Genomic DNA, 114,094 nt, shown 5'->3' with positions numbered 1-114,094 from the left:
GGGCGGTAGCAGGCACCGATCGAACGGCCGATCAATTGCTCGGCGGCGTTGGCGAGGCCGTCGAGATAGTAGCCGGCGACCAGGAAGATCGTCATCAACACCGCGTTTGCCGCAAGCGTCACCGGCCCAAAGGCCGTGCCGATGCGCGTCATCAGCGTGAAGGCAGCGAGCAGCACGAAGGAGCGGATCATGATGTCGCGGTTGAGGCCGAAGAGCGGCTTCAATCGTTCGCGATCGAAGATCAGCGCCCAGCTCGGCGCATCCTTGCGGTCGAAACGGCCATAGACGATCGCAAAGCCGGCAAGCGCCCCGATCACCTCGCCGGTGACGGTGGCAAGCGCGACCCCCATCACGCCCCAGCCAAGGACTAGACCGAGCAGGATCGACAGCACAATGTTGATGCCATTGATCAGCGTCTGCAGCATCAGACCGATGGTGCCTTCGCCGCGGCCAAGCACGAAGCCGAGGATGGCGTAGTTCGCAAGGGCTGCCGGTGCCGAAATGATACGACAGAGAAAGTAGGTGCTGGTGACGGCCGCCACCTCCGGCTCAGGTCCCATCAGCCAGAGGCCGCCGGATAGCAGAAGAGGCGAAATGAGAACGCTGACCGTGCCGCAGACAAGCGCGATCGTAAGCGACCGCCAGAACACCGCCTGCTGCTCACGTCTGTCACCACGGCCATAGGCCTGAGCAACGAGGCCGGTCGTGCCGGCGCGCAGGAAATTGAAGGTGGTAAAGATCAGGTCGAATATGATGGCGCCGATCGCGAGCCCCGCGAGCAGCGTCGCCTGCCCCATGCGGCCGATAACAGCCGTATCAACCAGACCCAGCAAGGGCGTCGTCAGGAAGCCGAGCGTCATCGGCAGCGCAATCGCCAGGATCAGCCGATGGGTGACGTGAAAGGCGCCGGCGGGATCGTTCGGCGAGGCGGGAGAGGCGGTCATCGAACGGTCCGGGCGTTATAGGTGAGTGACGACCGTTTTAGGGAAAGTGCATGGGAGGATGCAAGGGACCATGCGCTGTTCAGCGGCGATGAGTGCGTATCTAAGTCTGTGCCTGCCAAAGCCCTCACCCTGGCCCTCTCCCCGCAGGCGGGGAGAGGGGACGCGCGCAAGCTGAAGCGCCACATCCTGAGCTACCGTCGGCGACAGCTTCAAGCATGGAAATTGCGGGTACGAGCGGGGGCGGCAAGCTGCCTTCTCCCCGCCTGCGGGGAAGGTCCCGGCAGGGGGATGAGGGGCAAAGGTCTAAAGGGATCGGCTGCTAAGCCGGATCAGGCCGACAGCACCATCGCCCAGAACGGGCGATTGTTGGAGGCGGCGTTCTGAGCGACGGCAACGCCGAGGCCGCGATAGTTACCGAGCATGTTTTCCAGATGCTTGGGCGACTTGTACCAGGCATCATAGGCGCGTTCGGCGTCGTCCTGGCCCATGGCGATGTTTTCGGCTGCCGGAAGCGTCACGCCCTGGCCCTTCATGCGGTCGTAGAAACTGTCGTTCCAGCCGATCAGATGCTGCATCTTGCCGACCTTGGCCATTCGGGCGGCCTGGTTCATCGCGGCGACCGAGGCCGCGTGGTCCGCCACAAGCTGGGTCAGCCCCTTGCCCTTGCGCAGCTTGTTGACGTAGCCGAGGCTCGCCTCGGTCTGGTCGCTGCCAGTGCCGCTTTCAGGCGTCAGCAGTTGGGACGTCGTGCAACCGGCAAGCGCGCCGAGCGAGAGGATGGCGGTTGCACGCAGCAGGCCGCGGCGTTCGATCAAGAGAAACCGGTCGTGCATCATCAGCGCCGGTAGCTCATAACACGCAGGATCACGAAGGCCGGAACGACGATCGCCGCACCGAGCAGCAGATAGTCGCCCACCCGGCCAAGTGCGGCAAAGCCGGTGTACCAGAGGTCGAGCAGGAAGTTGCGGACCGCGAAGTAGATATCGGTCGGATACCAGCCGAACATCGTCATGACGAAGCCGACGAGGATCGACACCACGACGAGCTTGACCAGCACGCGCAGCGGCGAGTCACCCAAAAATCTGTTCATTCCGTCCGACATCCGCGAACTTCTCCTGTTTGTCTTCACATAAGCCGCGATCGGCAGCGTCGCAAGTCGGCCAGACCTTGCACAGCGCCCAAGCGCTCGGTTTCAGCCAGATTCCGCTTGTGTTTTGCAGCATCCGGCGTCAGAAGCGCTGATCGCAACCGATATCTCACATTGATGACGCTCAACCAGCTCTCCTCCGGCGACCTGATCGCCGACCGCCGCGCCGACTACGCAAAAATGCTTGCCGAGGGCGGCGAGCCCGGAAGCGCTGCCGAACTCATGGCACAGGCGCTGGAACGGGCGCCGGACTGGGCAGCCGGCTGGTTTCGGCTCGCGGACTATGAGGAAAAATCGGGCCGGAAAGAGGCGGCGATCGACGCGCTCAGAAAAACCCTGGCGCTGAGCCCGCGGGACATCTTCGGCGCCGGCCTGAAGCTGGCGCTTCTCGGTGCCGCCGCGGTGCCCGAACAGCCGCCGAGCCTCTATGTCGAGCGCCTGTTCGACGACTATGCCGATCGCTTCGACCAGGCGCTGGTGGAAAAGCTCGGCTACACGGTGCCGCAAAAGCTCGCGGCGCTGATCCAAAGCCACACCGGGGGCCTCATCTTCGAGCATGTGACGGATCTCGGCTGCGGCACCGGCCTCTTCGGCGAGCGCATCCGGGATCAGGCGCAATTCCTTGAAGGTTTCGACATCTCCATCAACATGCTCGCCAAGGCCGAGGCGAAATCCACCTACGATCGGCTGGCACGCGCCGATCTTTCGCTTCCGCCGGAAGCTTCCGGCATCTTCGGCAACTTCGCGTCCGCCCGCGCCGATCTCGTCAGCGCCGCCGATGTGCTCATGTATCTCGGCAATCTCGACAGCGTCTTCGACATCACGCTCCGACTGCTGGCCGCCGATGGCTACTTCGCCTTTTCCGTCGAGGATGCGGGCGATGGCGTGGATTTTCTGCTGCGCCCCTCGCTGCGCTACGCCCATAGCGAAGCCTATATTCGCGGCCTCTGCACGGCGCACGGGCTGAAGCTGCTGGCCATCGAGCGTACCGTCATCCGCATGGATGCCGGTGAACCGGTTTTCGGCATCCTGTTTCTGGCGCGCAAGCCTGCATAAAACGCAAGGCAGAGTCGCAAAAATAAGTCAGCATTACTGACATATTTTTCTTGAATATTGTTGTGCGTTGCAGCATTGCTGCGGCCATCGCAATCGAGGTTTTGCCATGGCTCAGATCAGCAGCGTTTTCGGTCTCTGGAACACCAGCCCGACCCGGCATACGGCGGTCGAGGACCTGCAGGGCATCTTCACCGGCAGCCTGATCGCCGCACTCGGCCTCTATTTTCTCGCAAGCGCCGGTCTGCTCACCGGCAGCACAGCGGGCGTCGCCTTCCTGCTGCACTATGCGTTCGGCATCAATTTCGGTCTTGCCTTCTTCCTGCTCAACCTGCCGTTCTTCTACCTGTCGCTGAAGCGGCTCGGCCCCGCCTTCACGGTCAAGACCTTCATCGCCATCGGCCTCACCTCGTTCCTGACCGACATCCAGTCGCGCCTCTTCCAGATCGGCACGATCCAGCCGGCCTGGGCAGCGCTGCTTGGCGGCCTGCTGCTCGGTTATGGCTTGCTCGCGCTCTATCGCCACCGCGCCAGCCTTGGCGGCGTCGGCATTCTCGGCATCTACCTGCAGGAGCGCTTCGGCATTCGCGCCGGCCTCGTGCAGCTTGCGATCGACATGGTCGTGCTCGTCGCCGCCTTTGGGGTGACGACGCCCACGGTGGTCGCCTGGTCGGTGCTCGGCGCGGTCGTGCTCAACCTGTTTGTGGCCATCAACCACCGCGCCGATCGTTACATCGCACTCTAGATCAGTCCAGTCGTCACGCGGAAACGATTGCTCGGCCGTCTCATGCGACCCTTTGCCGGTGCGTCGACCGGATGCGAGGAGCAGAAGCCGACGGCGATCCGGTTTCGAACAGGAGCCAAGGTACCGCCCGGCGGCAGGTCTTCCGGGCTTCTCTTTTGGCAGATTTGATCTACCTTTGTTCTCCGTGAACAGGATCGATTCCAGAGAACCGCAGGGCGATGCCCTGACTTTGCCCGCCCCCTTTCTGCGCTGGTTCGGCGAGAAGGGCTGGCGGCCGCGCGCCCACCAGCTCGAGCTCCTGGCACGCGCCGAAGCCGGGGAAAGCACGCTGCTGATCGCACCGACAGGTGCCGGCAAGACGCTTGCCGGCTTTCTGCCGTCGCTGGTCGACCTCACCCGCCGCGGCAAGATCCCGCCCGGCTCGGCCTTCGTCGGCATCCATACGCTCTACATCTCGCCTTTGAAGGCGCTCGCGGTCGATATCGAGCGCAACCTGATGAAACCGGTCGGCGAGATGGGATTGCCGGTGCGCGTCGAAAACCGCACCGGCGACACGCCGACCGCCAAGCGCCAGCGGCAGAAGCTCAATCCGCCGGACATATTGCTGACGACGCCGGAGCAGCTGGCGCTGCTGCTTGCCAATGGTGAGGCGACGCGCTTCTTCAAGGACCTGCGCTACGTCGTCTTCGACGAGTTGCACTCGCTGGTCACCTCGAAGCGCGGCCATCTCCTCTCCCTCGGCCTGGCGCGGCTTCGCCGCCTCGCACCGCGGCTGCAGACGATCGGGCTCTCGGCGACGGTTTCCGATCCCATGGACCTGCAGCGCTGGCTGGCGCCACAGGTGCCGGACGCAAACAACCATTCCGGCCTCGTCCAGGTCCAGGGTGGCGCCAAGCCGCAAATCTCCATTCTCAAGACGGAAGAGCACGTGCCCTGGGCGGGGCACTCGGCGCGCTACGCCATTGCCGATGTCTACGCCGCGATCAAGGAGCACGGCACCACCCTGCTCTTCGTCAACACTCGCAGCCAGGCGGAGCTGCTCTTCCAGGAACTCTGGACGATCAACGACGACAATCTGCCGATCGCGCTGCATCACGGTTCGCTCGATGTCGCCCAGCGCCGCAAGGTCGAGGCGGCGATGGCCGAGAACCGGCTGCGCGCCGTCGTCGCCACATCGACGCTCGACCTCGGCATCGACTGGGGCGACGTCGATCTCGTCGTGCATGTCGGTGCGCCGAAAGGCGCGAGCCGCCTCGCCCAGCGCATCGGCCGCGCCAACCACCGTATGGACGAACCCTCGAAGGCGATCCTGGTGCCGGCCAACCGCTTCGAGGTGATGGAATGCCAGGCGGCGCTCGACGCCAACTATATCGGCGCGCAGGACACGCCGCCGGTCGGCAAGGGCGCGCTCGACGTGCTCGCCCAGCACGTGCTCGGCATGGCCTGTGCCGCGCCTTTCGACCCGCTGTCGCTTTACGACGAGATCACCAGTGCCTCGCCCTACACGACGCTCGCCTGGGAGACCTTCGAGCGGGTGATCGATTTTGTGGCAACAGGCGGCTACGCGCTGAAAACCTATGAACGCTATGCCCGGATCCGCAAGACCAAGGACGGGCTCTACCGCGTCTCCAATCCGCTGGTAGCGCAACAATACCGCCTGAACGTCGGCACCATCGTCGAGTCGCCGATGCTGAACGTGCGCATGGTCAAGCGCAACCAGCGCGGCTCGCTCGGCCGCGGCGGCATGCCGCTCGGCAAGGTCGAGGAGTATTTCCTCGAAATGCTGTCCCAGGGCGACACCTTCATGTTCTCCGGCAAGGTGCTGCGCTTCGAGGGCATCCGCGAAAACGAATGTCTCGTCAGCCAGGCCTTTACCTTCGATCCGAAGGTGCCGAGCTATGCCGGCGGCAAGTTTCCGCTCTCGACCTACCTGGCCGAGCAGGTTCGCAGGATGATCGCCGATCCGGCGCGCCGGGCGGCACTACCGGAACAGGTGCGCGACTGGCTCTCGCTACAGAAGGACGTCTCGATGCTGCCGCGCGAGGACGAGCTTCTGATCGAGACCTTCCCGCGCGGCAGCCGCCACTACATGGTCATCTACGCCTTCGAAGGACGACTGACGCACCAGACGCTCGGCATGCTTTTGACCCGCAGGCTCGACCGCGCCGGCTTGAAGCCGCTCGGCTTCGTCGCGACGGATTACTCGCTGGCGGTCTGGGCGCTCGACGACCTCGGCGCCACCTTCAAGCTCAAGCGCGGCGCGCTTGCCGAGCTGTTCGCCGAAGACATGCTCGGCGATGACCTCGAAGCCTGGCTGAACGAGTCCTTTCTTCTGAAACGCACCTTCCGCAACTGCGCCGTCATCGCCGGCCTCATCGACCAGCGTCACCCCGGCAAGGAGAAGACCGGTCGGCAGGTGACGGTCTCGGCCGACCTCATATACGACGTATTGCACGCGCACGAGCCGGATCACCTGCTGCTCGAAGCGACCCGCAACGATGCGGCAACGGGGCTTTTGGACATCGCTCGGCTCGGGGATATGCTGAAGCGAATCAAGGGCCACATCACCCACAGGCGTCTCGACCGGATCTCGCCGCTGGCGGTGCCTGTGATGCTGGAGATCGGCAAGGAAATGATCCAGGGCGAAGCGCAGGACTTCCTGCTTTCGGAGGCCGCCGACGACTTGATCCACGAGGCGATGGGTGGTCTGGATGTGGATTGATAGGAAAATGGCTTTGAGAACGAGCAGTCTAACGAATTGGGCCGGTCACTTCCGTCTCGACAGTCAGTCGCGTGCGGGATCGTGACCATGCACCGCCTCGCCCACGCCCTATCAGCTCAGACGACTGCCCCCCTCCTCCACGCCCAGACGATCGTGAACGGCGTCGTCGCGATCTGCGATCCGCTCGGCAGTCTCTACCTGCCCGAGACCGGCACGCTCGTGGTTTCCGACCTGCATCTGGAAAAGGGTTCGGCGTTCGCCCGCCGCGGCATGCTTTTGCCGCCCTATGACACGCTTGCGACGCTGCGCGTGCTGGAGGCGGCGATCGTGCGCCACGACCCGAAACTCGTCATCAGCCTCGGCGACAATTTTCACGATCGTGTCGGTTCGGCCGTGATGCCGGACGCCTTCCGGCACATGATCGCGGCGATGGCGCTCGGGCGCGAGTGGGTCTGGATCAACGGCAATCACGATCCGGATGGCGCCTTCGGGCTCCCGGGCGCCTCGATGGACGAGCTCAACCATGCGGGTCTTGCCTTCCGGCACGAGCCCAAGCGCGGCGATGCCGTTGGCGAGATCGCCGGGCATCTGCATCCGGCGGCAACGGTGGTGAGACGCGAAAGGGCCGTGCGCCGCGCCTGCTTTGCGACGGATGGCACGCGCATGTTGATGCCCGCCTTCGGGGTCACGACCGGCGGGCTAGATCTGCGACACCGGGCCATGACCGGCCTCTTCGACCGCAGCAGGCTGGTCGCCCACATGCTCGGTCGCGACCGGATCTATTCGGTCCGGTTTGCCAATCTGATTGCCTGACGCTTGGGGAAGGCGTGCGGTTCCGTCCGCACACCGCCGACCCCGTGATCAGAACGCGTTGAAGGTCAGCGTCGTCAACGAGCGCGAGATACCCGGCACCGTGGCAATGTTGTCGTTGATGAACTTGCCGATGTCCTGGCCTTCCTCGATGTAGACCTTGATGATCAGGTCGTAGTCGCCGCTGGTCGAGTACATTTCCGAAACGATTTCCTTGCGGTAGATCTCGTCAGCGACCTCGTAGGTCTTGCCGGGAGCGCACTGCAACTGGACAAAAATCGGTTTCATCGAGCTTCCTCTGTCTGTGTGGCGTCGCTTGCCGCTACTAGCGCAAGCATCGCCTTCTCGAACTTCAGCGCGCGTTCGGCGCGGCGTGTTCAGATCAACATGTTCGAGATGCCTGGGTATTTTATCCCTACAGCATCCTGCTGCCCTTTCTTTAAACGCACGCTGGGCAAAAGAAAACGCAGGGTAAGCTCCTGGCCCAACTATTCCTTGCGGAAGATCACGCTGGCACCCCAGCCGGTGATGACTGCGAGCAGCACGGCGACGAGACCGTAGAAGAGCGGTTGCTGATGCGCTGCCTGGGTAATGAACTGTTCCAGGCCAGTCTTGACGACACGCAACGGCAGCGCCTTGGCGGCGACGAAGACGCCGTCGCGAAAGAGGTAGGCGCGCACCACGTGGACGCCGTTCGGCACGTTCGCCGGCAGGCGCACCGACGCCTTGAACAGGCTCGCGCTGATAAACTGCACGCCGCCCGGATCGCGCTCGTAGACGCCGCTCGTTTCGCGGATGCGGCGAAAGGCGTTGCGGAACTCGCCGAGATTGCTGCCGTCGCCGACGAAGCCGAGCGGCACCAGCCGCATGTGGTCGACGCCGATGCCCATATTGCCCATCTCGCCGGGCGGCGCGATCGTTTCGATGTCGCGCGTGCTTGACAGCGAATAGGATTCCGGCACCAGCTCGAAGGTCATCGACCGCGTGTTTACCCAGATGCCGAAGACGCGCTCCTTCTTGCGCACCGTCGCATTGTCCTTGGGGCCTTCGAGGGACACGATGATGTTGTACCTGCCCTGGGCCAGCAGTCCCTGGTCGAAACCATCGACGGCGCCGAAGATCGTCAGATCCGCGCCGCGGAAATCCGAGGTGATGGCAATCTCGTCGGTGGAGATGCCGATCTCCAGCTTCTCGGTGAAATCGGCGTTCTCGTCCTGCAGTGCCGCATGGGTCGGAGCGGCGACGGCGAGTGCCAGAAGGGCGAGAGCTGTGCGCGCGAACCGGATCATCAGAAGCCGAGCCCCGCTGATACTACCGAATAGATATCCTTCGGCGGAATGACGAGCTCGATCGCCAGACGAATGCCGACGGCAAGGACGAGCAACGCCAAGAGCGCTCGCAATTGTTCGCCGCGCAGCTTCTGGCCGACGCGCACGCCGTATTGCGCGCCGATGACGCCGGCGATCATCAGGACGAAGGCGAGTACGATATCGACGGTATAGTTGGTCGACGCCTGGACGATGACCGTATAGGCCGAGACGAAGACGATCTGGAACAGCGACGTGCCGACGACGACGTTGGTCGGGATGCGCAGGAGATAGATCATTGCCGGCACCATGATGAAGCCGCCGCCGACGCCCATGATCGAGGTCAGGATACCGATGCAGAAGCCGAGGAAGGCAACCGGAATGACGCTGAGATAGATCTTCGACTTCTTGAAACGCATCTTCAACGGCAGGCCGTGCACCCAATTGTGCTGGCCGGGGCGACGCAGGGTCGTCGCCTCGTTCTTGGCGGCCTTGCGCATGGCGACGATGCTTTCCCAAAGCATCAGACCGCCGACAGTGCCGAGCAGCACGACGTAGAGCAGCGAGATCACCAGATCGAGCTGGCCGAGGCGGCGCAGCAGCGAAAACAGCCAGACGCCGACCGTCGCGCCCACGAGGCCACCGCAGAGCAACACCGTGCCGAGCTTGATATCGATGGTGCCGCGCCGAAAATGCGTGATCGCGCCGGATATCGACGAGGCAACCACCTGGTTGGCGCCGGTCGCCACCGCCACGACAGGCGGAATATTGTAGAAGATCAGGAGCGGCGTGATCAGGAAACCACCGCCAACGCCGAACATGCCGGAAAGAAAGCCGACGGCCGCGCCCATACCGAGAATGATGAGTATGTTCACCGACAACTCTGCGATGGGCAGATAAATCGTCACGCCGGGTCCTCGATATGCCAACGGCCCGCAATGCGGGCAAACCGGTTAGTGTGGCAAGCAATTCACCACGAATGAGGGATTATTCGAAAGGCCGGCACCTCTCCCGAGGGCGAGGCGGCTTCCGTCATGCACTCCTGCAGCGTTGCGCTTCCGCCAGGACATGCCAAGGTCACAACCGGACCTTGATTGCTGCATCAGTTCTTCCCTAGCCTGATTCCGATTAAGGAATTATGCAGCAGGCCCGACATTTCAACCTTTTCAGCCACATGGCAGACGGCTTCGCCACCCGCGACCCGTGTCGCCCGGCTCTGCGGCTTTATTACGGCGCAAGCCCAAGGGTCAGGAATTGCGCTTCAGCAATTCCTTGACCAGCTGCTCGGTGATTTCGCCCGTCGGCTCCTGGCCGACCGACTTCTGGAAGGCCTTGATGGCAGCCACGGTCTTCTTGCCCATCTGGCCGTCGGGCTTGCCGGCGTCGAAGCCGTTGTTGTTCAGGATCGCCTGGATATTGCGGACCGCCTTGGTCATATCGACGCTGGCGGTCTTGTTGGCCGGGCCGACCCAGGCATCCGGAACGTCGACCGTGTTCGCCTTGGCGTCGACCGGCTGCACCTTCCAGGCATCGGCCTTCGCCTTGGCGCTTTCGAGCTGCTCAGGCTTCATCGCCTTGGCAACTTCGTCACGCTTGGCGGCGGCATCCATGTCGCCTTCGCGGGCGGCGGCGGAGAACCATTTGTAGGATTCGGTCAGGTCCTGCGGCACGCCGTTGCCACGCGCATAGAGGACGGCGAGGTTGAACTGGCTATCGCGAATGCCGAGTTCGGCAGCCTTCGCGAACCATTTCGTTGCCTCGGCAAAGTCAGGCGAACTATCGCGGCCACTCGCCAGCATGACCGCGAGGTTGTGCATGGCGCTGGCATTGCCCTGGCCGGCGGCGGCGAGATAGAGCGCCTTCGCCTTGGAGGCGTCACGCGTTAGGCCCATGCCTTTTTCATACATGCTCGCGAGGCGATACTGCGCCGGAACGACGCCGGCGTCGGCGGCGCGCTGATACCACTTGGCGGCTTCCGCCATGTTTTCAGGAACGCTGCGGCCTTCGCTAAAGCGGGCGCCGATTTCGTAGAAGGCAAGCGGGTCGCCGCCCTTGGCGGCCGTCACCAGGGCTGCCGGGCCGAAGCCTTCCGGCAGCACGATCTCGCTCGGTGCGGCCACCGGCGCCAGCGCGGTCGTTGCCGCGCCCTCGGCCGGAGAACTGATAAGGGCCGCACCACTGGCGGGTGCGTTGCCAGCGGGCATCGCCTGGAACTCGGAGGCCGCCGAAGCGGTTTTCGTTTCTGCGACCGGCGCGAGCATCGGTGCCTTCTCTTCGGCCGGTGTCGCAATGGTGGTCGTCGGCACGGCCGTCGCCGGTATCGAGATCGAAGCTTCCGATACCTTCGCCGGGGCTTCAACGGAATCGACCGGTGCTGCGACAGGGATTTCGGATGCTGTGACCGGCGTTTCAGCCGGGGCTACGGCCGCGGTCTGCGGCAGAAGGTCGTCGACGATCTTGTTTTCGCGCGATTCCGGCACCGCCTGCTGCTCGATGATCGCGGCCGGCTCCACCGGTGCGGTCTCCTGCTTCTTCAGCATATTGCTGATCAGCGGATAGGACATGATCGCCAGCAGGACCGCGCCGACGGCCATGAGGATCGGCCGGCGGTGACGGGCAAAAGCGCCGCCGATGCCGGAGGTCTTTCCGCTTTGACCAACCTTGTTCAGGGTGTCGGCCTCTTCAACGGCGAGCTGGGCAGCACGGCGGGCGGCAGCGATGAAGTCCGACTTGTCGCCATCGCCAGGCTGAATACCTGCCTTGTTCATCTGCCCGGCGCGCACGCGTTCCAGGATCTTCTTGACATCGGGAACGCCGGAACCCGGCTCCAGCAGCTGGTTGGCTTCCTCGGGCGCAAGCATTTCGGAGGGATCGATCGACGGAGTCGGCTCGACGACCTGTCGGGACTGCTCCTGCTCGTGCACCGGCTCGGACCGCTTGCCGGAGAAGCGCCGGGTCAGGCCGGCGAGCAGGCCGGTGCGGGCTGCAGCGGCCGGTTCGCGCACATCTTCGACTTCAACGGTCGAGACCTGCTGGTCATGTGCAAAGGCCGTTGCCGGCTCGACGGTCTGGGTGACCACAGCCTGATCTTCCGCCTGCAGCGCGCGGACGTTGCGCTGCAGGTCCTCGTAGCGGTCATCGAGGTCGTTGTCGCCGAAGGGATCGAGTTCCGGCTGCGCGGCCCTCGGCATCTGCGCGGGTTCGCGCAGCACCGGCGTCTCAGCCCGTGCCGACATTGCCGGCTCGCGACTTTCGATGCGCTCCAGCTTGTCGGCGATATGCACGAGGGTCTCGTGCAGCGCCTCGAAGGTGCGCGCCGTGCGCTCCTCGCTGGAGCGGCTGAGGTCCTCGAGCGTGCGAAGGTCTTCGGCAAGCGCCGAGATTGCGGCCAGATCTCCGCCGGAACCCCGCGGAGAGCCGTTCTTGGCATAGGCTTCCATCACCGCTTCGGCCGCCTGGCGAGCGGCCTCGACGATGTATTCGTCGCTGGTCGAGAGGTAGTCCTCGAGCGCGCTCATGCGGTTTTCGAAATCGGCGGGCACCGCGCTCGCAGCGATGTCCGCGCGCGGCTGGCTGACCAGCGTCGACAGATTGGCGATCTGCGCTTCGAGGTTCTGCAGGGCGACACGATCATCGAACGGCGCAGCGTGGGTCTCTTCCAGACGCTGCGCGATGCCGACAAGGCGATCTTCCAGCCGGTCGAAGCGCGGATCGGAGGCCGGTTGAACGCCATGGGCGTCGAGTTCGTCGATCCGGCGTGCCAGATAGTCGAGCCGCTCGGCCAGTGTGTCGTTGACGCTGCCCTGGTCCAGGGCCTCGATCTTGCGCGAAATATCCGACAGATAATCGTTGAGATCCGACTGCGCGGTCCTGTTGCTGCGCTCCATCACCAGCGAAAGCTGGTCGAGACGCTCTTCGAGACGGGCGGCCGCCTTTTCGCCGGCGAGATCTTCGACCCGGGCGGTCAAGGCTTCCAGGCGGGCGCCGAGGCCGGAATCGTTCGGGCGCGACAGGCTGTCGATCTGACGGGATAGGTCGCCAAGCCGGCTTTCCAGCCGGTTGACGAAGCTACCGTCGAGACCCGTCGCCGTGCGACTGTTGGCAGCGATCGCGCGGCTGATTTCATCGAGCCGACCGTCGAGATCCGCAAACTGCGAAACGAGACGGCGGTCATCGGGTTGGATCTGGCGGCCCAGCATTTCGATGGCCTGGGCGACGGCGATCAGTTTGTCCTCAAGCGCGTCGACGGCCGAGCTGCCCTTCAGCGAGCCGATCTGCGACTTGATCTCGTCCAGGCGATAGGCCAGCGCCACCAGCTCGTCGTCGCGGTTCTGATCAAACGCGATCAGCCGATCCTCCACGCCGGTCCAGCGGTTTTCCATGCGGCGCATGCTGTCTTCACGCGCAAGGCCGTCGATCATCGCACGCAGTTCGTCGAAGTCGCCACGCAGCGCGTCGGCCTGGGCGGGCGAGGCCTGGCGGCCGAGCTGCTGGATGCTGTCGGCAAGACGCTGCATGTCGCCGCGCACGTCTTCGGCGAAGCTGTGATCCTGCGCCTGAGCCTTGATGCCGCGAATCTCGGATCTGAGCGAATTCATCTCGCGCGTGAGGCCATCGGTGATGTCGCGCTTCAGGTCCTGGCGCAGACCGACGAGCGCCTCGGCGATATCGTTGACGGCCAAAGACGGGCGCTGTGGCTGGCTGTGCAACGGTTGCAGGCGGGGCTCTTCGGTAAAACGGTCAGGGGCCGGACGTTCGGGAACATAACGTTCCGGTTCGCGCGCCGGCATCCGGTCGCGAAGCGGCGGGCGCTCGCGCGAAGCGCTGAGGCTGCGCTGGCGCTGCATGATTTCGGCGACGGCGTCACGAGGCGTTGCGGGTTCTTTGGCTGGTTCGCGGGCCGGAAGACGTTCGGGAGGCCTTTGCGCCACGTCGCGGGCAGCGCCGCTCATCAGGCCTTCGATCCGCGCCTCAAGTCCTTCGATGGTGCGGTTCAAAGCGTCGAGCGACGGCCGCTCGCTATAGGACTGGCTGCCTGCGCGCTGAGGATTTGATCGCGATCCATTCATGGTGTTCTTCGCCCCTGTCGTCGGCCATCCCGAAAGTCGTCACGGAAGAAAACAGCTTTCCTCACCCCTGTGGCGCTTCCGACGTGGGCAAAGCTACAACGACACGACGCCAGGACCGGTTGCAGCTTTGACCATCTCAACACGCACCTTTCACGAAACGTGGTAAATAAGCCGTTAATCTGCCCAGAATTTTTAACGATTTGGCAGGATCGTACCGTGAGCGCGGGTTGCCGGCGCCCTTTCGGCTCCCCTGGTGCCGCGACGAAACTTCGCAGCCCGCAATTTTTGACGTTTACGCAAACGTCAAAATTTTGTAGCATCCGGCCAACGATGCGAGACCGCCCTGGAGCATGGCGCTTTCCTGTGGAATCACTGGAGGAAAGTTGCTCTAGAATCAAAGAGGATGGCGGCGCATCCGGCATCCTGCAACCGGGCGTCGCCGACGAGGTACGGCGCCCGAAGCACCAAAAGGCGAGGAAAGCATGCCCATCTACAAGGCCCCGGTCGACGACACCCTCTTCATCCTGAACGACGTGCTCGGCATCGAGCGCTACAACAACCTACCCGGTTTTGCTGATGCTACGCCGGACATGATCGAAGCGATCGTCGGCGAAGCGGCCAAGCTTGCCGAGGAAGCCCTGTTCCCGGTCAATCTCTCCGGCGACCAGGAAGGCTGCAAGCGCCGCGACGACGGCTCGGTCAGCGTACCCAAGGGCTTCAAGGAAGCCTTCGACCTCTACCGCGAAGGCGGCTGGCTCGGCCTCGCCGTTCCGGAGGAATTCGGCGGCCAGGGCCTGCCCTACACGCTGCACACCGCCGTCGGCGAGTACATGTCGTCCGCCAACATGGCACTGACCATGTATCCCGGCCTCACCCAGGGCGCGATCGCCGCGATCCTGGTGCATGGAACCGACGAGCAGAAGCAGGCCTATCTGCCGAAGATGGTTGCCGGCACCTGGACCGGCACGATGAATCTCACCGAGCCCCATTGCGGCACCGATCTCGGCCTGCTGCGCACCAAGGCAGTGCCCACCGGCAACGGCGCCTACAAGATCTCCGGCCAGAAGATCTTCATCTCGGCCGGCGAACACGACATGTCGGATAACATCATCCATCTGGTGCTCGCCCGCATTGAGGGCGCGCCTGATGGTGTGAAGGGCATTTCGCTGTTCATCGTTCCGAAGTTCAAGCTCAATGCCGACGGCGAGCCTGGCGACCGCAACGGCGTTTCCTGCGGCGCGATCGAACACAAGATGGGCATCCACGGCAACTCGACCTGCGTCATGAACTATGACGAGGCCGAAGGTTACCTCATCGGTACGGAGAACAAGGGCCTCAACGCCATGTTCGTCATGATGAACGAGGCCCGCCTCGGCGTCGGCCTGCAGGGCCTGTCGATCGCCGAAATCGCCTATCAGAACGCCGCCAACTATGCGCGCGACCGCATCCAGGGCCGTTCGCTTTCCGGGCCAAAGGCGCCGGACAAGAAGGCCGACCCGATCATCGTGCATCCGGACGTGCGCCGAACGCTGATGACGATCCGCGCCTTCAACGAGGCCGGCCGCGCCTTCACGCTCTGGACGGCGCTGAAATCCGATATCGCCCACCGCTCCGACAATGACGCCGACCGCCAGACGGCCGACGACATCCTCGGCCTGATGACCCCGATCCTGAAGGGGGTCTTGACCGACAAGGGCTTCGACCACGCCGTCATGGCGCAGCAGATGTTCGGCGGCCACGGCTACATCGAAGAGCACGGCATGAGCCAGTATGTCCGCGATGCCCGCATCGCGATGATCTACGAAGGTGCCAACGGCATCCAGGCGCTCGATCTCGTCGGCCGCAAGCTGGGCTTGAACGGCGGCCGCGCCGTCATGGCGCTGTTCAAGGAAATCGGCGATTTCTGCGAGGAAAACCGCAGCAACGAGAAGCTCTCCGCCTATACCAAGGCGCTGAAGAAGGGTCTCAACGACCTGCAGGCCGCGACCATGTGGTTCATGCAGAACGCCATGGCCAAGCCCGACAATGCCGGCGCCGGCTCGACCGACTACATGCACCTCTTCGGCCTTGTCGTGCTTGGCTACATGTGGGCAAAAATTGCCAAGACGGCTGAGGAAAAACTTGCCTCTGGCGAAACGACGCGCGCAGACTATCTGAAGAACAAGCTGATCACCGCGACCTTCTTCATGGAAAGGATCCTGCCGGAAACGGCCCTGCGCAAGGCCCGTATCGAGACCGGCGCCGACACGCTGATGGCGCTCGACGCGGCCGCGTTCTGAGCCGTTCGATTTCAAACTGTTTTGACGGGCAGCACCTGATGGTGCTGCCGAAAGGGAGATGAGACATGACGAAAGTCTTCGTTTACGACCACGTGCGCACGCCGCGCGGCCGTGGCAAGAAGGACGGATCGCTGCACGAAGTGCCGTCCGTTCGCCTTGCCGCCAAGATGCTGGAAGCGGTCCGTGACCGCAACGACCTCGATACCTCGACCGTGGACGACATCATCATGGGCTGCGTCGATCCGGTCATGGATGCCGGTGCGGTGATTCCGAAGGCGGCCGCCTTCGAAGCGGGCTATTCCACCCGCGCGCCGGGCATGCAGATCTCGCGCTTCTGCGCCTCCGGCCTCGACGCCATCAACTTCGGCGCGGCCAAGATCGCCCAGGGTGCCGACGACATCGTCATTGCCGGCGGCGTCGAGAGCATGTCGCGCGTCGGCCTCGGCATGTCCGGTGGCTCCTGGTTCATGGACCCCTCGGTCAACCTGCCGGCCTTCTTCATGCCGCAGGGTGTTTCTGCCGACCTGATCGCCACGAAATACGGCTTCAGCCGCGACGACGTCGACGCCTATGCGGTGGAAAGCCAGAAGCGCGCGGCGCATTCCTGGGAGAAGGGCTATTTCAAGAAGTCCGTCGTGCCGGTCAAGGACGGGAACGGTCTGACCATCCTCGACCGTGACGAGCACATGCGTCCAGGCACCGACATGCAGGCGCTCGCCTCGCTCAACCCGTCCTTCCAGATGCCGGGCGAGATGGGCGGCTTCGAAGCCGTCGGCATCCAGGCGCATCCGGAAATCGAGAAGATCCACTACGTGCACCACGCCGGCAACTCGTCGGGCATTGTCGACGGCGCCGCAGCCGTGCTGCTCGGCTCCAAGGCCGGCGGCGAGAGCATGGGCCTGAAGCCGCGCGCCCGCATCCGCGCCTTCGCCAATATCGGCTCCGATCCGGCGCTGATGCTGACCGGCCCGGTCGACGTCACCGAAAAGCTTCTGAAGCGCGCCGACATGAAGCTGTCGGACATCGATCTCTTCGAACTCAACGAAGCCTTCGCCGCCGTCGTGCTGCGCTACATGCAGGCCTTCGACATCCCGCACGACAAGATCAACGTCAACGGTGGCGCGATCGCCATGGGCCATCCGCTCGGCGCCACCGGTGCGATGATCCTCGGCACCGTGCTCGACGAGCTGGAGCGCCGCGATCTCAACACCGCGCTCGTCACGCTCTGCATCGGCGCCGGCATGGGCACGGCCACGATCATCGAAAGGGTCTGACGATGGACGTGATGCGCCGCTCTCTTCTCGCGCTGATGGGCCTGGGGCTGCTTGCAGCCGCTGGCTGCGTCTCCGACGAGGAAGGCAGCGACAGCTTCACGCTCACCGGTGCGATCACCAATGTCGCGAGCGGCCCGGTTCCGGCCGGCACCGTCACCATCAGGCTCGAAGAGCAAGGCGTGATGGACGTCGCTGCCAAGCTGATCGCGGAAACGTCCGTCGTCAGCGATGGCAAGGCCACCCGCGTGCCCTTCGTGCTGCAGGTGCCGAAGCCTGAACTCAATAAGGCCACCGATGCGGGCTTCACCATCCGCGTCGAGCGCGACGACCGGCTGATCGCCACCAATACCAGCAAACAACGTTACAGCGGCGGATCGAATATCTCGCTGCGCATCGAACCCATTCTCTACTGAGGGGGAGAACCATGACGAATTACACCAATTTCAAGATAGAGACCGACGCCGACGGCATCGCACTCGTCACCTGGGACATGCCTGAGAAGTCGATGAACGTCTTCACCCAGGAGGTGATGGAGGAACTCAACGCCATCGTCGACGCAACGACTGCCGACGCAGCGGTCAAGGGCGTCGTCTTCACCTCCGGCAAGTCGACCTTCTCCGGCGGCGCTGATCTGTCGATGATCAAGTCGATGTTCACCTTCCAGCAGGAAGAGAAGAAGAAGGATCCGGATAACGCCGCCCAGAAGCTCTTCGACCTCGTCGGCCGCATGACCGGGCTCTTCCGCAAGCTCGAAACCTCGGGCAAGCCCTGGGTCTCGGCGATCAACGGCACCTGCATGGGCGGCGCTTTCGAGCTGTCGCTCGCCTGCCACGGCCGCGTCGCGTCCAATTCCAAGTCGGTGAAGATCGCACTGCCGGAAGTCAAGGTCGGCATCTTCCCGGGCGCCGGCGGCACCCAGCGTGTGCCGCGCCTCACCAACGCGCAGGACGCGCTGCAGATGATGACGACGGGCTCGTCGCTGACGTCGGCTCGCGCCAAGGCGCTCGGCCTCGTGCACGAAGTCGTCGATGCGGACAAGCTGGTCGACGCCGCCAAGGCGATGATCAAGAACGGCCTGAAGCCGGTGCAGCCCTGGGACGAGAAGGGTTACAAGGTACCGGGCGGCGGCATCTGGACGCCGGCCTCGGCCCAGCTCTGGCCGGCCGCTTCCGGCATCCTGCGCCGCGAGACCTACGGCAACTATCCGGGCGCCGTTGCCATCCTGAAATGCGTCTATGAAGGCCTGCAGGTGCCGTTCGACACGGCGCTCAAGATCGAGCAGCGCTACTTCACCGAGATCCTTCAGACGACCGAAGCCTTCTCGATGATCCGCTCGCTGTTCGTCTCGATGCAGGAACTCGGCAAGGGCGCCCGTCGTCCGGCCGGCGTGCCGAAGTCGGAGTTCAAGCATGTGGGCGTCGTCGGCGCCGGCTTCATGGGCGCCTCGATCGCCTATGTGACGGCTGCCGCCGGCATTGCCGTCACGCTGATCGACCGCGACATGGAAGCGGCCGAAAAGGGCAAGGCCCACTCGGAAGGCCTGGTCAAGGATTCGGTCGGCAAGGGCCGCCTGACCAAGGAAGAAGGCGAAGCGCTGCTCGCCCGCATCACGCCTTCGGCCGATTACAACGACCTGAAGGAAGTCGGCCTTGTGGTCGAAGCCGTCTTTGAAGACCGCCAGGTCAAGAAGGATGTCATCGAGAAGGTGGAAGCGGTGATCGGCGAAGACACGATCTTTGCCTCCAACACCTCGACACTGCCGATCACCGGCCTTGCCAAGAACTCCAAGCGCCCCGGCCAGTTCATCGGCATCCACTTCTTCTCGCCGGTCGAAAAGATGATGCTGACCGAAGTGATCCTCGGCAAGGAGAGCGACGACAAGGCACTCGCCGTCGCACTCGACTACGTCGCCGCGATCAAGAAGACGCCGATCGTCGTCAACGACACGCGCGGTTTCTACGTCAACCGCTGCGTCTTCCGCTACATCCACGAAGCCTATGACATGCTGATCGAAGGCGTGCCGCCGGCGATGATCGAGAATGCCGCCAAGATGGCCGGCATGCCGGTTGGACCGCTGTCGCTCAACGACGAAGTGGCGATCGACCTCAGCCAGAAGATCCTGAAGGCCACCGTCGCCGACCTCGGCGAAAAGGCCGTCGATCCCAAGCACATGGCGCTGATCAACAAGATGGTCGACGACCTTGGTCGCCGCGGCCGCAAGAACGGCAAGGGCTTCTACGAGTATCCGGCGAAGCCCGCCAAGAAGTATCTGTGGCCGGAGCTGAAGACGCTCTACCCGCAGAAGAACGCCGACAAGATCGACGTCGACGTGCTGAAGCAGCGCTTCCTGGCGACGATCGCGCTCGAAGCCGCCCGCACCATGGAAGAAGGCATCGTCACCGATCCGCGCGAAGCGGACGTCGGCTCGATCCTCGGCTTCGGCTTTGCGCCCTATACCGGCGGCACGCTCTCCTACATCGACGGCATGGGCGTAAAGGCCTTCGTCAAGATGTGCGACAAGCTTGCCAAGGACTATGGCAGCCACTTCAAGCCGACGGCGCTCTTGAAGGAAATGGCCGAGCGCGGCGAGACCTTCTACGGCCGCTTCGACCCCTACGGCGAGAAGAAGCAGGCGGCGTAAGTTCCGCGCATCGCATTGGAAGCAGGCCCCTCACGGGGCCTGTTTTCGTTTGGGCGACGGCCTCAACCACGACGCCTGGCTTGGCGCGGCCCATCCGGCGGCCATCAGCCTGTCACGGTCATGATGCTAGACCTGTCCGGGTTGAAGCCCTTACCGTGATGACGCCATGACCAAAGTCCACCTTCGCCCTCCCCTATCCCGTGACGCGCTATATCTGTTTTGGCTCGAGGAAGCCTGCATGCGCGACTACGCGGTGGCGCTGTGGGGCAATTGGCAACCGCGGCCGGCCGATGCGCTGATCCTCGCCGAACATCGCATCATCGTTGCTGATGGCGAGGATGTCGGCAGCGTCTCGGTCACCGTGCGCGACGATCATGTCTGGGTCAACAAGCTCTATGTGGCCCCTATCCATCAGAAACGCGGCTACGGCGCGATCGCGCTCAGGCAAGTGCTCGGCGAAGCACGGGCGGTTGGCCTACCCTTGCGCCTCACGTCCTGGCCACCAACCCCGCCGTCGCCTTCTACCGACGCGAAGGTCTCAGCATCTACGAGGAGACCGCAGAACGGCGCTTCATGTCGTCGCAGGTGCGTTAAGGCTACTTGCACCTCCCGATTGACGGCCTCCCTGCGCGGGCGCATGCTCGCCGGGATCAGAGGGGGACACGCCATGAGCGAGCCTGATCTCTATCTGCTTGGGCGCGCCGGGCCCGAGGAAGAACGCCTGAAGCGACAGATCGCCAATCTCGCCCCGGATTCCGACCAGCAGCTCGAAAGGGTCGGCATCCAGCCAGGCGAACACGTCATCGATCTCGGTTGCGGTCCCGGTGGTGTGCTGCACCTGCTTGGCAAACGCGTGGGGCCCACGGGCTCCGTGCTCGGTATCGAGCGCGCCCCGCACTTCGTCGAACTTGCGCGCCGTTTCGTCGCCAGCCACGCCCTGCCCCAGGTGGAGGTGCGCGAGGGCGACGCCTATGCGACCGGCCTGCCGCGCCGCTCCTTCGACGGTGCCCATATGCGGCTGGTGCTCGTCAACGTTCCGCGGCCGGAGCTCATCGTGCTCGAAATGGTGTCGCTGGTAAAACCCGGCGGCTGGATCGCGAGCTTCGAGGCCGATTTCCTGGCGCATGTTTGCGACCCGCCGCTTGCCGCCTGGGACCGCCTGCTTGCCGCCTATATCGCCTATTCGGCGGCCAGAGGCATCGACCTCCATATCGGCCGCCGCGTGCACCGGCTGTTCCGGCAAGCGGGCATCGAGGCGATTTCGGTCGATGCCGTTGCACATGTCTACCCGCCCGGTCACGACCGCCGGCCGATCCTCAGAGACTTCATCAACAATGTGCGTGACGGCCTGATCGGTGAAGGCTTCATCGACCGCGACGATCTCGACGCCGACCTCATGGCGCTGGATCGGCACCTCTCCGACCCCAACGTGCTCGTGACGTCACACCTGTTCTTCCGGTTGACCGGCCGAGTGCCCGAGGCGCTCGTCATCAAGGCATGAGACGGCGTGCCGGCCGGACCCCACCAATCAGGCCGTGGCACCGGCGCGACGGTGCGCCAGGCGTTCGCCGACGATGATCAGCAGACCGGCCGCAAAGATCAGGCCGGCGCCGGCAAAGACGTTCGCGGCCGGCACATCGCCCCAGATCAGGAAACCGAGGCCGAAGGCCCAGACGAGAGAGGTGTATTCGAACGGCGCGATCACCGAGATCGGCGCGCGGCGCATGCCCTCGAACAGCGCGTACTGGGCGATGCCGGCAATCACGCCGGTGCCCGCCATCAGGGCGACATCGAAGAGCGCCGGCGGCGTCCAAAAGAAGCCGACCGCAAGCCCGGTCATGGCGATGAAGAAGACGTTGGAGATGGTCATCTGCACCAGGGTCGTTTCCTGCAGCGCGGTCTTGCGCAGCATGACGGTGCCGATCGCCCAGAAGACGGCGGCGGTGAGCGCCAGGAACACCGGCAGCGACAGCTTCATGCCGGTGCCGAGCGGGTCACAGGCGATGAGCACGCCGACGAAGCCGATGAAAACGGCGAACCAGCGGATCGGCGGCACGTCTTCCTTCAGGATCGGCACGGCAAGCAGCGTCACAATGATCGGCGCTGCATAGTAGAGCGTCGTCATCTCCGCGAGGCCGAGATCGCGCGCCGCGTTGAAATAGGAAAGCCAGGCGGCGAGCAGCAGCAGGTTGCGCACGAAGAGCGGCTTGATCACCGGGGACGAGATGGCGCCGCGCACCAGCTTGCCGCGGCCGATGACGAGGCAAAGCACGAGGATGGTGATGCTGCGGGTAAACAGGATCTGCCAGACCGAATAGCCGACGACGAGCCATTTGACCGACGCATCCTGCAACGAGAACAGGAAATAGGAAAACGTCGTCATGACGATGCCTGACAGTACGGTCTTGTTCATGGGAAGCCTCGATCGCGCCGGCGGGAGAGAAGCGGCAGCGTCCCGTCTGATAGCGCGGCCGCGACACACGCGGAAGGGGCATTCCACGGACGCCTGTGGCGATTTCTTGCGGGTAGCTTCCTGCACGATCGGACGCCGCCCTTGATGGAGATCAAGAACGGACGCTTGCGCGGCTGCTAGAAGACGGCGATAACGGCCACGAAACCAGGTTCAACGACATGCAGCCGCTCGCCTTCGCCCTTGCCGCCCTCATCCTGCTCGCAACGCCGGGCCCAACGAACACGCTGCTCTGGCTGTCGGGTGCCTCTGCCGGTTTCCGCCGTTCGCTGCCGTTGCTCACCGGCGAGCTCGGCGGTTATCTCGCCGTCATCATCCCGGCCGTAGCACTGCTCGCGCCATTCCTTGCCGCCCATCCGCAGCTCGGCCTAGCGCTCAGGCTCGTCGCCGCCTGCTGGGTCCTCTACCTCGCCTATGCGCTCTGGACCACGGATGCCGAGCGCAGCGAAGGTGTCGTCATCTCCATCCGTCAGGTCTTCGTCACGACGCTGCTCAATCCGAAGGCGCTGATCGTCGCCCTGGTGCTCTTGCCGCAGACTGGACTGGCCGCCGTCTGGCCCTCGATCGCCGGCTTCTCACTGCTGGTCGTCGCCGCCGGATCGACCTGGATCGGAGCCGGCGCCATGCTGGTGCAGATGTCGAAGGGCTTGTCGGCATCGCATCTGCCGCGACGGATTGCTGCCGTTTGTCTCACCCTCTTTTCGGTGGGCATCGCCGGCAGCGCGATCGCGGCCATGCATTGAGCCCCCCGGGGACCGAAAGGTTTCGGGGGGCAATGCGCTTGCGCGACCGATGGCTGCCCTTCACGCAGCAACAGCCGCTTCGCCGAGTTCCTTTGCCAGCGCCGCGCTGATCAGTTGTTGCCAACCGTCGCGCCGGTATTCGAGCTTGTCGAGCCCGTCGAGGAAGGCAACCTGTTCGGTGAAGACGAGGCGCGTACCGTTGCCTTCCGGCTGAATGTCGACGGTCGCGACGGACGCCGAGATCCTCTTGTCGTTCTCAGCCATCGTGTAAGCAAAGATGATCCGGCGGTTCTCGACGATGTCGAGATAGACGGTGTCGTCATGATAGATCGTTTCGCCGTCCTGGCTGAAGCGACCGCTCTCGCGACCGCCGACGCGGAAGTCATGGCTGAATTCGGCCACCGGCCCGTCAGCACTGACGAACCAACGTTCCTTCGCGGCCGGCTCGGAGAAAGCCCTGAACACCTGTCCCGGCGTCGCCTTGAAGCTGCGCTCGATGGTGAAGCTCGCATGTTCCACGGATCTGTCGGTCATGTTCTCTCTCCTCTGATGTTCGAAAACCGCTGGCCTTTGCCTAACTGGTTTCATATAAAAACTGCTCTAATTTTGAAAGCAGTTGCACGATAGCTTCACTGATGCGATAATGCAAGCGGTTTTGAAGAGGTGCCAATGAAGGACGACATTCGCTCGGGTTGCCCGATCAATCTTTCGCTCGAAGTGTTCGGCGACAAATGGAGCCTGCTGATCATTCGCGACATGATCTTCGGTGGTAAACGGCATTTCCGGGAATTGCTGCGATCCCAGGAGGGCATCTCGTCCAACATCCTGGCGGATCGGCTGAAGATGCTGGTCGAGCAGGGCATGCTGACCAAGGCGGACGACCCCACGCACAAGCAGAAGGCGATCTACAGTCTCACGGAGATGACGATCGCGCTGGTGCCGATCATGGCCCAGCTCGGCGCCTGGGGGCGGCGCTATCTGCCGGTCAGCGAAGAGCTTAGTATTCGCGCCGAGCTGATGGAAAACGGCGGTCCCGAACTCTGGGACCGCTTCATGGACGAGCTGCGGCACGATCATCTCGGCGCACTGCTCGATGGCCCGCCGCGGGTGCGCGCCACGCTGCAGGCAGCCTATGAAGAGGTGGTGGCGAGGAAGGCACGCGAAAAGGCGACGGCCTGACACCACACGAACGGGCTCTTCATCCGCTCAAAGCCCGATCACAGACAGCATGACGAAGGTCGCGAACAGCACGAAATGAGTCATGCCCTCAATGGCGTTGGTCTGGCCGTCGTTGAGGTTGATCGCGGCCACGATCAAGGTAACTGCCACCATCACCGTTTGCACCGGCGACATCGCCATCAGGAAGGGCTGGCCGGTATAGAGCGCGATCGCCTCCATGACAGGCACGGTCAGGATGACTGTCGAGAGCGAGGCGCCGAGCGCGATGTTGACGACCGCCTGCATGCGGTTGGCGAGTGCCGCCCGCATCGCGGTCATGATTTCCGGCGAGGCAGAGATCGCGGCAACGACGATGGCGGTCACCGCCGGCGGGGCACCGCTCCCCTTCAGGCCCGAGGTCAGCAGCGACGACATCACTTCCGCCAGCACGCCGATCACCACGATGCCGAGGATCAGGATCACGATCGACGGCAGCACCGGCTGATCCGGCCCGCCCTGTATCGCGCTCCCCTCGCCCTTCGCCTTCGGATAGCTGTAGCTGAAGAAATAGCTGTGCACCCCCACCTGCATGCGCAGGAACAGGGCATAGAGGGTGATCATCGCGCCGATGGTGAAGGCCGAGTAGAGATGCCATCTCGCCGCCGGCACGAACTCCGGAACGACCATCGAGATGCCCATCGCGGTCAGGATCATGACGCTGTAGGTGCGGGCGGAATCGTCGTTATAGGGCTGCTCTCCATGTTTGAGGCCACCAAGCAGGGCGGCGAGGCCCAGGATGCCGTTGATATCGAGCATGACGGCCGCATAGATCGTGTCGCGCACGAGCGTCGGCGAGGTCTCGCTGGTCATCATGATCGCCAGCACGACGACCTCGACAAGGACTGCCGAGAGCGTCAGGATCATCGTGCCATAGGGATCGCCGACCTTGGATGCCAGCACCTCGGCATGGTGCGACACGCGCAGCGAGGCGAGCACGATCGCCACCACGAGACCGGCGGCACCGAGAAGCGTTGCCAGGCGCCCCATTTCGAGAAGCTCATGCTCCAGCGCGATCCCGGCAATCGCCGCAGCGAGGGCCACGAACAGCAGACGCTCCGATCTCATGCGCGCCAACAAACGTTCCCTCCGATGAAAGCCTGTCCTGCCCGTCACGCGAACTATAGGGGCCGCCGCCCCCAAAGCAAATGACGGAGAAAGGACTATTTTCCTTCGGATTCTTTACCGGTACTTCGCGTTTCGATAGTGTGGTGTCGAACAAACCCAGCAAGTGGCCGCCTGTTCGGCCCGGACCTTTCGCATGTTGTCTCACGGCACGATCTGGCACGCCATCGATGCATTGGCCGAGCGCAATCAGCTCTCGCCTTCCGGTCTCGCCCGCCGCGCCGGGCTCGACCCCACCTCCTTCAACAAGTCCAAGCGCCACTCTGCCGACGGGCGGGAACGCTGGCCTTCGACGGAATCGATCGCCAAGGTGCTCGAGGCGACCGGCGCCACGATGGACCAGTTCACCAGCCTGTTGAGCCCGAATGACACTCAGGCCACCCCGGCGACTGCAAGTGCAGCGATCCCGCTGATCGGCTTCGCCCAGGCGGGTGCCGGCGGCTTCTTCGACGACGGCGGTTTTCCGGCCGGCCAGGGCTGGGACGTGATCGACTTTCCAACGGTGGCGGAACGCCGGACGGGCATCTACGCGCTTGAGGTGCAGGGCGATAGCATGCTGCCACTGTACCGCGACGGCGACACCCTGATCGTCGATCCGGGGGCGCAGGTTCGGCGCGGCGACCGCGTCGTGGTCAAGACACGCGAAGGCGAGGTCATGGCGAAGGTCCTGGCACGCCAGACGCCGCGCACGATCGAACTCCTTTCCCTCAACCCGGAGCACCCGAACCGGGGCTTCGAGATCAGCCAGATCGAATGGATCGCCCGGATCATCTGGGCCAGCCAATAGGACGTTCTTCCTGATGCGGCAGCATTTATACTCCCTTGCCGGCGGCATCGCCGCGATCGCGCTTTTCACCGGCATCCTCAACGCGGGTGCAGCCGCCATTCGCGACCGCGAGAGTGCCGCCACGCCGGACTTCGTCCTCGAAACGCCCGACATGACGGAAATCGAGCCGGCGCCGGATGGCGCCGAAACGGATGATAACGTACCGCTCGACTTGGGAACACCGACCGACGGCACCGCGCAGCCCGGTGCGGTTACGACCGGCGATCAACCGCAGACGTCGACGACGGAAAACGCCGCACGCGCCATCGAGCCGCAACAATTCGGTCTGCCCGACACCGTCACCGGCGCGCCGCTCGAACGCGCGGAGCCGCGTGCCCCGCTGTCAGAGCCGGAGAAGCAAGCGAAGGCGACCGCCGGGCCGACCATCCTCTATCGCCCCGTGGCGATCGCCGCCGGTGTGATCCAGTTCGACAAGCTCACGCTGCAGATCGATGGCATCGAGCCCGAGCAGGCAGAGAGAACCTGCGAAACCGGGGGGAAGAGTTGGCCCTGCGGCATCGTCGCACGGACGGCCTTCAGAAACTTCTTGCGCGCACGCGCGGTCAGCTGCGACATGCCCGAGGGGAGCGCCGGCGCATCGGCCACCGCTTCCTGCTCGCTCGGCGGGCAGGATCTCGCAACCTGGCTCGTCGACAACGGCTGGGCGACGCCGGTACCCGGCTCGCCGCTCAAGACGCGGGCCGACGCTGCGCGCCAGGCGAAGCTCGGCTTCTATGGCGAAGATCCGCGCGACCTCAGTCACACGCCGATGACGTTCGACGACCCAACCCTCGGCACCGGGATGGACGAGCCGCAGCCAGACTTGTAAACAGCCGCGGCAATTCCCAGCTCTCAACCGTCCAGATCATCTCATTACATCGTTGAAACAGTGAGATGATCCAACTCTTTGAAACTCTGCAATCCGGATGGACACCGCTTCACGCCGTTCCCGGAATTGCGCTACCGCCGGAAAGACCCATGCTGCCAAGCCTCAGCCACCACGAAGCGCTCATCTATGTCATGGTGATGATGTCGGCGGTCGACCGCGAGATGAGCGACGACGAATTCACCCGCATCGGCCGGCTGGTGCAGTTCCTGCCGATCTTCGAGGGATTCGACGAGGACCAGCTCGTCCATATCGGCCACGAATGCTCCGCCCAGCTCGCGGCTCCCGAGGGGTTGGATATCGCGCTGGAAATCGTGCGCGAGGCGCTTCCGGAAAAGTTCCATGAGACGGCCTACGCACTTGCCGTCGAGATCGCCGCCGCGGACCAGCGCATTCGCAACGAAGAGATCCGGCTGTTGCAGTTGCTGCGCGACCGCCTCGGTCTCGACAAGCTCACCTGCGCCGCCATCGAACGAGGGGCGCTTGCCCGCTTCCGCCGGTAGCTCATCATTTCCTGGCGTTCACGCCAAGCTGTCTACAGCGCTGCGCGTCTTATCAGACGCGCAAAGGTCGCTGTAGCACTTTGAATTGCTGCATGTTTTTGACCTTTGATCGGGTACGATTAAAGGAAACATGCAGTGGGCGCTCAATAGATGCCGTTGGGGAAGTAGCGCAGGTAGATTTCCTCGAGCCGGCCGCTGCGCGAAAGCGCCAGCAGCGCGTGGTCGATCGCCTGGGTCAGCGCCGGTTCGGATTTGCGGTTCATGATCGTCAGGCCTTCACCGAGAAAGCGTTGCGAGAAATAGGCACCATCGACGAGTGCGCAGCAGCCCCCGGCAGTCGTGCCTGAGATCCAGAAGGAAAGCTGCAAACCGTCGGAAAAGACCGCCGGCACCTCACCCTTCTGCAGTGCCGTGAGCATGGCATCGCGATCTGGGAAGACCTTGGCCCCGATACTGGGGAAGAACGCCTTGAACATGGCCTCATGGGTGGTGCCCGCCACGACACCGACCGTTTTTTTCCTGAGGTCCTTCGGACCCGTCACGGCGCCGGCCGCCTTGGTGTTGATGGCCAAGCGGGCCGGAAGCCGCATGAAGGCGCGCGAGAAGCCGAAGCGCTGGCGCAGTTCCGGGCCGACGGCGATACCGGCGGCAACCGCTTCGCCCTGCCCCTGCTCCAGCGCCGGCAGCAGTTCCGCATAGGTCACTGCCTGGATCTGGCATTTGGCTTCGATGTCGAGCTCGCGGCAGATCTCGCGCACGAGATCGACGTGAAAACCGGAGAGCTTGCCGGACTGATCGATGAAGTTGAACGGCGGAAAGTCGACCGTCGTCAGGAAGCGCAAGCGCGCAAGGCCCGTGAGATCGGGCTTGGCGATGCGTTCGCGCGCATCGAACAGAATGGGCAGGTCCCTGGGCTGGGCCGCAAGCGGCGTTGCGATCAGGGACGCGCAGAGAGCGAACAGGGAAAGAAATCTCATGGGCAGCGGGCCGGCACGGTTCTTGTCTCAGGGGCGGCGCTTGGAACCGCGGGATGATTCATCGAGCGGTAAAGTAACCGTCCGCAAGGCAACTGGCCATAGGTCTCGCTCGAACGAGGCAAAAGAGGCTTCAGGAAGGATTGGAGCGGGTGATCGGGATCGAACCGACGACATCAAGCTTGGGAAGCTGGCGTTCTACCACTGAACTACACCCGCGATGCCTGCGAAATTTCCCGAACCGGGACGATCTGTCAAGGACCCTTGCGCGGTATCGCACGAGGGTCCCGTGCAAAATCCCTACTCGGCGCGGAAATGTTTCGAAAGCTTCAGGCCCTGGGCCTGGTAGTTGGAGCCGACGCCGAGGCCGTAGAGACCGTCAGGACGCTCCAGCATGTGTTCATAGATCAGGCGGCCGACGATCTGGCCATGTTCGAGGATGAACGGCACCTCGTGGCTGCGGACTTCCAGAACGGCGCGGCTACCGCTGCCACCGGCAGAGGCATGGCCGAAGCCGGGATCGAAGAAGCCGGCATAGTGCACGCGGAACTCGCCCACCAGCGGATCGAACGGCGTCATCTCGGCCGCATAAAGCGGCGGCACATGCACCGCTTCGCGCGAGACGAGGATGTAGAACTCGTCCGGATCGAGGATCAGCTCGTCGCGTCCGCGGCTATAGAGCGGCTCCCAGAAATCGAAGATCTTGTGCTGCGCCTTCTTGTCGACGTCGATGACGGCGGTGTGGTGTTTGCCACGGTAGCCAATCAGCCCCTCCGGACCGGTGCCCTTGAGGTCGATCGACAGTGCAATGCCGCCACCGCTGACATTCGGGCGCTCGCTCGCCACCAGCACGTCGCTTTCATGCAGCGCCAGCAGCTCCTGTTCGGAGAGCAGCGACTGGCCCATGCGGAAGCGGATCTGCGACAGGCGCGAACCACGGCGCACGACGATCGGGAAGGTGCGCGGGCTGATTTCGAGATAGAGGGGACCGCTATAGCCGGCAGGAATCTTGTCGAACTCTTGGGCGCGGTCGGTGATCACGCGGGTGAAGATGTCGAGGCGGCCGGTCGAGCTTTTCGGATTGGCCGAGGCCGACATGCCCGCAGGCAGCGCCAGGCTCTCCATCAACGGCACGATGTAGACGCAGCCGGTTTCAAGCACGGCGCCATCGGTGAGATCGACGACATGCAGCTTCAGCCGGTCAAGCTTGTCGGCGACGAGGTGGGACGGGCCTGGCATGAAGCTCGCGCGGACGCGGAAGGCCTTGGCGCCAAGGCGCAGGTCGAGGCTTGCCGGCTGGATCTGATCGTCATCCAGCGGCCTCTCGCTCTTCAGGCGCCCCGTTTCGAGCAGCGCGGCGATCGCGCGGTCGGCCAAAATCCCAGTATCGCGGGCCATTGCAGTCCTCTTTCCAGTTGCGAGACAAAACCAAACTCCGGGAATTGACGCAAGCGCACCCTAGCAGTATTGAAGCTTTATCCCGTGGTGATTTGGCCGGTCGGCTTGCAGCCACGTTAAACAAGTAGCTAAAAAGGCCGGGTGTCAAACCGGCCCATTTTTGCGGCCGGTTTTTTTTGTTTTTGAAGGTGATCGTCACATGAGCAAAAACTGGCGCCCGGCAACACAACTCGTCCACGGCGGAACCACCCGCTCCCAGCACGGCGAGACGTCCGAGGCGATCTTCCTCACCCAGGGCTTCGTCTACGAGACATCCGAGGCGGCAGAAGCGCGTTTCAAGGGCGAGACCGAAGGCTTCATCTATGCCCGCTACGGCAGCCCGACCAACGACATGTTCGAAAAGCGCATGTGCATGCTGGAAGGCGCCGAAGACGCGCGGGCCACGGCTTCGGGCATGGCTGCCGTTTCCGCGGCAATCCTCTGCCAGCTGAAGGCCGGCGATCATATCGTTGCCGCCCGTGCGCTGTTCGGTTCCTGCCGCTGGGTGGTCGAGACGCTGGCGCCGAAATACGGCATCGAATGCACGCTGGTCGATGGACGCGATCTCGCCAACTGGGAAAAGGCGATCCAGAAGAACACCAAGGTCTTCTTCCTGGAAAGCCCGACCAACCCGACGCTCGAAGTCATCGACATTGCCGGTGTGGCCAAGCTCGCCAACCAGATCGGCGCCAAGGTCGTCGTCGACAACGTCTTTGCGACGCCACTCTTCCAGAAGCCGCTGGAACTCGGCGCCCATATCGTCGTCTATTCCGCCACCAAGCATATCGATGGCCAGGGCCGCTGCCTCGGCGGCGTCGTGCTTGCTGACAAGGAATGGATCAACGAGAACCTGCACGACTACTTCCGTCATACCGGTCCGGCCATGTCGCCGTTCAATGCGTGGACGCTGCTGAAGGGCATTGAAACCCTGCCGCTGCGCGTGCGCCAGCAGACGGAAACCGCACGCCGCGTCGCCGACTTCCTGGCTGAGCAGCCGCAGGTGGCGAAGGTCATCTACCCCGGCCGCAAGGATCACCCGCAGGCCGACATCATCGCCAAGCAGATGACCGGCGGCTCCACCCTCGTCGCGTTTGAACTGAAGGGCGGCAAGGATGCGGCCTTCGCGCTGCAGAACGCACTGGAGATCGTCCGCATCTCTAACAACCTCGGCGACAGCAAGAGCCTGATCACCCATCCGGCAACGACGACGCACAAGAACCTGACCGACGAGGCCCGCGAAGAGCTGGGCATTTCCGCCGGCACGGTGCGTTTCTCGGCCGGCATCGAAGACAGCGAGGATGTCGTCGAGGATTTCGCCCGCGCGCTTAGGGCCGTCAAAGCCTGAGGCAACGAAAAGATACGGCCGCCACGACAGGCGGCGGCCGTCGATCCCTCGTGGCGCTCATGCAGCGGGCGCCCCGCCATCCAATATGGCTTCACCAGCGGGATCGAGCGGGTTCGAACAGCCGATCCGGATACCCGCAAGCCCTTGCCCCAGAATGGGTATGCACAATCTTGCCGTTATTCTTGACGAAACCATCTTGCTGTAGAATACCCTGAAAGACCGAAGCAAGGTGTTGCCCATGTATCGCGCTTTGACCCGCGACATAGAAGTTACGGTGGAGCCGTACTATCTCGAAGAGCAGTCGGACCCCGATGACGGCCGCTATGTCTGGGGCTATCGCATTGTCATCTCAAACCATTCGGACGCAGCCGTGCGGTTGATGACCCGCTACTGGCATATCACCGATGAGAATGGGCAGGTCGATGAGGTCAGCGGTCCCGGCGTGATCGGCGAACAGCCGCTGCTCAACCCCGGCGACACCTATGAGTATTCGTCCGGCTGCCCGCTGGACACGCCGTCGGGCGTGATGTTCGGCCACTACAGTATGGAAGCGGAAGGCGGAGAGACCTTCAACGTGGCCATCCCCGCCTTCTCGCTCGATTCACCCGGGCTCGTGCGTACCCTGAACTAGCTTGATCCTGAGTGGCGCCGGCTACTGCGGACGCACTTCGCTTGCCTCGAAACGATAGGTCGTCGAGCAGAATTCGCAGGTGACCTTCACGGCCCCATCCTCGATGGTGCTTTCGATATCATCAGCGTCCAGATTGGCGAGCACCGAGTGCAGCTTCTCGCGCGAGCAGCTGCAACGGTCAAAGACCGCCTGCGGCTCATAGACGCGAACGCCGCGCTCGTGAAACAGCCGGTAGAGCAAGCGTTCGGTTCCGACCATCGGGTCGGTCAGCTCGTCGGTGTCGATCGTCTCGACCATCACCTTGGCTTCCGCCCAGAGATCGTCATCCTCGAAGACGCCTTCCCCGTCATCGCCATCGCCGCCGGAAAGATCAGGCTGGCGCATGCGCTCCGGCGCTTCCGGCAGGAACTGCGCGACCATGCCGCCGGCACGCCAGCGATGGCGCGGCTTGCCGCTTTCATCGCGGTCGAGCAGCTCGGCAACGCCGAGCCTGACCTTGGTCGGGATCTGCTCTGACTGGCGGAAATAGACGCCAGCGATTTCTTCCAGCGTGGCGCCGTCCAGCGCAACGATGCCCTGATAGCGCTGAGTATGAGCGCCCTGGTCGATGGTGAAGGCGAGTATGCCCTTACCAAGCAGTTCATGCGAAAGGGTGCGGCCATCCTTCTCGGCGTCGGCAAGCGCATCTGCATCGTAGCGGGCATAGGCGCGCACGCGATCCGGCGTCGAGAAGTCGGCGACGACGAGATCCACCGGACCATCGCCTTTCGTCTGGACGATCAGCTTGCCTTCGAACTTCAGCGAAGTGCCGAGCAGAACCGTCAGCACGACGGTTTCGGCAACGAGCCGCGCGACCGGAAGCGGATAGTTGTGGCGCTCCAGAATTGCGTCGAGCATCGGGCCGAGCTGCACGGCGCGGCCGCGCACGTCGAGGCCTTCCACCTGGAAAGGCACGACGTGATCGTCACCGGCGAAGTCGAATTCACCAAGCCCTGGCGTCATGTCAGTCATGTCTTGCTCCTTGCCTCAGCAACTGCGTTGCGCCGGGGACATTCCTGTCCCCCGGCGCAACGTGCCCGCTGTCTCAATCGATCCCGCGATAAACGGATTGTCCACCGGATATGTGCCATCAGCCATTGCGCCGCGCACCACCCGTGGCAGTCGGCGCTTCACTGTTGCCAGGAGCGCCCTGCAGCCGCCTAGATCGTGTCGCACGGCGGCAATGTCAATAGCGGCCCTCACAGCCGCCGAAGCGCTGCGCCATCGCGCTCACCGCGGCGCTCGCAAGGGCCTAGACGAGCCCCATGCACCAGGCGATGATCGACTTCTGCGCATGCAGGCGGTTTTCGGCCTCATCGAAGACCACCGACTGCGGGCCGTCGATCACCTCGTCGGTCACCTCCTCGCCGCGGTGCGCCGGCAGGCAATGCATGAACAGCGCATCGGATGCCGCTTGCTTCATCAGCGCCTCGTTGACCTGATAGGGCTGGAAGACGTTGTGGCCGCGGGCACGATGCTCCTGGTTCATCGACACCCAGGTGTCGGTGACAACGCAATTGGCGTTGGCGACCGCCTGCTCGGCATCGTGACACAGCAGGATCTCGCCGCCGTTGTTGCGTGCCCAGTTCAGGATCTTGTCCTGCGGCTCGGAGCCAAGCGGCACCGCCATGTTCATGCGATAGCCGAAGCGGGCGGAGCCTTCGATCAGCGAGTGCAGCACGTTGTTGCCGTCGCCGGTCCAGGCAATCGTCTTGCCCTTCACCGGTCCGCGATGCTCCTCGAAGGTCATGATGTCGGCCATGATCTGGCACGGATGGGTGTCATCGGTCAGGCCGTTGATGACGGGGACCGTCGCGTGTTCTGCCAATTCCAGCAGGCGGCGATGGTCGGTGGTGCGGATCATGATCGCATCGACATAGCGCGACAGGACCTTCGCCGTATCGCCGATCGTCTCGGCGCGGCCGAGCTGCATCTCCGTGCCCGAAAGGAACAGGGTTTCGCCGCCGAGCTGGCGCATGCCGACATCGAAGGACACACGGGTGCGGGTGGACGGCTTTTCGAAGATCATCGCCAGCATCTTGCCGGCGAGCGGCTTCTCGGCGGTTCCGGCCTTGGTCGTCGCCTTTCGGACGCGGGCATCATCGATGATCGTCCGAAGATCGGCGGCCGTCATGGCCGAAAGATCGAGAAAGTGTCTGGTGCCTGCCATCGTACTCGGTTCCTCAAAAAATCCAACCTATGTGCGCCACGCAGCGGCGTGAACGCACGAAGGTCATTCTACCATCCTGGGTCAGTCTTGGCCCTATCGGTCAGGCCGCAGCGTTACCACTTGCCTTCCGCACTGCTTCGGCGGCGCGCTCGATGCGTGCGAGGCCCTCGCGTGCTTCCTCCGCCGTCACCGTCAACGGCGGCAGCAGGCGCAACACGTTGTCGCCGGCCGGCACGGCCAGGAGCTTCTCGGCGCGGATCTCCTTCAGGAGATCCGCCGAGGGGCCCTTTACCTTGATGCCCAGCATCAGGCCATCGCCGCGGATATCTTCGATGATATCGGGATAGCGATCCTTCAGCGAAGCAAGACCCTGGCGGAAGACGAGCGCGACGTCGCGCACATGGGCGAGGAAGCCATCAGCGAGGATGACGTCGAGCACGGCGTTGCCGACGGCCATCGCCAGCGGATTGCCGCCATAGGTCGAGCCATGCGTGCCCGCCACCATGCCGGCGGCCGCCTCTTCCGTCGCCAGGCAAGCGCCGAGCGGGAAGCCGCCACCGATACCCTTGGCAACGGCCATGATATCCGGGCGGATGCCCGTCCACTCATGGGCGAAAAGCTTGCCGGTGCGGCCGACGCCGGTCTGAACCTCGTCGAGGATCAGGAGCAGGCCGAATTCGTCGCAGAGGGCGCGCAGTTCCTGCATGAATTCCTTGGTCGCGGGACGGATGCCGCCCTCGCCCTGGATCGGCTCGATCAGGATCGCGGCGGTCTCCTCGGTGATCGCATTCTTGACGGCTGCGAGGTCGCCGAACGGAACCTGGTAGAACCCTGGGGCCTTTGGCCCGAAACCTTCAATGTACTTTTGCTGACCACCGGCCGCGATCGTCGCGATCGTGCGGCCGTGGAAGGCGCCCTCGAAGGTGATGATGTGAAACTTCTCCGGCTGGCCTTTGGCGAAGTGGTAGCGCCGCGCCGTCTTGATCGCGCATTCCAGCGCTTCCGCACCGGAATTGGTGAAGAAGACCCGATCAGCAAAGGTTACGGCGGCCAGGCGGCGTCCAAGACTTTCCTGACCGGGAACCTCGTAAAGGTTGGAAAGGTGCCAAACCTTCTCGGCCTGCGCCTTCAGCGCCTCGACGAGATGCGGATGCGCATGGCCGAGCGAGTTCACGGCAACGCCGGCAGCGAAGTCGAGATAGCGCGAGCCGTCTTCGGCGATCAGCCAGACGCCCTCTCCTCGCTCGAAACGCAACGGCGCGCGCATGTAGGTATCGTAAAGCGGCGTGGTTGCAGTCATGCGAGGCTCTCCTTCACTCCAATCGGCATCGGTCCCGCTGCTTCATGCGGCCCGATAAAAATCAAAAATGCCGCCTTTCGGCGGCGCAGGCACTATTCCTATTTCGCACTGCAATGTCAACAAAACCAAGCCTTGCAGCGCGGTAACGAGATCCATTTCCCTGCGACGAAAAAATCGGCCGGAAGGGCTTGCAAAAATGCAACGCTGATCGAGCAAGTTGGGGAAAACTACGAATTCGATTCGGCGTGATTCCCCGGACTCTTGCCACGGAGTCCGGCGGTCAGTACGTTAACATTCAATTACTAGACGCATGCGGCGGACCTAGTCACCAAAAGAGTTATCGCGTTTGCAACCTCGAGATTCAACCGGGGTGCGGTGAGGGATTCTGCCATCCCCAACGCTGAGAACGGAGAGTGCAGAAATGAACTGGACTGACGAGCGGGTGGAGAAACTGAAGAAGCTTTGGTCCGAGGGCCTGAGCGCAAGCCAGATCGCGGCACAGCTCGGCGGCGTCAGCCGTAACGCTGTCATCGGCAAGGTTCATCGCCTGAGCCTTCCCGGCCGCGCCAAAGCCGGCGGCAGCACCACTGCGGCAGCCCGCCCGAAGCGGCCGACCTCGGCGCCGCGCGCTCCGAACTACGCCTCGCGCGTTTCGACCCGCACCGTTGCCCGTCCGTCCGGCGCCACCGTCCTCAAGGAAGAGATCGAAGTCGATCTCGTTGCCGAGCAGGATTTCAGCATCCAGACCGACGTGGTCGTGCCGATGTCGCGCCGCCTCGAGCTGACCCAGCTCACCGAACGCACCTGCAAGTGGCCGATCGGCGACCCGCTGAAGGAAGAGTTCCACTTCTGCGGCAACGATTCCCCGGAAGCTTCGCCCTATTGCAGCTTCCATGCGCGGCTTGCCTACCAGCCATCCGCCGAGCGCCGTCGGATGCGCTAAGGATCCGCACAGGACCAAAACGAAAGGGGCCGATCGGCCCCTTTTTCATTGACTTCTGTTTGCCCTTCTCAGCTTTCGAGCGAGTAGCCGGCGCCGCGCACGGTGCGGATGACATCAGGCATGGTCGAGAAGTTCAGCGCCTTGCGCAGGCGGCCGACATGCACGTCGACGGTCCGCTCGTCGACATAGATGTCGTGGCCCCAGACGCCGTCCAGCAACTGCGAGCGCGAGAAGACACGGCCCGGAGAGGACATCAGGAACTCCAGCAGGCGGAACTCCGTCGGCCCCAGGCGAACTTCGCGGCTGCGACGATGGACGCGATGGGTTTCCCGGTCGAGCTCGATGTCGCCGCAGCGCAGCAGCGTCGAGAGAACTTCGGGCTTCGCCCGGCGGAGCATCGCCTTGACGCGGGCCATCAGCTCCGGCGTGGAGAAGGGCTTGACCACATAGTCGTCGGCCCCGGTCGCGAGACCGCGAACGCGCTCGCTTTCCTCGCCGCGCGCCGTCAGCATGATGATCGGCAGCCGCTCCGTCTCCGGGCGCTGGCGCAACCTACGGCAAAGCTCGATGCCGGAGACGCCAGGCAACATCCAGTCGAGGATCAGAAGGTCGGGCAGGCGTTCCTGTAGCCGGATCTCCGCCTCGTCACCCCTGAGGATCGTATCGACGTCGAAGCCTTCAGCTTCCAGATTGTAACGCAGCAGGACGCTCAGCGCCTCTTCGTCTTCGACCACGGCGATTTTTGGCAACATCAGGTAACGTCTCCTTACCGCGAGCGCCGCGCGGGTCCAGCGGACCGGCCGGCACTCAGACACTCTAAATCTGGAGCATCCCCGCCATTTTCAAAGGCGGTGCGAAAAGCCGCATGCTTCAGATGCAGGAATTCGGGGCCGCGACCGAAGCCGCGACCGGATGATACTCATGGGCATGCATTGCGAACGGCGCGTTTGACGCCAGAGCGGGATGAGGAAAAGTGTATGCGGTTGTCCCCCGCATCCCGCTCAAACCTTCTAGTCGTTGACCGAGCCCAACGTCGACGTGTTGTCATCCTTCGGGCGCTCGCCCTCCGGCTGGGCACCCGTCGCCATGTAATAGATCGTCTCGGCGATGTTGGTCGCGTGGTCGCCGATACGCTCGATGTTCTTGGCACAGAACAGAAGATGCGTGCAGGGCGTGATGTTGCGCGGATCTTCCATCATGTAGGTGAGCAGCTCGCGGAACAGCGAGGTGTAGATCGCGTCGATCTCCTCGTCGCGTTCGCGAATGCTATTGGCCTTTTCCGGCGAACGCGAGGCATAGACGTCGAGCACTTCCTTGAGCTGCACCAGAGCGAGTTCGGCGAGATGCTCGAGACCGCGGGCGAGCTTGCGCGGGATGCCCGAACCGGCAACCGCGATCACGCGCTTGGCAGTGTTCTTGCCGAGGTCGCCGACACGCTCCAGGTCGGAGGCGATGCGGATCGACCCCATGATCTCGCGAAGGTCGGCGGCGACCGGCTGGCGCTTGGCGATCGTGACAATCGCCTTCTCGCCGATCTGGCGCTCGGCATCATCGAGAACGGTGTCGTCCGAGATTACCTTTTGCGCCAGCGCCAGGTCGGAATTGACTAGGGCGCGGACGGATTCGGCGACCATCTGCTCGGCGAGACCGCCCATTTCCGAGATGCGGCGCGTCAGGTACTTCAGTTCTTCGTCATAGGCGGACATGATATGCATGGACATGATCGTCGATCCTTACAGGCGCTTTCCAGTGACTGTTGCAGCCGTGATTGGCCTCAGCCGAAGCGGCCCATGATGTAATCCTGGGTGCGCTGGTCATCCGGATTGGTGAACATCTTGTCGGTGTCGTTCTCCTCGACGAGATTGCCGAGGTGGAACATGGCGGTGCGCTGCGACACGCGGGCGGCCTGCTGCATCGAGTGGGTCACGATGACGATCGTGAAGTTCGTGCGCAGTTCGTGGATGAGTTCCTCGACCTTGGCGGTCGCGATCGGGTCGAGTGCCGAGCAGGGCTCGTCCATCAGGATGACTTCCGGGCTGACGGCAACAGCGCGTGCGATGCAAAGGCGCTGCTGCTGACCACCGGAGAGGCCGGTGCCCGGCTCCTGCAGGCGGTCCTTCACCTCGTTCCACAAACCTGCCTTCTGCAGGCTGGTCTCGACCACATCGTCAAAGTCCGCCTTGGTGCGGGCAAGTCCGTGGATGCGCGGACCGTAGGCGACGTTGTCGTAGATCGACTTCGGGAACGGGTTCGGCTTCTGGAAGACCATGCCGACGCGGGCGCGCAGCTCGACCACGTCAATGGTCGGGTCGTAGATGTCGTCCTCATCGAGCGTGATCTTGCCGGTGACGCGGCAGTTCTCGATGGTGTCGTTCATGCGGTTCAGCGTGCGCAGGAAGGTCGACTTGCCGCAGCCCGACGGACCGATCAGCGCCGTTACCGTGTTCTCGCGGATGTTGAGGTTGACGTCGAAAAGCGCCCGCTTCTCGCCGTAGTAGACCGACACATCCTTGCCGATCATCTTGAAGGGAACCGTGTTCATTTTCTGATCCAAGGCTTTCTCGACCGCTGCTTCTGACATGATGTTCATAGTAATTACCTCACTACCAACGGCGCTCAAAGCGACGTCGCAACAGAATGGCGCCAAGGTTCATGACGACGAGGAAGATGAGAAGTATGATGATCGCGCCGGAGGTGCGCTCGACGAAGGCGCGTTCCGCCTCGTTGGCCCACATGTAGATCTGCACCGGCAGCGCTGTCGATGGCTCCATCGGCGAACCGGGATAGTCGACGACGAAGGCGACCATGCCGATCAACAGCAACGGCGCGGTTTCGCCAAGCGCATGGGCAAGGCCGATGATCGTACCGGTCAGAATGCCCGGCATCGCCAGCGGCAGAACGTGGTGGAAGATGGTCTGCATCTTCGAGGCACCGAGACCGAGCGCCGCCGAACGGATGGACGGCGGAACCGCCTTCAAGGCCGCGCGGGTGGCGATGATGATCGTCGGCAGGGTCATCAGCGTCAGCACGAAACCGCCGACGACGGCCGCCGAACGCGGCATGCCGGCAAAGTTGATGAAGACGGCGAGACCCAACAGACCGTAGACGATCGACGGAACGGCCGCGAGGTTGTTGATGTTGACCTCGATCAGGTCGGTGAGCCGGTTCTTCGGAGCGAACTCTTCGAGATAGATCGAGGCGGCAACGCCGATCGGCAACGACAGCAGGAGCACGATCAGCATCATGTAGAACGAGCCGAGGGCGGCAACGCCGACGCCCGCCGCTTCAGGACGGCTGGAGGCGCCGAAGGTGAAGATGCCGGTGTTGAAGCTCTTCTTCAGGACGCCGGCGCTTTCGAGCTCGTTCATCCAGGTGACCTGCTGGTCCTTGACCTTGCGCTTGCTCTCTTCGACCTTGAGGTCGATCTGCCCCTTGTTGGCGGAGTCGATGTTGGCTTCGGCCAAAAGGGTGACTGGAATGGTCTTGCCGATGATGGACGGATCCGCCACGACCATGTCGCGCAAGAGCGTACGGGAGCTCGCAGAGACCATATCGGTCGCCTGCTTGACCAGCGGCCGCTTGGTCGCATCGATGCCGAGCTGCTTGATGAGCGCATCGCGCACCAGCAGCGGATAGTTGGCGGTCATCAGTACCTTGCTGTCGGTCGTGCGTTCGCCGTTGGGGTCGATCACCTTTTCGGTGAATTCGATCGGCAGCGTGATCGTCGTCTGCTGGAACGCGGTGTAGCCGTTGGAAATGACGGTCCACAGCAGCAGCGCCAGGAAGAAGAGACCGGTGCTGATTGCCGCAATGCCGTAGGCGCGGAACCGGCGTTCGGCAGCGTAGCGGCGCTTGATGCCGATATCGCGTTTTGCGGATTCGGGACGGGCGGAGATCCGGACGGTCGGGGAAGCGATGTCGGTCATTCGTACTGTTCCCGGTATTTGCGCACGATGTAGAGCGCGTAAATGTTGAGGCCGAGCGTGATGACAAAGAGCGTGATGCCCAGCGCGAAGGCCACCAGCGTCTGCGGCGAGGTGAACTCGAGGTCGCCCGTCAACTGGTTGACGATCTTCACGGTCACCGTCGTCATCGGCTCGAAGGGATTGATCTGCATGCGGGCCGCGACACCGGCTGCCAGCACCACGATCATCGTTTCGCCGACGGCACGCGATGCGGTCAGAAGCAGCGCGCCGACGATGCCGGGAAGTGCTGCCGGGAGAATAACCTTCTTGACCGTTTCCGAGCGGGTGGCACCGAGACCGAGCGAGCCGTCACGCAATGCGCGCGGCACCTGGGTGATGATGTCGTCCGAGAGCGACGACACGAACGGGATCAGCATGATGCCCATGACGATGCCTGCGGTGACCACGCTCTGCGCCTGGATGAAGTTCTGGTAATTGCCGGTGGCAAGACCGTTCAGCTGCGCCGAGATATCACGCAGGAACGGACCAACGGTCACGAGAGCGAAGAAACCGTAGACGATGGTCGGGATGCCGGCGAGGACTTCGAGCAGCGGCTTTGCGGTCGAACGCAAGCGCGGGCTTGCATACTCCGCCATGTAGATGGCTGCGAAGAGGCCGATCGGCACCGCAAAGAGCATGGCGACGAAGGCGATGTAGAGCGTGCCGGTGAGAAGCGGGATCAGGCCGAACTGGCCGGAGGCGCCGCCGCTGCCGGCAGCAGCGAAACGCGGATCCCAGACCGTGCCGAAGAAGAACTCGAACGGCGAGACCATGGTGAAGAAGCGGCCGGCTTCCGACAGCATCGAGGCGACGATGCCGACCGTCGTCAGGATGGCGATGGAAGACGCGACGATCAGCGAGCCGAGAATGACCCGCTCGACCTGGTTGCGTGCACGGAAGCGGGTGGCGATGTTGCGGATGGCGTAGATGCCGCCGGCAATCGCGATCAACAGTACGGCCGCGGTCATCAGCCAACGGTTGGTGGCGGTCATCGCGTTGAAATGCTGGGCGACGGTGACCATGTAGGGCTCGCCTTCGCCGGCCAGGGCGACGCCCTTGGCTGCGAGCGTCGAGCGGAGATTGGCGGCACCGCTTTGAAGTGCCGCGACCTCCTCGCCGCTCAGGCGCAGCAGACCACCGGCAACGGACTTGACCTGGCCGAGCGCGAGCTGAACCGCAGCGGTCCCCTGGCTCTGGACGGTGTCCGGCAGGGCCGCGCGCGTGCTCCCGTCAATATACATAGGAGCGGCAATCAGCCAGGTGCCGAGAACGAGCGCCGCCGGCAGCATCGCCCAGATAGCGACGTAGCTACCGTGATAGCCGGGCAAGGAATGAAGGTTGGAGAGCTTGCCGCCAGCCTGCGCCAGCGAACGTGCGCGACCGGCAAAATAGGCAATGAAACCAATAACAATAATTAGCAAAAGAAGGAGCGAGGTACTCATCCGCACGTCTCCCCGGTATCGCCCGTCATGGGCCGCCGGCAAATCGAATGAAGGCATGCCCCGGCGCGAAGGATATCGCGCCGGGGCTTGTCGTTATCAGAGCATGTTGCCGGCTGCGAAAGCCTTGCGGATTTCTTCGCGCTCGGCGTCCGGAGCAGCAACCAGGCCGTACTCGGCGAGCGGGCTGTCCGGGCCGATCATCTGGTCGTTGATGAAGAACTCAACATATTCCTTGAGGCCCGGGATAACGCCGAGGTGTGCCTTCTTGACGTAGAAGAACAGCGGGCGGGAAACCGGATACTCGCCGGAAGCGATCGTTTCGGTCGACGGTACGATGCCGTTGACGGTCGCGACCTTCAGCTTGTCGGCGTTGTTTTCGTAGAAGGACAGGCCGAAGACGCCGATGCCGTTCTTGTTGGCAGCGATACGGGCGAGCGTCTCGGTGTAGTCGCCGTCGATGTCGACAGCCATGCCGTCCTTACGGACCGCGACGCACTTGCTGTGCTGCTGCTTTTCATCGGCAACGGCAGCCTTGATGACGTCAACGGCGCCGGCGTTCTTGCAGCCTGCAGCCAGGATCTTCTCTTCGAAGACTTCGCGGGTGCCGTGCTTTTCGCCCGGGATGAAGGCGGCGATTTCAACTTCCGGAAGGGCGGAGTTGACTTCCGACCACTTCTTGTAGGGGTTGGCAACGATCTTGCCATCGACGACGACTTCAGCAGCGAGAGCCTTGTAGAGGTCTTCCGGCTTCAGGGCGAGGTCGGCATTGCCGGCGTCGGTCGCGAAGACGATACCGTCATAGCCGATCTTGACTTCCTGGATTTCGGTCACGCCAGCGGCCTTGCAGGCCTCGACTTCGCTGTCCTTGATCTTGCGCGAGGAGTTCGCGACGTCGATGGTGTCCGGGCCGACGCCCTTGCAGAATTCCTTCAGGCCGGCCGAGGAGCCGCCAGATTCAACGACCGGGGTCTTGAAGTCGGGGAAGGTCTCGCCGAACGTCTCGGCTACGATCTTGGCGTAGGGAAGAACGGTCGAGGAGCCAGCGACCTGAACCTGGTCACGGGCGGCGGCTGCGCCGGCAAATGCGGCAGACGCTACCAGCGCCGCGACAGTGAGTTTAAGAGCTTTCATAAAAGTTCTCCCGGAATGGGCTTGTGTTGGTGTGCGCCAAGCGTTGCAGCGCTCTTCGCCGTCTTATCGGCTGCCCCTAGTTAGCGGCCGATGGCCACACCTTTTATGTCAGTTTGACGAAACATTTATGACAGCTCATGTCATTGAAAATGCTAAGGGAAAATGAACGGTCCCGGCTTTTCCAGCGCCAATATGTCAGAACCGGACCGTAAAAGTCGTACCTTTGCCGATCTCAGAATGGATCAGCAGCCGGGCACGGTGCCGGGTGAGGATGTGTTTGACGATGGCAAGGCCCAATCCGGTGCCCTTTTTCGAGCGGCTGGCCTCGACATTGACCCGATAAAAACGCTCGGTAATGCGCGGGACATGCTCGGCGGGGATGCCCGGCCCATAGTCCTTCACGATCACCTCGGCCTGTGCCCCTTCTTCGCCGCCACGCAAGGTTATGTCGACCTTCTTGCCCTCCTGGCCGTACTTGCAGGCATTCTCGATCAGGTTCTCGAAGACTTCGATGAGTTCGTCGCGATCGCCCTGCACGATGACGGGTTTGTCCGGCACCACGAGAGAGACCGTGACGTCGAGGTCCTTCGCCAGCGGCAGGAGGCTGTCGCGGACATGGCCGAGCAAGGGCGCAAGGTCCACCGGATCGTCCGGCGCGATATGCGAGCGCAACTCCAGTCGCGAGAGCGACAGGAGGTCGTCGACGAGGCGGCTCATGCGCGTCACCTGCTCATGCATGATGCCGAAGAATTTTTCCTGCGCCTTCAAGTCGTTGCGCGCGGGGCCCTGGAGGGTCTCGATGAAACCGCGAAGCGATGCCAGCGGCGTGCGCAGCTCATGGCTGGCATTGGCCACGAAATCCGACCGCATGCGGTCGATGCGGCGCGCCTGCGAGATATCGCGAAAGGTGATCAGGAAGATGCGGGGTGTTCGTCCCTCGCCGCCGATTTCAGCGGGTGCCACGCGCACGACATAGACGGCATCCGACGGCAGGCGCTCGGTATGCTCGATCTGGTTGGCCTTGCCGGTCGCCATCGTCTCGCGGATCATGTCGAGAACACCGGGCGAACGCACCCGGGCGGCCAGGTAAGTGTTCGGCGGAATGGTGCCGAAGGCTTTCTCCGCGGCGATGTTCTGGAAAACCACCGTCTCATCGGCGGCGACGACCAACACCGGCATGTCGAGCGCATTCAGCGCCGGCACCAGCGGATCGCTGGTCGGGCCATCGACGGCCACCGCCTTGGCCGGGCTCAAGATCACCGAGGCCGGCGCACTGCGGTTGAGCAGCGCCGCAACCAGAACGATCCAGAAGGGAAGCACGATAAGGAAATGGATGCCGGCAAAGGTCGCAAGGATCGCCAAAAGCAGGGTGAGGCCCAGCAGCCAGCGCTCAGCCTTCAGCCGCGGCACCAGGTCCCGCCAGAACGCTTTCGAACCGTCCACCTCGACATCCTCATGAATCACTTTGTCTTCCTCCCGGACCAAAATGATCGAGGAATAGCGATCCTTCATGACATGATTTTCACGACCGGCTTGAATCCGCAATGCAATTGTGGCCTCCTCCAAGGAAATCGGGCCTTGAGCACCGCGACTTTTCGGCGCTGCTTGGAGCTGCAGAAGTTTGAAAACGCGCATGATCCTGCCGATGATCGAAGCCGGTTTTCGGGCCCGTGCGCCAAGCCGAAGGGGCGAGCATATGGCGTTAGCGGAGACGGCGGAAAAGGCGGAAAGCCGCGCAGTGGAGCTGCAGATCGACGGCAAGAGCCGCGTCTTCGACATCGACAATCCCGAGTTGCCGAAGTGGATCGATGACGCAGCGTTTGCGTCCGATGACTATCCCTACAAGAAGAAGCTCGACGAGGAAGAATATCTCGAGACGCTGGAGAAGCTTCAGATCGAGCTGGTCAAGGTTCAGCTCTGGCAGCAGAAAACCGGAAAACGCATCATCGCGCTGTTCGAGGGCCGCGACGCCGCCGGCAAGGGCGGCGCGATCCATGCGACCATGGGCAACCTGAACCCACGCTGGGCCCGCATCGTGGCGCTGACGAAGCCGACAGAGACTGAGCGCGGGCAATGGTATTTTCAGCGCTATGTCGCGACCATGCCGACGGCTGGGGAATTCGTGCTGTTCGACCGCTCCTGGTACAACCGCGCAGGCGTCGAGCCGGTCATGGGCTTTTGCACGCCCGAGCAGCACAAGCAGTTCCTGAAGCAGGCGCCTCGCTTCGAAAAGATGATCGTGCACGAGGATATCCAGTTCTTCAAATTCTGGATCAACATCGGCCGCGAGATGCAGCTCAAGCGCTTCCACGATCGCTGCCACGATCCGCTGAAGATCTGGAAGCTGTCGCCGATGGACATCGCCGCCCTCAACAAGTGGGACGACTACACGGCAAAGCGCAACGAGATGCTGAAGGCAACACACACGGACCACGCACCCTGGACCGTGGTGCGCGGCAACGACAAGCGACGCGCGCGCCTCAATCTCATCCGCCACATCCTCTCCACGCTCGACTATGACGGCAAGGACAAGAGCGCGATCGGTGAGGTCGACGACAAGATTGTCGGGTCCGGCCCGGGCTTTCTGAAATAGCGCCCATACGACAGCGGCCGAAGGCGACGGCCCCGCCAGAGGGCGGCCAATGCGGTCGCCCATTGGGGTCAGGCTTGAGGACACCGAGGCCCTCGAGCGGGACTTATTGGCCCGGAAGGACGCGTATAGCGTAGAGGGTGAGCCCCTTGCCCTCACCGCTGATATCGCTGTTGATCACGATCCGGCCGGCGGAGTTCGGCGCAAGGCTGCGATCGAAGGTGATCTTGAACAGCATGTCGAGCCGCTCGTCATGCACCGTGAAGCGATGACGGCCGCATTCGCCGAGCGAAGAGAAATTGCACTCGACGGCAAATTCGGTCGTCTTGCCCGGCTGGGCCTGCACCGTCAGCGCCATGGTCGAGGTTTTGCCGGACAGCTGCGCCAGGACCGTTGCCGGGATCTCGATGGTGATGTCGCCTTCCGTTTCGGCAACCGAGGAAGTCAACTGGATGCGCTTGCCACCGTCGTCATCCACCGGCTCGGCCTTGGCGCGTGAGCCCGCCACGACCGCGGCAGTGTTTTCAGGCGCAAAGACTTCCACCCAGTCACCGGTGAAGCCCTGCTGGGCGCCGAGCGTTTGCAGACCGGCAGCGCCGTCGAAATCTTCCGATGCCACCGATGCCGGCGGGTTGGCGACGTTGGTGTCGCGTTCGGCCGCGGATTTCAGAAGATCATTGGTCTGCACCCACCAGGCGGCAGCACCTGCGGCTGCGGCAAGGGTGACGACCACCATGGTGAAGGACAGGAAGCGGCTGCGCTTGCGGCGGCGCTTTCGATCGGTATCTCCACGAACCTCGGGCGCGGCGGCGGCTTCCGCGCTCTTTGCAGCAGTATCCGCTGCCGCACGCGTCGAGACGACCGGACCATCACGGTCGGCCCGAAGGCCGCCGAGACTGCCGTCATTCGCGGCGGGACGGGACGCATCGGCGGCAAAGCCAGGCTCGCGGCGGTCCGCCGCCGGCGACTGCGCTTGGGCCTGAGGCCGGGATTGCGGCTCGATACGCGCCTGCTCCGGGCCACGTGCGCGGACGTTATCATCGACACTGACGACGGGAGGTGTGGCAACGGGAGGCGCCGGTTGCCGAGCCCTGAGGGCGGCACGCTCCTCCGTTTCGATCGCATGGATCACCGCCTCCAGCCGATGGCGCTGCTGGGCGATGACGTTGACGTCCTCAATTCCCTGTTTCTGCAGCCCGGCTTCCAGCGCCTGGCGGGCCGACTGGTAGATGCGCGCGCGCGTTTCCGCGCTGGCGCGGTCGGAGCGCTCGAGCGCATTTCTGATCGCAGTCTCAAGTCCGCTCACATCAAGTCCTCTGTGTAGGCAGGGCTTTGGGCCCGCCGGCGCGCTCCAGCTGATCGGTACCCCTCGATCTTTCTCCAAGGGCCTAACGGTTAAATCTGGAGGCACGCCGTTGGTTTTGTTAACAATTGCGTAACCGCTGCTTTCGGAATCCGCAAGTCCGGCGGCCCAGTCGACCGGCCAAGCCCGGGGAAAACGCGACAACTTCGCAGGCACAATGCAGGATAAGCCGGCGTCGCCGGCGCGAAAACCACCTCTTTGCAAGCGATGAACTTGCTGCTATCTGTTTTGACGTTTACGCTAACGTCAAAGTTCAATGCGCCAATCGAGGGATGGAGAAACCGATGCCGCTTCCGCCAATTCTTTCCGGAACGACGAGACTGCCGGTCGTCGGCGCGCCCCTGTTCATCATCTCCAATCCGCAGTTGACGATTGCACAGTGCAAGGCCGGTGTGATCGGCGCCTTCCCAGCGCTCAACGCTCGTCCGCATTCGCAGCTCGACGAATGGCTTGCAGAGATCACCGAGACGCTCGCCGATCACGACGCCAAGAACCCGGGCCGGCGCGCCGCGCCCTTCGCCGTCAACCAGATCGTGCACAAGTCCAACGCGCGTCTCGAACAGGACCTGATGCTTTGCATCAAATACAAGGTTCCGGTGGTCATTTCCTCGCTCGGCGCCGTGCCCGAGGTCAATGCCGCGATCCATTCCTACGGTGGCATCGTGCTGCATGACATCATCAACAACCGCCACGCCAATTCGGCGATCCGCAAGGGCGCCGATGGCCTGATCGCCGTTGCTGCCGGCGCCGGCGGTCATGCCGGCACGCTTTCGCCGTTTGCGCTCATCCAGGAAATCCGCTCCTGGTTCGACGGCCCGCTGCTTCTTTCCGGCGCGATCGCCACCGGCGGCGCCATCCTGGCCGCCCAGGCGATGGGTGCCGACATGGCCTATATCGGCTCGCCGTTCATCGCGACGGAAGAGGCGCGCGCCACCGACGCCTACAAGCAGATGATCGTCGACAGCAACGCCGCCGACATTGTCTATTCCAATTATTTCACCGGCATTCACGGCAACTACCTGAAGCCCTCGATCGCTTCTGCCGGCATGGATCCGGACAATCTGCCGGAAGCAGATCCGTCGAAGATGGACTTTGGCGCCGCAACCGACAGCGCCAAGGCCTGGAAGGACATCTGGGGCTGCGGCCAGGGCATCGGCGCGGTCAAGGAAGTGACCTCCGTCGCCCGTCTCGTCGACCGGCTCGAGCGCGAATACGATGCGGCACGTACCCGCCTTGGCCTGAACGCCATGCCCGTCGCGGCCACCAACAAGGAATTTTCAAGTTCTCGAAACTGATGGCTTGAAATCTTGGCGCTTTGCGTTTATCAGCGCCTCACATTCGTTCCGCGGTCTTCCGCGGAACCGCCTCCGGGCCGCTTTAGCTCAGTCGGTAGAGCACATCATTCGTAATGATGGGGTCACGTGTTCGAGTCACGTAAGCGGCACCATTCTTCTCCGGAAATCAAATCGAACTCCATTCAGCAGACTGGTGCGGTGGTTCCCGAGTCCGCGTTTCGGCGCTTTCGATTGCGGCAAGGCGACCGTTGCAGGTCGCGACGCAGAACGGCGTTATGCCGCGTGGATCTTCCAACCATTAGCCAGGTCCGACATAGCTCCAGGCGCATCCACGCCGCCCAACCAAATTTCCAAACCTTTGGCGCTCGGCAGTTGGCGCTTTTCCGGGAACCATGGCCGGCTCGGGGCGACAGCGATAAGCAACCCCTCATCACTACCGATCGCAGCAAAGCCGGGAGAGGCCGGTCCGAGCGTTGCGACCCCGAACGTCCGGGCGGCCTCGGCAACGACACTCCCGACGTCTTCGGTCGGAAGTCCGACCTCGCTGAGGCCGGATAAATCAGCGCCGCTGAACGGCCGCTTTCCAGCCGGGCCGATTAGCCTGCGGCGGCCGATCAATTCCAGCACCGAGCTATCGGGACCATCGAAGTAGATAGATTTTGACTGCCAATGCCCCTCAAGAATGAAGCACTCTCCGCTATCCGGTTCCCGTTGGAGAGGCGTACGTTCCTTCAGCCATTCTATTGCGGCATCAAACCGATCATAGGGCACATTGAAAGCCAGGTGCACGCTGTGTGGTGCATCTCCAATGGCGGAGGTCAGCCGGATTTCGCTCCATCCCACTTGGATGGAATTCCCGGCTGTCGGCAGTTCCAGCACATCGCGAAAGAAGGCTGCACTCTTCGAGACATCCGATGCAGGGAGTGTCAGTCTATTTATGCGCATGAAATCCGCTCCCGACGACGCGATTGGCTTTATCGGGCGATTTGTTACGACCTCAACCTGAGTTGAGGTCAAGCGGCATCGCATTCAACCGATTTTCGGCACAGTGACCGCCGATGCGCATGCATTCACCCGAATGACGGAATGCGTGAAGATGGCTCCATCGAAACCGAGTGCAGCAATCCGAACCGGCGCTCACAGAGAAGACAGGGCGATGAAAGGCATCAGAAAACTGGCCGTTCTTCTGGCGGCATCGGCGGCAATCTTTTCGACCATCCAGTCACCCGCGCAGTCCGCGGAATCGTCCGGCAAGGCCGCACAGGCTCAGTCCGCCGAGGCCGCCCAATCGGAGAAAATTCGGCTGACACGCAACAGCGCGGCCTATTGGACCGTGACCTTCAACAACCCACCGCTCAACATCGTGGGTCCGACCGAGGTCCGCCAACTCGTCAAGATCCTCGACCGGATCGAGGCCGATCCGAACGTCAAGGTCGTCGTCTTCGACAGCTCGGTACCGGGCTACTTCGTGGCGCACTACGATCTTCTGAAGCCGCTCGAAGATTCGACCGGCATGCCCTCCGGGCCGACTGGCATGCATCCCGTGCCCGATTTCATGACACGCCTCAGCCGTATGAAGGCCGTGACGATCGTTTCCATTCGCGGGCGGGCAAGCGGCATCGGCAGCGAACTGGCGCTTGCGGCCGACATGCGTTTCGCCAGCCGCGAGAAAGCGGTACTATCGCAGTTCGAAGTCGGTGCCGGTTTCGTCCCGGGCGGCGGGCCGATGGCCTACCTGCCTCGCCTCGTTGGCCGCGGCCGAGCGATCGAAATTCTGATCGGCGCGGATGATTTCAACGGTGAACTGGCCGAACGCTACGCCTACGTGAACAGAGCACTACCGGACGTGGAACTGGATGCCTTTGTCGATGGCCTGGCGAACCGCATCGCCTCGTTCGATCAATATGCCATTGTCGAGACCAAGAAGCTGATTGACAGAGCCAGCCTGCCACCGCAGGCGGAAATGCAACCCGGGTGGGATGCGTTCATCACTTCGGTCCAGCGCCCAGCGGCGCAATCCCGCGTCAAGGCGTTGGTCGAGCAGGGACTGCAGCAACCCGGCGACGTTGAAAGGAACCTCGGCCACTACACCGCGAAGTACCGCGAGTAGCCGGTGCCATGCCAATCGGCGGCTCAACGGGAGCCGCCGCGTCAAAGGGAGCGAAAGATGAAGATACTGATGGTTCTGACCTCACATGACCAGCTTGGCAATACCGGCAAACCGACCGGTTTCTGGCTCGAGGAATTCGCTGCGCCCTATTACGTTTTCCGGGATGCAGGCGTCGACATTACCCTGGCCTCGCCCAAGGGTGGGCAGCCGCCGATCGACCCGAAAAGCGACGATCCGGGCAACCAGACCGAAGCGATGGCCCGCTTCAAGGACGATCCCGCCGCGCAACGGGTCCTCGCCAACACCCACCGGCTTGCCGACGTCAAGGCCGACGATTTCGACGCGGTGTTCTATCCGGGCGGTCACGGACCAATGTGGGACCTCGCCAACGACGTGAACTCGATCGCGCTGATCGAGAGCTTCTACAATGCCGGCAAGCCGGTCGCTGCCGTCTGCCATGGGCCGGGGGTGCTCCGCAAGGTAACCTATCAGGGTGAGCCTATCGTCAAGGGAAAGCGCGTCACCGGCTTCACCAACTCGGAGGAGGAAGCCGTGCAACTGACGGATGTCGTCCCCTTCCTCGTCGAAGACGAATTGAAGCGTCTCGGCGGTCGCTTCGAAAAGGCGGCCGATTGGGCGGATTTCACGGTCGTCGATGGCCGTCTCGTCACCGGACAGAATCCGGCGTCCTCGACCTCTGGCGCCAAGGAATTGCTGAAGCTTCTGCGGTGAATGCGAGGTGGCGGCCGGCATTTCAGCCGGCCGCTACATTCACAACGGGACATCAAACCCAGACCAACCTGCCGTTTCAGCCGTCACTTCAGGTTGCCGTCGCCACTGCGATCCGCAGTCTTGAAGTCGGCCATCACCCTGTCCAGAAACTCCTTCTGGGTGACCTTGCCGTCGCTGTTGGCGTCGGTGGCTGCAAACTGCTGAGCGTTCAGCGCCTGCTTCGTCTCGTCGGGGCTGAGACTTCCGTCCTTGTTCTTGTCCAGGTTGGCAAAGGCGGCCGTCATGAAGCTCTCGTATTCGGAACGTTCGACCGCGCCGTCCTTGTTGCTGTCGAGCGCACTCATCTGGCCCTGGTTCATCGTTGCAGCCTGCTGCGCGACAGCGAGACCAGCCGGGTAGAACACAAGGACGCTCAAAAGAACGAGCTTTCTCATCCCTCAACCTTCCGCGATCAATAGTAGCGGCACGTCAGCGCATTGCCGGCTGCAGCGCCAAGTGTAGCACCACCGCCAACCGCCCAGAGCTGACCAGTACCAGAGCCAATCGTCGAGCCGATCAGGCCGCCGACGATTGCGCCACCCACCGTTCCGGCAATGCAGCCGAATTCGTTGCCCGTCGGGCCGCTCTTCGACACGTAGGCAGATTGGCACCCGGACAAGGCTAGGGCGCCGGCAAGAATGATAGTTACGGTCTGTTTGCTCATTTTATCCTCCAATATGGCCGTCTGTTTGGAATAGAGATCGGGCGGAGGCGCCATTGAGTGGCGTCGGATGTAAATAAGCTTCCGAGTATGCTCCCAGGATAAGGGAGGCTCTTCTGTTTTTTCTGAAGCAGCTCACCAATAAAACACAAAGTCCGGAGACAAGGGCCCCAAACTTGACGGGCAAATACTACCCTTTGCCGCCGGCAATGACAATGTTCCGCGTAGTATTAGCTTTCCCGCCGCAATAACCCACAGCCTTGGCCAGGGACGTGCGCCGACGGACGAAAAACCCCCTCGCCCTAGATTTATTTGGGTCTCCCGCGAGATATCATCGTTTGTGGCCTGGCGGCGAGCGGGCTAGGTCTGGCTTGCCCGGCACGGGCCTCTTGCTTTCACCTCGCGTATCCACCGCACGGACGAAACGCACATTCAGCGGGACCGACCCGATTATCCGCTGCTGTTTCGGGCAGATGCCCGATCCGGCCAAACCATGGGCATCCCCGCCTTGCAAGAAAGAGCAGACCGAATGGATAGAATGACGACAATCAAATTAGGGCTTACTACTGCAATCCTCTTTTCACTCACCGCGACCGTCTTTGCCGCCGACGGCGAGCAGGCCCGAATTGCCGCAGCCGTGGACAAGGCAATCCGACCGATCATGGGCGAATACAAGGTGCCGGGCATGGCGATCGCGGTCACCGTTGACGGCCAGCACTACTTCGTCAACTACGGCGTCGCCTCCAAGGAAACGAAGGCGCCCGTCACCGAAAACACACTGTTCGAGCTGGGCTCGATCAGCAAGACCTTTGCCGGCACGCTCGCATCCTATGCGCAGGTGCTCGGCAAGCTGTCCTTCGACGACCACCCCGGCAAATACATACCAGATCTCAGCGGCAGCGCGATCGACAAGGCGACCCTGCTCAATCTCGCCACCTATACCGCCGGCGGCCTGCCGTTGCAGTTCCCCGACGAGGTCAAGAGCAACGCTGACATGCTGACTTACTTCAGCAACTGGAAACCGGGCGCCGAACCAGGCAAGGAGCGTCGCTACTCCAACCCGAGCATCGGCCTCTTCGGCCATGCCGCGGGCCTGGCGATGGGCAGCAATTTCGCCACGGCGCTCGAGACCGAGTTGTTTCCGAAGCTCGGCCTCAAGCACAGCTATGTCACCGTGCCCAGAAGCGCGATGGGCAGCTACGCCTGGGGCTACGGCAAGGCAGACAAGCCGATCCGGGTCAACCCGGGCATGTTCGACGCCGAGGCCTACGGCGTGAAATCCTCCGCAGCAGACATGATCCGCTTCGTCGAAGCCAATATCCAGCCGGAGCAGTTCGACGGCCCCGTTCGCAAGGCCCTAGAGGGAACGCATATCGGCTACTTCGATACCGGCAAGATGATCCAGAGCCTCGGCTGGGAGCAGTATCCCTACCCGGTTTCGCTGGAGCGGCTGCTCGACGGCAACTCCGGGACGATGGCCATGGAAGCCAATCCGGCTACGGCATTGAACCCTCCGAAGCGGCCCGATGGCGCGACGCTTTACAACAAGACCGGATCCACCAGCGGCTTCGGCGGCTATGTCGCCTTCGTTCCGGAAAAGAAGATCGGTGTCGTTATGTTGGCGAACCGGAACTTCCCGAATCCGGAGCGCATCAAGGCAGTGCATGCAATTCTGAAGACGCTGGCAACTGCGGCGGAATAGGCGGCCAAGCGTCCATCAAAGGCACCCTCCCCGTGTTGCGGCAGCCCGCAGCACGGGAGAACCTGCGCTCATCAACAACCCAACGGCGAAACCGCAATCCCAGCCGCTTGCATATTAGCGCCGAGTGTTGTCATCTTCGTTTCGCGAAAGCGCGATCAGATGCGGCCAAGTTCAGGCGTATATGGGGATGCCGATGTTCGAGCGGGTGGGGTTTCAGGGTTCGCTGCAGCACGGATGTGCAAGAGGAGGACGCACAACCTTCGTCCTGGCGGCTTTGGCATTGCTTGCCGGATGCGGTGGTCATGCCAAGGGCGTGATGGCACCTGTCGCGGTCACCGCTCCCACCCCCGGTACATCGACCGTAGACATGCTTGTCGCAACCACGCGCCAACCGTCCGGCGATCCGGCGACGCTGTTTTCCGGCGAGCGAGACGCCAATACCTTCCTCACCGACGTCGCGGTCTCGATCCCGCCGGACACGGTGCGGAAATCTGGCACCGTGCAATGGCCGCGCAAGCTGCCCCCGGATCCCGCCAAGGAATTCGCCGTCACGCGTGTGCGTGAGCTCCAGACACTCGATGAAGCCAAGTCCTGGTTTCTACAACACGACGTCGGCGGCCACGCCTTCGTCTTCGTCCACGGCTTCAACAACCGCTACGAGGATTCCGTCTACCGCCTTGCCCAGATCGTCCACGACTCGGAGGTCCAGGCAACGCCAGTCCTGTTTACCTGGCCGTCCCGTGCCAATGTGTTCGACTACAATTACGACAAGGAAAGCACGAACTATTCGCGCACGGCACTCGAAGACATTCTGAAAAAGCTCTCGGACGCGCCGAAGGTGAAGGACATCACCATCCTCGCCCATTCGATGGGGACCTGGCTGACGATGGAATCGCTCCGGCAGATGGCCATCCGCGACGGCAACGTGCCGTCGAAGATCGAGAACGTCATTCTCGCCTCGCCGGATATCGATCTCGACGTCTTTGCCAAGCAATTCGTCGAGATGGGCAAGAAGCGGCCGAAGTTCACGATCTTCGTTTCGCAGGACGATCGTGCGCTGGCACTTTCGAGTTTCATTTCCGGTGACGTATCTCGCCTTGGCGCGATCGACCCATCGGCGGAGCCCTACCGCACCCAGCTGGAAAAGGCCGGCATCACCGCCATCGACCTGACCAAGGTCAAGACGGAGGACGGCCTGCATCACGGCAAGTTCGCAGAAAGCCCGCAGATCGTTCAGCTCATCGGCACGCGGCTTGCCACGGGGCAGACGCTCACCGACTCCGACATCTCGGTCGGAACCGGCATTGCCGCGGTTGTTGCCGGCACGGCGAGAAATGTCGGCAATGTCGCTGCAGTCACCGTCTCGGCGCCGGTATCGATCCTCGAAAATCCGCAGCCGACGAAGAAGAAGAGGGTGGTCGTCGGAGATACGCTGTCAAGCGACACGCCGCAGCCCGTGAAGATCAAGTGACGGATCAGCGGCTGCCGCTCTTTGACGGCAGCCCGCCATCAACCGTCGTCGCCGACGAAGCGGTAGCCGACGCCCGGCTCCGTGCGGATGATCTTCGGGTCGGCCGGGTCACGCTCGATCTTGCCGCGCAACTGACCGATGAAGACCCTGAGATAGTGCAGGTCCTCGCCATGCGCGACGCCCCAGACTGAGGTCAGCAGCGTCTTGTGGGTGACGACACGGCCGGCATGGTGCGCCAGCATGACCAAGAGGTCATACTCCTTCGGCGTCAGCCGCACCGGCTCGCCATCCTTCGTCACCACGCGCTTGATCGTGTCGATCGATACGCCATCGGCAGAAAGCTGCGTCTGGCCGCCCTCCATCTGAATGCGGTGACGCAGTGCCGTGCGGATGCGGGCGGTCAGCTCGCCGATGCCGAAGGGTTTTTCAATGTAATCGTCGGCGCCAAGGTCGAGCGCGGCGATCTTTTCGCTTTCGCGGTCGCGGGCTGACAGGATGATGATCGGCACCTGGGACCAGCCACGCAGGTTTGCGATGACCTCCTTGCCGTCCATATCGGGCAGGCCAAGATCGAGGATGACGAGGTCCGGCGCCGTCGTTGCGGCCGCCTTCAATGCCTCGGCACCGGTCATGGCCTCCAGCACGTCATAGCCGGCAGCGCTCAATGCGGGCTTCAGGAAACGCTGGATCTGCGGTTCGTCGTCGACAACGAGGATACGCTCCACGCTCATGCACGGTCCTTTTCGGAGATTTCGGCCTTGGCGGCAGGAAAGCGCATGGAAATGCGCGTGCCGCGGCGGCGAAGCGCCGGGCTTTCCGCCTTGATCTGCCCGCCCATGGCCTCGACGAAGCCCTTGGCGATCGACAGCCCAAGGCCCGTCCCTGGCGTACGGCCATCCGCCTTGCCGCGGCGGAAGAATTTCTCGAAGACCTGCTCGAGATCCTTCGGCGCAATGCCCCTGCCGAGGTCGGTCACCGACAGCACGATCTCGTTGCCGTCCGAGCGGGCATAGATGCTGATCGGCTCGTCGCCGCCATATTTGTTGGCGTTGTCGAGCAGGTTGAAGAGCACCTGCCCGAGCAGCACGCTGTCACCGCGCATCAAGGGCAGATCCGGCGCGATGCTGGTTTCGATCTCGCGCTCGGGGAAGTATTTGCGGGCACGATCGACCGAGGCGCGCACAGCATCAGCGACATCGACCCAATCGCGCTTGGCATTAACTGTGCCCGCCTCGATGCGGGTCATGTCGAGCAGGTTCGCAACGAAGCGCGTCAGGCGCGCTCCCTCCTCCTCGATCGACTTCAACAAATCGTCGCGGCTCTCCGGTGGCATGCGGTCGCCGAGTTGCCGTAGGCTTGTGACGGCGCCGGTGATGGTGGCAAGCGGCGTCCGGAGGTCATGGGAGATCGACGACAGGAGGGCCGCACGAAAGCGTTCGCCTTCAAGTTTCGCTGCGTGATCGAGGCTTTCGCGCGACAGACGCGCCCGGTCGACAGCGATCGCGGTCTGGTCGAGGATTGCCGCCAGCGCGCGCTCCTCGTTGATTTCAAGCGGCTTGTCCGCCTGAACGAAGCCGCAGACGCCGACGACGCCGTGTGGGCTCGTCAGCGGACGGAAGTGAAACGGGCTGTTCGGTAGCGTTCCCGTGCCATTTCCGGCCGGCTCCTTCTTGTCCATTGCCCAGCGCGCCGCCATCACGTCGGTGACGTCGAGCTCGGTGTCCGGTGGCCAGGCGGCCTTCAACTGCAGGTCTCCCTCCTCCGGCAAAAGCAGCGCCGAACTGCGCCTGAGTGTGGTCTGCATCTGCGTCACCGCCGCCCAAAGCACGTCGTCGGCCTTGGCGGTGCCGGAAAGCTTGCGGGAGAAATCGTAGAGCGCCTGGGTCGCTGCGGCGCGCCGGCGGGCGGTCTTCGCCTGTTCGCGCACCCGCGATGCGAGGCTGCCGGCAAGGGCAGCGGCGACCAGGAAGATGAAGAGCGCGAAAACCTCGTGCGGCTCGGCAATGGTGAACGTGCCGACCGGCTCGATGAAGAAGAAGTTATAGGCCAGAACCGAAAACAAAGCCGCCGCGATCGCCGAGATGTGGCCGGCATAGGTCGCCGAGGCCAAGACGGCGAGCAGATAGAGAAGCGAGATGTTGGGCAGGATGATGAAGCGCTCGATCAGCAGGCCGATCGCCGTGGCCACGCCCACCGAGCCGGCGGCAATGCCAACGGCGCGCCCGGTGCCGGGCGGCAGCGTCTTTTTCGCGGTGGACCGCCGCTTGGCAGGCACCGTCTCGCGATCGGTGACAAGGTGGATGCCGACCCCGGACACGCGCTCGGCCAGGGCGTCGGGAAGAGATTGACGCAGAAAGCGCATCGGAAAGGACTGGCGGCGCGCACCGATGACGATCTGCGTCGCATGTTCGCGACGCGCAAGCTTCAAGATCTCCTCGACGAAGTCGTTGCCGATGATGCGGCGCGTCTCGGCGCCAAGCTGTTCGGCAAGACGAAAGGTCTCGTCGAGCCGGCGCACATCCTCACCATCGCCGCTCTCACGGTCGGCGCGCTCAATGAAGACGACAATCCAGGGAGCGTTCAATCCCTCTGCCAGCCGGCTTGCGGTGCGGACCACCTTCTCGGAAAGCGCATCGGACCCGATGCAGACGAGCAGGCGCTCGCCGCTCGCCCAAACGCCTTCGATCGCATTCTGCTTGAGGTAGTCGACCATCTGGTCGTCGACCCGGTCGGCCGTGCGCCTGAGCGCCAGTTCGCGCAGTGCCGTCAAGTTGCCGAGGCGAAAGAAGCGATCGACAGCACGCTTGGCGCTGTCGGGCAGGTATACCTTGCCCTCCTTCAGCCGCTCGATCAGTTCGGCCGGCGGGAGATCGACGAGCAGCACCTCGTCGGCCCGCTTCAGTACCGTATCCGGCACCCGCTCGCGCACAGGCACGCCAGCGATCTGCGCAACGACATCGGAAAGACTTTCCAGGTGCTGGATGTTGAGCGCTGTCCAGACATCGATGCCGGCGGCGATCAGTTCCTCGATGTCCTGATAGCGCTTCGGATGCCGGCTTTCAGCCGGGTTGCTGTGAGCGAGCTCGTCAACGACGATGATCTTGGGACGTCGGGCAAGGGCCGCATCCAGGTCGAACTCGGACAGCACACGGCCGCGATGGTTCACATCGCGGCGCGGCAAGATTTCTAGTCCCTCGACCAGCGCGGCGGTCTCGCTGCGCCCATGGGTTTCGACAAGCCCGATGACGATATCGACGCCGTCTTCCTTCAGACGACGGGCCCGGCTCAGCATCGCATAGGTCTTGCCGACGCCTGGGGCTGCGCCGAGGAAAACGGTCAGTTTTCCTCGGCGGTCCTGTGCGGCAAGCGCCAATAGCGCGTCTGGGTCCGGGCGGCTTTTGGCGTCACGTTCACTATCGGGCATTCATTGTCTCGGGCGTAATCTCAGGTTCGAGGCGCATCAAGGGCCAGATTCAGTTCTAGCACATTGACGCGCGGCTCGCCTACGATGCCGAGCAGACGGCCTTCAGTCGCCTTGTCGACCAGCGCGGTGACATCGGCTTCGGTGAGACCGCGCGCCTTGGCAATGCGGGCCACCTGCGCCTGGGCAAAAGCCGGCGTGATATGCGGATCGAGGCCGGAGCCTGACGTCGTCACCGCATCAGCAGGAATTTCGCCGGCAAGGCCGGCGGTCTTCAGTCGCTCGACGTCGGCGGCGACGCGATCCTTCAGCTTGACCGAGGTCGTGCCAAGGTTGGAGCCACTCGAGGCGCCGGCATTGTAGGCTTCCGGTCCGGTCGCCGATGGGCGCGGCCAGAAATACTTGTCGGAAGTGAAGTTCTGACCGATCAGCTCGGAACCGATCAGGGCACCGTCCTTCTCGATGAGGCTGCCGTTTGCCTGTGCCGGCATCAGCACCTGCGACATGCCGGTGATGGCGAAGGGATAGGCAAGGCCGGTGATGAGCGTCAGGAGCAATGTCATCACGATGGCAGGGCGAAGTTGGTTCAGCATGGTTACACCAGATTGAGTGCGTTGACGGCGAGATCGACGAGCTTGATACCTGCGAAGGGCAACAGGATGCCGCCGAGACCGTAGACGAGGAGGTTGCGACGCAAGAGCGCTGCGGCACCGACTGGCCGATACTTGACACCCTTCAGCGCTAGCGGGATCAGCGCGACGATGATCAACGCGTTGAAGATGACCGCCGAGAGTATCGCCGATTGCGGCGAGCCGAGGTTCATGACGTTGAGTGCGGCGAGCGCCGGATAGGTGGTGATGAACAGCGCCGGGATGATGGCGAAGTACTTCGCCACGTCGTTGGCGATCGAAAAGGTCGTCAGCGAACCGCGGGTCATCAGCAGCTGCTTGCCGATCTCGACGATCTCGATGAGCTTGGTCGGGCTGGAATCGAGGTCCACCATGTTGGCGGCCTCGCGAGCGGCCTGCGTGCCGGTCTGCATGGCAACGCCGACATCAGCCTGGGCAAGCGCCGGCGCGTCGTTGGTGCCGTCACCGCACATCGCGATGAGGCGGCCGCCGTGCTGTTCCTTGCGGATATAGGCAAGCTTGTCCTCTGGCGTTGCTTCGGCGAGGAAGTCGTCGACGCCTGCTTCGGAAGCGATCGCCGCGGCGGTCACCGGGTTGTCGCCGGTCACCATGACGGTGCGGATGCCCATGGCACGAAGGGCGGCAAAGCGCTCCTTGATGCCCGGCTTGACGACGTCCTTCAAGTGGATGACGCCGAGCAGGCGCGGACCGTCGGCAACGGCAAGCGGCGTACCGCCGGTGCGCGCCACCTGATCGACGGCGCGGCGGAACTCGGCCGGCACATTCTCGTCGCGGATGCCGGTGAACTTCAGGATCGAGTCAGCCGCACCCTTGCGCAGCCGGCGGCCGCCGAAATCGACGCCCGAAAGCCTCGTCTCCGCAGCAAAGGGGATGACCGCATCGATGCGGGTGGCGCCAACCGGGCTTGCGCCACCGCCGACGGCAAGCGCGACGACTTCACCCTTTCCGGACGCGGGAAGCGAAACAGCAGGCGTCTCGCGGCCGAATTCACCCGTCGCAAGCGCTGCAATCGAACGCCCTTCCGGCGTTTCGTCGGCAAGGCTCGCAAGCAGCGCTGCATCGGCAAGCTCCGCCTCGGTGACGCCTGGCACCGGCATGAAGTCCGCGGCCATGCGGTTGCCGAAGGTGATCGTACCCGTCTTGTCGAGCAGCAGCGTATCGACGTCGCCGGCAGCCTCGACCGCGCGGCCGGAGGTGGCAATGACGTTGAAGCGGACCAGGCGGTCCATGCCGGCGATACCGATTGCCGAGAGCAGGCCGCCGATGGTGGTCGGGATCAGCGTCACGAGCAAGGCTGCAAGCACGGTGACCGAGAGTACCGTGCCGGAATAGCCGGCAAGGCCCCAGAGTGTGACGACGGCAACGAGGAAGATCAGCGTCAGGCCCGAGAGCAGGATCGACAGCGCGATCTCGTTCGGGGTCTTCTGGCGTTGCGCGCCCTCGATCAGCGCGATCATGCGGTCGACGAAGGTATTGCCGGGCGCAACGCCGATGCGGACCTTGATCCAGTCGGAAAGCACCTGCGTGCCGCCAGTGACGGCCGAACGGTCGCCGCCGGATTCACGAATGACAGGAGCCGATTCACCGGTAATCGCGCTTTCGTTGACGGAAGCGACACCCTCGACGACGTCACCGTCACCGGGGATCAGTTCCCCGGCTTCGACCAGAACGACGTCGCCGACCTTCAGCGAGGTCGCCGGGATCGTCTGTGTTTCCCGGCCTTCTGCCGATACGAGCTTGCGGGCCGTCAGTTCGGACTTGGTGCGCCGCAGGCTATCGGCCTGCGCCTTGCCGCGGCCTTCGGCGACGGCTTCGGCGAAGGTGGCGAAAAGCACCGTGAACCACAGCCAGGCGGCGATCTGCCCGGAGAAGAGCGGGCTGCCGGTGCCGGTGGCGAGGTCGCGGATAAAGAACACCGTGACCACCGCCGCAACCACTTCGGTGACGAAGATCACCGGGTTGCGCACGAGTTGGCGCGGGTCGAGCTTGACAAAGGCCGCCTTGATAGCCGGCAGGAGGATGGCCGGATCCAGAAGACTTGGAGCAACTGGTTTGGAAGACATGTGTCGAATTCCTTTAGAAGGTCTGGCCGGCAAGCATGGAAAAATGCTCGACGATGGGACCGAGAGCGAGCGCCGGGAAGAACTGCAGCCCGCCGAGAATGAGGATGATGCCAACGAGCAGGCCGACGAAAAGCGGCGTGTCGGTCGGGAACGTGCCCTTGGAGGCCGGTACACGGGTCTTCACCGCGATCGAGCCGGCAATCGCCATGACAGGCACCGCATAGGCAAAGCGGCCGAGCAGCATGGCGAGACCAAGCGTGGTGTTGTACCAGGGCGTATTGCCGGTAAGGCCACCAAAGGCCGAGCCGTTGTTGCCGGCAGCCGAAGTGAAGGCATAGAGGATTTCCGACAGGCCGTGCGGGCCTGCGGTACCGATGCTTGCGACGGCAAAAGGCAGCATGGCGGAGACGGAGGCAAAGCCGAGGATCGTCGCCGGCAGGATGAGGACCGTGAACATCGCGTATTTCATCTCGCGCGATTCGATCTTCTTGCCGAGCAGTTCCGGCGTGCGACCAACCATCAAGCCGGCAACAAAGACGGCGAGGATCGCAAAGACGACCATGCCGTAGAGACCGGACCCAACGCCACCAGGCAGAACTTCGCCGAGCTGCATCAGGAACATCGGCACAAGACCGCCGATACCGGTGAGCGAGCCGTGCATCCCGTTGACGCCGCCATCCGACAGGCCGGTCGTGACCGCGGCATAGAGCGCCGTCATCGCCTGGCCGAAGCGGACCTCCTTGCCTTCCATGTTGCCCTGCGCGGCATCGAGGCCCAGCGCCGTCAGGATCGGGTTGCCCTGAGATTCCGCCCAGTAGACGACCGCAATACCGGAGATCAAAAGGATCGCGGTGACGCAGATGAAGGCCCAGCCCTGGCGGCGGTTACCGACCAACTGGCCGAAGGTGTAGACGAGGGCGGCCGAGATCGACAGCATCGCGAAGATGTTGAGGTAGTTGGAGAATGCCGTCGGGTTTTCGAACGGGTGGGCGGCGTTGACGTTGAAGAAGCCGCCACCATTGGTGCCAAGCTGCTTGATCGCCTCCTGGCTCGCGACCGGGCCGAGTGAGATCGTCTGCTTGGCGCCTTCGAGCGTCGTTGCGGTGAGATCGGCATGGAAGGTCTGCGGCAGGCCGGTCCAGACCATGGCAAGCGCCATGACAACGGCGATCGGCAAAAGCACATAAAGGGTCGAACGGGTGAGATCGACCCAGAAATTGCCGACGGTCGAAGCGTTCGAGCGGGCAAAGGCACGGGTGACGGCGAGCGCCATAGCGATACCGGTCGCGGCCGACACGAAGTTATGCACCGTCAGCCCGGCCATCTGGCTGAAATGGCTGAGCGTGGTTTCGCCGCCGTAGTTCTGCCAGTTGGTATTGGTGACGAAGCTGACCGCCGTGTTGAAGGCGAGATCGGATGGCATGCCGGCAAAACCCTGGGGGTTCATCGGCAGGTAAGCCTGCAGCCGCAAAATCGCATAGAGAGAAACGAAGCCTGCAAGGCTGAAGGCGAGCATCGACATCGTGTAGGCGAGCCAGCCCTGCTCCTTGTTCAGATCGACGCCGGCAGCGAGATAAAGACCGCGCTCGACAGGACCGAGGACAGGTGAAAAGACGTTGCGTTCACCGGAGAAGACCCGCGCCATGTAAAGCCCCAGCGGCTTGATGACGATCAGGACGGCGATGAAGAGGAGGCTGATCTGCAGCCACCCGATGATAGACATGAGATTTCTCCGCGAAGGGCGTCAGAATCGTTCAGGGCGAACGAGGGTGACGACGAGATAGGCCGCAAGGGCGACGGCGACTGCGAGACCAATCAGGGCTTCGAACATGACGCCCTCCTCAAAGACGGCTCAGCGCGCGCGCATAAAGCGCAAACACGACAAAGCCGCCGATGCCGGCGGCAAGGAAAAGAACATCGGACATGCAAAAATACTCCGGACTATTGAAGTCCGGATCTTGCGTCCGCTCAGGGTCAATTATCGATTGCGATGGTTGGGAGGGGGTGTAAGGAAAAGATAAAGACGCCCGCTGAAGTCTTCCGAGAAACGTGCGAGGCGGACTTGTGTCCGCAATTGCGCATATGCGCACGATCGGACCAGCTCACTGTTACAATGAAGCAATGAACTGATCGAGAAGGCCGCGCCTGTGCAGCCGCTGGCCCAGGTCGAGGCGTCTATCCCTTGATGATCTGATTGACGGTCGCTTCGGGCGGCGTGGTGACTTCACGCATCCACTCGCGCCAGATGGCAACCAGCAGCGCCATCAGCACCGGGCCGACGAAGAGGCCGAGGAAACCCATGGTCTTCACGCCGCCGACGAGGCCGAAGAAGGTCGGCAGGAAGGGAAGCTTGATCGGCCCGCCGACAAGGCGCGGACGCAGGGTCTTGTCGACGATGAAGAGTTCCGTCGTACCCCAGGCAAACAGCGCGATACCGTGCACCGGCGAGCCGCTGGCAACAAGATATATGGAGACCAGCGAGAAGCACAGCGGCGCGCCGCCGGGGATCAGGGCCATCAGGCCGGTGATGATGCCGAGGGTGACCGGCGACGGCACGCCTGCCAGCCAGTAGGCGACGCCGAGCACGATGCCTTCGCCGATGGCGATGATACCCATACCGGTGACTGTGGAGCTGATCGTCATTGGCACGACGCGCGACAAGCGCTCCCAGCGCATCGGGAAGATGCGTTCGCCGAGACGGTCGAGCTGGCCGGAGAAGGACTGGCCATCACGATAGACGAAGAACAGCGTGATCAGCATGAAGAGCAGCGTCAGGAAGGCGTGAAAGGTCGACGCGCCGACGACCAGGACGCCGCGGTAGATGTTGCCGATGTTGGAGCCGCTGACCAACTGGACCAGTTCCCCGAGCGCACCCGGATGACCGACATGCTTGACCCATTGTTCGCCAAGCCAAACGCCGGCAATCGGAATGCTGGTCAGCCAGGCGGGAACCACGGCACCGCTGGCATTGGTCTCGACGGCCCAGACGACCCAGTCGCGCACTTCGTCCACCGCGTAGACGGCGGCAATCGAGATCGGCACGACGATGAAGGAGATGACGCAGAGGATGGCGATGGTCGCGGCCATAGTGCGGTTGCCGTTGACGGCAGCAAGCAGCTGCCGATAGATCGGCCAACTGGCAAACCCGATGACGACAGCCGCCAGCACCGGAACGACGAAACCATGGAAGAAGTAGACGCCGGCCAGGAGAACGAAGACCAGCATCCAGCGGGCGGCGGTCATCGGTCCAACGAGGGCATGGCGCGAAATCGCGGTGTGCCCGAGAAGCCGTGGCTCCACGGCGAAGTTTTCTCGTTCGCGATTGCCCAATTGCACCAATGATCCTCCGTCTTTCGACGAGCTTACAACAAACCCGGGGTCTTGCCAGCCTCTGTGGCACCAAGCCCGGCCCTTTGCCCCTGCTTTACGGTAGTTTCAGGGCCAGAGGCGACGCTAGCGGCGGGACATGACAGAAAAATTTAGGAGGGATCAAGTTCCCGCGACCTTCTTTTGCAAAAACCGGTCATTCCGCCGCAGGTTTTGCAGCCAGGCGAGCGGGTTGAGCGCGATCGACAAAGACGGATGCAAGGAAGATGCCGAAGCCGGCAACGCCGAGAATGGCGCCGACGAGGCCGGTGGAGGTCCAGCCGTAGCCGGCGGCAATCGAGGCACCGCCGAGCCAGGCGCCAAGCGCGTTGGCGAGATTGAAGGCGGAATGGCTAAGGGCGGCGGCAAGCGTCTGTGCCTCGCCGGCGACATCCATCAGCCGCGTCTGCACGCCCGGCACGACGGCGAAACCGCCGCCAATGAAGAGCACGTTGACGATCGCGATCCACGGATTGCCCATGGTGAAATAGAAGAGCACATAGGCGAAGATGTTGAAGACGATGGCGATGCCGATTGCCGGCAGCAGCGCCCAATCGGCAAGCCGCGCGCCGACGATGTTGCCGAGGATCATGCCGGCGCCGAAGACCGAGAGCATGACCGGCACATTGGCAAGAGAAACACCCGCGACTTCAGTGAGTGCCGGTGTGATGTAGCTGAAGACGGCAAACATGCCGCCGCAGCCGATGGCGCAGATGCCGAGCATCAGCCAGACCTGCAGCTTGCCAAGCGCGCCGAGCTCGCGAAGCGGCGTTGCCTTCGGATTGCCTTTGTCGCGCGGCACGTGGACGAAGGTCAGCGCCACGGTCAAAAGGCTGATGCCGCCGACGATGGCGAAAGCGGACCGCCAGCCGAGCGCCTGGCCGAACCACGCGACGAGCGGCGTGCCGAAGAGGGTGGCGACCGTCAGCCCCATCATCACCCGGCCGACGGCGCGCGCCCGCTGGTTCGGTGCCGCGAGGCCGGCGGCCACCAAGGCGGCCACACCGAAATACGCACCATGTGGCAGGCCGGCGAAGAAGCGCGCGGCGATCAGCGTGTAGAAATCCGGTGCGATCGCGCTCGCAAAATTGCCGACGGCGAAAACCAGCATCAGCGCAAGCAGCACGCGGAAGCGGGAGAAGCGGGCAGCAAGCACCGCGATCAGCGGCGCGCCGACGACGACGCCGAGAGCATAGGCGCTGATCACTGCCCCTGCCCGCGGCACCGAAACGGCGACATCCTCAGCGACCTGCGGTAAGAGACCCATGATCGCGAATTCGCCGGTGCCGATCCCGAAGCCGCCGACTGCAAGCGCCACTTCGGCAGCAGAAACACGGGCACGGCGCGGTTCGACGGCGGAAGAACAAGCTTCGTCACACATGAGCAATGGCCTGCGTCGTCCGGCCCGAGCGGACCGGAGAAGAATCTGGGGGATATGTCGGCGGATGTTGGATCGAACCAACAGGGATATGCTGCAATGCAATACAGTGTTTTGCCCTAGCAGGCAAAGGCTTTGCAGCTCTCGTCATACTTTTTCAAGGGCGCAATCCGCGCCCGTTAACCGTAAGTTCAGTTGACGTTTACGTCAAAGTTATATAATCCCGAATCTCAGCTTGAAGAGGTGTCTCAAAAGCATCATCTTCATCGGCATGAGAAGGTCAGGAGGGATTTTCTCAGGCCGCGAGCAGGCCAGCCTGTGGCGACCAGAGGGAGAGAGGTCATGTCGGAAGTCAGCGCACAACAAACGGGTACCAGCCCAGGCAAGATCTGGCTGAAATCCTATCCACCCGGCATAGCCGCCGAAATCGGCCCCCTGCCCTATAAATCGATCGGCGAATTTTTCGACCACGCCGTCGCCCGCTATTCGACCCGCCCAGCCTTCACCTGCATGGGCAAGACGCTGAGTTTTGCGGACCTCAATGCCGAATCCGCCAAGATCGGTGCCTGGCTGCAATCTCTCGGCCTCGTCAAGGGCGACCGTGTCGCCGTGATGATGCCGAACATCCTGCAGAACCCCGTCATCGTCTACGGCATTCTTAGAGCCGGCTTTACCGTCGTAAACGTCAACCCGCTCTATACGCCGCGCGAGTTGCAGCACCAGCTCGTCGATTCCGGCGCCAAGGCGATCTTCGTTCTGGAAAACTTCGCGCATACGGTGCAGCAGGTGGCCGACAAGACCTCGGTCAAGCACGTCGTCGTCGCAACGATGGGCGACATGCTGGGCCTCAAGGGCGCGATCGTCAATCTCGTGGTCCGTCGCGTCAAGAAGCTGGTTCCCGCCTGGTCGATCCCCGGTCACCTCTCCTTCAAAAACGTGCTCGCCAGCGGCGGCCGAGCCAAGTTGACGAAGCCGAACGTTGTTCCCAGCGACGTCGCCTTCCTGCAGTATACTGGCGGCACCACGGGTGTTTCGAAGGGCGCAACACTCACCCATTCGAACCTGCTCTCCAACATGGCGCAGATGGAGATCTGGTTCCATACGGCGTTCCGTTCGCGGCCGCGGCCGGAAAATCTCGTCTTCATGTGCGCGCTGCCGCTCTACCACATCTTCGCACTGACGGTGAATTCGCTGATGGGCCTTGCCACCGGCGGCAACAACATCCTGATCCCCAATCCGCGCGACATTCCGGGCTTCGTCAAGGAACTCGGCAAGTACAAGACCAATATCTTCCCGGGTCTCAACACGCTGTTCAACGCACTGATGAACAATGCGGAGTTCCAGAAGCTCGATTTCTCGTCGCTGATGCTGACCTTCGGTGGCGGCATGGCGATCCAGCGCCCGGTCGCCGAACGCTGGAAGCAGATGACCGGTTGCTCGATCGCTGAAGGCTACGGCCTGTCGGAGACTTCGCCGGTGGCAACGGCCAACATCCTCGACGCGACCGAGTTCACCGGCACGATCGGCATGCCGATTCCTTCGACCGACGTCGAGATCCGCGACGACCTGGGCAACACGCTGCCGATCGGCGAAGTCGGCGAGATCTGCATTCGCGGCCCGCAGGTGATGGCCGGTTACTGGCAGCGGCCGGACGAAACAGCCAAGGCGATCTCGCCGGACGGTTTCTTCCGCTCGGGCGACATCGGCTTCATGAACGCGGACGGCCTGGTCAAGATCGTCGACCGCAAGAAGGACATGATCCTCGTCTCCGGCTTCAACGTCTTCCCGAACGAGATCGAGGAAGTGGCGATGACCCATCCGGGCATTCTCGAATGCGCGGCGATCGGCGTTCCGGACGAGCATTCCGGCGAGGCCGTCAAGCTCTTCGTGGTCAAGAAGGATCCGGCGCTGACGGAGGACGACGTGAAGCGCCACTGCGCCGCCAACCTCACCAACTACAAGCGCCCGCGTTACGTCGAATTCCGCACCGAGCTGCCGAAAACCAATGTCGGCAAGATCCTGCGTAAAGACCTGCGCGGCTGAATTAGTCCAAAATTCAAACGATTTAAAAAATCCTGAAAACCGCCACTTCGGCGGTTTTGCGGGCTTGATTTGAACGGCTTAAAGCGAATAGCTACGCAGGCGATTGTCCGACACCCCTGTCCGACACAAGGAGCCCTGCGATGAAAGCGCTTGTCGACCAACTCAAAGCAACCGCCTCTGAGACCAACGCAACCGATATCCGTGCTGCCTTCGCCAGCGACGCCGAACGCTTCCAGCGCTTCAGCACCACGCTCGGCGACCTGCTGCTCGACTATTCGAAATGCGCCGTCAACGACAGGGTGCTTGACGGCCTCGAAGCGCTCGCCAAGGCAGCCAAGGTCGAGGACAAGCGGGACGCCATGTTCCGCGGCGACATCATTAACATCACCGAGGAGCGTGCCGTGCTGCACACGGCGCTGCGCAACCGCGGCAACCGCCCGATCCTCGTCGACGGCAAGGACGTGATGCCCGACGTCAACGGCGTGCTCGACGCCATGGGCGCCTTTGCCGACGGCATCCGCTCGGGCGCGCTGAAAGGCGCCACCGGCAAGAAGATCACCGATGTCATCAACATCGGCATCGGCGGCTCCGACCTTGGCCCGGTCATGGCGACGCTGGCGCTCGCGCCCTTCCATGACGGCCCGCGCCTTCACTTTGTCTCCAACATCGACGGCGCCCACATCGCCGACACGCTGAAGCTCGTCGATCCGGAAACCTCGCTCTTTATCATCGCCTCGAAGACCTTCACGACGATCGAGACGATGACCAATGCCGCGACCGCCCGCGCCTTCATCGCCGACAAGCTCGGCGAGGTCGCCGTCGGCCACCACTTCGCTGCCGTCTCGACGGCGCTCGACAAGGTCGCCGCCTTCGGCATCGACCAGGCCCGCGTCTTCGGTTTCTGGGATTGGGTCGGCGGCCGCTACTCGATCTGGTCCGCGATCGGCCTGCCGCTGATGATCGCCATCGGCAAGGAGAATTTCGGGCGCTTCCTCGATGGCGGCCATGCCATCGACGAGCATTTCCGCACCGCCCCGATCCGCAAGAACATTCCCGTCCTGCTCGGCCTTCTCGGCTTCTATAACCGCAACGTGCTCGGCTACCCGTCGCGCGCGATCCTGCCCTATGACCAGCGTCTGTCGCGCTTCCCTGCCTATCTGCAACAGCTCGACATGGAATCGAACGGCAAGGCGGTAACGCTCGACAGCACCCCTGTGGAGTATTCAACCGGCCCGGTCGTCTGGGGCGAACCCGGCACCAATGGCCAGCACGCCTTCTACCAGCTCATCCACCAGGGCACGGACATCATCCCGGCCGAGTTCATGATCGCGGCAAACGGCCATGAAAAGAACCTGCGCCACCAGCACGAACTGCTGATTGCCAATTGCCTGGCGCAATCCGAGGCGCTGATGAAGGGGCGTACCCTGGCTGAGGCCAAGGCGCAGCTCACCGCCAAGGGCATGGCCGACGTCAAGGCTGACAAGATCGCGCCGCACCGCGTCTTCACCGGCAACCGCCCGTCGCTGACGATCGTTTACGACCAGCTCGACCCGTTCGCGCTCGGCCGTCTGATCGCGCTCTACGAGCACCGCGTCTTTGTCGAAGGCGCGCTCTTCAACATCAACTCCTTCGACCAGTGGGGCGTCGAACTCGGCAAGGAGCTGGCAACCGGCCTGCTTCCTGTTGTCGAAGGTAAGGAAAGCGCTGCCGGCCACGATTCTTCAACCGCAGGTCTGGTCGCAGCGTTGCTGAAGGCCGCTCGCTGAGGAGCATCCCCAAGCGGTTCCATCCTGAACCGCATCGCGTCAAACGATAAGGCCCGAAGCGCAGATCGCGCCTCGGGCCTTATCATATAGCGCAGGCCGGCAGCACCGTGGCGCCCGCCGGTTTCAGCACCTGCATCAGATCGAGATTCTGATAGGACCGGAAGATAGTATTCAACAGCAGGAAAAGACAGGGATTTTTGAGAAATCGAAGAGGTATGGCACGACACCAAAATCACAATTGACGAGAATTACTTATTGTTTTACGATAAAAACACAAGCCAAACGATAAGGGAATTTTTATGACGGAAACCGCCGAGAGGCTGCGCAAGCTCAGTCGCTTCATGAAGCTCATGGTGGTGTTGAGCGGCGCACTGTTTTGCTCGGCAGTCGTCTATGCGCATTGGCAGATTTTCTTTGACAGGCAGGGCTTCGAGCAGGGCATTCGCGACGTCGTCTTTCCCCGCGTGGAGGTAATCACCCTTTCCTACCGCGCCATCGCCACCGTCATTTTCCTGACCGCGATCAACAATGCGCTCGTCATCGCCGGCCTCGCCTTCGCGTGGCAGCTGTTCGACGGCTTCCAGCGCGGCGAGATTCTCACCAGCCGCAATGGCGTGCTGTTGCGGCGCGTGGGGCTGACGGCGCTTGCGGGAGCACTATGCATGACGATCAGCAATGGCATCGGCATCCTGGCTGTCACCTACGACAACCCGGGCACCACGGGACATGCGGTGGTCTTCGATATCAGTGGCGGCGCTATCATCGTGCTGCTGATGGCGGGGCTCGTCGTCGGTCTCGGCCACGTCCTGGTCATCGCGTCGGGGGTCGAGGCGGAGAACAGGAGCTTCGTCTAGCGGATGCCGATCGTCGTCAATCTCGATGTGATGCTGGCGAAGCGCAAGGTCCGCTCACGCGATCTCGCCGAGCAGGTGGGGATCACCGAGCAGAACATCTCGCTGTTGAAATCGGGAAAAGTGAAAGGCGTGCGCTTCGATACGCTGGAGAAGATCTGCGCCGTGCTGGAATGCCAGCCGGGCGATATCCTGGAATACCGCCCGGAACAGGAAGAGTAGGCCAGAGAAAATGACTCAGAGGCCGATTTCGTGCTTCCACGGCGGGTTCGCGCCGGCGCGCGAGACGGTGACCGCGGCGGCCTTGGCGGCGAGCGCCAGCGCGTTGCGAACGGCAGTTTCGCTGAGATCGGCGACATCGGCCTTGGTCAGGAGACCGCCGAGCTTGAGGGATGCCAGCACGCCGGCATCGAACGTGTCGCCGGCGCCGACAGTGTCGACCACCGTGACCTTCTCGCCCGCAACTTCGACCTTGTGGCGCGCCGTGTAGCCGACGGCGCCATCGGCGCCCTTGGTGATCAGCACCAGCTTCGGTCCGCGCTTCAGCCATTCGGCGGCAAGGTCGTCGTGGCTGCCTTCCATGCCGAACCAGGCAAGATCTTCGTCGGAGAACTTGATGATATCCGACATCGCCGCCATGCGGTTCATGCGGGCGAGATGTGCCTCGCGGTCCCGGATGAAGCCGGGCCGGATGTTCGGATCGAAGGAGATGACCCGCTTCTCGTGCTCGCGCGTCATCAAGGCTTCATAGGTCGAGCCGCAGGGCTCGGGGATCAGGCTGATCGCACCGAAATGCAGCGCCTCGCAGAAATCGCCAAGCGCCGGCAGGTGCTCTGACGTGATCATCCGGCCTGCCGTGTTTTCATCAAAGAAGGCGTAGCTTGCATGGCCATTGACGAGCTTAACGAAGGCAAGCGTCGTATGCAGCGAAAGCGTCGCGCACGGACCGAAATCGACATTCGCCGCCTTCAGCGTTTCGCGCAGGATATCGCCGAACATGTCGTCGGAGAGGCCCGTGAAGAAACCGGTCTGGATGCCAAGGCGCCCGAGCGCGATTGCCGTGTTGAAGATCGCTCCGCCGGCATAGGGCGCAAACGCGCTCTCGCCCGCGGCCGTGTCCCGCGGCAGCATGTCGATCAGCGCTTCTCCGCAACATACGATCATCGGCTCTTCCTCCTCGATGGACTTCAATCGATTTAAAAACGAAAACTCAGGAGTTGCGAGGCCCCGGCATAGCCGGGGCCTCTTCAATCGTTAGGCCAGGGCGCTCACGCCGCCGTTGCGGCCGGACCAGGCGAGCGGCGCGTTGAGGAAGGCTTCGACTTCGCTCAGCGTCTTCTCGTCGAACAGCGCCTGCTCGCGGGCAACCGCAAGGACGTTGCGCCAGGTCGCGATCCAGTGCAGATCGACGCCCTTGCCCTTCATCTCGCCGACCGCTTCCGGGAAGATGTCGTAGTAGAAGAGCGCAATGCCGTGGTCGACGATGCCGCCGGCCGCACGAATGGCGTCGATGAACTTGAACATCGAACCGCCGGCCGTCGTCAGGTCCTCGATAACGAGCACGCGTGCGCCTTCCGGCATATGCCCTTCGATCTGGGCGTTGCGGCCGTGGCCCTTCGGCGCCTTGCGGACATAGATCATCGGCAGGCCCAGGCGCTCGGCGAGCATGGCCGCGAAGGGAATGCCGGCCGTTTCGCCGCCGGCAACCACGTCGAATTTCTCAAAACCGGCCTGACGCAGGATCGTGGCTGCGGCAAAATCCATCACAGCCGAACGGATGCGCGGGTAGGAAATCAGCTTGCGGCAGTCGATATAGACGGGGCTCGCCATGCCGGACGACAGCTTGTAGGGCTCATCGGCACGGAAGTGTACAGCCTTGATCTCCCAGAGCATCTTGGCGACCAGCTCAGCCATCACGGCCTTGTCGGTGAACGCGTTGGAAAACATCAAACTCTCCTTCAAAACTCTACAGCGCCGCGCGTCTGTTCAGACGCGCAAAGGTCGCTGTAACATTTTTAACTGCTGCATAATTTTGTCCTTGGATCCATCCGATCCAAGGAATTATGCAGTGATCAGACGACGGCCCAGTGCAGCGGGAACATCGGATCGAAAACGGTGACCAGACCGGCGCCGGTCTCGATCTTCTTGGGATAGGTGACCGCTTCAGCCTGCTTGCGCAGCGTGATCGTTTCCTCGTTGACCGGCAGACCGTACCAGGTGGGGCCGTTCAGCGAGGCGAAGGCTTCGAGCTTGTCGAGTGCACCCTCCTCCTCGAACACATGCGCCAGGCAGCTCATGGTGTTGATCGAGGTGTAGATGCCGGCGCAGCCGCAGGCGCATTCCTTCAGCGGATCGACATGGGGGGCGGAGTCGGTGCCGAGGAAGAAGCGCTTGTCGCCGGAGACGGCGGCCGCGCGCAGCGCCAGACGGTGGTTCTCACGCTTGGCGACCGGCAGGCAGTAGTAGTGCGGCTTGATCCCGCCGACCAGGATCGCATTGCGGTTGATGATCAGGTGATGGGTGGTGATCGAGCCGGCAAGGTTTGCCTTCGACGCCTTGATGTAATCGATGCCGTCCTTGGTGGTGACGTGTTCCATCGTCACCTTCAGTTCCGGCAGCCGCTTGCGCAACGGATCGAGCACGGTCTCGATGAACACGGCTTCGCGGTCGAAGATGTCGACATCCGAGCTCGTGACCTCGCCATGGACGCAGAGCGGCAGGCCGACCTTCGCCATGCGCTCCAGCACCGGCATCGCTTCATCGATGTTGCGCACGCCGCTGTGCGAATTGGTCGTCGCGCCCGCCGGGTAAAGCTTGACCGCCTTGACGAGGCCGCTCCTGTGGCCGGCCTCGACGTCGTCAGGATTGGTGCCTGCGGTGAGATAGAGCGTCATCAGCGGCTCGAACCGGTCGCCCGCGGGAAGCGCGGCGAGGATGCGCTCGCGATAGGCGCTGGCGTCGGCGGTCGTCACGACCGGCGGCACCAGGTTGGGCATGATGATCGCGCGGGCGAAATGGCGGCTGGTATCGGCGATAACGCCTTTCAGCATGTCGCCGTCGCGCAGGTGAAGGTGCCAATCATCCGGCCGGCGGATAACGAGGTCTTGCATGGTCAGCGTTCTCCTAGCTCAGAACGGAATGCAGGCGGAAACCGCTTTCATCCCGCTCTGCTCGCGCCCGATCCGCGCGCGCGGCTTTGCAGCCGGCAGGTGCGGGTGGCGGGCGGTTACTCATGTGGTGGAACCGCGTCTCGATAACACCAATGCGCCAGGAAACACAATCCGCAATCCGACCATCGATCAGAAATCCGCAAGCACGAGATCTGCGCGTCGCTGGTGCTCGACGACGCGATGCGCGTTGGGGATGTCGTTGCCGTGGGCTTTCCGCTTCGCCGCCTCCTCCTCGTAACCGTGATCGTACCAGCGTTTCAAAAGACGCCGCTCCAGCTCCTCGATCCCCGGGTTGATAAAGATGGAGAAATCGAAGGCACCCGCGAGCTTGTTCCAGGGGGCCTCGTCGAGAAGCAGATAGTTGCCCTCCACGAGAACCATGTGTGTTTCGGGCGCAACGATCCGGGCCGAGGCGATCGCCAATTCCCGCGACCGGTCGAAAACCGGAACAAGCACCTCGCCGTCATTGGCGCGGACCGCCTGAACCGTCGACAGGAACGCCCTAACGTCAAACGTTTCCGGCGCGCCCTTGCGAGGGAGCAGGCCCTTTTCTTCCAGGACGGCATTGTCCATGTGGAAGCCGTCCATTGGCAGCACCGCCGCCTTTTCGCCGCGGGCGACCAGGGCCTCGGCGAGCGCGTCCGACAGCGTCGACTTGCCGGCACCCGGAGGGCCGGCAATGGCGACGACGAAACGGGCAGCACCAGCCGCCCGTTTCAGGATTTCGTTGGCGATCGGCTCGACGTTCATGCCGCGAGCGCTTCGCGCGGCGGCTCCTTCGCCCCGGTCATGAAGGCGACAGCATCCGACATCGTGTGCTCCTTCGGATTGATGACGCATAGCCGTTTGCCGAGACGATGGACATGGATTCTGTCAGCCACCTCGAACACATGCGGCATGTTGTGCGAGATCAGCACGATCGGCAGACCGCGGGAACGCACGTCGAGGATCAGCTCCAGCACCCGCCGGCTTTCCTTGACACCAAGTGCTGCCGTCGGCTCGTCCATGATCACCACTTTAGAGCCGAAGGCTGCGGCGCGCGCCACGGCCACACCCTGGCGCTGGCCGCCCGAAAGCGTTTCCACCGCCTGGTTGATGTTCTGGATGGTCATCAGACCGAGCTCGGACAGCTTTGCCCGTGCCCGCTTCTCCATCTCCCCACGGTCGAGCGTGCGGAAGAGCTTGCCCATGATGCCCGGCTTGCGAATCTCGCGGCCGAGAAACATGTTGTCGGCGATCGACAGCGCCGGCGACAGCGCCAGGTTCTGGTAGACCGTCTCGATGCCGGCCGAGCGTGCATCCATCGGCGAGCGGAAGTGGACTGGCTGGCCCTCGAGCATGATCTCACCCTCATCGGGCGTGACGGCGCCCGATATCGCCTTGATCATCGAGGACTTGCCGGCACCGTTGTCGCCGATCACGGCGAGGATCTCGCCGGGATAGAGGTCGAAGTCGGCATAGTCGAGGGCGGTCACGCGACCGTAGCGCTTGACGAGGCCGCGGGCTGTGAGAATGGGTTCCTGTGTCATCAGGCAGCTACCTTTCTGATCCACTGGTCGATGGCGACGGCGGTGATGATCAGCACTCCGGTGAGGAAGACCTTCCATTGCGGGTCAGCGCCCAGCATGTTGAGGCCCATGGAGACGACGCCAACGATCATCGCGCCGATCAGGGTTCCAAGGATCGACCCACGTCCGCCGAAGAGCGAGATGCCGCCGATCACGGCTGCTGTGATGGCCTGCAGATTGTAGTCGGTGACGGCTGCCGACGGCGAGATCGAACCATTGCGGCCGATCGAGACCCAGGCGGCGAGTGCGGCGATCAGCCCGGCCAGTGTATAGGCGCTGAGCAGGACGCGGCTGGTGCGGATACCGGAGAGCTTGGCCGCTTCCGGATCGTCGCCGACAGCGTAAAGATGACGCCCCCAGGCCGTGTGATTGAGCGCATACCAGAGGCCGAAGACCAGCAAGACCATCATCACCACACCGAGCGTGAACACAGCGGAGCCCACCTTGAAGCTGACACCGAAGACGTGGAGCATCTGGGTGACGGCCGTCACATCGGCCTCGCGGATCGTCGCATTGGCCGAATAGATGAAGTTCGTCGACATGATCACGTACCAGGTGCCGAGCGTGACGATGAACGGCGGAAGCTTGACCCTGGAGACGAGGAAGCCGTTGAGAAAGCCGCAGGCGCCGCCGACGACGAAGCCGAGGAAGATCGCGATCGGTGCCGGAAGCCCATAGGTCACGGCGCAGTTGCCCATGATGACCGCCGAAAGCACCATGATCACCCCGATCGAAAGATCGATACCGGCGGTCAGGATCACCAGGGTCTGCGCGGCGCCGAGGATACCGACGATGGCGATCTGCTGGAGGATGAGGGTCAGCGTGTAGGACGAGAAGAACTTCCCGCCGATGGCAATGCCGAAGATCAGAATTGCTGCGACAAGCACGATGAACGGCACGGCCGCCGGCGTCGAATGCAGGAAATGCTGGATCTTCTGGATCGCGGTCTTGTCATGCGTATCGAACGACGCGACCTGCGTCGAACTGTTGACCAGGACTTTTTCGAATTCCTGGGATGGTTGTGCGGCTGTGTTGGGCTCGCCCATGGACCTTCCTCCCGTGAACCCCGCTCCCAAGGGGTTGCGATGCAGTCGTGCACAGCCCGCCCACAAAGACGCGGGCATAAGCACTCTTAAGAAGCTGCGCGGTTTTCATCGCCGTGTCAAAGACATCGGCGCTTACGCGAAGGGCGGCCGGGGCCGCCCTTCCGTTAATGGCTCATGCGTTCGAAGAGCAAAGGCGATCAGCCCCAGCACTTCTCCGTGCCGACCTTGGTGTCGATCGATTCGACACCGGCAGCCGGCTTGTCAGTGACGAGCGAAACGCCGGTGTCGAAGAAGTCCTTGCCTTCCGTCGGCTTCGGCTTTTCACCGGTATCGGCGAACTTCTTGATCGCCTCGATGCCGAGGGCCGCCATCATCAGCGGATATTGCTGCGAGGTGGCGCCGATGACACCTTCAGCGACCGACTTGACGCCCGGGCAACCGCCGTCGACAGAGACGATCAGCACGTCCTTCTCCTTGCCGACGGCCTTCAGCGCCTGATAGGCGCCAACGGCGGCCGGCTCGTTGATGGTGTGGATCACGTTGATGTCGGGATCCTTCTGCAGAAGGTTTTCCATCGCCTTGCGGCCACCTTCTTCGTTGCCGTTGGTGACGTCGTGGCCGACGATGCGCGGATCATCTTCGTCGCCGATCTTGTTCGGATCCTTCGTGTCGATGCCGAAGCCCATCATGAAGCCCTGGTCGCGCAGGACGTCGACCGTCGGCTGCGACGGAAGTAGATCGAGGAAGCCGATCTTGGCGGTCTTGGCACCCTCGCCCATGGTGGCGACGGCCCATTGGCCGATCAGCTTGCCGGCGAGCAGGTTGTCGGTTGCAAACGTCGCGTCGGCAGCGGTCGGCGGATCGAGCGGTGTATCGAGCGCGATCACGAGCAGACCAGCGTCCTGCGCCTTCTTCACCTGATCGACGATCGCCTTGGTGTCGGAGGCGGCGATCAGGATGCCCTTGGCGCCATCGGCGATGCAGGATTCGATTGCAGCCACCTGGCTGTCGTGGTCGCCGTCGATCTTGCCGGCATAGGCCTTCAGCGTCACGCCGAGTTCCTGCGCCTTGGCGGTAGCACCCTCCTTCATCTTGACGAAGAAGGGGTTGGTGTCGGTCTTGGTAATGAGGCAGGCGCCGACATCAGCAGCCTGTGCCGGCGCGGCGAAAACGACGCCAAGGGACAGCGCGCCGAAAGCAGCGGAAAGAACAGTCTTCTTCATGAAATCCTCCCAAGGATTGAAAATCGGGTCGGCGGACCGCCCCCAGGCCACGCGACAGCAACATTTTCCTCCGTTGCAATCGACGCTTCCGAGACAAAAACAAACATTAAAATTCCGGGGTGTCAATAAATAAATCAAATTGAATTATTATTTCGATGTGGCATTCTTGGGATGACGACGCTCCGTCCGAGAAGCGGAGCGTCAGACAAATTGACAGAGTCACAGCAAGCGGAAACAACAGACCTGCGCCAAGCGGGCACCAGAGCGGAATGAGGAAAAGTGCATGCGGTTTTCCGCCTGATCCCGCTCCAGCTTTTGAGAAGCGATCACGTCTATGGTTTTGGGTCGATCCGACCCTGAACCATCGTGATCTAATGCCAACGGGAGGAGACGGTGGCATGTCACTGACAGACGGTCCTGATCGGGGACCGATGCAACCTGAGGTCATTGACCCTAGCGGCGGGGCCAACCAGACGCGCGTGCGCGCCTATAACGAGCGCCTGGTCATGTCGCTGGTCAGGCGTCACGGCGGCCTCTCCAAAGCCGATATCGCCCGGCGTTCCGGCCTTTCGGCGCAGACCGTATCGGTGATCATGCGGGCGCTGGAAAGCGACGGCCTGCTGGTCAAGGGCGATCCCGTTCGCGGCAAGGTTGGACAACCATCGACACCGATGCGGCTCAATCCGGACGCGGTCTTTTCCTTCGGCGTGAAAATCGGCCGGCGCAGCGCCGATCTCGTGCTGATGGATTTCGTCGGCAGCATCCGGCTGCATCTGCATCATGTGCATGCCTATCCGCTGCCCGGCGATCTCGTCGATTTCATCATTTCCGGCATGGCGAAGCTCGAACAGCAACTCAACCCCGATCAGCGCAAGCGGATCGCCGGCATCGGCATCGCCACGCCCTTCGAACTGTGGAACTGGGCGGAGGAAGTGGGCGCGCCGCGGGAAGAAATGAACAAGTGGCGCGACATCGATCTGCAGGCGGCAATCTCGGCCCGCACCACCTATCCGGTCTTCCTGCAGAACGACGGCACCAGCGCCTGCGGCGCCGAACTCGCCTTCGGCGTCGGCGCCATCTACCCGGACTTCGTCTATTTCTATATCGGCTCGTTCATCGGCGGCGGCGTCGTCCTGAACTCGGCGCTCTTCTCCGGGCGTACCGGAACGGCTGGCGCCATCGGCCCCCTGCCGGTCTCGGGCAAGGACGGCAGGACCATCCAGCTCCTCAAGATCGCCTCGGTCTTCGTGCTCGAAAATCTGCTGCGCGAACGCGGCATCGACCCGCGGCCGCTCTGGTACTCGGCTGACGACTGGATCGACTTCGGCGAACCGCTCGACATCTGGATCGACGACTGTGGCGCGGCGCTTGCCCAGGCTGTCGTGTCGGCCGTCTCGATCGTCGACTTCTCGGCCGTTGTCATCGACGGCGGCTTCCCACCCTGGGTCCGGGCCCGGTTGCTCGCCGCCACCCGCAGGGCGCTCTACGAGCTCGACCTCCAGGGCGTTACCATCCCTGAACTGGTGGAAGGCCTGGTTGGTAGCCACGCGCGCGCCATCGGCGGCGCCAGCCTGCCGCTCTTCTCCCGCTATCTGCTCGACACCAATGTCCTCTTCAAGGAGCTCGGCTGATGCTGAAAGGACTAAACCCGATCCTCAGTCCCGAGTTGCTCGCAACGCTCCGGGCGATGGGGCACGGCGATGAAATCGCGCTGGTCGACGGCAACTATCCGGGCCAGGAACATGCACGCCGTCTCGTCCGGCTCGACGGGCACCCGCTGATCCCGGTGCTCGACGCCATCCTCAGCGTTTTGCCAATCGACGATTTCGTGCCCGAAGCGATCTTCCGCGCCACCGTCAAACAGGACAGGGAGGCGCTGGACCCGGTGCATCAGGAGATCGTCGCGTGCTGCGCCCGGCACGAGCCCGGCCGCCGTGTCGTGCCCTTGCTCGGAGCGGATTTTTACCCGCGCGTAAGAGCCGCCCACACGGTCGTCCAGACGAGCGAGCCCAGGCTCTACGGCAACGTCATTCTGCGCAAGGGCGTGATTTATCCCTGAAATGCAAGAAGCCCGCCGAACGAGCGACGGGCTTGATGTTACTGCGGTAAACCAGAGTATGCCTTGTGCGTTGATCCCAACGCGCGGCATCTTCGGTCTCAGGCGCCGCGCTTGTCGACCGACAGAGCGCCGGGGCCGAAGACGGCGAGCACGAGGAAACCACCGGCGATCGCGATATTCTTCATCATCATCAGGCCGTTGAAGACGGTCAGCAGGCCGTTGGCTTCCGGCGGGAAGTTCGGGATGTTGATCGCTCCGCTGTGGAAGGCGAAAGCGGTGATAAGGCTGAACGCCGCAAGCAGATAGGCGGCAATCTTCGTCTGGAAGCCGACGAGAACGGCAAGACCGGCGACGAGTTCGAAGAGGCCGGCAAGGTAAGCGAGTGCGGTCGGTGCCGGCCAGCCAGCGCCGGTGATCATCTGGGCCGTGCCCGACGGATCCATCAGCTTGCTGAAACCGGACATGATGAACATGATAGAGAGGAGGACGCGTCCGATGAGGACGACAACATTCTGAGGCATGCGAGGCTCCTGTGAGAAACGGTTGTTGGCAACAGAAGTATCAGCATTTTGAAATTCATCTAGCCGCTCCGAGAGCGACAGATCGTTCAAGAAAATGAAACGACCAGCCGGCATCGTCAACCTCCGAGCTTGGCGCTTTCTGACTTATCCGCAGACAAACACGGAACTACATCGTCGGCACATCGTTCTTTTCTATTGCAAGGACGAGGCGGCTGGGCGAAGAATTTCGGCGCGGCAGGGGACGCCGCGCGGGGGCATGTCATGAACGAAATCAACAGGAGCCCGACTTTCTGGCGCTCGTTTCCGATCTTTGAAGAATTCGACAAGAATGCCATTGCCGAGCTTGCCGACATCGCGACCTACAGGAAGTGGCCGGCCGGCACCGTAATCTTCCAGCGTGGCGACGAAGGCAATTACATGATTGTCGTCATTTCCGGGCGCATCAAGCTGTCGCTGATCACGCCGCAAGGCCGGGAACTAATGCTGCGCCAGCACGAAGCCGGCGCGATCTTCGGCGAGATGGCGGTGCTCGATGGCCAGACGCGGTCGGCCGACGCAACGGCGATGACAGCGTCGGAAGGGTATGTCATCGGCAAGAAGTCGTTCCTCGATATCGTCACCAACCGGCCGGAAGCGGCCGAGGCCGTCATCCGCTTCCTCTGCGCCCAGCTGCGCGACACGACCGAGCGACTCGAGACCATCGCGCTCTATGATCTCAATGCCCGCGTCGCGCGCTTCTTCCTCGCCACGCTCCGCCAGATCCACGGCAACGAGCTGCCGGAAAGCGCCAATCTAAGGCTGACCATGAGCCAGACGGACATCGCCGGTGTGCTCGGCGCCAGCCGGCCGAAGGTCAACCGCGCCATCCAGTGGCTGGAGGAAAGCGGCGCGATCAGAAGAAACGAGGGCATCATCGCCTGCAAGGTCGGCCGCCTGCAAAGCATCGCCGATCCGGAGGAGGACTAGCGCGCATGGCCGCTGAGCCGCGCCGGCAATTGCGTTTCACTCCGCTTGCCGGCGGGTTCCTGACGAGCTTGCTGGTTGCCGTCGCCCTCTATCTCTTCGCCGAGCCGGTATTAGAAACGCAGCGCGAGCTGTTCTTCGACAGCCTGACACAGTGGATTCCCGCGCCGCAGTCGCCTGACATCATTGTGGTCGACATCGACCGCCAGGCCCATCAATCGCGCCCGTCGGGCGAATGGGACAGGACGGCAACCGCCGATCTTCTGTCGCGGCTTGCGACGGCCGGCGCCGAGGCCGTGGCGGTCGACTTCGTCTTCAGCGCCGATTGCAACACGACCGGCGACGGCAATGCGGCCCTCGCCTCCGCGCTTGGACGTGTCCCCGTCGTGCTCGGCTTTCTGATTGCCGATACGATCCAGGAGCGGCCGCGTCCGGTACCGCCGCTGGCACTGAGCCGCCCCTTCGCCCCGCCCGAACTCTGGTTCCTCGACGGCGCCGAAACCTCCTGTGCCGCGTTCATGGACCAGGCGAAGGCGGCCGCCGCTTCGTTTCTCGTTGGCGACGAGGACGCGCGGATCCGGCGGGTACAGGCCTATGCCATCCTCGGCAACGACGCCTATCCGACGCTGGCGATCGAGGCGACACGGCTGATGCGCGGGGCCGGCACGCCGATCCTCGGCGGCGCACCCGCCTGGTTGCGCATCGACGGACGGGTGATGGCGCTCGATGAAACCGGCAGCCTGCGCTTCGTCGCCAGTGCTGCGGACCGGCTCGCCGCCCGCACCGTTTCCGCCGCCGATGTGTTGTCCGGCAAGGCGGCGGCGGATCGCTTTGCAGGCAAACTCGTGCTCATCGGCAGCAGCCTGCCGAGCCTCGGGGGCTTACGGCCCAGCGCCTCGATGCCGCTCGAACCCTCGGTGCAGATCCACGCGGATATCGCCAACGCGGTCCTGACCGGCTTCATACCGAAGCGTGACAGCCGGCTTCCGCTCGCCGAGGCCGCCATGGCCCTCGTCGCCGGATGTGGTATCGCCTTCGCGGCCGCGCGCCTTCGGCCAATGATATCCGCGGCCCTTGGCCTTATCGCCGTCGGCGCCGTCGTCGCGGCAGCAGCGATCATCTATGACACCAGTGGCTGGCTTATCGATGCGATCAGCATTTCGGTCGCGCTCGCCCTCGTTCTGGCGGTGACGAGCATCCTGCAATTTGCTCGGGTGCGGCGATCCGAAGCGGCGGCACGGCAGAAATTTTCGCAATACCTGCCGCAATCGGTCGTCGCCCGCTATATCGACAATCCCGGGCTTACACGCGTGGCCGGCGAGGAACGCCAGGTGACGGCGCTCTTCACCGACATCGAGAGCTTTTCCTCCCTGTCGCAGAGACTGAAGCCGCGGGACCTCATTGCCTTGCTCGACATCTACTTTTCGGAGGTCAACGCGCTGGTGGCCGAGCACGGCGGCATGGTCGATAAGGTGGTGGGCGATGCCGTGCACGCCTTTTTCAACGCGCCCGAGGACCTGCCGGAACACGTCGACAGGGCGATCGCGTGTGCCAGAGCGATCCATGCATTGACGGAAGAGATGCGGGGACGCCCGCAGTTTGCCGCCAACAGCTTCGGCAGGACCCGGATCGGCGTCGAGACCGGACCGGCGGTGGTCGGCGAAGTCGGCGCCGGCGGCAAGCTCGACTACACCGCCCATGGCGACGCGATCAATCTGGCGGCGCGGCTTCAGGAGGCGAACAAGTTCCTAGGCACATCGATCTGCGTCGGGCCTGCTGCAGCGGCGGAAAGCAAGCAGCCGCTTCGCCCGCTCGGCAGCCACGAAATTCGCGGCTTCTCGACGATGGAGCTTTTCACGGTTTCGGAGTAAAGCGCCGCAAAGCCTGGGACACAATGCGCGGAGCGCGCTTTTCGTCGGGAGTAGCGACGGCTCAACGCGTTAGCCCGACGCTGGCATAGGCTTCCCTGATGCGCGGCTCACCCCAGTTGATGGGCTCGCTCGGGGCGTCACCGCGATGATGAAACTCCACCCCCTGCCCCGCAGCGACGATCCGGGTCACGCCGCCACGCGCGACCGAAACGCTCCCATGTTCGACGAAGACGGCAAATGCGGCCCGGCTCGGTCCGCAAAAGAACTTGGTGCCGCGCACGCCGATCATGCCGAAGGCCGTGCGGACCGCCACATCGACCTTGGGCAGGCCCTCGGGCCGATCGAACACCATGCGGCCCGTTCCGAGTTCGAGCGTACCACCCTGACCGGCGATGAAGCTGTCGACGAGCAGCTCGGTTTCGGCGCCGAGCAGCACGCGCGTATCGGTGCCGAGGTTCAAGGTCGCATAGCTCTCGACATTCGTGCGCACGCGGTCGTTCTCGAAGAGCTGGCTACCGACCGTGAGCGGGTCGTCCTTTTTCGCCTGCTTCCGTCTAACGTCGCCGCGGACCTCCGTTGCCTCGCCAAGTGAAGGGCTTGCCCAGGAGGTGGCGACACCGCCGCCGGCCGCCGTCAGCAGCAGGCCGCCGACGACAACGCGTCGGCTCACCAGCATCTTGCGCATTGGCGCTGCCAGATCTTCCATTGCCCTCTCCCGTTTGAGCGTTGCGACCTTCGAGGATAGCCCCGGCGTTCCCGGATGCAAGCCGGCTCAAGGGCCCGGCTCTCTATGTCCCTCCGTCACTTCGCCAGAGCTTTCGCCACCAGGCTGTTCCCGCCGTAACAGCCCTCCGTGACGGTCGCCGATAAATTGATCCTGAAGACACGGGGAGAGCATCATGGAAAATCGCAGCACATCCGGAACCCGCATCATCAATGCCCTCTTCCTGGCGATCGTCAGTCTGCTGGCAGTGGCCGCGATCGCCCTCCCGTCGGCACGCGCTGCCGATCTCTCCGCCGCCGAAGTCTGCGACCGCGAAGCGGGCAGCATCTTCGACCTGCAGCGCAACCAGACTTTCCCGGCCGTTTCCGCCGAAGACATCAGGATCGGCGTGGCGCTTTCGGCCTGCCGCGAGGCCTACAACCAGAAGAGCGGCGCCCGCACCGAATTTCAGCTCGCCCGCGTGCTCGACAAGGCCGGGCAGAAGACCCAGTCGCTGCGCATTCTCGGTGAAGCCGCCGAACATGGCCACGCGCTGGCGATGACCAACTATGCCGTTCTCGTCGGTGAACAGGGGGACACGGCAACCGAATTCGCGCTGAACCAGAAGGCCGCTGCTGCCGGCAACGTTCTCGCGGCCTACAATCTCGGCGTCTCCTACCGCGACGGCATGGGCACGCCGGTCAACGGCAAGCTGGCGATCGAATGGTTCGAACGGGCATCGCTCGCCGGCGACGACGTCGCCGCCTTCAACCTCGCGGTGATCCTGGACGAAGGCAAGCTGGTGCCGGAAGACAACGCCAAGGCTGCCAAGCTTTATCGCCTGGCCGCAGACCGCGGCAATGTCGATGCCATGGTCAATCTCGGCCTGATGCTCGAGAACGGTGAAGGAACCGCCAAGGATATCCCGGCCGCCCGTGCGATCTTCCGCAAGGCCGCCAACGAAGGTGACGCCTTCGCCGAACGCAAGCTCGCGGAACTTACCGGCAACGACGCCCTGCAGACGGCCATGCTCGGCAAGACCAGCCGCATCAAATAATCCAACACGCCTCCCAAGGGCCGCGCGGGCCGGAGATCATAGGGATCTTCGGCCCGCGTTTTCGTTTGGGCAATTCCAGAAACGGTGTGAAGCGACGATTCATTCGGAACTGCATGTTTCAAAGCAGGTCGGGTTAGCGAATTTCGCCCGCCTGCGGTCCCCAGGTATCGGTCAGCGCAAAGCCGTCGGCCAGCGGATCGAAGGGATCGAGCGCCACCTGGTGCAGGCCGAAGGTCCAGCCGCGGCCAGCAATCGTCGGGATGATCGCCTCGCGGCCGGCGACGGTCGTCACGCCTTCGAGGCCCACTTCGAACTCGGAGCCGATGATCGAGCGCGACTTCAGGACGTCGCCGACCTTGACCTTGCCGCGGGCGTGCAGCGTCGCGAGATTGGCCGAGCTGCCGGTGCCGCAAGGCGAGCGGTCGACGCGGCCCGGCCACATGGTCGTGCAGGTGCGGATCGTGCCGTCCGCCTCGACATCGCGGAACATGACGTAGGCGACGCCCTTGATTTCCGGGATCTCCGGATGGACGACGGGGATGGTGCGGTTGACGATATCCTTCAGGATCATGCCCGCTTCGACGATCTCGCGGGCGTTCGCCTTGTCGATCGTGGTGCCGATCTGGCCGACATCGACCAGCGCGTAGAAGATGCCGCCGTAGCAGAGGTCGAGCTTGATCTTGCCCCACTTCGGCGTGTCGACCTCGACGTCGAGCTCATGCACGAAGGACGGGACCATCGTCAGCTTCACCTTCTCGCAACGGCCGTCGCGGCAGGTCGCAGTGGCCTTGACGAGGCCGGACGCCGTGTCGAGCATCACCACCGTCTCCGGCTCCTTCATCTCGATGATGCCGGATTCGAGCAGGGCAGTGGTGACGCAGATCGAGTTCGAGCCGGACATGGCATGCGCCTGGTCGGCCTGGAGGATGATGAAGCCGGCGTCTGCCTCCGGCCGCTTCGGCGGCACCAGCAGGTTGACCGAGCCGATCGAACCGGAGCGCGGCTCCAGGCACAGGAACCGGCGCAGGCTGTCATCGACCGTGTTGATGTGGTTGAGCTGCTCGGCGATCGAGTTTCCCGGGATCTTCGGTACGCCGCCGATCGCGACCTTGCCGATCTCACCCTCGCAATGAACGTCCAGCAACTGGATTGTGCGCTTCCACCGCATGCCGTTTCTCCAATTCGCTTGCCGTCGCCCTAGCGGCGATCATAGCTGATATATCAGATGCGTTTGCATTAGCGCTTTCCTAGGCCCGCCGCAAGAAGAACCGCCGAGCTCCGAGAGAGTCGCCCCAAAGTTGCCGCTTGACGCGTCATACGCCGCAGCTTGGGCCACCCGCGACGCAACCTTCTGGATCTCCATGACAAAGCTGATCATCTTTACCGACCTACACATGGTGCCCGAAGGCACGACGATCATCGGGCTCGATCCCTACCAGCGCCTGGCCAATGGCATCGAACACGTCAACCGTTACCATGCGGACGCCGATCGGGTGATTTTCACCGGCGACCTCACCCACTACGCCGATCGCGTTTCCTACGAACGGCTGAAGCGGCTCATCGATCAGCTCACGCCGCCGGTCGCCATCACCATCGGCAACCACGACTGGCGCGAGGTTTTTCTCGATACCTTCCCGGACGCGGTGGCGGACGAGAACGGTTTCGTACAGCAGGCGATCGATTTCCCGGACTGCCGTGCCATCCTGCTCGATACGCTCTTTGCGCCGCCCTATGATTATCCCACCAGCCATGTCGGCATGCTCTGTGCCAAACGTCTTGCCTGGCTCGACCGGCAGCTTGCCGAGGCCGGCGACAAACCGGCGCTGCTGTTCATGCATCATCCGCCACACAGAACGGGCTTTACCGGCATGGACATGATCCGGCTCGCCAACGAGACGGAGTTCTACGCGCTCGTCAAACGACACGGCAACGTGCGGCATATCTTTGCCGGCCACGTGCACCGCACGATCAGCGGCTCCAGCCGCGGCATTCCGTTCTCGATCTTCAAGAGCCCCGTGCACCAGCAGCCGATGCCCTTCGACACACCCGATACGTCTCTGTCTGTCGACGAGCCGGCGGCCTACGGCATCGCCGTCGTGACCGACGATGGCGTGCTGGTGCATACGGAAGACTACGAGATGCCCGCCGGGACGCGACCATCGCGTGAGGGCCATTTCGGACCGCGGACCTTCATGCTAGTTTGGCGCATGACCCATTCCGCTTCCGACGACATCTTCGATTGCCAGAGCTGCGGCACGTGCTGCGCCTATTCGGCCGACTGGCCGCGCTTCTCGCTGGAGACGGACGAGGAGCTCGACCTGATCCCGGCGGAATATGTGTCGGCCGATCTCGGCGGCATGCGCTGCGAGGACGATCGTTGCTCCGCACTCGGCGGCAAGCTCGGCGAACACGTCGGTTGCAAGATCTATGCGATCAGGCCAATCGTCTGCCGCACCTGCATGCCCGGCGACGACGAGTGCCTGATGGCCCGCGAGAAGCATTTCGGCAAGGCGGCCTGATCTCTGATCATCCGGTGGTATCGCGAACAATCCGCATTGTCTCCGGTCATGTTCGGCCGTAGCGGTGAAACATTCCGCAAAAGACAAAAAATGCCGGATGGATGTACGGCGAAAGGAAGCGTATTTTCCGCCCACGATCGGGGGCGCGCCGCGCCCTCCAAACCGCTTCCCGGAGGATAGCGCTCGATGAGCCAGACACCGCTTCAAAAGACCACGACCGAAACCGGCGCGCCGCAGGCTCCCTTCGCCGATTTCGCCCCGCCGGTGCGGCCGCAGAGCACGCTGCGCCAGGCAATCACTGCCGCCTACCGCCGCCCGGAAACGGAAGCGCTGCCGGCGCTGATCGAAGCCGCAACGCTTGACGCCGCGACCCGCGCGGCAGCGGCCAAGACCGCACGCAAGCTGATCGAGGCACTGCGCGCCAAGCACAAGGGTTCGGGCGTCGAGGGTCTGGTGCAGGAGTATTCGCTGTCGAGCCAGGAAGGCGTGGCGCTGATGTGCCTTGCCGAAGCGCTGCTGCGCATTCCAGATACCGCAACGCGCGACGCGCTGATCCGCGACAAGATCTCCGACGGCGACTGGAAGTCGCATATCGGCGGCGGCCGCTCGCTGTTCGTCAACGCCGCCACCTGGGGTCTCGTCGTCACCGGCAAGCTCACCGCCACCGTGAACGACCGCAGCCTTTCGGCCGCTCTGACCCGTCTCATCGCCCGTTGCGGCGAGCCGGTCATCCGCCGCGGCGTCGACATGGCGATGCGCATGATGGGCGAACAGTTCGTGACCGGCGAGACCATCGACGAGGCGCTGCGCCGTTCGCGCGCGCTCGAACAGAAGGGCTTCCGCTATTCCTACGACATGCTCGGCGAAGCGGCGACGACGGCTGCCGACGCGGAGCGCTACTACCGCGACTACGAGACGGCGATCCATGCCATCGGCAAGGCGTCCGCCGGCCGCGGCATCTATGAAGGCCCCGGCATCTCGATCAAGCTTTCGGCGCTGCACCCGCGCTACGCCCGTTCGCAGGCCTTGCGCGTCATGGAAGAGCTGCTGCCGAAGGTGAAGGCGCTCGCTCTCATCGCCAAGAAATATGACATCGGCCTCAACATCGACGCCGAGGAAGCCGATCGCCTCGAACTCTCGCTCGACCTGCTAGAAGAACTCTGCCTCGACAAGGACCTCGCCGGCTGGGCCGGCATGGGCTTCGTCGTCCAGGCCTACGGTAAGCGCTGCCCCTACGTGCTCGATTTCATCATCGATCTTGCCCGCCGCGCCGAACGCCGCGTCATGGTTCGCCTCGTCAAGGGCGCCTATTGGGACGCCGAGATCAAGCGCGCCCAGCTCGACGGTCTCGAAGATTTCCCGGTCTATACCCGCAAGATCTACACCGACGTCTCCTACATCGCCTGCGCCAAGAAGCTGCTGGCCGCGACCGACGTGATCTTCCCGCAGTTTGCGACGCACAACGCCCAATCGCTTGCGACCATCTACGAAATGGCCGGCAAGGACTTCAAGGTCGGAAAATACGAGTTCCAGTGCCTGCACGGCATGGGCGAGCCGCTCTATGACGAAGTGGTCGGCAAAGGCAATCTCGACCGTCCCTGCCGCATCTACGCCCCGGTCGGCACGCATGAGACGCTGCTTGCCTATCTCGTTCGCCGACTGCTCGAAAATGGTGCGAACTCCTCCTTCGTCAACCGCATCGCCGATCCGAAGGTTTCGGTCGACGAACTGACCGCCGACCCGGTCGAGATCGTCCGCGCCATGCCCATCGTCGGCGCGCCGCATGACCAGATCGCTCTGCCCGACAATCTCTTCGGCGAAACGCGCCGCAACTCGGCCGGTCTCGATCTCTCAAACGAAGCGGGCCTCACCTCGCTGACCGCCGCGCTGCAGGCGAGTGCAACCGTCGACTGGAAGGCCGTTCCGCAGCTGGCAACCGGCACTGCCTCGGGCGAAACGCGGGCCGTCGTCAACCCCGGCGATCACCGCGACGTGGTCGGCTCGGTCACCGAGGCTTCGGAAGCCGATGCCCGTCAGGCCGCGACCCTTGCCGCCAAGGCCGCCGCAAGCTGGGCCGCCGTCTCGCCGGCCGAACGTGCTTCTTGCCTGGTGCGCGCCGCCGATCTGATGCAGGCACGCATGCCGACGCTGCTCGGCCTGATTGCCCGCGAAGCCGGCAAGTCTCTGCCGAACGCCATTGCCGAAGTACGCGAAGCGATCGACTTCCTGCGTTACTACGCCGAACAGACGCGCCGCACGCTCGGCCCGGCCCACAAGGCGCTTGGACCCATCGTCTGCATCAGCCCGTGGAACTTCCCGCTGGCGATCTTCGCCGGCCAGATTGCCGCGGCCCTCGTTGCCGGCAACCCTGTGCTGGCAAAGCCGGCCGAGGAAACGCCGCTGATTGCCGCTGAAGGCGTGCGCGTCCTGCACGAGGCCGGCATCCCCGCCGACGCCCTGCAGTTGCTCCCCGGCGACGGCCGTATCGGCGCGGCCCTGGTGGCTGCACCGGAAATCGCCGGCGTCATGTTCACCGGCTCGACCGAAGTCGCGCGCCTGATCCAGGCGCAGCTTGCCGACCGGCTTTCGCCCGCCGGCCGACCGATCCCGCTGATCGCCGAGACCGGCGGCCAGAACGCCATGATCGTCGACAGCTCGGCACTTGCCGAACAGGTCGTCGGCGATGTCATCGCCTCGGCTTTCGACAGCGCCGGCCAGCGCTGCTCGGCGCTGCGTGTTCTCTGCCTGCAGGAAGACGTCGCCGACCGCACGCTTTCGATGCTGAAGGGTGCGCTGCACGAGCTGAAGATCGGCCGGACGGACCGGCTCTCGGTCGATGTCGGCCCGGTCATCACCGCCGAAGCCAAGGGCATCATCGAGAAGCATATCGACGCGATGCGCGGTCTCGGCCGCAAGGTCGAGCAGATCGGCCTTGCCTCCGGAACCGAAGAGGGCACCTTCGTGCCACCGACGATCATCGAGCTCGACAAGCTCTCCGACCTCAAGCGCGAAGTCTTCGGTCCGGTGCTGCACGTCATCCGTTACCGCCGCGACGATCTCGACCAGCTGATCGACGACATCAACGCCACCGGCTACGGCCTGACCTTCGGCCTGCACACGCGCCTCGACGAGACGATCGCGCATGTGACCGCACGGGTGAAGGCGGGCAATCTCTATGTCAACCGCAACGTCATCGGCGCTGTCGTCGGCGTTCAGCCCTTCGGCGGACGCGGCCTCTCCGGCACCGGCCCGAAGGCCGGCGGCCCGCTCTATCTCGGCCGTCTCGTCGCCACCGCACCGGTTCCGCCACAGCACAGCTCGGTTCACACCGATCCGGCGCTGCTCGACTTTGCCAAGTGGCTCGACGGCAAGGGTGCCAAGACTGAGGCAGAAGCTGCCCGCACCGCCGGCAGCAACTCGGCCCTCGGCCTGCTTTCGGAGCTTCCGGGCCCGGTCGGCGAACGCAACCTCTACGCGCTGCACCCGCGCGGCCGCGTCCTGCTGGTTCCGGCGACGGAAACCGGTCTCTACCACCAGCTGGGTGCTGCGCTTGCGACCGGCAACACCGTGGTCGTCGACGCCGCTTCCGGCCTCCAGGCCTCGTTGAAGGACCTGCCGGCGAGCGTTTCCGCCCGACTTTCCTGGTCGAAGGAATGGGCGGCCGATGGTCCGTTCGCTGGTGCACTCGTCGAAGGCGACGGCGAACGCGTGCGCGAGGTCAGCAAGGCGATTGCCGGCCTGCCGGGCCCGCTCGTTCTCGTCCAGGCGGCTTCGACCGAAGAGATCGGCAGGAACCCCGACGCCTATTGCCTGAACTGGCTGCTCGAGGAGGTCTCGACCTCGATCAACACGGCGGCCGCCGGCGGCAATGCCAGCCTGATGGCGATCGGCTGATCGTCACTCGTCCTCACCGACAAGAATGCCTCTCCCGAACGCGGGAGAGGCGATGAAGGGGCTGGGGCTTCACCCGGTCGTCGTGGCGCTGCCCTCTCCTCTTCATCTCTGTGCTTGTCACAGAGATCCAGCTGCGCCGCGTCGGCGGCGCGAAAGAACCTTTCAAGGCGACATTGCAGACGGTGTCTTCTCACGCCGCAGACGCGCCGTGACTGGATTTCTGTGACAAGCACAGAAATGAAGGCCGGAAACGTTCGGACCCGCTCCGATACTCAAGCCCTGGGCCGCGCCCCAAACCGTGGTGGCGCCCTTGCCCGCAATCCGTTATCAGCGTTTCAGAAACGGAAGCAGCCATGTTCACCCTCACGCGCATCGAAACGGCAACCCAGGACGCCAAGAAGAGCCGGTTTCTGGCCATTGCCGCGCCTATTGCCGATGAACAGGCGGCGAAGGATTTCCTGAGCGCCCATTCCGATCCCACGGCGAACCACAATTGCTGGGCCTGGCGCATCGGCCAGGCCTATCGCTTCAGCGACGACGGCGAGCCGAGCGGCACGGCCGGCAAGCCTATTCTCGCCGCGATTGACGGCCAAGAGCTCGACCGGGTCGCCGTGGTGGTCACCCGCTGGTTCGGCGGTATCCTGCTTGGCAGCGGTGGCCTGGTGCGCGCCTATGGCGGCACGGCGGCGCTTTGCCTGAGGGCGGCGGAAAAGATCGAGATGATCGAAACCGTGCGTGCGACCGTCGCAGTCGACTTTTCCGACATGGCGCTGATCAAGGCGCGGCTCCTCGCCCGCGACGTGACCATTGCCGGCGAGAGCTTCACGGACAAGGGCCCGGTTCTGACCGTGGACCTGCGCAAGGATGAAGCGGAGGCGATCCTTTCCATGGTCGTCGATCTCAGCCGCGGCAAGGCCTTAGTCTCGCTCGACGACTAGCTCCCGGCGCGCCCACGCCCCAAGCGATCAGCTTCCGCCCGAAAACGCGTTCTCAGCCAGCCTGTCGAGAAAAGTGTGCGCGGTTTCCCGCTCTCTATCTCGCTCTAATTTACTCGATCAGACCGGTCATAATAGAAGCGCTCCACACAGCCTATGATCGACGACGCAAAACAGGAGACAGCACCATGAAAACGAGAGTTCTTGGCAAGACCGGCGCAACCATTTCCGAGATCGGCTTCGGCGCCTGGCAGATCGGAGGCTCCTGGGGCGATGTCAGCGAGGCAGACGGCAAGCGTGCACTCAATGCCGCACTTGATGCCGGCGTCACCTTCGTTGATACGGCCGACGTCTATGGCGATGGCCGGTCCGAAAAGATCATCGCGGCAGTGTTGAAGGAGCGCGGCGGCGACAGGCCCTTCGTTGCAACCAAGGCCGGCCGCCGGCTCAACCCGCACGTGACCGAAGGCTATACGGGCGAGAACATCGAGGCCTTCATCGACCGCAGCCTCGCCAATCTCGGCGTCGAGACGCTCGATCTCGTACAGCTGCACTGCCCGCCGACCGAGGTCTACTATCGTCCGGAGCTGTTCGGTGCGCTGGACCGGCTCGTCGCCAAGGGCAAGATCCGGCACTACGGCGTGTCAGTCGAAAAGGTCGAGGAAGCGCTGAAGGCGATCGAATATCCCGGCGTTGCGACCGTGCAGATCATCTACAACATCTTCCGCCAGCGCCCGCACGAGCTGTTCTTCACCGAAGCTCAGAAGAAGAATGTCGGCGTCATCGTACGCGTGCCGCTCGCCTCCGGCCTGCTTTCCGGCAAGATCACCCGGGAAACCGCCTTTGCCGCTGACGATCACCGCAACTTCAACCGGCACGGCGAAGCCTTCGACGTCGGCGAGACCTTTGCCGGTGTGCCGTTCGAAGCGGCGCTGGAAGCCGTCGAGCAACTTCGTCCGCTGGTGCCCGAAGGCGTGCCGATGGCACAGTTCGCGCTACGCTGGATCCTCGAGCAGCAGGCCGTCTCGGTGGTCATCCCCGGCGCCCGCAACGAGGCGCAGGCAAAATCCAACGCAGCCGCCAGCGCGCTTGCAGCCATCGACGAGCAGATCAAGGCGGCCATCACCGCAGTTTACGAGCGGCTGGTGAAGGTTCATGTTCATCATCGCTGGTAACTGACGCCACCGCCGCAGGCGTGGAGAAGGAGACGCGGCAATGCCTGATCCCTTCGAGCTCAAACGTTTCGTCGAAGCCCAGGACCGTGTCTATGCCGCGGTTCTGGACGAACTCGGCCACGGCCGCAAACGGACACATTGGATGTGGTTCGTCTTCCCGCAGATCGCCGGCCTCGGGCACTCGCCGATGGCAGAGCGCTACGCGATCTCCGGGCTCGACGAAGCGCGGGCCTATCTCGCCCATCCACTGTTGGGGTTGCGGCTTCGGCAATGCACCGAACTGGTCAATTCGGTTTCAGGGAAATCGGCACACGACATATTCTCCAGCCCCGACGACGTGAAGTTCCGGTCATCGATGACCTTGTTTGCCGAGGCCGACGAGGGCGGGCACCTGTTCGAACAGGCGCTTGAGCACTATTTCGGGGGAGAGAAGGATCGGCGCACTCTGGACATACTGGCGCACCTTCGGTGACGCTAACGCTCGCGGAACGTCGTTTGGTTCCGTCAGAGATTGGGCGTCGAGTTAACCAGGAAGAACAGGATCGTGAAGGCACATATCGAAAGGCCAGCTACGATCACCAGCAGTTCTTTCATCATATAGCGATACATCCGGCACCTCCTTTCCTTCAGTGGCCGCAATATCTTCCTGAATATAGGAAGTCATTGGGCCAATTCTCAGACACAGGCGTCAAAAGTTCGTGAAGGCGCTTCCGCCTTTTTGTGATCCGGAGTCACTATCCCCCAAAGGCTCCGAGACGGGTTCGGCGCCTCCACGACCTCTAGAAATTACATTATACTAATATATATTCTTTGTCACGTAACCACTTCGGAGCATTGAACAATTACCCCACGCTCCGTGCGGCGAATATGTCGCAGTATCAAAAATCGTCGTGACTGTGGGCAAGGCCCCTACCCCTCGAAGTGGACGGTCATCCGCAAATGACGATGCTCGTCGACGAGCAACGTCTCATGTGCGAAGTCGGTACCGACCTCGTCGTCGGCTCCGCACCGCCCGAGAAGGCAGGCTCCGCCTCGGCCATGACCGAAACCGTGCAGGAATCTCGGCATTTCGCTCGGCATCGCCGTGCTCGGCAGCATCTCGACTGCGATCTATCGCCATTCGATTGATCTCAGCACACCCGATAACCTCGGGGACGCGGCCCGCGAGGCAGTCAGCGACAGTCTGTGGGGCCCGCGGGCGGTGCGGGCGGAACTGCCGGCGGCCCTCATCGAGAATGCCCGGGCGGCCTTTACGACAGGCTTCAACAGCGCGGCCATCCTCAGCGCGATCGCCGTGACCATCCTTGCGGTCCTCGCAGCGGTGGCGCTGCGTCATATCGAGAAACTCGGGCCGCCATCCGAGCGAGCGGGATCGCTCGGCCGTTCGCGCACCGCCGCCAAAGCAATCGGCTCGCAACCAAGCGTGGCCGAACGGCTGCGCGACCGACAGCTGCGCCAACGTCGCACAGCGCCGCGCTTGACTGAAAGGATGGCCCCAAAACGCAAAAATCCCCGCACAAACGACGGGGATCTGGACTAGCCTAAGCTATTGAAGAAGAATGGCGCACCCGAAGAGATTCGAACTCCTGACCCCCAGATTCGTAGTCTGGTGCTCTATCCAGCTGAGCTACGGGTGCTTGCCTGAAGCGGTCGAACCGCTTGCGTGAGCGGTTCTCTAAAGGGTCCTTTCGGGGATTGCAAGCGCCGTTCGGCAAAAAAATTTCATTTTTACGACGATGCCCCGACTTGCTGTGGACAGTCGCTACGACTGCGGTGCAGCAATGCCCTGAAAAGCAGGGTGTTGCGCCGCGGAAGCGGCCCCGGAAAAATTTGTTGGAGGCGCCAGCCTTAGCGGCTACCCGCCTCATGGGGCGGGAATTGCCGTGCGCTAGTGGCGAAACTTCGAGCGGAATGCGTCGAGCGGCACCGGCCGGTCGGGCAGTTCGATGCGGAAGAGCGTGCCGGGCGTCGGCTTTTCGACAAGCGCGATCGTGCCGCCATGGGCAAGCACCAGCTCGCGCGCGATCGCGAGACCAAGTCCGGTGCCACCGGAGCGGGCCGAGCCGCGGAAAGCGGCGAACAGGTTTTCCCGCGCCTTCGGCGGCATGCCGGGGCCGGTATCGTCGACGGAGATGGTGACGACGCTGCCGATGCGCATGGCCGACACCGTGACAAGCCGCGGACGGCCGTCCTCCGGCTCATGGTTGGTAAGGGCCTGGACGGCATTGCGGCAGATATTGTGCACCACCCGGAAGAGCTGCTCGCTGTCCGCATCGACCTCGATGTCGTCCTGCATCTGGATCTGGAAATCGATGCCCGCCTGGGGATCGATCGCCAGCAGTTCGGCGACATCGGAAACAAGCGGCTTCAACGCCACGAAGCGGCGATGCGGCTCGGCCTCGGTGGTGCGGCCATAGGAGAGGACCTCGCGCGTATAGCCGACAGCCCGGTCGATGGTGCGCAGCAGGGTCGGGGCGAAACGCTTGACCACGGGATCATCCACGTCGGCCAAGCGGTCGGAGATCAGTTGTGCCGAAGACAGAATATTGCGCATGTCGTGGTTGATCTTCGACACGGCAAGGCCAAGCTCGGCAAGGCTCTTCTGCTGCTTCAGCGTCTTCTGCAACTCGCGCTGCATGCTGGCGAGATGCTGGCCGGCGACGGCAAGCTCATCTCGCCCCTCCGGCGGCACGAGCACCCGACCCGGATCGGCCGGATCGTCCGAGAATTCCTGCATGCTCGCCGTCATCCGCCGGATCGGCGTGATCAGCATGCGGTTGATGGCGAGGAAGATCAGCGCCGCCGTGATCAGCGAAATGATAAGTGACAGGACAAAGACGTTGCGCGAATAGACGAGCATCGCCTTGCGCAGGCTCGCATCCTTCATCAGGAGCTCGATCGTCGCGTCGCTTTCGCCGAGCGGCCCGTAGACACGGATCACACGATCGCCGCCGAAGAGCAGGGTATCGAAGGCATCGCGGATCGCTGCAAAGGCCGTGGAATTGGCGACGTCGTATTCGCCTTCGATCTCAAGGGGCATGTCGGTGAGCGCGATCATGCGCGACGCATCCTTGCGGCGGATGACGATCGCCTTGGTGCCGGTCGCCATCAGCGTGTCCTTCTGCACGCTGCGCGGCAGCTCGACATTCTGCAAGCCGTCGACAACGACGGCAGCGGCGGCAGCCGTGTTCAGCCGATCCTCAAGCCAACGAATGCGCATGGTGGCGACAGACGGCGCGAAGATCAGCACCTCCGCCAGCATGACGAAGACGATCGTCAGCAGGAGCAGCTTGCCGGAAAGGCCCCGGAAGAACCCCGCACTCGTCTTCAGTGGCTCACTTGCCGTTGCCGGACGCGTCTCTTCCGCCATGCCTTACAAACTTCCCTGCCCGTCAACCAAAACGCCCGAGAGCCCGCACACGTGCCCGAGCCAATCGGCTTCGCGCCAAGGGTCCATAATAGGAGATGGCCGTCTGTTTTCCAATCTCGGAGCGGCCGGGCGGGGTGCGACATAGGCGCGGACATCATTCAGTGTCGCGCCGTTGGCAATTGCAAAGGACCACATCCCGCTATCTCCCTCCCCTCGCATCGCCGAAGCGAAATCTTCGGCGCGCTGCCGCCTCGGTCTGGCCTACCTGCACAGAATCCGGATCGGTGTAAGTCACCCAGGGAACAGTGCTGCAATCCTCTGGGCCGGTGCTTCGCGGGGGCAATGACGCCAGACCGGCGGCTGGCATTCGAGGCTGCCAAGACAGCGAACCCGCGGCACCATGACGGTACCGCGGGCTCCGATCACCTGCAGCGCCGCGCGTCCTCTCAGACGCGCAAAGGTCGCTGTAATGCTTTCAAGTGCTGCCTGCTTTCGCCCCTAATCGCCTACCACTTGCGGAAACAAGCAGTAGCGAGGCAAGGCGCCGATCAGAACTCTTGCCAATCGTCCTTCGCCACAGCCGCAGCGGAGCTACCGCCAAAGGCACGGGCGACGTTGCCGATCATGCGGCGCGCCGGCGATTCGACCGGGAGGGCGATTTCACGCGCGACGACCACCGGCCTTGCCACGGTATTGTCCACCTTGAAGTAGGCGATCAGGTTGGCGAGGTTGTTGGCCTCGGCGGAGAGCTTGTGGGTGGCGGCATTCGCCTCTTCAACCATCGCCGCGTTCTGCTGGGTCACCTGGTCCATCTGGTTGACCGCGGTGCTGACTTCGCTGAGGCCCGTCGACTGCTCGCGCGCCGCCGTTGCGATCGAGTGGATATGATCGTTGATCTTCAGGACGCGGTCTTCGATCTCACCAAGAGCCGAACCGGTTTCCTGAACCAGCCGGACGCCGGTCGCCACTTCGCTGCCGGACTTCGAGATCAACGACTTGATGTCCTTGGCGGCACTTGCCGCACGCTGGGCAAGCTCGCGCACTTCCTGTGCGACGACCGCAAAGCCCTTGCCCGCATCACCGGCACGCGCCGCCTCGACGCCGGCGTTCAGCGCCAGGAGGTTGGTCTGGAAGGCGATTTCATCGATCACGTTGGTGATCTGGCCGATCTCGCTCGAAGCCTGCTCGATGCGCCCCATGGCGTCGACAGCGTTGCGTACGACAGCGGCCGACTGCGCGGCGCTGTGCTTGGCCTCGTTGACCATGACGGTCGCTTCCTGCGCCCGCTCGGTCGAGCTCTTCACCGCAACGGTGATCTCGTCCAGGGCGGCCGAGGTTTCCTCGAGGGCCGCGGCTTGCTGCTCGGTGCGCTTCGAGAGGTCGTCGGCTGCGGCACGCAGTTCGGACGAGTTGCCGTTGATCGTGTCGGTCGTCACGCGGACTTCACGCAGCGTCTTCTGCAGCGTCGACAGCGTTTCGTTGACGTTCTTCTGCAGTTCGGCGAAGACGCCCTGGAAATGGCCGTTCATGCTCTGGGTCAGGTCGCCGCCCGCAAGGCTCGCGACCACCCGGCGGGTCTCGGCGATGCCCGCATCGACGCTGCCGACCAGTTCGTTGACGCTTTTCGCGAACCGGTTGAGGTCGTCGTTCTCGTAGTCCTTACCGATGCGCTTAGTGAAATCGCCGGCGGCAGCGGCCGCCACGACGACGCCGATGCTCGACTGGAGGTCGGCGCTCTTTTCACGCAGCACCGCTTCCTGTGCGTTGAGGTCGCGAACGGCAAGGCCGTTCTGCTTGAAGACCTGCACGGCCTGGGCCATTTCGCCGATCTCGTCCTTGCGGCCTGCGAAGGGCACGTCGACGGTTAGATCGCCGCCAGCCAGTTGCTTCATCTTGCCGGTCAGCTCGAGGATCGGGCGGCTCAAATGGTTCGTTGCGATATAGAAGGCCGCGCCGAGGCCTGCGAGCATGCCGAGGCCGGCGATGGCGAGAATGGTGATGATGACACTGCGCTCGAAGGTGGCAACGTCAGCCGTAACGACTTCAAGCGTCTTCAGGTTTATGTCGACAACGTCGTCGATCTGCTGCTGGAAAGCCTTGCGGTTCGCGCGATTGGCATCGGTGTTGCCCTGCTCGTTGGCGGCCTGCGGCGAGACCTCCTCGCCAAGCCGCGCCGTCTCGACGCGGAAAGTCTTGAACTCCGCGGCGCGGGCGACCAACGTATCGAAGGACGCTTTCGTTTCAGCCGGGATCAGCGGGCGCCACTCGGTGAGCAGCGCGTCGATCTTGTCGAGGTTCTTGCGGATGCCTTCGGCGAAAGGCTTGGCCTTCTCGATGGTCGGGGCGGCGTAAATACCACGCGATTCCATGACGACCGCGGTCACCAGACGGTTCAGGCGTTCCGCGTTGAAGGCGCGCGTCGCAACATTCTCGTACTGGTGGAATTTCTCGTTGTATCTGCTGACAGCGACCAGCGACATCCCGGTCACCGCAACCGCCAGCAGGCTCATGATCCCGACGATCAGATAGATTTTACCGCGTATTTTCATCCCGACCTCCACAAGGTCGCGAGACCTGTCCGCTTATCGGACACGCCGCCACCCCATTGCACCGAGGCGACCCTAAAATAGCCGTAGTTAATAAAACTCGTCGCAGCCGGCAGGCATTCTGGGGAGCGCCGGTTAGAGTTCTGTTTACCAATCTCGGCTAGATGCCCGCCTTTCGCGCGCCTGTGACACGCCTCAATCCAGTGTGCCGGTTACTTTTACGATCCCGCGGCCACTGAATCGCCGGCCGCAATTGACTTTCCGGGAAATTTCCCCTTATAAGCCGCGCACGTCCGGTCAAGCCCTCCTGCCCGCAAGGCGGAGCCGCGTCCGGTAACGTAAACGCTCCTTGCTACACGCAAACCCAAGAAGGGCCGCACACCGCGGTATTAAATAAATGAAGCGTACCTACCAACCGTCCAAGCTTGTCCGCAAGCGTCGTCACGGCTTCCGTTCGCGTATGGCTACCAAGGGTGGCCAGAAGGTCCTCGCAGCCCGCCGGGCTCGTGGCCGCAAGCGTCTTTCGGCTTAAGCCGAAACTGCCCGAAACCAGTGTCCGGGCACATGACGTCAGATAAAGACAAAACGACTGTCGGGCGGCTGAAAAGCCGTCCGCAGTTTTTGGCCGTTCGGGCAGGAGAAAGCCGTAGAGGCCCCTTGTTTCTCCTCGAAGTGCTCGACCGCAACGATCCGGAGGGCGAAGCCCGCGTCGGCTTCACCGTTACCAAGAAACACGGCAATGCCGTCGAGCGAAACCGGATGCGCCGACGCCTGAAAGAGGCGGTGCGGCTTTCCGCCGGGTTTGCAATGAAACCCGGACACGACTATGTGATTGTCGCCCGACGCGATCTCCTGAACGCCCCCTTCGACGCCTTGACCCGGGGGCTTGGCGAGCGCATCGAAAACAAGCCGAAACAGAAGCGGCCGCCGGCCGGTTCCAGGAAACCATGATGGAAAAAAACCGCAACTATTTCGTGGCGATTGGCCTGTCCGTGCTGATCCTCATTGCCTGGCAGTTCCTTTACGTCAATCCGAAGATGGAAAAGGAACGCATCGCTGCGGAAGCCCTGCAGGCGCAACAGGCGCAGTCGCAGTCGCAGCCAGCGACCCCGACGCAGCAGCCTTCGGGCCAAGCTCTGCCGGGCAGCGGTGCAATTCCGGGCGCCGGCGAGAACCGCGACCAGGCAATTGCCAAATCGGCCCGCGTTGCGATCGACACGCCAGCCCTTTCCGGCTCCATCAACCTGACCGGCGCGCGCTTCGACGACCTCAAGCTCAAGGAATACCGCGAGACGGTCGATCCGAAGAGCCCCGTCATCACCCTCTTCAGTCCGGCAGAGACCACCGACGGCTACTTCGCCGAACTCGGCTATGTCGGCAGCGATGCGACCGGCAGCGTGCCCGGCCCGCAGACCGTGTGGACGCTTGCAGGCGGCGACAAGCTGACTGCGGCGACCCCGGTAACGCTGAGCTTCACCAACGAAAAGGGCGTCACCTTTACCCGCACGGTCTCGGTCGACGACCACTACATGTTCCAGGTGGTCGACAGCATCAAGAACGGCACGGCCGAGCCGCTGGCGCTTTCGTCCTATGGCCGCGTGACCCGCTTCAACAAGCCGACGACGCCGAGCGTCTACGTGCTGCATGAAGGCTTCATCGGCGTCCTCGGCGAACACGGCCTGCAGGAACTGAAATACGGCAAGATCGAAGACGAAAAGTCCGTCGAACCCGGCAAGGCGACCGGCGGCTGGCTCGGCATCACCGACAAGTACTGGGCAGCAGCGATCGTCCCGCCGCAGGCGACCCCTTACGACACTCGCTTCACGCACTTCACCGATGGCCGCGCCCGCTACCAGAGCGACTACAAGAGCGACGCCGTGACCGTGGCCCCCGGCCAGACGTCCGAGGTCAAGAACCTCGTCTTCGCCGGCGCCAAGGAAGTTCCTGTCGTCGACAATTACGAAGTGGCCTACTCGATCCCCAACTTCGACAAGCTGATCGACTGGGGCTGGTTCTACTTCATCACCAAGCCGATGTTCAAAATGATGGATTTCTTCTTCCGTCTGTTCGGCAACTTCGGCATCGCGATCCTGATCACCACGATCGTGGTCAAGGGCCTCTTCTTCCCGCTCGCCAACAAGCAGTACGCATCGATGGCGAACATGAAGAAGGTTCAGCCGAAGATGGAGGAACTGAAGAAGAAGTTCGGCGACGACCGCATGGGCCTGCAGCAGGCGATGATGCAGCTCTACAAGGACGAGAAGATCAATCCGCTGGCGGGCTGCTGGCCGATCCTCATCCAGATCCCGGTGTTCTTCGCACTCTACAAGGTGATCTACATCACCATCGAGATGCGCCATGCGCCGTTCTTCGGCTGGATCCACGACCTCTCGGCGCCCGATCCGACGACGATCGTCAACCTCTTCGGCCTGCTGCCGTTCGACGGTCCGACCTTCCTGCATCTCGGCGTCTGGCCGATCATCATGGGCGTTACCATGTTCGTGCAGATGCGCATGAACCCGACGCCGCCGGATCCGACCCAGGCAATGCTGTTCACCTGGATGCCCGTGGTCTTCACCTTCATGCTGGCATCCTTCCCGGCCGGTCTCGTGATCTACTGGGCCTGGAACAACACCCTTTCGGTGCTCCAGCAGTCGATCATCATGAAGCGCCAGGGCGTGAAGATCGAGCTCTTCGACAACCTGAAGGGCCTGTTTTCGAAGAAACCCAAACCGGCGGAATGACGCCGGCAGGCACGACAATCCCAGAGCCCCGGACCACGGTCCGGGGCTTTTTCGTTTCTACGCCATCGCGCGACACGCAATGGCGTTGACGCGGGCGCGCGGCGCGGGCATCAGGCGATATCGAAATCTCTGCGCCTTGCTCCAGGACAATTTGCCATGACCGACCCGTCGGCCACCTCCGCTCCGTTCGCCGCCAACGAGAAGCTTGGCGCCCTGCTCGTCTTCGGCTCGGCCTTCTTCTGGAGTTTCGGAGGAGCCATCGCCCGCTTCCTGGAGATCCCCGACAGCTGGACGATCGTCTTCTGGCGCTGCCTGTTTGCCGGCCTCTTCCTACTTGCCTTCATGCTGGTGCGCGACGGACCGCGCGGCACGCTGGCACTCTTCAAGGGCATGGGCTGGCCGGGCATCGCCGTCGGGCTCTGCTTCACCATCGCCTCGACCTCCTTCATCATCGCCATTTCCTATACAACGATCGCCAATGTCGTGCTGCTTGGCGCCGGCGTGCCGCTGTTTGCGGCGCTGATGAGCTGGGTCCTGTTTCGCGAGCGGGTATCGCGCTTCACCTGGGGCGCGATCACGGCCGTCATCGTCGGGGTCGCGATCATGGTGTCGGAGAGCCTGACGGGCAGCGTGTCGCCGGTCGGCGATGCGCTGGCGCTGCTGATCCCTGTGGTCTTCGCGCTGGCAACCGTCATCACGCGCCGCTATCCGCATGTGCGGATGACGCCCGCCACCTGCTTCGGCTGCTTCGCGGCCAGCGCCATTGCGGGGGGCCAGTCTTCCGGGCTTGCGGTGACATCGGGCGAATTGGCACTTCTCTTCGTCTTCGGCGCCTTCAACCTCGGGCTTGGCATGGCGCTCTTCGTCACCGGTGCCCGGCTGGTACCTTCGGCGCTGGCCGCCCTGCTCGGCACCGCCGAAACCGTGCTCGGTCCCGTCTGGGTCGCGATCATTCATGGCGAAGTGCCGAGCAGCCGAACGATCATCGGCGGCACCTTCATCTTTCTGGCGCTGCTTGCCTATCTCTTGAACGAGTTCCGGAGGGCGCAAACCATCCCCACACGGCCGGTCCGCACGCCGACGCCTTGACATCCACGGCCAAAACCGGGAAGCCATGGACTTTCTCGATGAAGGACCGACCGCCGATGGCCGAAAGCAAAACCAAAGACGACAAGCCGTTGTTCGGCCGGCCGTGGATTTTCATTCGCGGCGTGCCCGCCATGAAGTTCCTGCCGCCGGAAGGCCCGGTGGAAATCGCCTTTGCCGGCCGCTCGAATGTCGGCAAGTCGTCGCTGATCAATGCGCTGGTCGGCCATAAGGGGCTGGCAAGAACCTCCAACACGCCGGGCCGCACGCAGGAACTCAACTACTTCGTACCCGATGGCTATTCCGGCGAGGCCGACGACCTGCCGCCGATGGCGCTCGTCGACATGCCGGGCTACGGCTATGCCCAGGCGCCGAAGGAGCAGGTCGACGCCTGGACGAAGCTGGTGTTCGACTATCTGCGCGGCCGCTCGACGCTGAAGCGCGTCTATGTGCTGATCGACTCCCGCCACGGCATCAAGAAGAATGACGAGGACGTGCTCGCCCTGCTCGACAAGGCGGCTGTTTCCTACCAGGTCGTGCTCACCAAGACCGACAAGATCAAGGCCGCCGGCGTGCCGCGGCTGACCGCCGAGACGCTCGAGAAGATCAAGAAGCATCCCGCAGCCTTCCCGGAGGTTCTCTCGACCTCCTCGGAAAAGGGCGAGGGGATCGACGAACTGCGTGCCGCGATCGGCACGGCGATCGCCCGCTAAGGGGATCCTGGAAAGCGTTCGAAGCGCGTCTTGAACCGCGCGCTGCGCACGGGGTCGATCGACCCAAAGTCTTTGATCTCTGTCACTACCCCGACATGCAATCCGCTCTATCTCTGCGTTGCGTCCACATCGGTGGCGCGGCCAGAGATAGGAGAAAGTCATGTCCGATTTGATCGTTGTCGGGTTCGATTCCCCTGAGGAAGCCGATAGGGTTCTGGTCCGGCTCGCCGGGCTGAAGAAGGAATACCTGATCGACCTCGAGGACGCGGTCGTGGTCGTGCGCGACACGGAAGGCAAGGTTCATCTCAAGCAGAGCCTGAACCTGACGGCCGTCGGTGCCACGTCCGGGCTGCTTTCCGGTTCGATCTGGGGCGGGCTCGTCGGCCTTCTTTTCCTCAACCCGCTGGCGGGCTTTGCGATCGGCGGCGCGCTCGGCGCCGGTGCCGGCGCCCTCTCCGGTTCGCTGACGGACTACGGTATCGACGACGAGTTCATCAAATCGCTCGGCAACACCATTCCAAACAATTCCTCGGCACTGTTCATCCTCGTGCGGAAGGTTCAGCCTGAGAAAGTGCTCGCCGAATTCCCGGACCTGCGCGGCCGCGTCCTGAAGACGTCGCTTTCACCGGAACAGGAGCAGAAGCTGCAGGCTGCACTCTCCGGCGCCGCGGCAGCCTCGCCGCCGGCCGGGTCGTTCTGAACATTCGGAACGCCCGATGCTACTGAATGTCTCAGATCGACCTCGATTCAAGGACGAAGACATGCAGTAAATCAAAGTGCTACAGCGACCGTTGCGCGTCTGATAAGACGCGCGGCGCTGTAGCGCACCAGCCGGAGTGCTAGCTGGATTTGGCGGCCGGTACGAAGGCAAGCGCCAGGCCATTGATGCAATGGCGCTTGCCGGTCGGCGGTGGACCGTCATCGAAAATATGGCCGAGGTGCCCGCCACAGCGGCGGCAATGGCACTCCGTGCGGGTCATGGACAGGGAAGTGTCCTCGCGCGTTGCCACGGCGCCGGGCAATGACTGCCAGAAGCTGGGCCAGCCGGTGCCGCTGTCATACTTCGCCTCGGACGAATAAAGCGGAAGCGCACAACCGGCGCATTGGAAGAGACCCTTGCGCTTCTCGTGGTTGAGAGCGCTGGTGAAGGGGCGCTCGGTATCCTCATGCCGCAGGATTCGGTATTGGTCGTCGGTCAGAACCGCCCGCCACTCCTCATCACTCCTAACGATCTCGAAGGATTCGCCGCCGGCGGCCCGGGCGAGCGGCGTGAGACTTTGGATTATCGGCACCGCGGCGAATGCGGAGCCCGCCAACAGGAAGACGCGCCGGTTGATCATGAAAGCCTCCCCTACCGATCCTTTCGCCAGCATAGCGGCCGGCCACAACGACGGCAAACAATGCGGATCAAAGCACCGTGAGGCGCGGTTCGAAAAAGCCAGCGACCGCCTGGCCGCTGGCAAAGCGCCGGGACGACGAACCGCCGCCTCAGCGCAAGCTCGTCAACCCTTCGGCAGCAGCACCTTGTCGATCACATGGATGACGCCGTTCGACTGCTTGACGTCGGCGATCGTTACTGTCGCCGTGCCGCCGGTCTCGTCGGTCAGCATCAGCTTGCCGCCATCCTCCCTGGCCTTGAGAACGCAACCGCCGACGGTCTTCACGTCATGTTCGCCACCGTCGTCCTTGATCATGCCTGATATCGCCGAGGACATCGCGTCGGCGGCAACAACGTGGCAAGTCAGAATCTTGGTGAGCTTCTCCTTGTTTTCCGGTTTAAGAAGTGTCTCGACCGTGCCCGCGGGCAGCGCGTCGAAGGCGGCGTTCGTCGGAGCGAACACCGTGAACGGGCCCTTGCCCTCCAAGGTTTCTACCAGACCGGCTGCCTTGACGGCCGCGACCAGCGTGGTGTGATCCTTCGAATTGACGGCGTTCTCGACGATATTCTTCTCCGCATACATCGGCGCGCCGCCGACCATCGGATTTTCGGCATGGGCGACAAGTGCGCTTGCCGCAAGAAGGGACGCTGTCGCCAGAGTGCGGATAGCAGACGTGAACATCTTTCTCTTCCTTCCTGTTGAGGGAGGCGACGCGTGAGCCGCCCCGCCGAAGCTGCCGTTCCCACCGCGGGAACATAACAAGCAACGGAAGCACGAGAGAAAGAGTTTCAGGAATTTTCCTGAAACGTATCTATCTGATAGAAAATGGTAATTCTTGCTCTGTGGCGGATTAGAGGTTTCGCGCCTTGCCGAGCGCGATGATCGGCCCGGTCGCCGATCCGGTCGGCGATCCGCCCAGTGGTTCGACGCTGACGGCAAGAACCGAGCCTGCCGAAATTCTCGACTGGAAGGCGGATGGAACGGTGATCTCGCCTTCGCCGGACTGCGGCAGCACGCCGAGCGAGATCGCCGGATTGCTGCCATTGATGAGCCAAAGCTCGAGCGATTTCTGCTCCGCCTGCCTTGCTGCAACCGGCGTTACCTTCAGCCGCCCCGATGCCAGATCGAAGTGGGCGACGAGATCGATGGCAGTGCCTTTGCCGGCGAGTTCCGCGACGAGCGAGGTGCCGGCCGAAGGCGCTTCGAACAGGCCGGCGAGCGAAGCGCCCATGACCATGACAGCGGCCAGCGAAGCCAGTGCCAGGCTCCGCCAAAGGGCCAGTGAATTCCACAGCCCGCGGCGCGGCGCGACCGGCTCGGGCCGCGCCGTTTCGAAGAGACGCCGCTCGATTGCGGAAAAGCTCCTGGGTGGGGGCACCACCGCGTCATAGGCCTCGTCGAAGGAGGAGAGATTGCTCTGCCAGCGGTCGACCATTGCGGCGAAGTTGCGATCGGAAGCAAGACGGGCCTCAACCTTGCGCCGGTCGTCAGCGGACAACACGCCAAGCACATATTCGCCGGCGATCACCTCATCGCGGCGGAAATCTCGGCCCTCTGGGGTTGGTGTCGTCATCGCTCCATACACTCTCGCAACTTCATGAGGCTGCGCCTCAACCAAGTCCGCATCGTGTTCAGCGGCACAGCGAAGGTATCCGCCAGTTCCTGGTAACTCAGACCTTCGACATAGGCACGCCGAACCGCCTCCGCGCGGTCCTTTTCAAGCTCCTCCATGCAGGCATCGATCCGCCTGCCCTCTGCTCTGACGACCGCCGATTTTTCCGGATCGGCAGCAGGATCAGCCAAATCGTAGGCTTCGTCAATCGCGTTGGCGGCCGGTTTTCGCGCCCTGACGACGTCGATCGCCTGATTGCGTGCAACGGCCGCCAGCCAGGACGTCGCCGCCGCCTGTCCTTGGGAAAATCGGTCAGCCCGCTGCCAGATCTTGACGTAGATTTCCTGCAGCGCTTCTTCCGCTTCACCCCGATTTCCGAGGATACGAAGGCAGATGCCGAAGAGTTTCGGGCTCGTCTGCCGGTAGAGTTCGGCGAAGGCGTCGCGATCGCCAAGCGAGACGCGACCAAGCAACGCGGCTACATCCTCCTCGATCATTCAGCGTGCGCCCCAAAATCTCGTCCGTAAACAGAGATAGGGCGCGGATCACAATGCACCAGCCATCTCCGTCATTCCGGCTTTATATTGCTCGCCGATCATTCCATCGGTCCGGAACTTGCGCTAAACAGCAGCCGGTATTTTTCGAGGGTCCGCCATGTCCGCCAATGAAAGTGAAATCCAGGCACGCCTGCTCACCCAGGCCCTGCCCTACATGCAGCGCTACGAAAACAAGACGATCGTCGTCAAATATGGCGGCCATGCCATGGGCAACAGCGAGCTCGGCCGCGCCTTTGCCAGCGACATCGCGCTTCTGAAGCAGTCAGGCGTCAACCCGATCGTCGTGCACGGCGGCGGCCCGCAGATCGGCGCGATGCTGACGAAGATGGGCATCGAATCGAAGTTCGAGGGCGGCCTGCGCGTCACCGACGAGAAGACGGTCGAGATCGTCGAGATGGTGCTTGCCGGCTCGATCAACAAGGAGATCGTCGCGCTCATCAACCAGACGGGCGAATGGGCGATCGGCCTTTGCGGCAAGGACGGCAACATGGTCTTCGCCGAAAAGGCACGCAAGACCATCAAGGATCCGGATAGCAACATCGAACGCGTCCTCGATCTCGGCTTCGTCGGCGAAGTGGTCGAAGTCGACCGCACGCTGATCGACCTGCTCGCGCGCTCGGAGATGATCCCGGTCATCGCACCGGTGGCGCCCGGCCGCGACGGTCACACCTACAACATCAACGCCGACACCTTCGCCGGTGCCATCGCCGGTGCGCTGAACGCCACGCGCCTCCTGTTCCTGACGGATGTTCCCGGGGTTCTCGACAAGCAGGGCAACCTGATCAAGGAGCTCTCGGTTTCACAGGCCCGCGCGCTGATCGCCGACGGCACGATCTCCGGCGGCATGATCCCCAAGGTCGAGACCTGCATCGAGGCGATCAAGGCGGGCGTCCAGGGCGTCGTCATCCTCAACGGCAAGACGGCCCACTCGGTGCTGCTCGAAATCTTCACCGAGCGCGGCGCCGGCACGCTGATCGTGCCCTGATCGGCTTTAGCGACCTGCACCGTATCAAACAAAGAAGCGGGAGACGGCATCGGCCCTCTCCCGCTTTTCTTTTGAGGGCGATGCCCGATCAGCCCTTGTAGATCTCGGTCGCTGCGGCTTTCAGCTTCTCCATCATCGCCCGGTAGGGGAACGGGCCATGGCTGATGCGCGCGACGCTGGCGCGGGCAAGCGTCTTCACGTCGGGCGCTGCCGGCCGCATCATGATGTTGACCGGCAGGCTGGAGGCGGCGCAAACCTTGGCGATCAGGCCTTCGTCCACCAGCCACGGCACGAAGAAGCCGTTAGCGCCTGCTTCGGCGAAAGCCTTGCCGCGCGCGATCGCCTCGTCGACGAGGCCGCCGTGCCGCGTCTCATCGCTCTCCTGTAGGAACAGGTCGGTGCGGGCATTGATGAACAACGGGATGCCGCGCCTATCGGCCATCTCGCGAATGGCGCGGATGCGTGCCGCCTGCTTGTCGACGGCATGCACGCCGCCCTTGCCGACCACCTGGTCCTCGAAGTTGATGCCGATGGCACCGACATCGAGAATGCGGGAGACATTGGCGGCACCTGTTGCCGGATCGTCGGAATAGGCGCCTTCGAAGTCAACGGTGACGGGCAGCTCCGTCGAAGCCACGATCAGCCGCGAAACATCGGCGAGCCACGCCATCGGCACCTTCTCGCCATCGCCGAAACCATGGGCGGCCGCCACCGACCAGCTTCCGGTGGCAAGAGCCTTGGCACCGGCTTCGGCCACGGCCTTGGCGCTGCCGGCGTCCCAGATATTATAGAGCACCACCGGGTCGCCCTTCCGATGCAGGGCAGCAAAGGCGAGCGCCTTTTCCTTCTGGCTCATTGCATTTCCTCCACGAACAATCCCTTGGGTTTCAGTTTTCCTTCGTGCCGGAGCAGCCATTGCTTCCGCCAGAGCCCGCCGCCATACCCCGTCAGTGAACCGTCCGAGCCGATGCAACGGTGGCAGGGGATGACAATGGCGATCCGGTTGGAACCGTTGGCCTTGGCCACGGCACGCGCGGCCTGAATCGTATCGACCTCGCGGGCAATGTCACCATAGGATCGCGTTTCGCCGACGGGAATTTTTGCAAGCTGCGCCCAAACGTTGCGTTCGAAGGCCGTGCCGCCCGGTGCGAGCGGCGTTTCGAAAGCACCCGTTTTGCCCGCGAAATAGCCGTTGAGCTCGCTTTCGATCTGGTCGATCGGCGCCGTTCTGCCTGATACAATGGCCGAGCGTGTCCCTTTCTTCAGTTTCTCCAGTTCGGTCGGCAGCGCCTTGCGGTCGTGGAACTCGAGCAGATGCACATGCGTGGCATCGGCAACGGCGACCATGGGCCCGAGCGGCGTTTCGATCCAGTCGGAGAAAAGCAGGGCCCTCCCCTGCGCTGCCGCCGGTGCGTCGCCGAGCAGGTTCTGGAATGCGGCACGAAAGCCGCTTGGCGATTCGTATCCGGCCTCGAGCTGGGCATCGATCACCCGGCCGCCGTCGGCAAGCTGGCGGGCGGCCAGCCCCAGGCGACGATGACGCGCGAGATCGAGGAAAGTGATGCCGAGGCTGCGCTTGAAAGCGCGCCGGACCGTCGAGGGATCGAGGCCACGACGAACGATATCGTCCTCGCTCCAGCGCCGTTCCGGTGCCGCTTCCAGCGCCTGCAGCAGGTCCTCGACGAGCGGGTCCTTGGCGCCGAACGTCGCGAGCGGCCGGCAGCGCTGGCATGGACGGAAACCCGTCTCCAGGCAGGTCCCGATAGAGCCCACGAAGATCGTGTTCTCGCGCTTCGGTTTGCGGGCGGGGCAAGACAGGCGGCAGAAGACGCCTGTCGTCTTGACGCAAACGAAGGCAGCACCTTCGTATTCGCTGCTTCGCGCGATCAGCGCGTCGTAGAGCGTTTCATCGGAGGGAAGATCGAACAACATGCAGGCGTTCTACCACGCCCGCATGCGCGAAGGCGCCGGTTTTCGGGCGCCTATTTTTTCAGATCAGCACGCGTTTTCAGATCAGTACGAGCATCACCACGCCGAGCACGATCAGCAGGCAGCCGAAAAGTTCGAGCCGGTTGATCCATTCGCGGAAGATGAAGAAGGACGAGGCGAAGGTGAAGAGCATTTCCACCTGCGCCACGACCTTGACGACAGCGGCCTGCTGCAGCGTCATCGCCATGAACCAGCCGAAGGAGGCGGATGCGCCGACGAAGCCGACGACGAAGGCGGGCTTCCAGGCGGCGGTGATGCGTGGCAGCTCGTCACGCTCGCGAAGCACGATCCAGATCAGCATGACCACGGTCTGCAGCAGGATGACGAATCCGAGCGTATAGCTCGCCTGCATGATGTAGTCGGGCGCCGGAAGGCTCGGCGCGAGCGCCAGTGAGGCCGAACGATAGGAAACGGCCGAAAGACCGAAAAACGTGCCTGACAGCAGACCGATGCCGGCCGTGCGGCTGAACACGGAGGTCACGAGCGTGCGTGGGCTGAGTGTCGTGCGCGCCACCGAGATCAGCATCACGCCGACGACCGAGATGGCGATTGCCACGAGGGTTCCCTGGCTCGCCTTTTCACCGAGGAAGATAAGGCCAAACACCGCCGCCTGCGCCGGCTCGGTGCGGGAATAGGCGGTGCCGACAGCAAAGTTGCGGAACGAGAAGAGGTGGACGAGCAGGAAGGTCGCAGCGATCTGCGCCAGCCCGCCGATGACAGCCCAGAGGTAGAAGGTGCCATTCGGCACTGGAAGCGGACGACCGGCCACCTGCCAGAGCAGAAACAGATAGAGAGAGGCGAAAGGCAGGCCGAAGCCGAAGCGCACGAAGGTCGCGCCCGTCGTGCCCATGACGCCTTTCAGGTGTTTCTGCATGGCCGAGCGGACATTCTGAAGGAATGCCGCAGCGACGGTGATGAGGACCCAGGTTTCCATGGCTGCGAGCTAGCACGCGGCTCCCGGCATTGCCAAGGCCCCGCGCACTCCAGCGTTTCAGTCCGCCTTTTCCTGAGCCTCGGCGAGCACAACGGACGGACTGATCGCGATCCGCGGCGCCTCGTCCTCAAACGTCTTCACGCGCTGATCGTAGTTGGGTGCGAGCGTGCCGAGCACACGATCCCAGAACGAGAAATAGTTGGCGTAGTTGTATTTGAAGCCTGAATGGTGCTGGTCATGGAACGTCGTGCACAACAGGGGAGACGGATAACGGGCCGTCGACGTGGCGAAATACTCGAAGCCGCAATGCCCGATCATGCCATTGAAATGCTCGAACAGCCTATGCCCGATGAGGATCACTGGCGGAAACGGCACGACGAAAACGACGACGGCGGAAAAGCTCTGAAGCAGGAAGTTGTCGAAGACATCTTCCGAATAGGTACTCCAGATCGTCGGCGCGACGCTTTTATGATGCAGGGCATACAGCGGATACAGCCACTTGGTGTGCAGCAGCCGGTGCATGAAATAGAACCAGGCATCGTAGAGGATCATGCTGAGCACGAAGAGCGGCACCGCCCACCACCAGCTGAAAATCCCAGGGTGCCGGCGCCCAGCCTTTCTGCTGCGCATAGAGGCCGATCGTCAGCGGCAGGCAGGCGCTGAACATCGATGCCAGGCTCTGGCGGATCTCGGCCTTGCGCCGCTTGTCGGAGCCACGTCCCTTCTGGATCTTTCGCTCCGGATTGCGCTCGTTGAGCCAGGTGATGCCGTAACCGAGCGCGAAATAGGTCACGACAGTAAACGAGTAGAATCCGAACAGAAACAGCAGATAGAGCAGTTCGTCCGACATTGGCACCTACATTCCCCCGAGCCAAAACCGCGCGCCGGAAGATGCCACGCCGGTTTGACAATTCAAAGTGGAATTCTATGCGCCAGCATTGCGGCCCGAGCAGCGATTTGCATTTTTCTCATTTGCCGCCACCTTTCCCCATGTCATAAGGCGGTCATGAAAAAGCTCAACCGCCTGCCGAACCAATCCGACTTCGCCCATGTCACCGACTGGGTCTTCGACCTCGACAACACGCTCTATCCGCACCACGTCAACCTGTTTGCGCAGATCGACCGCAACATGACGGCCTATGTGGCGAAGCTTTTGTCGCTGGACCCGGCCGATGCGAAGAAGCTGCAGAAAGACTACTACCGCGACCACGGCACGACGCTCAAAGGTCTGATGATCCACCACGGCATCGACCCGAACGAGTTTCTCGAGCAGGCGCACGCGATCGACTACTCGATCGTACCGCCGGATCCGGCACTCGGCGAAGCCATCAAGTCGCTACCGGGCCGCAAGTTCATCTTCACCAACGGCAGTGTCGCGCATGCGCAGATGACGGCGCGCGCGCTCGGGATCCTCGACCATTTCGACGACATCTTCGACATCGTCGCAGCCGATTTCGTGCCGAAGCCGGCTGGTGAGACCTATGACAAGTTCATGAGCCTGCACCGGGTCGACACCCGGAACGCCGTGATGTTCGAGGACCTGCCGCGCAACCTCCTGGTGCCGAAGGCGCTCGGCATGAAGACGGTGCTGCTGGTGCCGCACAACCTCGAATATACGTTCGCCGAATCCTGGGAGAAGTCGAACGATACCGACGAGCAGATCGACTACTTGACGGAGGACCTCACCCGCTTCCTGCGCCACGTCCTCTCCGATCTCTGACCGACACAATTTGGCCGGCAAAAAACCTCTTTCCGGCCAATGACTTAAATTACGAAAGTTTAACTGGAACGGCGCGCTTCACCGGCTATCCTTTCGATCAGGGACAACCCGATCGAAAGGAAGCATGATGCCGAACAAGATCCTGATCCTTACCGTGACCGCGCTCTCAGTCGCCGTCACCGGCATGGCCGGCCCCTCTTTTGCCGCGCGCGAAAAGATGACGCCCGAGCAACGGGGCGAGCGCATGATCCAGCGGCTCGACACCGACAAGGACCAGAAGGTTTCGCTCGCCGAGTTCCAGGCGCGGATCTCCGACAACTTCAAAACCTTCGACACCAATGGCGATGGCCAGATCAGCGCCGATGAGATGAAGGCCAAACGCGAAGCCTTCCGCGAGGCACGCAAGGCCTGGAAAGAGGCCAAGGACAAGACTGGCACCGAGCGCGAAGCGGCCCTTGCCAAGGTCAAGGAAGTTCGCCCAACGATGCTGCCGGGTCTCAGGCCGAAGGCCTTCAAACGCATCGACACCGATGGCAATGGCTCGCTCAGCGCGAGCGAAGTTTCGAGCGCCGCCGAGACCATGTTCAAGCGGCGAGACAAGAACGGTGACGGCGTCATCGACGCCGCCGACTTCACCAGGAAGATCTGACGGGAGCATCCCCCTCTTTCCACCGCCCGGTGGAGAGGCTCCTGCCTGACCCATAGCCCCTTGCAACCCGCGCAAGGGGCTATGTGTATTATTGAACGCCGCGCCTAGATCATTTCATTGTTTCATCGAAACACTGAAGTGATCTAAGTCTTTGAATTGGCGCACTTCCAGACGGAAACCGCTTCACATTTTCCTGGAATTGCTTGTCTTATGACATTGGCTGCCGAACAGGTCAGAACGGAACCGCTGCGGGAGGGTCGCCGCCCTCCCGCAGCGGCGAGGGTCGGATCGTTGGAATTGCGGACCTTTTGATGGGTCGAGCTAGAGTCGGATCGCCCTCGTCTTTCCCTTGAGGCCTGAACGGATACCCGGAGTTCGGCTCCGGATGACAAGCACAGGACAAGCGAAAGATGATGAACGATAGCATCGGGGTCGACATCTCGAAAGACCATCTCGACGTCCACAGGCT

103 protein-coding genes, 3 tRNA genes, 2 pseudogenes and 1 riboswitch (1 of these 109 cut by a window edge) are annotated in these 114,094 nt (G+C 62.9%); of the genes and pseudogenes, 51 read left to right on the top strand and 57 right to left on the bottom strand.

The genetic code is table 11. From position 1 onward, the window contains the following. The 3 genes from BLU35_RS00530 to BLU35_RS00520 form a co-directional block, all read right to left on the bottom strand. Positions 1–944, bottom strand: partial view of an MATE family efflux transporter gene (locus BLU35_RS00530; protein ID WP_093231867.1) — the 5' portion only. The gene continues 412 nt to the left of window position 1, outside the view; only the first 944 of its 1,356 coding nucleotides appear in the window; the start codon lies at positions 942–944; the stop codon falls past the left edge of the window. Positions 945–1,273: 329 nt separating this feature from the next. Then, positions 1,274–1,777, bottom strand: a complete 504-nt coding sequence (locus BLU35_RS00525) for a CAP domain-containing protein (protein ID WP_093232298.1) — start codon at positions 1,775–1,777, stop codon at positions 1,274–1,276. 2 nt (positions 1,778–1,779) lie between these two features. Then, positions 1,780–2,046, bottom strand: coding sequence for a DUF6460 domain-containing protein (locus BLU35_RS00520; protein WP_093231866.1), 267 nt, complete (start codon positions 2,044–2,046; stop codon positions 1,780–1,782). 162 nt (positions 2,047–2,208) lie between these two features. Here BLU35_RS00520 and BLU35_RS00515 point away from each other — a divergent pair, with 162 nt between their 5' ends. The 4 genes from BLU35_RS00515 to pdeM all read left to right on the top strand — a co-directional run bounded on the left by BLU35_RS00515 (position 2,209) and on the right by pdeM (position 7,424). After that, positions 2,209–3,147, top strand: a complete 939-nt coding sequence (locus BLU35_RS00515; protein WP_093231865.1) for a class I SAM-dependent methyltransferase — start codon at positions 2,209–2,211, stop codon at positions 3,145–3,147. Positions 3,148–3,253: 106 nt separating this feature from the next. Continuing rightward, on the top strand, positions 3,254–3,889 hold the full coding sequence (locus BLU35_RS00510; protein ID WP_093231864.1) for a YitT family protein: 636 nt from the start codon (positions 3,254–3,256) through the stop codon (positions 3,887–3,889). A gap of 175 nt (positions 3,890–4,064) precedes the next feature. After that, the gene (locus BLU35_RS00505; RefSeq protein ID WP_093231863.1) at positions 4,065–6,611 is read left to right on the top strand and encodes a ligase-associated DNA damage response DEXH box helicase; all 2,547 of its coding nucleotides are present in this window, start codon (positions 4,065–4,067) and stop codon (positions 6,609–6,611) included. An 87-nt stretch (positions 6,612–6,698) separates the two neighbouring features. Continuing rightward, positions 6,699–7,424 (top strand): ligase-associated DNA damage response endonuclease PdeM, encoded by a 726-nt coding sequence (gene pdeM, locus BLU35_RS00500; protein ID WP_057248128.1) that lies wholly within the window; start codon positions 6,699–6,701, stop codon positions 7,422–7,424. Between the two features lie 48 nt (positions 7,425–7,472). Here the strand turns inward: pdeM and BLU35_RS00495 are convergent, their stop codons facing one another. From BLU35_RS00495 to BLU35_RS00480, 4 genes are all read right to left on the bottom strand, one after another. Further along, positions 7,473–7,709, bottom strand: a complete 237-nt coding sequence (locus BLU35_RS00495; protein WP_034797129.1) for an Lrp/AsnC ligand binding domain-containing protein — start codon at positions 7,707–7,709, stop codon at positions 7,473–7,475. Between the two features lie 200 nt (positions 7,710–7,909). Next, complete coding sequence (locus BLU35_RS00490; protein WP_057248127.1) at positions 7,910–8,710, bottom strand: TIGR02186 family protein; 801 nt, start codon at positions 8,708–8,710, stop codon at positions 7,910–7,912. Then, positions 8,710–9,636: a sulfite exporter TauE/SafE family protein gene (locus BLU35_RS00485; protein ID WP_057248126.1), complete on the bottom strand. Its 927-nt coding sequence runs from the start codon at positions 9,634–9,636 to the stop codon at positions 8,710–8,712. The genes BLU35_RS00490 and BLU35_RS00485 overlap by 1 nt, the downstream gene beginning before the upstream one ends. Before the next feature lie 339 nt (positions 9,637–9,975). Continuing rightward, on the bottom strand, positions 9,976–13,797 hold the full coding sequence (locus BLU35_RS00480) for a peptidoglycan-binding protein (protein ID WP_093231861.1): 3,822 nt from the start codon (positions 13,795–13,797) through the stop codon (positions 9,976–9,978). 482 nt (positions 13,798–14,279) lie between these two features. Here BLU35_RS00480 and BLU35_RS00475 point away from each other — a divergent pair, with 482 nt between their 5' ends. The 5 genes from BLU35_RS00475 to BLU35_RS00455 all read left to right on the top strand — a co-directional run bounded on the left by BLU35_RS00475 (position 14,280) and on the right by BLU35_RS00455 (position 21,492). Next, entirely contained in the window at positions 14,280–16,076 is a 1,797-nt protein-coding gene (locus tag BLU35_RS00475; protein ID WP_093231860.1) for an acyl-CoA dehydrogenase C-terminal domain-containing protein, read from the top strand. Positions 16,077–16,141: 65 nt separating this feature from the next. Beyond that, positions 16,142–17,350 carry an acetyl-CoA C-acetyltransferase gene (locus BLU35_RS00470; RefSeq protein WP_093231859.1) on the top strand — a complete coding sequence of 403 codons (1,209 nt, stop codon included), beginning with the start codon at positions 16,142–16,144 and terminating at the stop codon, positions 17,348–17,350. Positions 17,351–17,361: 11 nt separating this feature from the next. Continuing rightward, the gene (locus BLU35_RS00465) at positions 17,362–17,763 is read left to right on the top strand and encodes a YbaY family lipoprotein (protein ID WP_162261269.1); all 402 of its coding nucleotides are present in this window, start codon (positions 17,362–17,364) and stop codon (positions 17,761–17,763) included. An 11-nt stretch (positions 17,764–17,774) separates the two neighbouring features. Next, positions 17,775–19,991, top strand: a complete 2,217-nt coding sequence (locus BLU35_RS00460) for an FAD-dependent oxidoreductase (RefSeq protein ID WP_093231858.1) — start codon at positions 17,775–17,777, stop codon at positions 19,989–19,991. A 238-nt stretch (positions 19,992–20,229) separates the two neighbouring features. After that, a complete protein-coding gene (locus BLU35_RS00455; protein ID WP_176907094.1) occupies positions 20,230–21,492 on the top strand; it encodes a GNAT family N-acetyltransferase in 1,263 nt (420 codons plus the stop codon). Between the two features lie 27 nt (positions 21,493–21,519). On the opposite strand, the gene BLU35_RS00450 is transcribed toward BLU35_RS00455, so the two are convergent. Continuing rightward, positions 21,520–22,404 carry a DMT family transporter gene (locus BLU35_RS00450; protein WP_093231856.1) on the bottom strand — a complete coding sequence of 295 codons (885 nt, stop codon included), beginning with the start codon at positions 22,402–22,404 and terminating at the stop codon, positions 21,520–21,522. A 218-nt stretch (positions 22,405–22,622) separates the two neighbouring features. Here BLU35_RS00450 and BLU35_RS00445 point away from each other — a divergent pair, with 218 nt between their 5' ends. Continuing rightward, the gene (locus BLU35_RS00445) at positions 22,623–23,204 is read left to right on the top strand and encodes a LysE family translocator (RefSeq protein ID WP_093231855.1); all 582 of its coding nucleotides are present in this window, start codon (positions 22,623–22,625) and stop codon (positions 23,202–23,204) included. Positions 23,205–23,264: 60 nt separating this feature from the next. On the opposite strand, the gene BLU35_RS00440 is transcribed toward BLU35_RS00445, so the two are convergent. Further along, complete coding sequence (locus tag BLU35_RS00440; protein ID WP_093231854.1) at positions 23,265–23,738, bottom strand: SRPBCC family protein; 474 nt, start codon at positions 23,736–23,738, stop codon at positions 23,265–23,267. A gap of 135 nt (positions 23,739–23,873) precedes the next feature. Here BLU35_RS00440 and BLU35_RS00435 point away from each other — a divergent pair, with 135 nt between their 5' ends. Then, a complete protein-coding gene (locus BLU35_RS00435) occupies positions 23,874–24,383 on the top strand; it encodes a winged helix-turn-helix transcriptional regulator (protein WP_093231853.1) in 510 nt (169 codons plus the stop codon). Positions 24,384–24,410: 27 nt separating this feature from the next. On the opposite strand, the gene BLU35_RS00430 is transcribed toward BLU35_RS00435, so the two are convergent. Continuing rightward, complete coding sequence (locus tag BLU35_RS00430; RefSeq protein WP_093231852.1) at positions 24,411–25,499, bottom strand: calcium:cation antiporter; 1,089 nt, start codon at positions 25,497–25,499, stop codon at positions 24,411–24,413. 181 nt (positions 25,500–25,680) lie between these two features. Between BLU35_RS00430 and BLU35_RS00425 the strand changes: the two genes are divergently transcribed. The 3 genes from BLU35_RS00425 to BLU35_RS00415 all read left to right on the top strand — a co-directional run bounded on the left by BLU35_RS00425 (position 25,681) and on the right by BLU35_RS00415 (position 27,759). Further along, positions 25,681–26,331 (top strand): S24 family peptidase, encoded by a 651-nt coding sequence (locus BLU35_RS00425; RefSeq protein ID WP_093232297.1) that lies wholly within the window; start codon positions 25,681–25,683, stop codon positions 26,329–26,331. Between the two features lie 13 nt (positions 26,332–26,344). Further along, positions 26,345–27,199, top strand: a complete 855-nt coding sequence (locus BLU35_RS00420) for a thermonuclease family protein (protein ID WP_093231851.1) — start codon at positions 26,345–26,347, stop codon at positions 27,197–27,199. 149 nt (positions 27,200–27,348) lie between these two features. Then, on the top strand, positions 27,349–27,759 hold the full coding sequence (locus tag BLU35_RS00415) for a tellurite resistance TerB family protein (RefSeq protein ID WP_093231850.1): 411 nt from the start codon (positions 27,349–27,351) through the stop codon (positions 27,757–27,759). Positions 27,760–27,902: 143 nt separating this feature from the next. On the opposite strand, the gene BLU35_RS00410 is transcribed toward BLU35_RS00415, so the two are convergent. From BLU35_RS00410 to BLU35_RS00400, 3 genes are all read right to left on the bottom strand, one after another. Continuing rightward, a complete protein-coding gene (locus tag BLU35_RS00410) occupies positions 27,903–28,736 on the bottom strand; it encodes a transporter substrate-binding domain-containing protein (protein ID WP_057248110.1) in 834 nt (277 codons plus the stop codon). Positions 28,737–28,877: 141 nt separating this feature from the next. After that, a tRNA-Gly gene (locus tag BLU35_RS00405) sits at positions 28,878–28,952 on the bottom strand. Positions 28,953–29,033: 81 nt separating this feature from the next. Further along, positions 29,034–30,131, bottom strand: a complete 1,098-nt coding sequence (locus BLU35_RS00400; RefSeq protein ID WP_057248109.1) for a 2'-deoxycytidine 5'-triphosphate deaminase — start codon at positions 30,129–30,131, stop codon at positions 29,034–29,036. A 74-nt stretch (positions 30,132–30,205) separates the two neighbouring features. Further along, positions 30,206–30,284, top strand: a riboswitch (SAM riboswitch). 46 nt (positions 30,285–30,330) lie between these two features. Here BLU35_RS00400 and BLU35_RS00395 point away from each other — a divergent pair. Together BLU35_RS00395 and apaG are read left to right on the top strand one after the other, a co-directional pair. Beyond that, positions 30,331–31,515 carry an O-succinylhomoserine sulfhydrylase gene (locus BLU35_RS00395; protein WP_058329049.1) on the top strand — a complete coding sequence of 395 codons (1,185 nt, stop codon included), beginning with the start codon at positions 30,331–30,333 and terminating at the stop codon, positions 31,513–31,515. Positions 31,516–31,753: 238 nt separating this feature from the next. After that, positions 31,754–32,146 carry a Co2+/Mg2+ efflux facilitator ApaG/CorD gene (apaG, locus tag BLU35_RS00390; protein ID WP_057248107.1) on the top strand — a complete coding sequence of 131 codons (393 nt, stop codon included), beginning with the start codon at positions 31,754–31,756 and terminating at the stop codon, positions 32,144–32,146. Positions 32,147–32,167: 21 nt separating this feature from the next. Here apaG and BLU35_RS00385 read toward each other — a convergent pair whose 3' ends face one another. The 3 genes from BLU35_RS00385 to BLU35_RS00375 all read right to left on the bottom strand — a co-directional run bounded on the left by BLU35_RS00385 (position 32,168) and on the right by BLU35_RS00375 (position 35,655). After that, a complete protein-coding gene (locus BLU35_RS00385; RefSeq protein WP_093231849.1) occupies positions 32,168–33,157 on the bottom strand; it encodes an Hsp33 family molecular chaperone in 990 nt (329 codons plus the stop codon). A gap of 280 nt (positions 33,158–33,437) precedes the next feature. Continuing rightward, a complete protein-coding gene (gene argF / locus BLU35_RS00380) occupies positions 33,438–34,355 on the bottom strand; it encodes an ornithine carbamoyltransferase (RefSeq protein ID WP_057248105.1) in 918 nt (305 codons plus the stop codon). Between the two features lie 100 nt (positions 34,356–34,455). Continuing rightward, on the bottom strand, positions 34,456–35,655 hold the full coding sequence (locus BLU35_RS00375; protein WP_058323605.1) for an aspartate aminotransferase family protein: 1,200 nt from the start codon (positions 35,653–35,655) through the stop codon (positions 34,456–34,458). 421 nt (positions 35,656–36,076) lie between these two features. Between BLU35_RS00375 and BLU35_RS00370 the strand changes: the two genes are divergently transcribed. Continuing rightward, positions 36,077–36,598 (top strand): GcrA family cell cycle regulator, encoded by a 522-nt coding sequence (locus BLU35_RS00370; protein ID WP_057248103.1) that lies wholly within the window; start codon positions 36,077–36,079, stop codon positions 36,596–36,598. Between the two features lie 68 nt (positions 36,599–36,666). On the opposite strand, the gene phoB is transcribed toward BLU35_RS00370, so the two are convergent. The 7 genes from phoB to phoR form a co-directional block, all read right to left on the bottom strand. Further along, positions 36,667–37,350, bottom strand: a complete 684-nt coding sequence (phoB, locus tag BLU35_RS00365) for a phosphate regulon transcriptional regulator PhoB (RefSeq protein WP_057248102.1) — start codon at positions 37,348–37,350, stop codon at positions 36,667–36,669. A 258-nt stretch (positions 37,351–37,608) separates the two neighbouring features. Beyond that, the gene (gene phoU / locus BLU35_RS00360) at positions 37,609–38,322 is read right to left on the bottom strand and encodes a phosphate signaling complex protein PhoU (RefSeq protein WP_093231848.1); all 714 of its coding nucleotides are present in this window, start codon (positions 38,320–38,322) and stop codon (positions 37,609–37,611) included. A gap of 50 nt (positions 38,323–38,372) precedes the next feature. Continuing rightward, entirely contained in the window at positions 38,373–39,188 is an 816-nt protein-coding gene (gene pstB / locus BLU35_RS00355) for a phosphate ABC transporter ATP-binding protein PstB (protein ID WP_058329052.1), read from the bottom strand. 13 nt (positions 39,189–39,201) lie between these two features. Continuing rightward, complete coding sequence (pstA, locus tag BLU35_RS00350) at positions 39,202–40,524, bottom strand: phosphate ABC transporter permease PstA (RefSeq protein WP_093231847.1); 1,323 nt, start codon at positions 40,522–40,524, stop codon at positions 39,202–39,204. Then, positions 40,521–42,005, bottom strand: a complete 1,485-nt coding sequence (gene pstC, locus BLU35_RS00345) for a phosphate ABC transporter permease subunit PstC (protein WP_093231846.1) — start codon at positions 42,003–42,005, stop codon at positions 40,521–40,523. The genes pstA and pstC overlap by 4 nt, the downstream gene beginning before the upstream one ends. Before the next feature lie 96 nt (positions 42,006–42,101). Then, on the bottom strand, positions 42,102–43,136 hold the full coding sequence (locus BLU35_RS00340; RefSeq protein ID WP_093231845.1) for a substrate-binding domain-containing protein: 1,035 nt from the start codon (positions 43,134–43,136) through the stop codon (positions 42,102–42,104). A 195-nt stretch (positions 43,137–43,331) separates the two neighbouring features. Further along, complete coding sequence (gene phoR / locus BLU35_RS00335) at positions 43,332–44,648, bottom strand: phosphate regulon sensor histidine kinase PhoR (RefSeq protein ID WP_502688123.1); 1,317 nt, start codon at positions 44,646–44,648, stop codon at positions 43,332–43,334. 184 nt (positions 44,649–44,832) lie between these two features. Between phoR and ppk2 the strand changes: the two genes are divergently transcribed. Then, the gene (gene ppk2 / locus BLU35_RS00330; protein ID WP_093232295.1) at positions 44,833–45,729 is read left to right on the top strand and encodes a polyphosphate kinase 2; all 897 of its coding nucleotides are present in this window, start codon (positions 44,833–44,835) and stop codon (positions 45,727–45,729) included. Positions 45,730–45,832: 103 nt separating this feature from the next. On the opposite strand, the gene BLU35_RS00325 is transcribed toward ppk2, so the two are convergent. Further along, a complete protein-coding gene (locus BLU35_RS00325; protein WP_093231844.1) occupies positions 45,833–47,032 on the bottom strand; it encodes a biotin transporter BioY in 1,200 nt (399 codons plus the stop codon). A 341-nt stretch (positions 47,033–47,373) separates the two neighbouring features. Here BLU35_RS00325 and BLU35_RS00320 point away from each other — a divergent pair, with 341 nt between their 5' ends. Beyond that, positions 47,374–48,384 carry an NAD(P)H-dependent flavin oxidoreductase gene (locus BLU35_RS00320; RefSeq protein WP_093231843.1) on the top strand — a complete coding sequence of 337 codons (1,011 nt, stop codon included), beginning with the start codon at positions 47,374–47,376 and terminating at the stop codon, positions 48,382–48,384. A gap of 76 nt (positions 48,385–48,460) precedes the next feature. After that, positions 48,461–48,536: transfer RNA gene (locus BLU35_RS00315), tRNA-Thr, on the top strand. 121 nt (positions 48,537–48,657) lie between these two features. Here the strand turns inward: BLU35_RS00315 and BLU35_RS00310 are convergent. Next, complete coding sequence (locus tag BLU35_RS00310) at positions 48,658–49,329, bottom strand: VOC family protein (protein ID WP_093232294.1); 672 nt, start codon at positions 49,327–49,329, stop codon at positions 48,658–48,660. A 211-nt stretch (positions 49,330–49,540) separates the two neighbouring features. Between BLU35_RS00310 and BLU35_RS00305 the strand changes: the two genes are divergently transcribed. Further along, positions 49,541–50,494 carry an enoyl-CoA hydratase/isomerase family protein gene (locus BLU35_RS00305; protein ID WP_093231842.1) on the top strand — a complete coding sequence of 318 codons (954 nt, stop codon included), beginning with the start codon at positions 49,541–49,543 and terminating at the stop codon, positions 50,492–50,494. Positions 50,495–50,551: 57 nt separating this feature from the next. Further along, positions 50,552–51,226 carry a type 1 glutamine amidotransferase domain-containing protein gene (locus BLU35_RS00300; RefSeq protein ID WP_057248091.1) on the top strand — a complete coding sequence of 225 codons (675 nt, stop codon included), beginning with the start codon at positions 50,552–50,554 and terminating at the stop codon, positions 51,224–51,226. 83 nt (positions 51,227–51,309) lie between these two features. Here the strand turns inward: BLU35_RS00300 and BLU35_RS00295 are convergent, their stop codons facing one another. Continuing rightward, positions 51,310–51,660 carry an EF-hand domain-containing protein gene (locus BLU35_RS00295; RefSeq protein WP_058323613.1) on the bottom strand — a complete coding sequence of 117 codons (351 nt, stop codon included), beginning with the start codon at positions 51,658–51,660 and terminating at the stop codon, positions 51,310–51,312. Positions 51,661–51,677: 17 nt separating this feature from the next. Further along, positions 51,678–51,929 (bottom strand): YMGG-like glycine zipper-containing protein, encoded by a 252-nt coding sequence (locus BLU35_RS00290; protein ID WP_057248089.1) that lies wholly within the window; start codon positions 51,927–51,929, stop codon positions 51,678–51,680. Between the two features lie 535 nt (positions 51,930–52,464). Here BLU35_RS00290 and ampC point away from each other — a divergent pair. Together ampC and BLU35_RS00280 are read left to right on the top strand one after the other, a co-directional pair. Then, positions 52,465–53,628 carry a class C beta-lactamase gene (gene ampC, locus BLU35_RS00285; RefSeq protein ID WP_210185113.1) on the top strand — a complete coding sequence of 388 codons (1,164 nt, stop codon included), beginning with the start codon at positions 52,465–52,467 and terminating at the stop codon, positions 53,626–53,628. A 193-nt stretch (positions 53,629–53,821) separates the two neighbouring features. Then, entirely contained in the window at positions 53,822–55,099 is a 1,278-nt protein-coding gene (locus tag BLU35_RS00280) for an alpha/beta hydrolase (RefSeq protein ID WP_093232292.1), read from the top strand. 38 nt (positions 55,100–55,137) lie between these two features. Here the strand turns inward: BLU35_RS00280 and BLU35_RS00275 are convergent, their stop codons facing one another. From BLU35_RS00275 to BLU35_RS00235, 8 genes are all read right to left on the bottom strand, one after another. After that, positions 55,138–55,830, bottom strand: a complete 693-nt coding sequence (locus BLU35_RS00275) for a response regulator (RefSeq protein ID WP_057248087.1) — start codon at positions 55,828–55,830, stop codon at positions 55,138–55,140. Continuing rightward, positions 55,827–58,523, bottom strand: coding sequence for a DUF4118 domain-containing protein (locus BLU35_RS00270; protein ID WP_093231840.1), 2,697 nt, complete (start codon positions 58,521–58,523; stop codon positions 55,827–55,829). The genes BLU35_RS00275 and BLU35_RS00270 overlap by 4 nt, the downstream gene beginning before the upstream one ends. 20 nt (positions 58,524–58,543) lie before the next feature. Continuing rightward, positions 58,544–59,113 (bottom strand): potassium-transporting ATPase subunit KdpC, encoded by a 570-nt coding sequence (kdpC, locus tag BLU35_RS00265; RefSeq protein ID WP_093231839.1) that lies wholly within the window; start codon positions 59,111–59,113, stop codon positions 58,544–58,546. A gap of 2 nt (positions 59,114–59,115) precedes the next feature. After that, the gene (gene kdpB, locus BLU35_RS00260; protein ID WP_093231838.1) at positions 59,116–61,233 is read right to left on the bottom strand and encodes a potassium-transporting ATPase subunit KdpB; all 2,118 of its coding nucleotides are present in this window, start codon (positions 61,231–61,233) and stop codon (positions 59,116–59,118) included. A 13-nt stretch (positions 61,234–61,246) separates the two neighbouring features. Then, positions 61,247–62,956, bottom strand: coding sequence for a potassium-transporting ATPase subunit KdpA (kdpA, locus tag BLU35_RS00255; RefSeq protein WP_093231837.1), 1,710 nt, complete (start codon positions 62,954–62,956; stop codon positions 61,247–61,249). A gap of 21 nt (positions 62,957–62,977) precedes the next feature. Next, entirely contained in the window at positions 62,978–63,064 is an 87-nt protein-coding gene (kdpF, locus tag BLU35_RS00250; RefSeq protein ID WP_057248082.1) for a K(+)-transporting ATPase subunit F, read from the bottom strand. 344 nt (positions 63,065–63,408) lie between these two features. Then, positions 63,409–64,569: an AI-2E family transporter gene (locus BLU35_RS00240; protein ID WP_093232290.1), complete on the bottom strand. Its 1,161-nt coding sequence runs from the start codon at positions 64,567–64,569 to the stop codon at positions 63,409–63,411. A 187-nt stretch (positions 64,570–64,756) separates the two neighbouring features. Further along, positions 64,757–65,980, bottom strand: a complete 1,224-nt coding sequence (locus BLU35_RS00235) for an MFS transporter (protein ID WP_093231836.1) — start codon at positions 65,978–65,980, stop codon at positions 64,757–64,759. Between the two features lie 339 nt (positions 65,981–66,319). Between BLU35_RS00235 and BLU35_RS00230 the strand changes: the two genes are divergently transcribed. The 4 genes from BLU35_RS00230 (at position 66,320) to BLU35_RS00215 (ending at position 70,859) form a co-directional block, all read left to right on the top strand. Further along, positions 66,320–68,020 (top strand): long-chain fatty acid--CoA ligase, encoded by a 1,701-nt coding sequence (locus tag BLU35_RS00230; RefSeq protein ID WP_093231835.1) that lies wholly within the window; start codon positions 66,320–66,322, stop codon positions 68,018–68,020. 140 nt (positions 68,021–68,160) lie between these two features. Continuing rightward, positions 68,161–69,786: a glucose-6-phosphate isomerase gene (pgi, locus tag BLU35_RS00225; RefSeq protein WP_093231834.1), complete on the top strand. Its 1,626-nt coding sequence runs from the start codon at positions 68,161–68,163 to the stop codon at positions 69,784–69,786. Between the two features lie 299 nt (positions 69,787–70,085). Next, positions 70,086–70,640, top strand: a complete 555-nt coding sequence (locus BLU35_RS00220) for a DUF2975 domain-containing protein (protein WP_057248077.1) — start codon at positions 70,086–70,088, stop codon at positions 70,638–70,640. Positions 70,641–70,643: 3 nt separating this feature from the next. After that, positions 70,644–70,859, top strand: a complete 216-nt coding sequence (locus tag BLU35_RS00215; RefSeq protein ID WP_057248076.1) for a helix-turn-helix domain-containing protein — start codon at positions 70,644–70,646, stop codon at positions 70,857–70,859. 15 nt (positions 70,860–70,874) lie between these two features. Here BLU35_RS00215 and BLU35_RS00210 read toward each other — a convergent pair whose 3' ends face one another. The 7 genes from BLU35_RS00210 to BLU35_RS00180 all read right to left on the bottom strand — a co-directional run bounded on the left by BLU35_RS00210 (position 70,875) and on the right by BLU35_RS00180 (position 77,644). Further along, the gene (locus BLU35_RS00210; protein ID WP_057248075.1) at positions 70,875–71,801 is read right to left on the bottom strand and encodes a carbohydrate kinase family protein; all 927 of its coding nucleotides are present in this window, start codon (positions 71,799–71,801) and stop codon (positions 70,875–70,877) included. Positions 71,802–71,891: 90 nt separating this feature from the next. Then, complete coding sequence (locus BLU35_RS00205; protein WP_057248074.1) at positions 71,892–72,584, bottom strand: orotate phosphoribosyltransferase; 693 nt, start codon at positions 72,582–72,584, stop codon at positions 71,892–71,894. Between the two features lie 125 nt (positions 72,585–72,709). Next, a complete protein-coding gene (gene pyrC / locus BLU35_RS00200; RefSeq protein ID WP_057248073.1) occupies positions 72,710–73,747 on the bottom strand; it encodes a dihydroorotase in 1,038 nt (345 codons plus the stop codon). A 189-nt stretch (positions 73,748–73,936) separates the two neighbouring features. Beyond that, positions 73,937–74,557: a nucleoside triphosphate hydrolase gene (locus BLU35_RS00195; RefSeq protein ID WP_093231833.1), complete on the bottom strand. Its 621-nt coding sequence runs from the start codon at positions 74,555–74,557 to the stop codon at positions 73,937–73,939. Then, positions 74,554–75,336, bottom strand: coding sequence for an ATP-binding cassette domain-containing protein (locus BLU35_RS00190; RefSeq protein WP_057248071.1), 783 nt, complete (start codon positions 75,334–75,336; stop codon positions 74,554–74,556). The genes BLU35_RS00195 and BLU35_RS00190 overlap by 4 nt, the downstream gene beginning before the upstream one ends. Beyond that, positions 75,336–76,421, bottom strand: coding sequence for an ABC transporter permease (locus tag BLU35_RS00185; protein WP_057248070.1), 1,086 nt, complete (start codon positions 76,419–76,421; stop codon positions 75,336–75,338). The genes BLU35_RS00190 and BLU35_RS00185 overlap by 1 nt, the downstream gene beginning before the upstream one ends. Positions 76,422–76,618: 197 nt before the next feature. Next, positions 76,619–77,644 (bottom strand): sugar ABC transporter substrate-binding protein, encoded by a 1,026-nt coding sequence (locus BLU35_RS00180; protein WP_057248256.1) that lies wholly within the window; start codon positions 77,642–77,644, stop codon positions 76,619–76,621. A gap of 398 nt (positions 77,645–78,042) precedes the next feature. Here BLU35_RS00180 and BLU35_RS00175 point away from each other — a divergent pair, with 398 nt between their 5' ends. Both BLU35_RS00175 and BLU35_RS00170 read left to right on the top strand, forming a co-directional pair. Beyond that, positions 78,043–79,275 (top strand): ROK family transcriptional regulator, encoded by a 1,233-nt coding sequence (locus BLU35_RS00175; RefSeq protein WP_093231832.1) that lies wholly within the window; start codon positions 78,043–78,045, stop codon positions 79,273–79,275. Beyond that, the gene (locus BLU35_RS00170) at positions 79,275–79,703 is read left to right on the top strand and encodes an RbsD/FucU family protein (protein ID WP_057248068.1); all 429 of its coding nucleotides are present in this window, start codon (positions 79,275–79,277) and stop codon (positions 79,701–79,703) included. The genes BLU35_RS00175 and BLU35_RS00170 overlap by 1 nt, the downstream gene beginning before the upstream one ends. Positions 79,704–79,801: 98 nt before the next feature. Here the strand turns inward: BLU35_RS00170 and BLU35_RS00165 are convergent, their stop codons facing one another. Then, on the bottom strand, positions 79,802–80,224 hold the full coding sequence (locus BLU35_RS00165; protein WP_057248255.1) for a DoxX family protein: 423 nt from the start codon (positions 80,222–80,224) through the stop codon (positions 79,802–79,804). A 261-nt stretch (positions 80,225–80,485) separates the two neighbouring features. On the opposite strand from BLU35_RS00165, the gene BLU35_RS00160 reads away from it, so the two are divergent. Together BLU35_RS00160 and BLU35_RS00155 are read left to right on the top strand one after the other, a co-directional pair. After that, positions 80,486–81,190: a Crp/Fnr family transcriptional regulator gene (locus tag BLU35_RS00160; protein WP_058323618.1), complete on the top strand. Its 705-nt coding sequence runs from the start codon at positions 80,486–80,488 to the stop codon at positions 81,188–81,190. Positions 81,191–81,195: 5 nt separating this feature from the next. Next, positions 81,196–83,058 (top strand): CHASE2 domain-containing protein, encoded by a 1,863-nt coding sequence (locus tag BLU35_RS00155; RefSeq protein ID WP_093231831.1) that lies wholly within the window; start codon positions 81,196–81,198, stop codon positions 83,056–83,058. Between the two features lie 61 nt (positions 83,059–83,119). On the opposite strand, the gene BLU35_RS00150 is transcribed toward BLU35_RS00155, so the two are convergent. Continuing rightward, entirely contained in the window at positions 83,120–83,743 is a 624-nt protein-coding gene (locus BLU35_RS00150) for a FecR family protein (RefSeq protein WP_057248254.1), read from the bottom strand. Between the two features lie 214 nt (positions 83,744–83,957). Here BLU35_RS00150 and BLU35_RS36570 point away from each other — a divergent pair. Then, positions 83,958–84,503: pseudogene (locus BLU35_RS36570) on the top strand (SEL1-like repeat protein); the annotation flags it as partial. Further along, positions 84,480–84,818, top strand: a complete 339-nt coding sequence (locus BLU35_RS36565; protein ID WP_306341304.1) for a tetratricopeptide repeat protein — start codon at positions 84,480–84,482, stop codon at positions 84,816–84,818. The pseudogene BLU35_RS36570 and the gene BLU35_RS36565, both read left to right, overlap by 24 nt. A gap of 133 nt (positions 84,819–84,951) precedes the next feature. Here BLU35_RS36565 and BLU35_RS00140 read toward each other — a convergent pair whose 3' ends face one another. Beyond that, entirely contained in the window at positions 84,952–85,986 is a 1,035-nt protein-coding gene (locus tag BLU35_RS00140; protein ID WP_034797259.1) for a proline racemase family protein, read from the bottom strand. 193 nt (positions 85,987–86,179) lie between these two features. On the opposite strand from BLU35_RS00140, the pseudogene spdA reads away from it, so the two are divergent. The 8 genes and pseudogenes from spdA (at position 86,180) to BLU35_RS00105 (ending at position 94,881) form a co-directional block, all read left to right on the top strand. Beyond that, a pseudogene (gene spdA, locus BLU35_RS36560) lies at positions 86,180–86,985 on the top strand (2', 3'cyclic nucleotide phosphodiesterase SpdA). Between the two features lie 40 nt (positions 86,986–87,025). Beyond that, entirely contained in the window at positions 87,026–87,337 is a 312-nt protein-coding gene (locus tag BLU35_RS00130; protein ID WP_093232289.1) for a YkgJ family cysteine cluster protein, read from the top strand. A gap of 186 nt (positions 87,338–87,523) precedes the next feature. After that, the gene (gene putA / locus BLU35_RS00125; protein WP_093231829.1) at positions 87,524–91,231 is read left to right on the top strand and encodes a trifunctional transcriptional regulator/proline dehydrogenase/L-glutamate gamma-semialdehyde dehydrogenase; all 3,708 of its coding nucleotides are present in this window, start codon (positions 87,524–87,526) and stop codon (positions 91,229–91,231) included. Positions 91,232–91,584: 353 nt separating this feature from the next. Next, entirely contained in the window at positions 91,585–92,169 is a 585-nt protein-coding gene (locus BLU35_RS00120; protein ID WP_057248063.1) for an IMPACT family protein, read from the top strand. Positions 92,170–92,354: 185 nt separating this feature from the next. Further along, positions 92,355–93,341 carry an aldo/keto reductase gene (locus BLU35_RS00115; RefSeq protein WP_093231828.1) on the top strand — a complete coding sequence of 329 codons (987 nt, stop codon included), beginning with the start codon at positions 92,355–92,357 and terminating at the stop codon, positions 93,339–93,341. Positions 93,342–93,381: 40 nt separating this feature from the next. Beyond that, entirely contained in the window at positions 93,382–93,813 is a 432-nt protein-coding gene (locus BLU35_RS00110) for a DUF1810 domain-containing protein (protein WP_057248061.1), read from the top strand. 467 nt (positions 93,814–94,280) lie between these two features. Continuing rightward, positions 94,281–94,469, top strand: a complete 189-nt coding sequence (locus BLU35_RS35500) for a hypothetical protein (protein ID WP_158539360.1) — start codon at positions 94,281–94,283, stop codon at positions 94,467–94,469. Beyond that, positions 94,426–94,881, top strand: a complete 456-nt coding sequence (locus tag BLU35_RS00105; RefSeq protein WP_093231827.1) for a hypothetical protein — start codon at positions 94,426–94,428, stop codon at positions 94,879–94,881. Before BLU35_RS35500 ends, BLU35_RS00105 begins: the two co-directional genes overlap by 44 nt. Before the next feature lie 20 nt (positions 94,882–94,901). Here BLU35_RS00105 and BLU35_RS00100 read toward each other — a convergent pair. From BLU35_RS00100 to BLU35_RS00090, 3 genes are all read right to left on the bottom strand, one after another. Further along, a tRNA-Arg gene (locus BLU35_RS00100) sits at positions 94,902–94,978 on the bottom strand. Positions 94,979–95,229: 251 nt separating this feature from the next. After that, positions 95,230–96,711, bottom strand: a complete 1,482-nt coding sequence (locus tag BLU35_RS00095) for a sensor histidine kinase (RefSeq protein WP_058323625.1) — start codon at positions 96,709–96,711, stop codon at positions 95,230–95,232. A gap of 548 nt (positions 96,712–97,259) precedes the next feature. After that, on the bottom strand, positions 97,260–99,260 hold the full coding sequence (locus tag BLU35_RS00090; RefSeq protein ID WP_093231826.1) for a methyl-accepting chemotaxis protein: 2,001 nt from the start codon (positions 99,258–99,260) through the stop codon (positions 97,260–97,262). A gap of 394 nt (positions 99,261–99,654) precedes the next feature. On the opposite strand from BLU35_RS00090, the gene rpmH reads away from it, so the two are divergent. The 6 genes from rpmH to BLU35_RS00060 all read left to right on the top strand — a co-directional run bounded on the left by rpmH (position 99,655) and on the right by BLU35_RS00060 (position 104,500). Further along, the gene (gene rpmH, locus BLU35_RS00085; RefSeq protein WP_077962533.1) at positions 99,655–99,789 is read left to right on the top strand and encodes a 50S ribosomal protein L34; all 135 of its coding nucleotides are present in this window, start codon (positions 99,655–99,657) and stop codon (positions 99,787–99,789) included. Between the two features lie 20 nt (positions 99,790–99,809). Next, positions 99,810–100,208 (top strand): ribonuclease P protein component, encoded by a 399-nt coding sequence (gene rnpA / locus BLU35_RS00080; RefSeq protein ID WP_057248057.1) that lies wholly within the window; start codon positions 99,810–99,812, stop codon positions 100,206–100,208. Further along, entirely contained in the window at positions 100,208–102,001 is a 1,794-nt protein-coding gene (yidC, locus tag BLU35_RS00075) for a membrane protein insertase YidC (protein ID WP_058329074.1), read from the top strand. The genes rnpA and yidC overlap by 1 nt, the downstream gene beginning before the upstream one ends. A gap of 156 nt (positions 102,002–102,157) precedes the next feature. After that, positions 102,158–103,090 carry a DMT family transporter gene (locus BLU35_RS00070; RefSeq protein WP_093231823.1) on the top strand — a complete coding sequence of 311 codons (933 nt, stop codon included), beginning with the start codon at positions 102,158–102,160 and terminating at the stop codon, positions 103,088–103,090. Positions 103,091–103,146: 56 nt separating this feature from the next. Further along, positions 103,147–103,800 (top strand): ribosome biogenesis GTP-binding protein YihA/YsxC, encoded by a 654-nt coding sequence (gene yihA / locus BLU35_RS00065; RefSeq protein WP_093232288.1) that lies wholly within the window; start codon positions 103,147–103,149, stop codon positions 103,798–103,800. Positions 103,801–103,960: 160 nt separating this feature from the next. Continuing rightward, positions 103,961–104,500, top strand: coding sequence for a DUF1269 domain-containing protein (locus tag BLU35_RS00060; protein ID WP_057248054.1), 540 nt, complete (start codon positions 103,961–103,963; stop codon positions 104,498–104,500). A gap of 139 nt (positions 104,501–104,639) precedes the next feature. Here the strand turns inward: BLU35_RS00060 and msrB are convergent, their stop codons facing one another. The 4 genes from msrB to BLU35_RS00040 all read right to left on the bottom strand — a co-directional run bounded on the left by msrB (position 104,640) and on the right by BLU35_RS00040 (position 107,288). After that, entirely contained in the window at positions 104,640–105,140 is a 501-nt protein-coding gene (gene msrB, locus BLU35_RS00055; protein WP_058329076.1) for a peptide-methionine (R)-S-oxide reductase MsrB, read from the bottom strand. A 162-nt stretch (positions 105,141–105,302) separates the two neighbouring features. Continuing rightward, positions 105,303–105,860 (bottom strand): fasciclin domain-containing protein, encoded by a 558-nt coding sequence (locus tag BLU35_RS00050; protein WP_058329077.1) that lies wholly within the window; start codon positions 105,858–105,860, stop codon positions 105,303–105,305. A 169-nt stretch (positions 105,861–106,029) separates the two neighbouring features. Continuing rightward, entirely contained in the window at positions 106,030–106,752 is a 723-nt protein-coding gene (locus BLU35_RS00045; RefSeq protein ID WP_093231822.1) for an anti-sigma factor, read from the bottom strand. After that, a complete protein-coding gene (locus BLU35_RS00040) occupies positions 106,749–107,288 on the bottom strand; it encodes a sigma-70 family RNA polymerase sigma factor (RefSeq protein WP_058323631.1) in 540 nt (179 codons plus the stop codon). Before BLU35_RS00040 ends, BLU35_RS00045 begins: the two co-directional genes overlap by 4 nt. Before the next feature lie 157 nt (positions 107,289–107,445). On the opposite strand from BLU35_RS00040, the gene argB reads away from it, so the two are divergent. Then, positions 107,446–108,333, top strand: a complete 888-nt coding sequence (argB, locus tag BLU35_RS00035; protein ID WP_058323632.1) for an acetylglutamate kinase — start codon at positions 107,446–107,448, stop codon at positions 108,331–108,333. Between the two features lie 88 nt (positions 108,334–108,421). Here the strand turns inward: argB and BLU35_RS00030 are convergent, their stop codons facing one another. The 5 genes from BLU35_RS00030 to BLU35_RS35990 form a co-directional block, all read right to left on the bottom strand. Continuing rightward, positions 108,422–109,189, bottom strand: a complete 768-nt coding sequence (locus BLU35_RS00030; protein ID WP_093231821.1) for an isocitrate lyase/PEP mutase family protein — start codon at positions 109,187–109,189, stop codon at positions 108,422–108,424. Continuing rightward, complete coding sequence (locus tag BLU35_RS00025) at positions 109,186–110,265, bottom strand: bifunctional transcriptional activator/DNA repair enzyme AdaA (protein ID WP_093231820.1); 1,080 nt, start codon at positions 110,263–110,265, stop codon at positions 109,186–109,188. The genes BLU35_RS00030 and BLU35_RS00025 overlap by 4 nt, the downstream gene beginning before the upstream one ends. A 76-nt stretch (positions 110,266–110,341) precedes the next feature. After that, positions 110,342–111,256 (bottom strand): EamA family transporter, encoded by a 915-nt coding sequence (locus BLU35_RS00020; protein WP_093231819.1) that lies wholly within the window; start codon positions 111,254–111,256, stop codon positions 110,342–110,344. 57 nt (positions 111,257–111,313) lie between these two features. Next, the gene (locus BLU35_RS35995) at positions 111,314–111,808 is read right to left on the bottom strand and encodes a sterol desaturase family protein (RefSeq protein WP_286161435.1); all 495 of its coding nucleotides are present in this window, start codon (positions 111,806–111,808) and stop codon (positions 111,314–111,316) included. Then, positions 111,723–112,106: a hypothetical protein gene (locus BLU35_RS35990; RefSeq protein ID WP_286161417.1), complete on the bottom strand. Its 384-nt coding sequence runs from the start codon at positions 112,104–112,106 to the stop codon at positions 111,723–111,725. Before BLU35_RS35990 ends, BLU35_RS35995 begins: the two co-directional genes overlap by 86 nt. A gap of 156 nt (positions 112,107–112,262) precedes the next feature. Here BLU35_RS35990 and BLU35_RS00010 point away from each other — a divergent pair, with 156 nt between their 5' ends. Both BLU35_RS00010 and BLU35_RS00005 read left to right on the top strand, forming a co-directional pair. Further along, positions 112,263–112,976, top strand: coding sequence for a pyrimidine 5'-nucleotidase (locus tag BLU35_RS00010; protein ID WP_093231818.1), 714 nt, complete (start codon positions 112,263–112,265; stop codon positions 112,974–112,976). A 127-nt stretch (positions 112,977–113,103) separates the two neighbouring features. After that, positions 113,104–113,625 (top strand): EF-hand domain-containing protein, encoded by a 522-nt coding sequence (locus BLU35_RS00005; protein ID WP_176907092.1) that lies wholly within the window; start codon positions 113,104–113,106, stop codon positions 113,623–113,625. Positions 113,626–114,094 lie beyond the last annotated feature (469 nt).

Origin of the sequence: Sinorhizobium sp. NFACC03 (assembly GCF_900103435.1) — a bacterium.
Classification (GTDB): Bacteria; Pseudomonadota; Alphaproteobacteria; order Rhizobiales; family Rhizobiaceae; genus Ensifer.
Note: the sequence above shows the minus strand (reverse complement) of the source record. Positions and strands in the feature narration are given on the sequence as shown.

Coding starts and splice junctions, on each gene's coding strand:
- BLU35_RS00465 (WP_162261269.1), top strand. CDS start 17,362: ATGCGCCGCTCTCTTCTCGCGCTGATGGGCCTGGGGCTGCTTGCAGCC.
- yidC (WP_058329074.1), top strand. CDS start 100,208: ATGGAAAAAAACCGCAACTATTTCGTGGCGATTGGCCTGTCCGTGCTG.
- BLU35_RS00270 (WP_093231840.1), bottom strand. CDS start 58,523: ATGCCCGATAGTGAACGTGACGCCAAAAGCCGCCCGGACCCAGACGCG.
- BLU35_RS00115 (WP_093231828.1), top strand. CDS start 92,355: ATGAAAACGAGAGTTCTTGGCAAGACCGGCGCAACCATTTCCGAGATC.
- BLU35_RS00320 (WP_093231843.1), top strand. CDS start 47,374: ATGCCGCTTCCGCCAATTCTTTCCGGAACGACGAGACTGCCGGTCGTC.
- BLU35_RS00480 (WP_093231861.1), bottom strand. CDS start 13,797: ATGAATGGATCGCGATCAAATCCTCAGCGCGCAGGCAGCCAGTCCTAT.
- argF (WP_057248105.1), bottom strand. CDS start 34,355: ATGGCAGGCACCAGACACTTTCTCGATCTTTCGGCCATGACGGCCGCC.
- BLU35_RS00520 (WP_093231866.1), bottom strand. CDS start 2,046: ATGTCGGACGGAATGAACAGATTTTTGGGTGACTCGCCGCTGCGCGTG.
- BLU35_RS00275 (WP_057248087.1), bottom strand. CDS start 55,830: ATGAGCGTGGAGCGTATCCTCGTTGTCGACGACGAACCGCAGATCCAG.
- BLU35_RS00305 (WP_093231842.1), top strand. CDS start 49,541: ATGAAAGGCATCAGAAAACTGGCCGTTCTTCTGGCGGCATCGGCGGCA.
- BLU35_RS00450 (WP_093231856.1), bottom strand. CDS start 22,404: ATGAACAAGACCGTACTGTCAGGCATCGTCATGACGACGTTTTCCTAT.
- BLU35_RS00375 (WP_058323605.1), bottom strand. CDS start 35,655: ATGACTGCAACCACGCCGCTTTACGATACCTACATGCGCGCGCCGTTG.
- BLU35_RS35990 (WP_286161417.1), bottom strand. CDS start 112,106: ATGTCGGACGAACTGCTCTATCTGCTGTTTCTGTTCGGATTCTACTCG.
- BLU35_RS00175 (WP_093231832.1), top strand. CDS start 78,043: ATGTCACTGACAGACGGTCCTGATCGGGGACCGATGCAACCTGAGGTC.
- BLU35_RS00095 (WP_058323625.1), bottom strand. CDS start 96,711: ATGGCGGAAGAGACGCGTCCGGCAACGGCAAGTGAGCCACTGAAGACG.
- BLU35_RS00425 (WP_093232297.1), top strand. CDS start 25,681: ATGTTGTCTCACGGCACGATCTGGCACGCCATCGATGCATTGGCCGAG.
- BLU35_RS00300 (WP_057248091.1), top strand. CDS start 50,552: ATGAAGATACTGATGGTTCTGACCTCACATGACCAGCTTGGCAATACC.
- BLU35_RS00435 (WP_093231853.1), top strand. CDS start 23,874: ATGAAGGACGACATTCGCTCGGGTTGCCCGATCAATCTTTCGCTCGAA.
- kdpA (WP_093231837.1), bottom strand. CDS start 62,956: ATGTCTATCATCGGGTGGCTGCAGATCAGCCTCCTCTTCATCGCCGTC.
- BLU35_RS00150 (WP_057248254.1), bottom strand. CDS start 83,743: ATGCGCAAGATGCTGGTGAGCCGACGCGTTGTCGTCGGCGGCCTGCTG.
- BLU35_RS00130 (WP_093232289.1), top strand. CDS start 87,026: ATGACCCATTCCGCTTCCGACGACATCTTCGATTGCCAGAGCTGCGGC.
- BLU35_RS00515 (WP_093231865.1), top strand. CDS start 2,209: ATGACGCTCAACCAGCTCTCCTCCGGCGACCTGATCGCCGACCGCCGC.
- msrB (WP_058329076.1), bottom strand. CDS start 105,140: ATGATCAACCGGCGCGTCTTCCTGTTGGCGGGCTCCGCATTCGCCGCG.
- BLU35_RS00060 (WP_057248054.1), top strand. CDS start 103,961: ATGTCCGATTTGATCGTTGTCGGGTTCGATTCCCCTGAGGAAGCCGAT.
- BLU35_RS00455 (WP_176907094.1), top strand. CDS start 20,230: ATGCGCGACTACGCGGTGGCGCTGTGGGGCAATTGGCAACCGCGGCCG.
- BLU35_RS00495 (WP_034797129.1), bottom strand. CDS start 7,709: ATGAAACCGATTTTTGTCCAGTTGCAGTGCGCTCCCGGCAAGACCTAC.
- BLU35_RS00440 (WP_093231854.1), bottom strand. CDS start 23,738: ATGACCGACAGATCCGTGGAACATGCGAGCTTCACCATCGAGCGCAGC.
- BLU35_RS00205 (WP_057248074.1), bottom strand. CDS start 72,584: ATGTTTTCCAACGCGTTCACCGACAAGGCCGTGATGGCTGAGCTGGTC.
- phoR (WP_502688123.1), bottom strand. CDS start 44,648: ATGAAGGATCGCTATTCCTCGATCATTTTGGTCCGGGAGGAAGACAAA.
- BLU35_RS00290 (WP_057248089.1), bottom strand. CDS start 51,929: ATGAGCAAACAGACCGTAACTATCATTCTTGCCGGCGCCCTAGCCTTG.
- BLU35_RS00235 (WP_093231836.1), bottom strand. CDS start 65,980: ATGTGTGACGAAGCTTGTTCTTCCGCCGTCGAACCGCGCCGTGCCCGT.
- BLU35_RS35500 (WP_158539360.1), top strand. CDS start 94,281: ATGACGATGCTCGTCGACGAGCAACGTCTCATGTGCGAAGTCGGTACC.
- pdeM (WP_057248128.1), top strand. CDS start 6,699: ATGCACCGCCTCGCCCACGCCCTATCAGCTCAGACGACTGCCCCCCTC.
- BLU35_RS00030 (WP_093231821.1), bottom strand. CDS start 109,189: ATGAGCCAGAAGGAAAAGGCGCTCGCCTTTGCTGCCCTGCATCGGAAG.
- BLU35_RS00190 (WP_057248071.1), bottom strand. CDS start 75,336: ATGACACAGGAACCCATTCTCACAGCCCGCGGCCTCGTCAAGCGCTAC.
- BLU35_RS00045 (WP_093231822.1), bottom strand. CDS start 106,752: ATGACGACACCAACCCCAGAGGGCCGAGATTTCCGCCGCGATGAGGTG.
- BLU35_RS00460 (WP_093231858.1), top strand. CDS start 17,775: ATGACGAATTACACCAATTTCAAGATAGAGACCGACGCCGACGGCATC.
- BLU35_RS00195 (WP_093231833.1), bottom strand. CDS start 74,557: ATGAACGTCGAGCCGATCGCCAACGAAATCCTGAAACGGGCGGCTGGT.
- pstA (WP_093231847.1), bottom strand. CDS start 40,524: ATGACCGACATCGCTTCCCCGACCGTCCGGATCTCCGCCCGTCCCGAA.
- BLU35_RS00370 (WP_057248103.1), top strand. CDS start 36,077: ATGAACTGGACTGACGAGCGGGTGGAGAAACTGAAGAAGCTTTGGTCC.
- BLU35_RS00010 (WP_093231818.1), top strand. CDS start 112,263: ATGAAAAAGCTCAACCGCCTGCCGAACCAATCCGACTTCGCCCATGTC.
- BLU35_RS00170 (WP_057248068.1), top strand. CDS start 79,275: ATGCTGAAAGGACTAAACCCGATCCTCAGTCCCGAGTTGCTCGCAACG.
- pstC (WP_093231846.1), bottom strand. CDS start 42,005: ATGAGTACCTCGCTCCTTCTTTTGCTAATTATTGTTATTGGTTTCATT.
- BLU35_RS00230 (WP_093231835.1), top strand. CDS start 66,320: ATGTCGGAAGTCAGCGCACAACAAACGGGTACCAGCCCAGGCAAGATC.
- yihA (WP_093232288.1), top strand. CDS start 103,147: ATGGCCGAAAGCAAAACCAAAGACGACAAGCCGTTGTTCGGCCGGCCG.
- putA (WP_093231829.1), top strand. CDS start 87,524: ATGAGCCAGACACCGCTTCAAAAGACCACGACCGAAACCGGCGCGCCG.
- BLU35_RS00215 (WP_057248076.1), top strand. CDS start 70,644: ATGCCGATCGTCGTCAATCTCGATGTGATGCTGGCGAAGCGCAAGGTC.
- BLU35_RS00120 (WP_057248063.1), top strand. CDS start 91,585: ATGTTCACCCTCACGCGCATCGAAACGGCAACCCAGGACGCCAAGAAG.
- BLU35_RS00470 (WP_093231859.1), top strand. CDS start 16,142: ATGACGAAAGTCTTCGTTTACGACCACGTGCGCACGCCGCGCGGCCGT.
- BLU35_RS00220 (WP_057248077.1), top strand. CDS start 70,086: ATGACGGAAACCGCCGAGAGGCTGCGCAAGCTCAGTCGCTTCATGAAG.
- phoB (WP_057248102.1), bottom strand. CDS start 37,350: ATGTTGCCAAAAATCGCCGTGGTCGAAGACGAAGAGGCGCTGAGCGTC.
- kdpF (WP_057248082.1), bottom strand. CDS start 63,064: ATGTTCGAAGCCCTGATTGGTCTCGCAGTCGCCGTCGCCCTTGCGGCC.
- BLU35_RS00110 (WP_057248061.1), top strand. CDS start 93,382: ATGCCTGATCCCTTCGAGCTCAAACGTTTCGTCGAAGCCCAGGACCGT.
- pgi (WP_093231834.1), top strand. CDS start 68,161: ATGAAAGCGCTTGTCGACCAACTCAAAGCAACCGCCTCTGAGACCAAC.
- BLU35_RS00490 (WP_057248127.1), bottom strand. CDS start 8,710: ATGATCCGGTTCGCGCGCACAGCTCTCGCCCTTCTGGCACTCGCCGTC.
- BLU35_RS00415 (WP_093231850.1), top strand. CDS start 27,349: ATGCTGCCAAGCCTCAGCCACCACGAAGCGCTCATCTATGTCATGGTG.
- BLU35_RS00050 (WP_058329077.1), bottom strand. CDS start 105,860: ATGTTCACGTCTGCTATCCGCACTCTGGCGACAGCGTCCCTTCTTGCG.
- rpmH (WP_077962533.1), top strand. CDS start 99,655: ATGAAGCGTACCTACCAACCGTCCAAGCTTGTCCGCAAGCGTCGTCAC.
- BLU35_RS00040 (WP_058323631.1), bottom strand. CDS start 107,288: ATGATCGAGGAGGATGTAGCCGCGTTGCTTGGTCGCGTCTCGCTTGGC.
- BLU35_RS00420 (WP_093231851.1), top strand. CDS start 26,345: ATGCGGCAGCATTTATACTCCCTTGCCGGCGGCATCGCCGCGATCGCG.
- pyrC (WP_057248073.1), bottom strand. CDS start 73,747: ATGCAAGACCTCGTTATCCGCCGGCCGGATGATTGGCACCTTCACCTG.
- BLU35_RS00160 (WP_058323618.1), top strand. CDS start 80,486: ATGAACGAAATCAACAGGAGCCCGACTTTCTGGCGCTCGTTTCCGATC.
- BLU35_RS35995 (WP_286161435.1), bottom strand. CDS start 111,808: ATGATCCTCTACGATGCCTGGTTCTATTTCATGCACCGGCTGCTGCAC.
- pstB (WP_058329052.1), bottom strand. CDS start 39,188: ATGAACATCATGTCAGAAGCAGCGGTCGAGAAAGCCTTGGATCAGAAA.
- BLU35_RS00510 (WP_093231864.1), top strand. CDS start 3,254: ATGGCTCAGATCAGCAGCGTTTTCGGTCTCTGGAACACCAGCCCGACC.
- BLU35_RS00165 (WP_057248255.1), bottom strand. CDS start 80,224: ATGCCTCAGAATGTTGTCGTCCTCATCGGACGCGTCCTCCTCTCTATC.
- BLU35_RS00395 (WP_058329049.1), top strand. CDS start 30,331: ATGAGCAAAAACTGGCGCCCGGCAACACAACTCGTCCACGGCGGAACC.
- BLU35_RS00070 (WP_093231823.1), top strand. CDS start 102,158: ATGACCGACCCGTCGGCCACCTCCGCTCCGTTCGCCGCCAACGAGAAG.
- argB (WP_058323632.1), top strand. CDS start 107,446: ATGTCCGCCAATGAAAGTGAAATCCAGGCACGCCTGCTCACCCAGGCC.
- kdpC (WP_093231839.1), bottom strand. CDS start 59,113: ATGCTGAACCAACTTCGCCCTGCCATCGTGATGACATTGCTCCTGACG.
- BLU35_RS00005 (WP_176907092.1), top strand. CDS start 113,104: ATGCCGAACAAGATCCTGATCCTTACCGTGACCGCGCTCTCAGTCGCC.
- BLU35_RS00295 (WP_058323613.1), bottom strand. CDS start 51,660: ATGAGAAAGCTCGTTCTTTTGAGCGTCCTTGTGTTCTACCCGGCTGGT.
- BLU35_RS00210 (WP_057248075.1), bottom strand. CDS start 71,801: ATGATCGTATGTTGCGGAGAAGCGCTGATCGACATGCTGCCGCGGGAC.
- BLU35_RS00025 (WP_093231820.1), bottom strand. CDS start 110,265: ATGTTGTTCGATCTTCCCTCCGATGAAACGCTCTACGACGCGCTGATC.
- apaG (WP_057248107.1), top strand. CDS start 31,754: ATGTATCGCGCTTTGACCCGCGACATAGAAGTTACGGTGGAGCCGTAC.
- BLU35_RS00185 (WP_057248070.1), bottom strand. CDS start 76,421: ATGGGCGAGCCCAACACAGCCGCACAACCATCCCAGGAATTCGAAAAA.
- BLU35_RS00310 (WP_093232294.1), bottom strand. CDS start 49,329: ATGCGCATAAATAGACTGACACTCCCTGCATCGGATGTCTCGAAGAGT.
- ampC (WP_210185113.1), top strand. CDS start 52,465: ATGACGACAATCAAATTAGGGCTTACTACTGCAATCCTCTTTTCACTC.
- BLU35_RS00410 (WP_057248110.1), bottom strand. CDS start 28,736: ATGAGATTTCTTTCCCTGTTCGCTCTCTGCGCGTCCCTGATCGCAACG.
- BLU35_RS00340 (WP_093231845.1), bottom strand. CDS start 43,136: ATGAAAGCTCTTAAACTCACTGTCGCGGCGCTGGTAGCGTCTGCCGCA.
- BLU35_RS00020 (WP_093231819.1), bottom strand. CDS start 111,256: ATGGAAACCTGGGTCCTCATCACCGTCGCTGCGGCATTCCTTCAGAAT.
- ppk2 (WP_093232295.1), top strand. CDS start 44,833: ATGGCGTTAGCGGAGACGGCGGAAAAGGCGGAAAGCCGCGCAGTGGAG.
- kdpB (WP_093231838.1), bottom strand. CDS start 61,233: ATGTCTTCCAAACCAGTTGCTCCAAGTCTTCTGGATCCGGCCATCCTC.
- BLU35_RS00445 (WP_093231855.1), top strand. CDS start 22,623: ATGCAGCCGCTCGCCTTCGCCCTTGCCGCCCTCATCCTGCTCGCAACG.
- BLU35_RS00385 (WP_093231849.1), bottom strand. CDS start 33,157: ATGACTGACATGACGCCAGGGCTTGGTGAATTCGACTTCGCCGGTGAC.
- BLU35_RS00140 (WP_034797259.1), bottom strand. CDS start 85,986: ATGCGGTGGAAGCGCACAATCCAGTTGCTGGACGTTCATTGCGAGGGT.
- BLU35_RS00525 (WP_093232298.1), bottom strand. CDS start 1,777: ATGCACGACCGGTTTCTCTTGATCGAACGCCGCGGCCTGCTGCGTGCA.
- BLU35_RS00400 (WP_057248109.1), bottom strand. CDS start 30,131: ATGGCCCGCGATACTGGGATTTTGGCCGACCGCGCGATCGCCGCGCTG.
- BLU35_RS00180 (WP_057248256.1), bottom strand. CDS start 77,644: ATGAAGAAGACTGTTCTTTCCGCTGCTTTCGGCGCGCTGTCCCTTGGC.
- BLU35_RS00475 (WP_093231860.1), top strand. CDS start 14,280: ATGCCCATCTACAAGGCCCCGGTCGACGACACCCTCTTCATCCTGAAC.
- BLU35_RS00090 (WP_093231826.1), bottom strand. CDS start 99,260: ATGAAAATACGCGGTAAAATCTATCTGATCGTCGGGATCATGAGCCTG.
- BLU35_RS00280 (WP_093232292.1), top strand. CDS start 53,822: ATGTTCGAGCGGGTGGGGTTTCAGGGTTCGCTGCAGCACGGATGTGCA.
- BLU35_RS00155 (WP_093231831.1), top strand. CDS start 81,196: ATGGCCGCTGAGCCGCGCCGGCAATTGCGTTTCACTCCGCTTGCCGGC.